Source organism: Flagellimonas iocasae, from assembly GCF_042682725.1.
Taxonomy (GTDB): domain Bacteria; phylum Bacteroidota; class Bacteroidia; order Flavobacteriales; family Flavobacteriaceae; genus Flagellimonas; species Flagellimonas iocasae.
This window is the reverse complement of the sequence record NZ_JBHUHU010000005.1, coordinates 403,701-519,043: the sequence shown is the minus strand read 5'-3', so window position 1 is coordinate 519,043 and position 115,343 is coordinate 403,701. Positions and strand designations below refer to the sequence as shown.

98 protein-coding genes and 2 tRNA genes (1 of these 100 only partly in view) are annotated in these 115,343 nt (G+C 43.4%); 73 read left to right on the top strand and 27 right to left on the bottom strand.

Going from position 1 to position 115,343, the window contains the following annotated elements; all coding sequences use genetic code 11:
- Both ACFSJE_RS16365 and ACFSJE_RS16360 read left to right on the top strand, forming a co-directional pair.
- Positions 1 to 715 carry the 3' portion of a T9SS type B sorting domain-containing protein gene (locus ACFSJE_RS16365; protein ID WP_379831943.1) on the top strand. 1,100 nt of this gene lie to the left of the window's left edge, so 715 of the gene's 1,815 nt are visible here — the last part of the coding sequence; its start codon lies beyond the left edge, outside the window; the stop codon is at positions 713 to 715.
- Between the two features lie 115 nt (positions 716 to 830).
- The gene (locus ACFSJE_RS16360) at positions 831 to 2,264 is read left to right on the top strand and encodes a T9SS type B sorting domain-containing protein (protein ID WP_379831942.1); all 1,434 of its coding nucleotides are present in this window, start codon (positions 831 to 833) and stop codon (positions 2,262 to 2,264) included.
- 55 nt (positions 2,265 to 2,319) lie between these two features.
- On the opposite strand, the gene ACFSJE_RS16355 is transcribed toward ACFSJE_RS16360, so the two are convergent.
- Both ACFSJE_RS16355 and ACFSJE_RS16350 read right to left on the bottom strand, forming a co-directional pair.
- The gene (locus ACFSJE_RS16355; protein WP_379831941.1) at positions 2,320 to 3,819 is read right to left on the bottom strand and encodes an OmpP1/FadL family transporter; all 1,500 of its coding nucleotides are present in this window, start codon (positions 3,817 to 3,819) and stop codon (positions 2,320 to 2,322) included.
- Positions 3,820 to 3,858: 39 nt separating this feature from the next.
- On the bottom strand, positions 3,859 to 5,172 hold the full coding sequence (locus ACFSJE_RS16350) for a hypothetical protein (protein WP_379831940.1): 1,314 nt from the start codon (positions 5,170 to 5,172) through the stop codon (positions 3,859 to 3,861).
- Positions 5,173 to 5,267: 95 nt separating this feature from the next.
- Here ACFSJE_RS16350 and proS point away from each other — a divergent pair, with 95 nt between their 5' ends.
- The 4 genes from proS to rpsT all read left to right on the top strand — a co-directional run bounded on the left by proS (position 5,268) and on the right by rpsT (position 7,312).
- Positions 5,268 to 6,743 carry a proline--tRNA ligase gene (proS, locus tag ACFSJE_RS16345; protein WP_379831939.1) on the top strand — a complete coding sequence of 492 codons (1,476 nt, stop codon included), beginning with the start codon at positions 5,268 to 5,270 and terminating at the stop codon, positions 6,741 to 6,743.
- A gap of 80 nt (positions 6,744 to 6,823) precedes the next feature.
- Positions 6,824 to 6,895 (top strand) — tRNA-Glu (locus ACFSJE_RS16340).
- A 59-nt stretch (positions 6,896 to 6,954) separates the two neighbouring features.
- Positions 6,955 to 7,026, top strand: a tRNA-Glu gene (locus ACFSJE_RS16335).
- Positions 7,027 to 7,060: 34 nt separating this feature from the next.
- Positions 7,061 to 7,312: a 30S ribosomal protein S20 gene (gene rpsT, locus ACFSJE_RS16330; protein ID WP_379831938.1), complete on the top strand. Its 252-nt coding sequence runs from the start codon at positions 7,061 to 7,063 to the stop codon at positions 7,310 to 7,312.
- A 70-nt stretch (positions 7,313 to 7,382) separates the two neighbouring features.
- Here the strand turns inward: rpsT and ACFSJE_RS16325 are convergent, their stop codons facing one another.
- The 3 genes from ACFSJE_RS16325 to rho form a co-directional block, all read right to left on the bottom strand.
- Positions 7,383 to 8,075 (bottom strand): hypothetical protein, encoded by a 693-nt coding sequence (locus tag ACFSJE_RS16325; RefSeq protein WP_379831937.1) that lies wholly within the window; start codon positions 8,073 to 8,075, stop codon positions 7,383 to 7,385.
- A 797-nt stretch (positions 8,076 to 8,872) separates the two neighbouring features.
- On the bottom strand, positions 8,873 to 9,541 hold the full coding sequence (locus ACFSJE_RS16320; protein ID WP_379831936.1) for a hypothetical protein: 669 nt from the start codon (positions 9,539 to 9,541) through the stop codon (positions 8,873 to 8,875).
- Between the two features lie 133 nt (positions 9,542 to 9,674).
- Complete coding sequence (gene rho / locus ACFSJE_RS16315; protein ID WP_379831934.1) at positions 9,675 to 11,276, bottom strand: transcription termination factor Rho; 1,602 nt, start codon at positions 11,274 to 11,276, stop codon at positions 9,675 to 9,677.
- A 193-nt stretch (positions 11,277 to 11,469) separates the two neighbouring features.
- Here rho and ACFSJE_RS16310 point away from each other — a divergent pair, with 193 nt between their 5' ends.
- Positions 11,470 to 11,880, top strand: a complete 411-nt coding sequence (locus ACFSJE_RS16310; RefSeq protein WP_379831932.1) for a DUF4293 domain-containing protein — start codon at positions 11,470 to 11,472, stop codon at positions 11,878 to 11,880.
- A 65-nt stretch (positions 11,881 to 11,945) separates the two neighbouring features.
- Here ACFSJE_RS16310 and ACFSJE_RS16305 read toward each other — a convergent pair whose 3' ends face one another.
- Positions 11,946 to 12,440: a metallophosphoesterase family protein gene (locus ACFSJE_RS16305; RefSeq protein WP_379831931.1), complete on the bottom strand. Its 495-nt coding sequence runs from the start codon at positions 12,438 to 12,440 to the stop codon at positions 11,946 to 11,948.
- Positions 12,441 to 12,528: 88 nt separating this feature from the next.
- Here ACFSJE_RS16305 and truA point away from each other — a divergent pair, with 88 nt between their 5' ends.
- Positions 12,529 to 13,281 carry a tRNA pseudouridine(38-40) synthase TruA gene (truA, locus tag ACFSJE_RS16300; protein WP_379831930.1) on the top strand — a complete coding sequence of 251 codons (753 nt, stop codon included), beginning with the start codon at positions 12,529 to 12,531 and terminating at the stop codon, positions 13,279 to 13,281.
- Positions 13,268 to 15,043, top strand: a complete 1,776-nt coding sequence (locus ACFSJE_RS16295; RefSeq protein ID WP_379831929.1) for an ABC transporter ATP-binding protein — start codon at positions 13,268 to 13,270, stop codon at positions 15,041 to 15,043. The genes truA and ACFSJE_RS16295 overlap by 14 nt, the downstream gene beginning before the upstream one ends.
- Before the next feature lie 2 nt (positions 15,044 to 15,045).
- Here ACFSJE_RS16295 and ACFSJE_RS16290 read toward each other — a convergent pair whose 3' ends face one another.
- The 3 genes from ACFSJE_RS16290 to folP are packed head-to-tail and all read right to left on the bottom strand — an operon-like array spanning position 15,046 to position 17,474.
- A complete protein-coding gene (locus tag ACFSJE_RS16290) occupies positions 15,046 to 15,810 on the bottom strand; it encodes a DUF3667 domain-containing protein (RefSeq protein WP_379831928.1) in 765 nt (254 codons plus the stop codon).
- Entirely contained in the window at positions 15,811 to 16,596 is a 786-nt protein-coding gene (gene cdaA / locus ACFSJE_RS16285; protein WP_379831927.1) for a diadenylate cyclase CdaA, read from the bottom strand.
- 44 nt (positions 16,597 to 16,640) lie between these two features.
- On the bottom strand, positions 16,641 to 17,474 hold the full coding sequence (gene folP / locus ACFSJE_RS16280) for a dihydropteroate synthase (RefSeq protein WP_379832305.1): 834 nt from the start codon (positions 17,472 to 17,474) through the stop codon (positions 16,641 to 16,643).
- A 96-nt stretch (positions 17,475 to 17,570) separates the two neighbouring features.
- On the opposite strand from folP, the gene ACFSJE_RS16275 reads away from it, so the two are divergent.
- The 6 genes from ACFSJE_RS16275 (at position 17,571) to ACFSJE_RS16250 (ending at position 22,127) form a co-directional block, all read left to right on the top strand.
- Positions 17,571 to 18,110, top strand: a complete 540-nt coding sequence (locus ACFSJE_RS16275) for a DUF1599 domain-containing protein (RefSeq protein ID WP_379831926.1) — start codon at positions 17,571 to 17,573, stop codon at positions 18,108 to 18,110.
- 201 nt (positions 18,111 to 18,311) lie between these two features.
- Positions 18,312 to 19,406: a BT_3928 family protein gene (locus ACFSJE_RS16270; protein ID WP_379831925.1), complete on the top strand. Its 1,095-nt coding sequence runs from the start codon at positions 18,312 to 18,314 to the stop codon at positions 19,404 to 19,406.
- A gap of 27 nt (positions 19,407 to 19,433) precedes the next feature.
- Positions 19,434 to 20,183, top strand: a complete 750-nt coding sequence (gene tpiA, locus ACFSJE_RS16265; RefSeq protein ID WP_379831924.1) for a triose-phosphate isomerase — start codon at positions 19,434 to 19,436, stop codon at positions 20,181 to 20,183.
- 9 nt (positions 20,184 to 20,192) lie between these two features.
- A complete protein-coding gene (prmA, locus tag ACFSJE_RS16260; RefSeq protein ID WP_379831923.1) occupies positions 20,193 to 21,026 on the top strand; it encodes a 50S ribosomal protein L11 methyltransferase in 834 nt (277 codons plus the stop codon).
- Positions 21,027 to 21,047: 21 nt separating this feature from the next.
- Positions 21,048 to 21,323 carry an ATP-dependent Clp protease adaptor ClpS gene (locus ACFSJE_RS16255; protein WP_379831922.1) on the top strand — a complete coding sequence of 92 codons (276 nt, stop codon included), beginning with the start codon at positions 21,048 to 21,050 and terminating at the stop codon, positions 21,321 to 21,323.
- A 195-nt stretch (positions 21,324 to 21,518) separates the two neighbouring features.
- Complete coding sequence (locus ACFSJE_RS16250; RefSeq protein ID WP_379831921.1) at positions 21,519 to 22,127, top strand: hypothetical protein; 609 nt, start codon at positions 21,519 to 21,521, stop codon at positions 22,125 to 22,127.
- 11 nt (positions 22,128 to 22,138) lie between these two features.
- On the opposite strand, the gene ACFSJE_RS16245 is transcribed toward ACFSJE_RS16250, so the two are convergent.
- Positions 22,139 to 23,668 (bottom strand): TolB family protein, encoded by a 1,530-nt coding sequence (locus tag ACFSJE_RS16245; RefSeq protein ID WP_379831920.1) that lies wholly within the window; start codon positions 23,666 to 23,668, stop codon positions 22,139 to 22,141.
- Between the two features lie 428 nt (positions 23,669 to 24,096).
- Here ACFSJE_RS16245 and ACFSJE_RS16240 point away from each other — a divergent pair, with 428 nt between their 5' ends.
- From ACFSJE_RS16240 to ACFSJE_RS16135, 22 genes are all read left to right on the top strand, one after another.
- Positions 24,097 to 24,600 (top strand): Crp/Fnr family transcriptional regulator, encoded by a 504-nt coding sequence (locus ACFSJE_RS16240; RefSeq protein ID WP_379831919.1) that lies wholly within the window; start codon positions 24,097 to 24,099, stop codon positions 24,598 to 24,600.
- Positions 24,601 to 25,114: 514 nt separating this feature from the next.
- A complete protein-coding gene (locus ACFSJE_RS16235) occupies positions 25,115 to 25,663 on the top strand; it encodes a DUF4347 domain-containing protein (RefSeq protein ID WP_379831918.1) in 549 nt (182 codons plus the stop codon).
- A 10-nt stretch (positions 25,664 to 25,673) separates the two neighbouring features.
- A complete protein-coding gene (locus ACFSJE_RS16230; protein WP_379831917.1) occupies positions 25,674 to 30,698 on the top strand; it encodes a T9SS type B sorting domain-containing protein in 5,025 nt (1,674 codons plus the stop codon).
- 35 nt (positions 30,699 to 30,733) lie between these two features.
- Positions 30,734 to 31,624, top strand: a complete 891-nt coding sequence (locus tag ACFSJE_RS16225) for a PorP/SprF family type IX secretion system membrane protein (protein ID WP_379831916.1) — start codon at positions 30,734 to 30,736, stop codon at positions 31,622 to 31,624.
- A 130-nt stretch (positions 31,625 to 31,754) separates the two neighbouring features.
- On the top strand, positions 31,755 to 32,252 hold the full coding sequence (locus ACFSJE_RS16220; protein WP_379831915.1) for a GNAT family N-acetyltransferase: 498 nt from the start codon (positions 31,755 to 31,757) through the stop codon (positions 32,250 to 32,252).
- A 160-nt stretch (positions 32,253 to 32,412) separates the two neighbouring features.
- The gene (locus ACFSJE_RS16215) at positions 32,413 to 33,711 is read left to right on the top strand and encodes a mandelate racemase/muconate lactonizing enzyme family protein (protein WP_379831914.1); all 1,299 of its coding nucleotides are present in this window, start codon (positions 32,413 to 32,415) and stop codon (positions 33,709 to 33,711) included.
- Between the two features lie 647 nt (positions 33,712 to 34,358).
- Positions 34,359 to 36,155, top strand: a complete 1,797-nt coding sequence (locus ACFSJE_RS16210; protein WP_379831913.1) for a ParB/RepB/Spo0J family partition protein — start codon at positions 34,359 to 34,361, stop codon at positions 36,153 to 36,155.
- Positions 36,156 to 36,529: 374 nt separating this feature from the next.
- On the top strand, positions 36,530 to 40,087 hold the full coding sequence (locus ACFSJE_RS16205) for a two-component regulator propeller domain-containing protein (RefSeq protein WP_379831912.1): 3,558 nt from the start codon (positions 36,530 to 36,532) through the stop codon (positions 40,085 to 40,087).
- A 14-nt stretch (positions 40,088 to 40,101) separates the two neighbouring features.
- A complete protein-coding gene (locus ACFSJE_RS16200; protein WP_379831911.1) occupies positions 40,102 to 40,644 on the top strand; it encodes an AraC family transcriptional regulator in 543 nt (180 codons plus the stop codon).
- 265 nt (positions 40,645 to 40,909) lie between these two features.
- Positions 40,910 to 43,966 (top strand): SusC/RagA family TonB-linked outer membrane protein, encoded by a 3,057-nt coding sequence (locus ACFSJE_RS16195; RefSeq protein WP_379831910.1) that lies wholly within the window; start codon positions 40,910 to 40,912, stop codon positions 43,964 to 43,966.
- A gap of 17 nt (positions 43,967 to 43,983) precedes the next feature.
- Entirely contained in the window at positions 43,984 to 45,468 is a 1,485-nt protein-coding gene (locus ACFSJE_RS16190) for a RagB/SusD family nutrient uptake outer membrane protein (protein WP_379831909.1), read from the top strand.
- A 94-nt stretch (positions 45,469 to 45,562) separates the two neighbouring features.
- Positions 45,563 to 46,609: a glycoside hydrolase family 130 protein gene (locus ACFSJE_RS16185; protein WP_379831908.1), complete on the top strand. Its 1,047-nt coding sequence runs from the start codon at positions 45,563 to 45,565 to the stop codon at positions 46,607 to 46,609.
- Positions 46,610 to 46,612: 3 nt separating this feature from the next.
- Positions 46,613 to 47,854 (top strand): MFS transporter, encoded by a 1,242-nt coding sequence (locus ACFSJE_RS16180; protein ID WP_379831907.1) that lies wholly within the window; start codon positions 46,613 to 46,615, stop codon positions 47,852 to 47,854.
- Entirely contained in the window at positions 47,841 to 49,574 is a 1,734-nt protein-coding gene (locus tag ACFSJE_RS16175) for a glycoside hydrolase family protein (protein WP_379831906.1), read from the top strand. The genes ACFSJE_RS16180 and ACFSJE_RS16175 overlap by 14 nt, the downstream gene beginning before the upstream one ends.
- Positions 49,575 to 49,747: 173 nt before the next feature.
- A complete protein-coding gene (locus ACFSJE_RS16170; RefSeq protein ID WP_379831905.1) occupies positions 49,748 to 50,263 on the top strand; it encodes a hypothetical protein in 516 nt (171 codons plus the stop codon).
- A 60-nt stretch (positions 50,264 to 50,323) separates the two neighbouring features.
- Positions 50,324 to 50,647, top strand: coding sequence for a hypothetical protein (locus tag ACFSJE_RS16165; protein WP_379831904.1), 324 nt, complete (start codon positions 50,324 to 50,326; stop codon positions 50,645 to 50,647).
- Positions 50,648 to 50,897: 250 nt separating this feature from the next.
- Positions 50,898 to 51,251 carry a single-stranded DNA-binding protein gene (locus ACFSJE_RS16160; protein ID WP_379831903.1) on the top strand — a complete coding sequence of 118 codons (354 nt, stop codon included), beginning with the start codon at positions 50,898 to 50,900 and terminating at the stop codon, positions 51,249 to 51,251.
- 66 nt (positions 51,252 to 51,317) lie between these two features.
- Positions 51,318 to 51,767, top strand: a complete 450-nt coding sequence (locus ACFSJE_RS16155; RefSeq protein ID WP_379831902.1) for a JAB domain-containing protein — start codon at positions 51,318 to 51,320, stop codon at positions 51,765 to 51,767.
- Positions 51,754 to 51,882 carry a hypothetical protein gene (locus ACFSJE_RS16150; RefSeq protein WP_379831901.1) on the top strand — a complete coding sequence of 43 codons (129 nt, stop codon included), beginning with the start codon at positions 51,754 to 51,756 and terminating at the stop codon, positions 51,880 to 51,882. Before ACFSJE_RS16155 ends, ACFSJE_RS16150 begins: the two co-directional genes overlap by 14 nt.
- Positions 51,883 to 52,534: 652 nt before the next feature.
- A complete protein-coding gene (locus tag ACFSJE_RS16145) occupies positions 52,535 to 53,122 on the top strand; it encodes a BfmA/BtgA family mobilization protein (RefSeq protein ID WP_379831900.1) in 588 nt (195 codons plus the stop codon).
- A gap of 2 nt (positions 53,123 to 53,124) precedes the next feature.
- A complete protein-coding gene (mobB, locus tag ACFSJE_RS16140; RefSeq protein ID WP_379831899.1) occupies positions 53,125 to 54,144 on the top strand; it encodes a MobB family relaxase in 1,020 nt (339 codons plus the stop codon).
- Between the two features lie 10 nt (positions 54,145 to 54,154).
- On the top strand, positions 54,155 to 55,741 hold the full coding sequence (locus tag ACFSJE_RS16135; protein ID WP_379831898.1) for a type IV secretory system conjugative DNA transfer family protein: 1,587 nt from the start codon (positions 54,155 to 54,157) through the stop codon (positions 55,739 to 55,741).
- Positions 55,742 to 55,761: 20 nt separating this feature from the next.
- On the opposite strand, the gene ACFSJE_RS16130 is transcribed toward ACFSJE_RS16135, so the two are convergent.
- The 5 genes from ACFSJE_RS16130 to ACFSJE_RS16110 all read right to left on the bottom strand — a co-directional run bounded on the left by ACFSJE_RS16130 (position 55,762) and on the right by ACFSJE_RS16110 (position 59,152).
- Entirely contained in the window at positions 55,762 to 55,974 is a 213-nt protein-coding gene (locus ACFSJE_RS16130; protein ID WP_379831897.1) for an AAA family ATPase, read from the bottom strand.
- Positions 55,971 to 56,327 (bottom strand): AAA family ATPase, encoded by a 357-nt coding sequence (locus ACFSJE_RS16125; RefSeq protein WP_379831896.1) that lies wholly within the window; start codon positions 56,325 to 56,327, stop codon positions 55,971 to 55,973. The genes ACFSJE_RS16130 and ACFSJE_RS16125 overlap by 4 nt, the downstream gene beginning before the upstream one ends.
- A gap of 35 nt (positions 56,328 to 56,362) precedes the next feature.
- The gene (locus tag ACFSJE_RS16120; protein ID WP_379831895.1) at positions 56,363 to 57,433 is read right to left on the bottom strand and encodes a nuclease-related domain-containing protein; all 1,071 of its coding nucleotides are present in this window, start codon (positions 57,431 to 57,433) and stop codon (positions 56,363 to 56,365) included.
- Positions 57,434 to 57,700: 267 nt separating this feature from the next.
- Positions 57,701 to 58,486, bottom strand: a complete 786-nt coding sequence (locus ACFSJE_RS16115; protein WP_379831894.1) for a hypothetical protein — start codon at positions 58,484 to 58,486, stop codon at positions 57,701 to 57,703.
- A 72-nt stretch (positions 58,487 to 58,558) separates the two neighbouring features.
- Positions 58,559 to 59,152: a hypothetical protein gene (locus ACFSJE_RS16110; protein WP_379831893.1), complete on the bottom strand. Its 594-nt coding sequence runs from the start codon at positions 59,150 to 59,152 to the stop codon at positions 58,559 to 58,561.
- Between the two features lie 149 nt (positions 59,153 to 59,301).
- On the opposite strand from ACFSJE_RS16110, the gene ACFSJE_RS16105 reads away from it, so the two are divergent.
- Positions 59,302 to 59,898, top strand: coding sequence for a hypothetical protein (locus ACFSJE_RS16105; RefSeq protein ID WP_379831892.1), 597 nt, complete (start codon positions 59,302 to 59,304; stop codon positions 59,896 to 59,898).
- 17 nt (positions 59,899 to 59,915) lie between these two features.
- Positions 59,916 to 60,167 carry a hypothetical protein gene (locus ACFSJE_RS16100; protein WP_379831891.1) on the top strand — a complete coding sequence of 84 codons (252 nt, stop codon included), beginning with the start codon at positions 59,916 to 59,918 and terminating at the stop codon, positions 60,165 to 60,167.
- Positions 60,168 to 60,226: 59 nt separating this feature from the next.
- Here ACFSJE_RS16100 and ACFSJE_RS16095 read toward each other — a convergent pair whose 3' ends face one another.
- Genes ACFSJE_RS16095 through ACFSJE_RS16085 form a run of 3 tightly spaced genes read right to left on the bottom strand, consistent with a single transcriptional unit; the run spans position 60,227 to position 61,664 of the window.
- Positions 60,227 to 60,469: a hypothetical protein gene (locus ACFSJE_RS16095; protein ID WP_379831890.1), complete on the bottom strand. Its 243-nt coding sequence runs from the start codon at positions 60,467 to 60,469 to the stop codon at positions 60,227 to 60,229.
- On the bottom strand, positions 60,469 to 61,230 hold the full coding sequence (locus ACFSJE_RS16090) for an SOS response-associated peptidase (RefSeq protein ID WP_379831889.1): 762 nt from the start codon (positions 61,228 to 61,230) through the stop codon (positions 60,469 to 60,471). Before ACFSJE_RS16090 ends, ACFSJE_RS16095 begins: the two co-directional genes overlap by 1 nt.
- Positions 61,231 to 61,244: 14 nt before the next feature.
- Positions 61,245 to 61,664: a hypothetical protein gene (locus tag ACFSJE_RS16085; RefSeq protein WP_379831888.1), complete on the bottom strand. Its 420-nt coding sequence runs from the start codon at positions 61,662 to 61,664 to the stop codon at positions 61,245 to 61,247.
- 98 nt (positions 61,665 to 61,762) lie between these two features.
- Here ACFSJE_RS16085 and ACFSJE_RS16080 point away from each other — a divergent pair, with 98 nt between their 5' ends.
- Entirely contained in the window at positions 61,763 to 62,050 is a 288-nt protein-coding gene (locus ACFSJE_RS16080; protein ID WP_379831887.1) for a hypothetical protein, read from the top strand.
- Between the two features lie 360 nt (positions 62,051 to 62,410).
- Here ACFSJE_RS16080 and ACFSJE_RS16075 read toward each other — a convergent pair whose 3' ends face one another.
- Positions 62,411 to 62,719 carry a helix-turn-helix domain-containing protein gene (locus ACFSJE_RS16075; protein WP_379831886.1) on the bottom strand — a complete coding sequence of 103 codons (309 nt, stop codon included), beginning with the start codon at positions 62,717 to 62,719 and terminating at the stop codon, positions 62,411 to 62,413.
- Positions 62,720 to 63,493: 774 nt separating this feature from the next.
- Between ACFSJE_RS16075 and ACFSJE_RS16070 the strand changes: the two genes are divergently transcribed.
- Genes ACFSJE_RS16070 through ACFSJE_RS16060 form a run of 3 tightly spaced genes read left to right on the top strand, consistent with a single transcriptional unit; the run spans position 63,494 to position 70,218 of the window.
- Positions 63,494 to 66,517: a SusC/RagA family TonB-linked outer membrane protein gene (locus ACFSJE_RS16070; RefSeq protein ID WP_379831885.1), complete on the top strand. Its 3,024-nt coding sequence runs from the start codon at positions 63,494 to 63,496 to the stop codon at positions 66,515 to 66,517.
- A 28-nt stretch (positions 66,518 to 66,545) separates the two neighbouring features.
- Positions 66,546 to 67,913: a RagB/SusD family nutrient uptake outer membrane protein gene (locus ACFSJE_RS16065; RefSeq protein WP_379831884.1), complete on the top strand. Its 1,368-nt coding sequence runs from the start codon at positions 66,546 to 66,548 to the stop codon at positions 67,911 to 67,913.
- Positions 67,900 to 70,218 (top strand): zinc-dependent metalloprotease, encoded by a 2,319-nt coding sequence (locus ACFSJE_RS16060; RefSeq protein ID WP_379831883.1) that lies wholly within the window; start codon positions 67,900 to 67,902, stop codon positions 70,216 to 70,218. The genes ACFSJE_RS16065 and ACFSJE_RS16060 overlap by 14 nt, the downstream gene beginning before the upstream one ends.
- A gap of 37 nt (positions 70,219 to 70,255) precedes the next feature.
- On the opposite strand, the gene ACFSJE_RS16055 is transcribed toward ACFSJE_RS16060, so the two are convergent.
- From ACFSJE_RS16055 to ACFSJE_RS16035, 5 genes are all read right to left on the bottom strand, one after another.
- Complete coding sequence (locus ACFSJE_RS16055; protein ID WP_379831882.1) at positions 70,256 to 70,534, bottom strand: DUF6520 family protein; 279 nt, start codon at positions 70,532 to 70,534, stop codon at positions 70,256 to 70,258.
- 58 nt (positions 70,535 to 70,592) lie between these two features.
- Entirely contained in the window at positions 70,593 to 71,717 is a 1,125-nt protein-coding gene (locus ACFSJE_RS16050; protein WP_379831881.1) for a hypothetical protein, read from the bottom strand.
- The gene (locus tag ACFSJE_RS16045; protein WP_379831880.1) at positions 71,714 to 72,160 is read right to left on the bottom strand and encodes a MauE/DoxX family redox-associated membrane protein; all 447 of its coding nucleotides are present in this window, start codon (positions 72,158 to 72,160) and stop codon (positions 71,714 to 71,716) included. Before ACFSJE_RS16045 ends, ACFSJE_RS16050 begins: the two co-directional genes overlap by 4 nt.
- Positions 72,161 to 72,244: 84 nt before the next feature.
- Positions 72,245 to 73,180, bottom strand: coding sequence for an AraC family transcriptional regulator (locus tag ACFSJE_RS16040; protein ID WP_379831879.1), 936 nt, complete (start codon positions 73,178 to 73,180; stop codon positions 72,245 to 72,247).
- A gap of 18 nt (positions 73,181 to 73,198) precedes the next feature.
- Positions 73,199 to 73,588: a DUF7793 family protein gene (locus ACFSJE_RS16035; RefSeq protein ID WP_379831878.1), complete on the bottom strand. Its 390-nt coding sequence runs from the start codon at positions 73,586 to 73,588 to the stop codon at positions 73,199 to 73,201.
- 195 nt (positions 73,589 to 73,783) lie between these two features.
- On the opposite strand from ACFSJE_RS16035, the gene ACFSJE_RS16030 reads away from it, so the two are divergent.
- From ACFSJE_RS16030 to ACFSJE_RS15965, 14 genes are all read left to right on the top strand, one after another.
- Entirely contained in the window at positions 73,784 to 76,189 is a 2,406-nt protein-coding gene (locus ACFSJE_RS16030; RefSeq protein WP_379831877.1) for an aminotransferase class I/II-fold pyridoxal phosphate-dependent enzyme, read from the top strand.
- A 12-nt stretch (positions 76,190 to 76,201) separates the two neighbouring features.
- Complete coding sequence (locus ACFSJE_RS16025) at positions 76,202 to 77,041, top strand: RteC domain-containing protein (RefSeq protein ID WP_379831876.1); 840 nt, start codon at positions 76,202 to 76,204, stop codon at positions 77,039 to 77,041.
- Between the two features lie 283 nt (positions 77,042 to 77,324).
- Positions 77,325 to 77,603, top strand: a complete 279-nt coding sequence (locus ACFSJE_RS16020; RefSeq protein ID WP_379831875.1) for a helix-turn-helix domain-containing protein — start codon at positions 77,325 to 77,327, stop codon at positions 77,601 to 77,603.
- Positions 77,604 to 77,606: 3 nt separating this feature from the next.
- Complete coding sequence (locus ACFSJE_RS16015; RefSeq protein WP_379831874.1) at positions 77,607 to 78,146, top strand: hypothetical protein; 540 nt, start codon at positions 77,607 to 77,609, stop codon at positions 78,144 to 78,146.
- Positions 78,143 to 78,805: a P-loop NTPase family protein gene (locus tag ACFSJE_RS16010; RefSeq protein ID WP_379831873.1), complete on the top strand. Its 663-nt coding sequence runs from the start codon at positions 78,143 to 78,145 to the stop codon at positions 78,803 to 78,805. The genes ACFSJE_RS16015 and ACFSJE_RS16010 overlap by 4 nt, the downstream gene beginning before the upstream one ends.
- 187 nt (positions 78,806 to 78,992) lie before the next feature.
- Positions 78,993 to 80,483, top strand: coding sequence for a Fic family protein (locus ACFSJE_RS16005; RefSeq protein WP_379831872.1), 1,491 nt, complete (start codon positions 78,993 to 78,995; stop codon positions 80,481 to 80,483).
- Between the two features lie 272 nt (positions 80,484 to 80,755).
- On the top strand, positions 80,756 to 81,043 hold the full coding sequence (locus ACFSJE_RS16000; protein ID WP_379831871.1) for a hypothetical protein: 288 nt from the start codon (positions 80,756 to 80,758) through the stop codon (positions 81,041 to 81,043).
- Positions 81,043 to 81,327 (top strand): hypothetical protein, encoded by a 285-nt coding sequence (locus ACFSJE_RS15995; RefSeq protein WP_379831870.1) that lies wholly within the window; start codon positions 81,043 to 81,045, stop codon positions 81,325 to 81,327. The genes ACFSJE_RS16000 and ACFSJE_RS15995 overlap by 1 nt, the downstream gene beginning before the upstream one ends.
- Positions 81,314 to 83,716: a TraG family conjugative transposon ATPase gene (locus tag ACFSJE_RS15990; RefSeq protein WP_379831869.1), complete on the top strand. Its 2,403-nt coding sequence runs from the start codon at positions 81,314 to 81,316 to the stop codon at positions 83,714 to 83,716. The genes ACFSJE_RS15995 and ACFSJE_RS15990 overlap by 14 nt, the downstream gene beginning before the upstream one ends.
- A 4-nt stretch (positions 83,717 to 83,720) precedes the next feature.
- The gene (locus tag ACFSJE_RS15985; RefSeq protein ID WP_379831868.1) at positions 83,721 to 84,338 is read left to right on the top strand and encodes a coiled-coil domain-containing protein; all 618 of its coding nucleotides are present in this window, start codon (positions 83,721 to 83,723) and stop codon (positions 84,336 to 84,338) included.
- Positions 84,338 to 85,177 (top strand): hypothetical protein, encoded by an 840-nt coding sequence (locus ACFSJE_RS15980; protein WP_379831867.1) that lies wholly within the window; start codon positions 84,338 to 84,340, stop codon positions 85,175 to 85,177. The genes ACFSJE_RS15985 and ACFSJE_RS15980 overlap by 1 nt, the downstream gene beginning before the upstream one ends.
- A gap of 11 nt (positions 85,178 to 85,188) precedes the next feature.
- Complete coding sequence (locus ACFSJE_RS15975; RefSeq protein WP_379831866.1) at positions 85,189 to 85,815, top strand: conjugal transfer protein TraK; 627 nt, start codon at positions 85,189 to 85,191, stop codon at positions 85,813 to 85,815.
- Positions 85,796 to 86,707: a conjugative transposon protein TraM gene (traM, locus tag ACFSJE_RS15970; RefSeq protein WP_379831865.1), complete on the top strand. Its 912-nt coding sequence runs from the start codon at positions 85,796 to 85,798 to the stop codon at positions 86,705 to 86,707. Before ACFSJE_RS15975 ends, traM begins: the two co-directional genes overlap by 20 nt.
- A 2-nt stretch (positions 86,708 to 86,709) precedes the next feature.
- Positions 86,710 to 87,501 carry a DUF4138 domain-containing protein gene (locus tag ACFSJE_RS15965; protein WP_379831864.1) on the top strand — a complete coding sequence of 264 codons (792 nt, stop codon included), beginning with the start codon at positions 86,710 to 86,712 and terminating at the stop codon, positions 87,499 to 87,501.
- A gap of 319 nt (positions 87,502 to 87,820) precedes the next feature.
- On the opposite strand, the gene ACFSJE_RS15960 is transcribed toward ACFSJE_RS15965, so the two are convergent.
- Entirely contained in the window at positions 87,821 to 89,248 is a 1,428-nt protein-coding gene (locus ACFSJE_RS15960) for a sulfatase-like hydrolase/transferase (protein ID WP_379831863.1), read from the bottom strand.
- Between the two features lie 1,447 nt (positions 89,249 to 90,695).
- Complete coding sequence (locus ACFSJE_RS15955) at positions 90,696 to 91,481, bottom strand: PIG-L deacetylase family protein (protein WP_379831862.1); 786 nt, start codon at positions 91,479 to 91,481, stop codon at positions 90,696 to 90,698.
- A gap of 284 nt (positions 91,482 to 91,765) precedes the next feature.
- Here ACFSJE_RS15955 and ACFSJE_RS15950 point away from each other — a divergent pair, with 284 nt between their 5' ends.
- The 9 genes from ACFSJE_RS15950 to ACFSJE_RS15910 all read left to right on the top strand — a co-directional run bounded on the left by ACFSJE_RS15950 (position 91,766) and on the right by ACFSJE_RS15910 (position 107,373).
- Positions 91,766 to 93,790, top strand: coding sequence for an alpha-amylase family glycosyl hydrolase (locus ACFSJE_RS15950; RefSeq protein ID WP_379831861.1), 2,025 nt, complete (start codon positions 91,766 to 91,768; stop codon positions 93,788 to 93,790).
- A gap of 277 nt (positions 93,791 to 94,067) precedes the next feature.
- Entirely contained in the window at positions 94,068 to 97,088 is a 3,021-nt protein-coding gene (locus ACFSJE_RS15945) for a SusC/RagA family TonB-linked outer membrane protein (RefSeq protein WP_067034062.1), read from the top strand.
- Positions 97,089 to 97,162: 74 nt separating this feature from the next.
- A complete protein-coding gene (locus tag ACFSJE_RS15940; RefSeq protein WP_379831860.1) occupies positions 97,163 to 98,716 on the top strand; it encodes a RagB/SusD family nutrient uptake outer membrane protein in 1,554 nt (517 codons plus the stop codon).
- 59 nt (positions 98,717 to 98,775) lie between these two features.
- A complete protein-coding gene (locus ACFSJE_RS15935) occupies positions 98,776 to 99,696 on the top strand; it encodes a sugar phosphate isomerase/epimerase family protein (RefSeq protein WP_067034068.1) in 921 nt (306 codons plus the stop codon).
- Positions 99,693 to 101,408 carry a GMC oxidoreductase gene (locus tag ACFSJE_RS15930; protein WP_379831859.1) on the top strand — a complete coding sequence of 572 codons (1,716 nt, stop codon included), beginning with the start codon at positions 99,693 to 99,695 and terminating at the stop codon, positions 101,406 to 101,408. The genes ACFSJE_RS15935 and ACFSJE_RS15930 overlap by 4 nt, the downstream gene beginning before the upstream one ends.
- A gap of 10 nt (positions 101,409 to 101,418) precedes the next feature.
- Complete coding sequence (locus ACFSJE_RS15925; RefSeq protein WP_067034075.1) at positions 101,419 to 102,411, top strand: nucleoside hydrolase; 993 nt, start codon at positions 101,419 to 101,421, stop codon at positions 102,409 to 102,411.
- A 47-nt stretch (positions 102,412 to 102,458) separates the two neighbouring features.
- Positions 102,459 to 103,037, top strand: coding sequence for a gluconate 2-dehydrogenase subunit 3 family protein (locus ACFSJE_RS15920; RefSeq protein ID WP_067034078.1), 579 nt, complete (start codon positions 102,459 to 102,461; stop codon positions 103,035 to 103,037).
- Positions 103,038 to 103,066: 29 nt separating this feature from the next.
- Positions 103,067 to 105,214, top strand: coding sequence for an outer membrane protein assembly factor BamB family protein (locus tag ACFSJE_RS15915; RefSeq protein WP_379831858.1), 2,148 nt, complete (start codon positions 103,067 to 103,069; stop codon positions 105,212 to 105,214).
- A 23-nt stretch (positions 105,215 to 105,237) separates the two neighbouring features.
- Positions 105,238 to 107,373 carry an outer membrane protein assembly factor BamB family protein gene (locus ACFSJE_RS15910; protein ID WP_379831857.1) on the top strand — a complete coding sequence of 712 codons (2,136 nt, stop codon included), beginning with the start codon at positions 105,238 to 105,240 and terminating at the stop codon, positions 107,371 to 107,373.
- 34 nt (positions 107,374 to 107,407) lie between these two features.
- On the opposite strand, the gene ACFSJE_RS15905 is transcribed toward ACFSJE_RS15910, so the two are convergent.
- Entirely contained in the window at positions 107,408 to 108,313 is a 906-nt protein-coding gene (locus ACFSJE_RS15905; RefSeq protein ID WP_379831856.1) for an AraC family transcriptional regulator, read from the bottom strand.
- A gap of 96 nt (positions 108,314 to 108,409) precedes the next feature.
- On the opposite strand from ACFSJE_RS15905, the gene ACFSJE_RS15900 reads away from it, so the two are divergent.
- The 7 genes from ACFSJE_RS15900 (at position 108,410) to ACFSJE_RS15870 (ending at position 115,179) form a co-directional block, all read left to right on the top strand.
- Entirely contained in the window at positions 108,410 to 109,249 is an 840-nt protein-coding gene (locus ACFSJE_RS15900; protein WP_379831855.1) for a phytanoyl-CoA dioxygenase family protein, read from the top strand.
- A 26-nt stretch (positions 109,250 to 109,275) separates the two neighbouring features.
- On the top strand, positions 109,276 to 110,097 hold the full coding sequence (locus tag ACFSJE_RS15895) for a sugar phosphate isomerase/epimerase family protein (protein WP_067034094.1): 822 nt from the start codon (positions 109,276 to 109,278) through the stop codon (positions 110,095 to 110,097).
- Positions 110,098 to 110,117: 20 nt separating this feature from the next.
- Complete coding sequence (locus ACFSJE_RS15890) at positions 110,118 to 111,245, top strand: Gfo/Idh/MocA family protein (RefSeq protein ID WP_067034097.1); 1,128 nt, start codon at positions 110,118 to 110,120, stop codon at positions 111,243 to 111,245.
- Positions 111,242 to 112,267, top strand: a complete 1,026-nt coding sequence (locus ACFSJE_RS15885; RefSeq protein ID WP_218058527.1) for an aldo/keto reductase — start codon at positions 111,242 to 111,244, stop codon at positions 112,265 to 112,267. Before ACFSJE_RS15890 ends, ACFSJE_RS15885 begins: the two co-directional genes overlap by 4 nt.
- Positions 112,254 to 113,135 carry a creatininase family protein gene (locus ACFSJE_RS15880; RefSeq protein ID WP_379831854.1) on the top strand — a complete coding sequence of 294 codons (882 nt, stop codon included), beginning with the start codon at positions 112,254 to 112,256 and terminating at the stop codon, positions 113,133 to 113,135. Before ACFSJE_RS15885 ends, ACFSJE_RS15880 begins: the two co-directional genes overlap by 14 nt.
- Positions 113,136 to 113,172: 37 nt before the next feature.
- Positions 113,173 to 114,111: a ribokinase gene (gene rbsK, locus ACFSJE_RS15875; protein WP_379831853.1), complete on the top strand. Its 939-nt coding sequence runs from the start codon at positions 113,173 to 113,175 to the stop codon at positions 114,109 to 114,111.
- Positions 114,112 to 114,174: 63 nt separating this feature from the next.
- Positions 114,175 to 115,179 (top strand): GRP family sugar transporter, encoded by a 1,005-nt coding sequence (locus ACFSJE_RS15870; RefSeq protein WP_379831852.1) that lies wholly within the window; start codon positions 114,175 to 114,177, stop codon positions 115,177 to 115,179.
- Positions 115,180 to 115,343 lie beyond the last annotated feature (164 nt).

The window sequence follows — 115,343 nt, the reverse complement described above, 5'->3', positions numbered from 1 at the left end:
TACTTTTTCGGAAGAAGCAGTTATTTGTGAAAGTATCGGCTATATTGAAATAGGGGAAACCCTTCCCAATCCCATGTATACCTATCAATGGAGTACTGGACAACAAACACCGACCATTACTGTGACGGAACCGGGTGAGTATACCTTAACGGCTACCAATTCTTCCAGCGGTTCATCTTGTGAAACTAGCAAGACCATTGTAGTTGGAATATCGACCTTGCCCAATATCGCTGATGTAAACGTGGATGTCCAAGACTTACGCACCAACAATATTGTCACGATTATTACGGAAGGAAATACCACCAATTTTGAATACCGACTGGATGATGGCGCATATCAAACCAATAATGTTTTTGAAGGTGTGACCCCAGGAAATCATAAAGTATATCTGCGCGATATCAATGGCTGTGGTGAAATAGTAGATGACATTGTTGTAGTGGGGTTCCTATCCACTTTCTCCCCTAATGGCGATGTGCTCAATGAAACGTGGCGGATTGAAGGGCTTTCAGAATTAAGTTCCCCGATTGTAACCATTTATGACCGTTACGGGAAACTCATCAAACAAATGACGGAGTTTGATGCTGGTTGGGACGGCAGCTTTAACGGAAAACCTCTTCCTTCCACGGATTATTGGTTTAAATTATCCTATGTGGATGAGAACGGAATCCGAGTAAACGCCAAATATTTGCAGAGCCATTTCTCCTTGGTTCGATAGCATACAATACCGTTTGTCGATTAACCGCATATTTTTTCGTTAAACGTATACTAAAACCTTGGTTTAGGGAGTTATACACGTTAGAATGTAGAACAACCTTTAGCCCCAAAATTCTATGAGAGCTCTATTTAGTGCTATCTGTTTACTACTTTTTTCTTTTGCAGCGAGCGCTCAAAATTCCCCAGATTGTAGAACTGCTATCCCCGTTTGTGCGGATGCTCCCATTTTAGGAACCACTGATGGCAGTGGTGATATCGATGATTTTGACCCTGAGGTCATTACTCAAACCGGTTGTTTGGAGAAAGGAAGCAACAGCTCAGCCAATATTGAGCACAATACAGGTTGGTATGTGTTTAGGGCGGGTACCGATGGACAAATAGGATTTGATATTGAGGCACTTCCCGGGCCAACTGGAGTTATTACGGCAGAATGGGATTTTGCCTTGTATGGTCCCTTTGATGAAACTTCAGGCCAAACCTTTTGTACCATCATTGGGGATGGAACCGTACAGCCCATTCGATGCAATTATGAAACCAACGACACCTATTTCACTGGGATAGGTGTGAATCCTGTGGATGGTAGGGAAGGAGCTCCTTTTGTAAAACAAAGTCAGAATACTTATGATGAATGGCTGGATGTAACGGCAGGTGAAGTCTATTACCTCTACATCAATAACTATCTTACCAATTTTGATGGAGACCCGGAAACTTTTGAATTGACCTTTACGGGAAGTTCCGTTGATGCCGACCAAGACAACGCTTTGGACTGTACCCTTCGTGATGAATTCCTTGGATTGGATATTGTGGCCTGTATTGGTGATCCAGATATCGTTTTAAGTGCTTTGAGATCACCGGTGGGACCTAACATCGCCAATATTACATGGGAATATGATGCTGACGATGATGGTACTTACGAAACCATACTTGCCACAGGTGCTGGCCAGACCGAATGGACCGTCTCCAGCCCGAACTCTGGACGGTACCGAGTGACCATTGAATCAACTTTTGGGAATACCGTTGCAGATGATATTTTGATCACTTTTCACGGAGAGCCTGTTTTGGCAGATACGATTTTAATCGATTTAGAAACCAGTGATATTTCAGACCCTTATAGTGTGGAGTTTGTTGTTGAGGGGACTAGTGATTACGAGTATGCGATCAATGGCGGTGAGTTTCAGGATGAGGCCATTTTCACAGATGTACCACCAGGATTGAATCAGGTTACCATCAATGATAAAAATGGATGCGGAACTCTGGAAGCTGATTTTTTGGTGGTGGGATACCCCAAATTTTTCACGCCCAATGGCGATGGTGTCCATGACAACTGGAATGTTTACGGAATAGAAAGACTCACGGATCCCGTTATCTATATTTTTGATCGCTTTGGTAAGTTGTTGAAGGAGCTTGATCCTACTTTGGGGTGGGATGGAACCTTTAACGGCAGGGACCTTCCATCTTCGGATTATTGGTTTCGTTTGGATTACGATCAGGATGAAACCGGCGTTTTGGTAGCGCGGTCCGTTCGTAGACACTTCTCTTTGGTACGATAGAAAACAAAAAAAGGCCGGAATTCCTTCCGACCTTTAGTATCTATATTTTCTGTTTTTAGAACTTAAAGCTGTACCCCAACGAGATATTCGTATTGATTCGGTTCACCATGGCAGTACTGTCTATGCCGGAATCAAAAAAGTAGGCATTTACATCTTGCTCTGTCCTGCTAAAAGCCAAATCCAATCGACTTCCTCCAAAACTATAGCCAATTCCGCCTGAAAAACCATTAAGGTCACCGACTAGATCACCATTTTCATATGGGCTGCTTTCAAAACGATATCCTCCGCGTAAGCTTATTTCATCAAATCGAATTTCTCCACCCAATCTATAGGTGTTCACAACGCCAAGTGTATTGGCGATAAAATCGTTTTCGGAAGAAAAATTAGGGTCAGAGGTAGGTCGAAGCTCTGCTTGCGACATATCCTGATAACCATAATCAAAACTCAAAAGACCATCCTCACCAAATACCACAGCAACGCTACCAGTCAATTTTCCAGGGGTTTTAATGCGGTAGTCTTCGTAAAGATTAACGATTCCAAAATCAATATAATTGATATCAGAAACAGCCAAACTGGAATTCATGCGCTGTGAAAAATCATCGGTAAGTTCATACCATGTCGGGGATTGGTAACTTCCTCCCACACGCACACTTTCGTTCAATTTTGCTATGGCACCCAAACTGAATGAGAATCCATATCCTTCGGTGTGCAGAAGGTTGTCAAAAGAGGTGAATTGCACCGGAGAATCTTGGTCGTAACCACTTTCATCCAAGAAGGTGATGCGATCATACATAACGCTGTGAAAATTCAGGGATGCCCCTACGTAAAGATTTTCCTCATATTGGCTGGCAAAGTTCAGGGTGAACTTGCTATTATACCCCGAGGTACTCTGTAGATATTCTTGATTGACACTGCTGTATTCGGCATTGGAGAAGTAGGAGGTGTTGCTGTCATCGTCAACGGTGGGCTCAATAAGACCTGCCTGGAAACCCAAAAAGGCTTGTTGGGCACCAAAACCAAGGCTAGAGCCAATATCTAAATAAGCATCCTCTATATATTCTCCTTGCTGAACACGGAGTGGGCCCAAAGGTTCACCTTGGGCGAAATTCAAGAAATAATTATCAATTCCCAATCCTGTATTTCCAGCGGCGAAAAACTCATTGTCAAAATTTTGCACCATGTCATAATTAAAAGCAAGTGCAATTTTTTTCCATGGGCTATTGTTCGATGTAAAAATGAGTACGCCACCTACTTGGTTCAAATCCAAGGAATTTAGTGTGGTGTTTCTGACGCTGTTTCCGAAAAGGGCATCATTGTTTCTATTATAATTAGTTCCCGTTACACTAAGTTCGCTGTAATTGAATACGGCGGAACCAGCAGGGTTTATATTTAGCGAAGACAAGTCGCCACCCAGTGCTCCAAAAGCACCTCCCATGGACTGAAACCTTGCGGTTCCAATGATGTCTTCTGTGCTGTATCTTAATACATCATCGATGTTCTGGGCGCTTGCATATGCGCATACCAATACCATGATGAGAGTTGAAATTCGTTTCATTTCCCTTGATTTAGTTATACGATAAATTTGTTAGGAATCTTAGTTTCTTCCGTTTCCTCTTCCACCTCTGGAACCTCCAGAAGACCTGCTTGCACCTCCGGAACTCCTAGAACTACTACCACCAGAGCTATAGCTTCTGCTACTACTTCCTGAGCTGCTTCGGCTGTAGCTACTTCTAGAACTGGAACCACTGGAAGAGCGACTGTAGTTGCTCCTGCTCGGTGCCGTACTTCTTGGAGAAGATTGATAGCTTCTGGTGCTTCTGCCTGAGCTTCGGTAAGCGGGAGAAGAAGAAGATGAACTTCTGTTCACCGAACCGCTGCTCCTGTTATAAGAACCGTTGCTTCTTGAAGAAGGTGAAGTACCGTATGAACGATAAGTCCTTGAGCTGTTATTATAGTTTGGAGTAGTACGGGTACTTCTACTTGATCTATAGTTTTGATTTCTTGCTATGGCATCGGCACTCACGGTTCTTCTAGCTGTTGTTCCGTTGCTGTATGAACGCGATGTTCTTGAGGAGGATGTGCCAACAGATCTATTGGAGCGTCCGCTATTTGTGCTGTATCGTGAAGAATATCCACTGGTTCTTGATGCAAGGTTGGACCTTCCTCTTAATGAGGTGCCTGGGATTACTGAAGAAGTATAACCTCTGCGTCCCCTGCTATAATTGTAGGCATAATTTCTGCCATAATAGTTATTGTAGTAGTATGGTCTCCAACCGTAGTTGTAGTAGCCACCCCAGCCCCAATTGCCAGCGTAGCCCCAGCCCCAATATGGACTGTTCCAGCCACCGTAGTAACTACCCCAGCCCCAGCTGTTCCATCCCCAACGGTTGTATCTCCATGGGCTGTTCCAACCCCAGTTGTAGTAAGGGTATCCACCCCAGCCGTAGCCCCAGCCCCAATACGGATTGTTCCAGCCGTAGTAGCCACCCCAACCCCAATTGTCATAAACATTGATGGTTAGGCTTGTGGGGTTATCGCCCCATCCGGGATTACCATTGTAGGTATTGTTGTAGGCAAAATAATCGGTTTGTTCCCCGTAAGGAATACTATCATTTTGCATATTACTGGAATAGCTATCCACATCGGTGAAGATTTCGCCATCAAGAATTTCTGCATATTCATCGGCCTTGGCACCGAAATAGTCACCATAAATGTTGCTTTCTTGTTGTTCAAGCCGAACAGCTTCAGCGGATTTTTTCTCCACATGAACCACTCTATTGCCACTTGAATAGATTCCATCATCATAATATGAGGCCTGTTGGTACGATCCACATGAGGCTGCAAGGAAAGCAACCACGAGGAGTGTAGCAAATACCTTAAAATTTGGAAGGGGTGTAGACTTTATCATTGCGCAATTTTTATTGTTGAACATACTAAAAATAATTAGTTTTACCGAATTATTTCTGCTAATAAAAACACAAGTTTTGTGCCAAACTACAATACATGGGTAAAAATTTAACAAGTCGAGCTGAGGATTATTCCAAATGGTATAATGAACTTGTCGTAAAATCTGATCTAGCTGAGAACTCGGGAGTTAGGGGTTGCATGGTGATAAAACCCTACGGGTATGCCATATGGGAGAAAATGCAGGCCCAGTTGGATAAAATGTTCAAGGAAACAGGTCATGAGAATGCTTATTTCCCGCTGTTCATCCCAAAATCATACTTGAGCAAAGAAGCTAGCCATGTTGAAGGTTTTGCCAAGGAATGTGCCGTTGTGACGCACTATCGCTTGAAGAATGCCGAGGATGGCAGTGGCATTATTGTGGATGAAGATGCAAAGCTTGAGGAAGAGCTTATTGTGCGGCCTACTTCAGAAACCATTATTTGGGACACGTACAGAAGATGGGTACAATCCTATCGCGATTTACCCATTTTGGTGAACCAATGGGCCAATGTGGTGCGCTGGGAAATGCGAACCCGTTTGTTTTTACGAACTGCTGAATTCTTGTGGCAAGAGGGGCATACCGCCCACGCCACCAAACAGGAAGCTGTTGAGGAGGCAGAGCGAATCATGCACTTATACGCAGAATTTGCCGAAGAGCACATGGCAGTGCCCGTAATTAAAGGCACCAAAACCGAAAGCGAGCGTTTTGCAGGGGCGGAAGATACCTATTGCATTGAAGCATTGATGCAGGATGGAAAAGCGCTTCAGGCGGGGACATCCCACTTTTTGGGTCAGAATTTTGCCAAGGCGTTCGATGTGAAATTTGCCAATAAAGAAGGTCAGCAGGAATATGTTTGGGCCACATCCTGGGGGGTTTCTACCCGCTTGATGGGCGCTTTGGTAATGACGCACAGCGATGACAACGGACTGGTACTTCCCCCTAAATTGGCGCCAATTCAGGTGGTGATAGTACCTATATATAAAGGGCTGGACCAACTGGATGCCATTTCTGAGAAGGTGGAACCCTTAGTGAAGGAACTTCGAGCCAAGGGACTTTCCGTAAAATATGACAAAAGAGATACCCATAAACCCGGGTTCAAATTCAATGAATATGAATTAAAGGGAGTTCCCGTGCGTTTGGCTATTGGACAGCGAGATTTGGAGAACGGAACCTATGAGGTGGCTCGACGGGATACCCTTCAGAAGGAATCTGTTGCGGCGGATGCGGTTGTGGAAAAGGTGGTTTCGTTGATGGATGAGATTCAGGAAAACATCTTCAATAAAGCTTTGGAATATAGAAAGGAACACATCACGGCGGTGGATTCCTATGAAGAATTCAAGCAGGTTATTGAAGAAAAAGGAGGATTTGTTTCTGCCCATTGGGATGGTACTCCCGAAACTGAGGATAGGATAAAAGAGGAAACCAAAGCCACCATTCGTTGTATTCCTTTGGATGCAAAACAGGAGGATGGAATATGTATGGTGACTGGAAAACCATCCACCCAAAGGGTGTTGTTTGCAAAGGCCTATTAAACAGGGGGCAAAAAATAAAAATTACTGTTGCAAGACTTAAAAATAGTTGTATTTTTGCATCCGCAATTGTGCAACCTTATGGCCCGTTCGTCTAGGGGTTAGGACGCCAGGTTTTCATCCTGGTAACAGGGGTTCGATTCCCCTACGGGCTACGAAGTTCAATGAAATAGGAAAAGCGAGGGTCAATAAGTTCGTTTTTCCATATAAAAATGGCCCGTTCGTCTAGGGGTTAGGACGCCAGGTTTTCATCCTGGTAACAGGGGTTCGATTCCCCTACGGGCTACAACAAAAGGAATTAGAAAGTATAAATTAAGACAATGGCAAATCATAAGTCAGCATTAAAGAGAATCAGAAGAAACGAAGCAGTTCGTTTGCGTAACAGATACCAGCACAAAACTGTGCGTAATGCCATCAAAAAATTGCGCACCGAAGAGGACAAGAAAGCTGCTGAAGCCTTGTTGCCCACTGTTGTTGGTATGATTGATAAATTGGCCAAGAAGAACATCATTCACAATAATAAAGCGGCCAACTTAAAAAGCAAATTGATGAGCAAGGTTGCAGCTATGTAATCACCTGTTCATTTTAGGATATAGAGAAGCCCCGTTTTGGGGCTTTTTTATTGGATATATGCCAAACTTTTTATCGAAATTCCCTTCTTCGATGGAAAATCACGCCCACCAAAAAAGTTCCATATAAAACAAAGATGAGCCCAATCAACAAATCATGCAGGTACAACGTGGTATACAATTTTGGCGCCCAGTACAGGAACAACAGAGAGATAGGGAAATACACATAGAAGATTCCCATTCCTACACTTGTCCAAAACATTAGGTTGTATTTCATGGATTTAAAGTCATGCCAATCAAATTTTTCCTTGAAATATAGGGCTATGGTGACCAGTAGGCACACCGCGGAAATCAGCTCGGCAATATATAAGTGCATATAATTAGGGTTCTGAAAAAACAGACTGATCAGAAAACTGCCCATACTGATACATCCCGCGTAAGTGACCCACTTTTTATTTTTTTCATCATCCAGGATTTTCCAATAGATAAAGAAGAAGTACATATAGGTAACCACGGAGTAGATATTGTAAATGATCACGTTGTACCAGTGGAACCGATCATCAGAAACCAATTGAAAGCTATCGGTAAACTTTACCAAATACCCCAAAAGTTCGGTTAGAAGGGTGTACATGAGGTAAATGGGATAGTATTTTAAAACAGTATCATAATAGGTGCGATACTGTATTACGGCAACCAGCCACGTAATCAGATAAAAAGGAAGGATGATAAAATCCGTATTTAAAGTTTCTAAGATTTCCTCTATCATCTACGCATTGCTGGTTTGGAACAAAGAAATGGCATTTCGGTTGAATATATAAAAAAAGCCCCAATGTTTGGGGCGTTTATTTTTATGCATATTCAAAGTTTACCGGAATGCTTGCCTTTTTCCCAGTAAAAGACCAACGATAAATAAGGAATACATAATTGTAATCAAGGCAAATAGAACTGTTCTTAGATGGTAGGCAAACCAAATGGTTTGTTCTAAATAGCCAATCAACCAGAGGTAAGGTGCAACAAGGTAAAAGATAAAAGTGCCGATGCTTACCCAGAATAAAAGATTATTTTTTTGGGAATATGGATGCCTCTCCTTCCTTTTTTCCAAAAAATAAATTAGAATATGAACAATCAATATAATTGATCCAACCGTTTCGGCATAATAGAGTGGTTCATAAAAGGGGTTATTGAAAAAAATGTTTATTAAATAGCCAGACAAAGTTATAAATACACCATATTTCAACCACTTTTTATATTTTTTCGACTGAATTACCTTCCAATACACCCTATAAAAAAATAGGTATGTAATAAGTTGATACAGGTTATAAATGATAATATTGCGCCACGAATACCTCTCATCCGAAAAGAACTGGAAATCTTCAAAGAACTTTATAAAATAGCCAAGTAATTCCGTGAAAAAAGTATAGGCGATAAAAACCGGAAAATACTTTAGCGCTGTATCAAAATATCTACGGTATGTAAATACAGAAACCAACCATGTTAACAGATAAACAGGTATATAATAATGTTCTGTAAATAGCCTATAAATTTGGTCATCCATGGTTTATCTTAATAATCCCCCCATGGTGGTGGAGAAGAACTACCCTTATTCAAGGTAAGGCTCTGACCTCCTGCTGCGGCTGGTGGTGCAGAAATAGGAACAAAGCTTGCGTAGGACTTATTGTCATTTTCTGTTATACTGCCAACAGCAGTTTCCCCTACTGCATTTTTTATAAGCTTTGCTTTACCATCTTCGCCTATATAAAAACCGTATTCTCCATCGTCTGTTTTCATAGCCGGAACGATGAATATGGAGTTTTGTCTTGGGTGGACGATTTTCTTTCCATCAGGAAAATCTTCTTGATCGGGATAATTGGCAAAATAGAAGCGTAAAGAGGAAATATCCACTTGGGCTTCTTTGGATTCCTGCTCAATGAAGGCCATGTATTGTTTTATGTCCTCATAGGTGAATGAAACAAAACGAGCCGCTTCAAATTTCTTTTCAGGGCTCCGCTCCGCCTCATACCGTTGAATGATGTCCAAACGGTTTTTGGTATAATTGTCATAAAGGGACTTGGATTCTTCCAAAGAGATAATGCCTGAAGGCGGTTCAACTCTTTCTTGTTCTTCCATTACAGGCTCAGAGGGTTCTTGTTTTTTAGACCCCTGTTGACACGCGGCAAGGGTAACCAAAAGAGCACCTAGCAAGACAGTGCCAACTTTTTTGAGGTTTTTCATAGTTGAAGTGTTTTAAAGTTCGGTTTTGAGGAAACTGAATTTAAAGATAAGTTTTTTCTTTAAAACCTATCAAGAAAAAACCCTTCGAGATTTCTCAAAGGGTTTTTAATTAACTGTATATCAAACAATTGATTTATTCGTTCATCGTCAGAAGGAACTCCTCGTTGTTTTTGGTCTGCTTAATGCGTTGCTCCATAAATTCCATGGCTTCTACCGGATTCATGTCCGCTAAATACTTGCGCATGATCCACATACGTTGAATGGTATTTTCATCCAACAATAGATCGTCCCTACGGGTTGAGGAAGAAATAAGGTCGATGGCAGGGAAAATTCTTCGGTTGGAAATTCTACGATCCAACTGAAGCTCCATGTTACCAGTACCTTTAAACTCTTCAAAGATTACCTCGTCCATTTTGGAACCGGTTTCTGTCAATGCGGTAGCGATAATGGAAAGGGAACCACCATTTTCAATGTTACGGGCCGCACCAAAGAATCGTTTTGGCTTGTGCAATGCATTGGCATCCACACCACCACTCAATACCTTACCAGAAGCAGGTTGAACGGTGTTGTAAGCACGGGCCAATCGAGTGATGGAATCCAAAAGGATAACCACATCATGACCGCATTCCACCAAGCGTTTTGCTTTTTCCAACACAATATTGGCGACACGCACGTGTTCCGTAGCTTCTTTGTCAAAAGTGGAAGCAACGACCTCACCGCGTACATTTCGTTGCATATCGGTAACCTCTTCAGGGCGTTCGTCAATCAACAAAATGATTTGGTACACCTCTGGGTGGTTGGCCGCAATGGCGTTGGCAATATCTTTCAACAACATGGTCTTACCCGTCTTCGGTTGGGAAACGATCATACCACGTTGTCCTTTACCAATAGGGGAGAACAGGTCCATAATTCTAGTGGAAATAGTGCTCTGACGCTCCGCCAATTTGAACTTTTCCTTTGGAAACAATGGGGTAAGGTGCTCAAAAGAGACGCGATCGCGAACCACTTGAGGGTCCAGACCATTGATTTTGTTCACCTTGATCAGTGGGAAATATTTCTCACCTTCTTTTGGAGGTCGAATGTTTCCTAAAACGGTATCTCCTGTCTTCAATCCAAACAATCTGATCTGCGATTGAGATACATAAATATCATCTGGGGAAGAAAGGTAATTGTAGTCCGAGGAGCGCAAGAAACCATATCCGTCCTGCATGATGTCCAATACACCCTCACTCTCAATAATGCTGTCAAACTCAAATTCAGGTTCTTTGTACCTGTTTTTTAAGTCCTTGTCAAAATTGCTGTTCTTTTTATCGTGACCACCACCTTTTTGGTGCTGGTTGTTTCTTTTATTGTTGTTTTGGTTTTGATTCTTCTGAGGGGCATTGGGTTTGCTCTCCTTCTTTTGGGGCTGTTGGCCTCTAGAGTCATCCTTTTTCTCATTGGAATCTCCCTTAACTTGTTTTTCCGCAGTATCCGGAGCGGTGTTTTTTGGCTCACTTTTGACCCGTGGGGTTCGTGGGGTTCTTTCACGCTTAGGTTTGGCGGCGGGGGTTCCGTTGTTTTGAGGGGCTGTAACACTTTCGGCCACAGCTTTTGGGTTGGAAGCTTGAACATCTAGGATTTGGTAAACCAAGTCCAGTTTTTTCAAGGTTTTGAATTTGGGAACATTAAGATCCTTGGCAATTTCTTGCAACTCAGGAAGCTTTTTAGCTTTTAGATCTGAAATCTCGAACATTAAATAATGAATAAGTTAAACGTGTCTTAATCTGAAAATATTGAAGTAAAAGTTATTTGAGTGCTACTGGAGGAAAGATTTCCTAGGTAAGTGCTTCGCTAATAACGACACAAGTATACAAATTATTTTTCAAGAATAACGTTTCATTTCTCAAAAAGACGCCTATTTTTGCGTTTTGAAATCAAATTACACAATGATTCAGCGAATTCAGACGTTTTTCTTAGTGGTTGTTGCGCTCATTACAGGCGTACTGCCCTTTTTTCTGAATTTATGGATCGATGTTGATGGGAAGGAAATCTACGCAGAAAATGAGCTGTGGATCAGCATAGCATTTTATGCTTCAACAGTTTTGGCAGTGATTTCTATTTTGATGTACAAGAACAGACAAAATCAATTTGTGGTAAACAGATTGAATATGATATTGAATCTTTTTTTACTAGGATTTTTCGTTTATCGATCGCTAAGCTTATCCGGAGAGGCAGTTGTCTCTGAGAAGGGTATTGGGATGCTGATTCCTGTATTTTCTATCGTTTTTCTGGTCCTGGCCAACAGGGCTATCAAAAAGGATGAAGATCTTGTAAAATCTGTTGATCGCTTACGTTGAACCTAACATCTTAGTAGTATTAGTGCGAAAAAACCCTGGCTTCGGCCGGGGTTTTTATGTTTTGATCATCGCTTTCCGAGTTCCACCACCTCCAAATCTGAGATTTTATCCCCGTCAATCACAAAACGGAGCATGGTGCGTACCTGATGGAACCCATGTTTGCCACAAGCCCCGGGATTCATGTGGAGCAATCCCAATTTTTTGTCGTTCATGACCTTAAGGATATGGGAATGTCCGCAAATAAATAGTTTGGGTGGATTTTGCCTAATAGCACCCCGCACTCTAACATTATAACTTCCGGGATAACCTCCAATATGGGTGATCCAAACATCAACTTCTTCGCACATGAACCGATTGTGTTCCGGAAATTCCTTTTGGATAATATGGTCATCGATATTACCGTGTACCCCTCGAACAGGCTTCAACGCTTTCAATTTATCGGTAACAGAAAGGCTTCCAATGTCACCCGCATGCCAGATTTCATCGGCCTGGGCGGCATATTTTAAAATGGTGGAATCTATATGGCCATGGGTATCCGAAAGCAATAGAATTTTGGTCATAACGCTAAAAATATGCTAAAAAATAGAGGTTGGATTCCTTTTGGAAGGGATTGAATTATCTTTAACGACTTAAAAGTAAGGGATTCCATTGAGATATTTTATCCAATTTTCCTATTTCGGGAAAGCATACCACGGATGGCAGAACCAACCCAACGCCATAACCGTGCAAGAGGTGTTGGAAAAAGCATTGTCCACCTTATTACGACAAACCATCGAGGTTGTGGGTGCGGGCAGGACCGATACCGGTGTGCATGCTAGGGAAATGTTTGCCCATTTTAATACTGAAAAGATTGAAGACGAGGCGGAATTGGTCTATCGATTGAATGCCTTTCTCCCAGAAGATATTGCCGTGCAACAGCTTTATCCAATGGTTCCCGAAGCCCATGCACGATTTGATGCATTTGAACGAACCTATGAATATTGGGTAGTTCCGGAAAAGAGTCCATTTTATGCTGATTTAGCACATTTTGTAAAATACCCGTTGGATATCGAGCAAATGAACAAAGCAGCAGCATATCTACTGGAGCATTCGGATTTCGAATGCTTTTCCAAATCCAACACCGATGTGAAGACCTACCGATGTGATGTTCGTCATGCACTTTGGGAAGAAAAGGAAGATAAATTGGTGTTCACCATTACAGCAGACCGTTTTCTCAGGAATATGGTGCGGGCCATTGTAGGTACTTTGTTGGATGTGGGCATGGGGAAAATGACTCCAGAGGAAATTAAAGCGATTATCGCAAGCAAGAACAGAAGCGAGGCCGGAGTGTCTGTCCCCGCAAAAGGATTATATTTGACCAAGGTTTTGTATCCAAAAGAAATATTTGATGAGCAAAAGTGACGAAATAGGTAAAGCGTTTGATTATCGACTGTTCAAACGCGTTTTTGCACATACTAAACCCTATCGGGTCATTTTTTGGGTCGTGGCCATTACGGCCATATTGTCGGCTGCATTTGCAGTGGGCATTCCCATTTTGGTGAAAGATATCATCAATGACGCATTGAGCAGTAAAAGTTCACAAGGTTTGTTTTCGGCCATTATGTTGATGTTGGGACTTTTGGTGGGTCAGGTAGTGATGCAGCTCGGTTTTAATTACTACGCCAACCTTTTGGGCGAATCTGTGATTCGGGATATCCGCATTCGACTTTTCAAAAAGATGATGAGTTTTAAAATGACCTACTTCGATAATTCTTCCATCGGGGTGTTGGTCACTCGGGCCGTAGCAGATATGCAACGAATCGGGGAGATTTTCAGCCAAGGGTTTTTTATGATCGTGGCCGATGTGCTCAAAATGATTTCAGCCGCTATCATTATGACGGTTATGAACTGGAAATTGGCTTTGATTGTGTTTGCCATTCTTCCAGTGATTTTAATTGCGACTCGATTGTTCCAGCAGGCCATGAAAGTGGCGTTTGTTGAAGTGAGGGCGCAAGTGTCCAACCTAAATTCATTTGTCCAGGAACGTATAGCGGGAATGAAAATAGTTCAACTCTTCAACCGAGAGGAAATAGAGAAGGAAAAGTTTCGTGTAATCAACGAAAAGCATCAGAACGCTTGGTTAAAAACGGTCTGGTACAACTCCATATTTTTCCCCATTGCCGAGATTTCCAATTCGATTGGAATAGGGCTCGTGGTGTATTTCGGGGTGATTCAAAACATTCAAAATATTGGTTTTGACAACAACAAAGGAACCATTGTGGCCTTTTTCTTTTTGATGGATTTGTTGTTCCGTCCGTTGCGACAGATTGCAGATAAGTTCAATACGCTTCAAATGGGAATGGTGGCCGCTAACCGCGTGTTCAAGATTTTGGATACCGATAGCCATATTGCCGATGAAGGTTCTGTGGTAAAAGCAGATGTGAAGGGAGATATTGAATTCACGGACGTTCGCTTCGGATACGTTAAGGATGAAGAGGTGCTTCACGGTATTTCTTTTAAAGTGGATGCTGGAGAAACCGTAGCCATTGTTGGTGCAACAGGTGCCGGAAAATCGACCATCATCAACCTGCTTAACCGGTTTTATGAAATCAATTCCGGAGAAATACGGATTGATGGGGTCAATATACATGACTACACTTTACAATCGCTTCGGTCTCATATCGCCATTGTGCTGCAAGACGTTTTTCTTTTTGCCGATACCATCGCGAATAATATTTCACTGCGCGATAAGAATATTTCCGTTGCTGAAATAGAAGCGGCCGCCAAACAGATTGGGGTGCACGAATTCATTTCCAGTCTTCCCGGAGGGTATGAGTACAATGTCAAGGAGAGGGGAACCATGCTTTCCAGCGGGCAACGCCAATTGATTGCCTTCTTGCGGGCCTATGTGAGCAACCCTAGCATTTTAATTTTGGATGAGGCCACTTCGTCCGTGGACACCTATTCAGAACAACTGATTCAACAAGCTACTGACAAGATAACCGAAGGTAGGACCTCCATCATCATCGCACACCGCTTGGCCACCATCAAAAAAGCCAGTAAAATTATTGTGATGGATGAAGGGCAGATTGTGGAAATTGGAACGCACAAAGAACTGCTTAAAAAGGGTGGTTACTACAATGACCTGTACACGGCCCAGTTTCTGCAAGAAGAAGTGGCTTAGTCTTATGTCCTAAAATCCTCTAGGGATATTCGTCCGGTTGCCATGGAAACCAAAAGAATAACGGTTCCAATGACCATCATAAGGATAACGAAGAGCAGGAGGTAGATGAATCCGCGGAGAAAAGTGCTCCAAAAACCAATTTGGTATATTTTTTTGAACACATAGAACTGGTAGGTTATGGTAAGAATTAAGTAAACCCAGGTGAAAAGGTCATACCTAATGTCCAGCAATCCAAACAGCGGTATACAAACCAACACCTGAACAAAAGAAACCTGTCCTGTTATATACGTATTGGCAACCACATGCTCCGTGTAATTCAATTTTTTTTGGTCGAAAAAAAGGAACCAACTCATTAAAGCATACATGGGGACCATCAAATAGGTAATGAGCGCTTGATAGTCGAACACAAAATCCATATTAGGAGTATCCCCACTACCGGCAATGGCTCCCTGCATAAGGTCAATTTCATATACATTTCGAAGCATGAAAAACAAAACTCCCACCAAGGTGATGGCAATGGCAAAATAGCTGATGGGATTCATGTATTTTTTTCGGGTCCCCAAAATGTAACCATTGATGACAGCCTCGGGTTGCGTAAAGAGATGACGGAAAGTTTTGACCAAAGTGTTGTCCAAATTAAAGACCTGAAAGCTTACATCCTCCCAGACATTTTTCAAACTGAGCCTATTGCGAATGACCTTACCACCGCAGGCGGGACAATAACTAAAATCCGACCTAAGATTGGTATGGCAATTCTTGCAGTTCATTTATCCCAAATCCTTTTTGATGAATTGGACAAGCTCTTCCGAAGTTTTAAAAGGAACAAACTCTCCATTTTTTATATAGGAAATGGAGCCGGTTTCCTCGCTGACCACCAAACAGATGGCATCCGTTTTTTCAGTGATGCCCACAGCGGCCCGATGTCGAAGGCCAAATCGGAGGGGGATGTTTCGGTCATTGGAAACGGGAAGAATTACCCGCGTGGCCGTAATAAAATTATCCTGAACCACGGCAGCACCATCATGCAACGGACTGTTTTTAAAAAAGATACTTTCCAAGATGGGTTGGGTGATTTCAATGTTCATGGCATCCCCAGTGGATTTTATAAAATCCAGGGAATTATTGCGTTCAATCACAATGATTGCCCCCGTTTTGGTACTGCCCATACGTTCGCAAGCCGCCACAATGGACTCTACATCCGTAACGGTAGGGACAGCCTCCTGTTTCAAAAATTTAAAATGTCGGATAAAATTCCGTTTGGAGGCAAAATTGGTGGAACCGATCATCAATAAAAATTTCCGTATCTCTTGTTGAAACACAATGATCAAGGCAATAAGTCCAATGTTCATGAACCCACCGACCATACTGCTGATCATTTTCATTTGGAGGAGCTCTGTGAGTTTCCACAAGGCCCAGACAATCACAATCCCAATAAAAATGTTGATCGCTACCGTACCCTTAACCAGTTTGTAGATATAATAGAGCAGCGCGGCCACGAGCACAATGTCTATGATGTCTGTAATCTTAAACTCGAGAAAATTTAAAAATTCCAACCGCGGTGTTTTTGTAAAATTAGCAAAAATAGGAGAATCAAAAATTACAGTGCGTTTGCTTTCAACGCTTCCACAAGTTTAATACATTCCACAGCTTCTTTTACATCATGGACCCGTAAAATGTTTGCACCTTTTAAAAGCGCAATAGTGTGCAGGGTGGTGGTGCCGTTCAGTGCCTCTTTCGGGTTGGAATTCAAAATTTTATAGATCATGGATTTTCGACTTAATCCGATGAGGAGGGGGACTTCAAAAGTTTTAAAGAGGTCCAGATGGTTTAAAAGCGTATAGTTCTGTTCTGTGGTCTTGGCAAAGCCAAATCCAGGGTCTAGGATGATATCATTTATTTTTTTTGAAGTAGCTTCTTCCATTTTTTTCGAAAAATAAAACCGAAGGTCCTTAATCAGATCATCATAAATAATTTCCTTTTGCATGGACTGTGGTGTGCCTTTCAAGTGCATCATAATATAAGGAACCTGATATTGGGCAATGGTGTTGAACATTTCGGCATCCAAATTTCCCGCGGAAATATCGTTGATGATGGCCGCACCCCGTTCCAAACTTTCTGCAGCTACGTTACTTCTAAAAGTATCCACGGAAATTAAAGTGTCTGGAAAATGGCTAAGAATCAACTCCACAATCGGAAGCATCCGTTTGAGTTCCTCCGTCTCATCAACATGTTCGGCACCGGGCCGGGAACTATAAGCGCCCATGTCAATGAACGAAGCGCCATCTTCCAGCATTTTCTCAACTTGTTTCAGAATAGCAGCTTCGTCCTTGTATTTTCCGCCATCATAAAAAGAATCAGGGGTAAGGTTCAAAATGCCCATTACTTTGGGTACGGATAGGTCTATAAGTTCTCCTTTGCAGTTTATGGTCATAAAGAATACCTGCTTCGTTTGCGTTTCATTATCTTTGGCAAAGTGCTTTTTTAGCACGCTCATTTGGACGAAATTTACGCAAATTAGCAACAATACATGCAGCAGACTTCCCAACAATATGATGCGGTGATCCATACCTGCCGGGAATTATTCTTAAAAAAGGCGCAAGACTATGGTACCGCATGGCGGATTTTGCGACTTCCATCCCTTACCGACCAGATTTTCATCAAGGCACAGCGTATTCGAAGTTTACAACAGAATGCTGTTCGGAAAGTAGATGAGGGAGAGCAATCCGAGTTCATTGGAATCATCAACTATTCCATAATGGCGCTCATCCAAATAAAGAAAGGTATTGTGGAACAGCCGGATTTGACAGCTGAGGAGGCCATTGCACTATATGACAAGGAAGTGGCTATCACCAAAAAATTGATGGAAGACAAGAACCACGATTACGGAGAAGCTTGGCGCGATATGCGGGTAAGTTCCTTGACAGATTTGATTCTGCAAAAAGTCCTTCGGGTAAAACAGATTGAGGATAATCTAGGGGCTACCTTGGTAAGTGAGGGTGTGGACGCCAATTATCAAGATATGGTCAATTATGCTGTTTTTGCGTTGATACATTTAAACTCCAAATGACAAAAACCAAATTGGATAGTAAGGGAATTAGTATTTAGGAGAAAAGAGAAAAGAGGAAAGAGTCAAGAACCAAGACAGGAAGACTGTTGAGTTTTTTGCAAATCACATATCATATCTATAACCATCAACGCATTGGTGAAAATTCGTGTGATTTGTGTCAGATTAAGGTTGTTGCTAAGTTGGAATATATTTTGAAAAAGCATGAAATATTTAGTTTGGATTTCAAGGATCCTAGTTGGGGTGTTGTTCATCATCAGTGGACTCATCAAATTGAACGACCCTGTGGGGTTTTCGTTTAAATTGGAAGAATATTTTAGCCCTGGCGTACTGGATTTGCCCTTTTTGGAACCCATAGCTTTGGCGATTTCCATTTTTGTCGTCATTGTTGAGGTGATATTGGGTGTCCTTCTATTGATAGGATTCAAACCTAAGTTTACCGTGTGGAGCCTTTTGGCCATGATTGTTTTCTTCACCTTCCTCACTTTTTATTCGGCCTACTTTAATAAAGTAACGGATTGCGGTTGTTTTGGCGACGCCGTGAAACTTACGCCGTGGGAATCCTTCACCAAAGATGTGATTTTATTGGTGCTGATATTGATTTTGTTTTACGGACAGAAATACATCACACCGCTATTCAATACAAAAACCAACTGGATTGTGGGTGGAGTCGCCCTATTGGCTTGTATTTTGTTCGCCAACCATGTGTTGAACCATTTGCCCTCCGTAGATTTTCGACCTTATAAAATTGGAGCCAATATTGAAGAAGGAATGACGGTTCCTGAGGATGCTCCAGAGCCCATATACGAATATGCCTGGCGATTCAAGGTAAATGGAGAGGGCCAAATTTATGTTACCAATGGGGATTACCCCTCAGTGGATGGCGAATTTGTGGATGTGGAAACTACTCTCATTCAAAAAGGCTATGAACCACCAATTCACGATTTTACTATCGAAAAAGAAGGGCAGGATTTTGCCTTTGAACTGTTAAATGAGGACAAATTGGTGATGGTGATTGCTTATGATTTGGCCAAAAGTAACTACGAAGCCTTTTCGGAAGTGGCTGAAGTTACCGCAAAAGCCAAGGAAAAAGGATATAAAGTAATTGGTATGTCGGCATCAAATGATGCATTGGCCAACAAGGTGGAGCAGCAATACAATTTACCATTTGATTTCTATTTTACCGATGAAACAACCCTAAAAACCATCGTCCGGTCCAATCCGGCCGTGTTGGTTTTGGAGCGAGGCACCATCAAGCAAAAAGTACATTACAACGACGTTGACGAACTTACATTTTAATCATAGAACACAAGAAAACCAAACAACATGAGAACAAAAATAGTGGCAGGAAACTGGAAGATGAACAAGAACATGGAGGAAACAGAAGCCTTGTTGGCCGAACTTTCCGCCAAACTGCCCGATACCAAAGCACAAGTTATCGTATCACCCACCTTTGTGAATTTGGCTGCTGCGAAAAGAAGCCTTCAAGCATCTACTATCCAAGTGGCTGCCCAGAACATGCATTTCGCTGAGAGTGGTGCCTATACCGGTGAGATTTCAGCGGATATGCTTCTGAACATCGATGTGGACATTGTTATTCTTGGTCACTCTGAGCGCCGCGCCTATTTTGGTGAAACCGATGAACTTTTGGCCAAAAAAGTGAAAACAGCCATAGAAAAAGGAATGAAGACCATTTTCTGTTTTGGCGAAGAGTTGGAAGACCGCAAATCGGATAACCATTTCTCCGTAGTGGAAAGCCAGTTGAAAAATGCCCTTTTCGATTTGGATGCAGAGGCGTGGAAGAGCATCATTTTGGCGTATGAACCCGTTTGGGCCATCGGTACCGGCGAAACCGCTTCACCTGAGCAAGCCCAAGAAATGCATGCCTTTATCAGAAAAACCATTGCATCGGCGTATGATGCTTCCATAGCTGATGAGGTTTCCATTTTATATGGAGGTAGTGTAAAGCCGGACAATGCTTCAGACATTTTCTCAAAACCAGATGTGGATGGTGGATTGATAGGAGGAGCTTCCTTGAAATCGGATGATTTTGCGGCCATTATAGCTGCCATTTAAGCACACGCCATGGCACTGGTGTATCTTGAGTACGATTTCAAAGTAAACCCACTCCAACCCGCAACAGATATTCTCATCGCGGAACTGGGTGAAGCCGGGTTCGAAAGTTTTGTGGAGAACGATTCGGGTGTGTTGGCCTATATCCTTAAAGAAGAATGGAATGAAGGTGTTCTGGATGACTTGTTCATTCTGGAACACCCTGATTTTGAAATTACCTGGACCAGCAAAGAAATTGAGCAACAAAACTGGAATGCGGAGTGGGAAAAGAATTTCCATCCCATCACAGTGGGGGATAGGTGTATGGTCCGGGCGCCTTTCCATAAATCAATTGATGTGGAATACGACATTGTCATTGAACCCAAAATGAGTTTCGGAACGGGTCACCACGAGACCACCCACATGATGCTGGAACACATCCTTGAAAACGATTTTGAAGGGAAATCGGTATTGGATATGGGTTGTGGTACCGGGGTATTGGCCATTTTGGCTAAAAAACGAGGCGCTGGATCTGTGGATGCCATCGATATTGATGAATGGTGCTTTTTAAATACCCTGGAAAATGTGGAGCGAAATAATTGCCCTGAGATTCAAGCTTTTCAAGGTGATAGTAGCTTGCTAAAAGGCAAAAAGTACGATGTTATTCTGGCCAATATCAACCGAAATATATTGTTGGAAGACATTCCCATTTATGCACTATGTCTTAATTCGAACGGTCAACTTTTTCTAAGTGGATTTTATTTGGACGATTTGGATGCAATTTCTTCAAAATGTAAGGCCAATGGTTTGGAATTTGAAAAAAAGCTGGAGAAGAACCGCTGGATTTCAGTAAAATATGTAAATTAGAAAGGCATTAACTCCACGATTATGGGCACAAAAGAAAAAGGCTTGGAAGACCTTCTTCTGGAAGAGGAGACGGTAAACCAAAATGAGATTGTACTTTTTAATGACAATGTGAACACCTTTGACCACGTCATTGAAACACTGATAGATGTGTGCGAACATACTCCGGAACAGGCAGAACAATGTTCCCTTATTGTACATTACAACGGCAAATGCACCGTTAAGACTGGGGAATATTCCTATCTAAAGCCCAAATGCTCCCAGTTGTTGCAGGCTGGACTGAGCGCTGAGATTGTCTAATGTAATTCCAGTGTATTTTTTTGATATTCTGATAGGCTGTAAACCAAAAAAAGCATCATCCCAAGTTTTAAGACTGTTTATTTCAAGGTGATAAATTCTTTACATTGAAATTACCGATTACAGGGCATATATATTCTAAATTTGTATCAACATCAATACCACTAAAAAACCAACACCTAATTTTCTTTTTCAGGAATGAGCGAATTCTTTAAGGCCGAATTAAAAGACCGTTTTTTGGAATATGCTCTGGAGCGCAGTGACTATTTTGAAATTCAGACACTGTACGATGAGTTTCTGCGTCCCAATTATAGCCTCCAGTTTGTGGAAAGGCTGATTAAGGAAATACAAGACTACGACCCAGAGCTTTTGGATGTCATGAGCGGCAATGGAATGGATATTTTCATGCTGGCCTCTACGCCAAGTACGGAGGATTTTCTAGAGGATGGTGGCTTTAAGGATATGTATGTCAAAGAGGAAGAGAAGTGGGATGTGTTTCTGGAGCAGCTCTCCAACAATCGAAAATTGAGCAAGGACGAAAAAAAGCTCCTGAAAAGGAGTTCACCCGGATTCAAAAAGGAAAAAATGTTGCTCATTGTTCTCATTTCTGCCATTGCCATTAGCTTTTTGTTCACGTTGATCAGCATTTTAAATAGCTCATTCCTGGAACCCGACTACGTCCCCGCAGATGAGTTTGAACGGCGCATGGAACAACTCAACCAGCAGTATATTCAGGAGAATCAACGTTTGGAAAAGGAACTAAAGGATTCCAAGACGAAGTTGGATTCGATTTTTCGAGGCCCTTAACGATTTTGGAGTTAGTCGCTGTTCGTTACAAACGCAATATGCTTGCTGTCCTTCGCCCAACTGGGGACATTTATAGTACCCTGACCCCCGTAAAGATACCCTACTATTTTTGGAGTTCCTCCCTCTGCGGGCATTAAACGCAAAGTGCAATTTTGGTAAAATGGATGCTCCCCAAAACCAATGGTGGGAGGGAAGGATATGAACACAATCCACTTTCCGTCTGGAGAAATATGAGGGAACCAATCCTTGAAAGCAGGGTCATTGGTCAATTGTACGGGATTGCTTCCGTCTGCATCCATGCGCCACAGATGCATATTCCCTGTTCGGTTTGAATTGAAATAGATGTATTTGCCATCAGGGGAATATTCAGAACCATCATCAAGATTCTCGGTGTCGGTGATTTGGATTTCCTTGCCCGTATCCAAATCCACTCCATAAATATCAAATTTGCCTTTACGTTGAGCGGTGAATATAATACGTTTATTGTCTGGCGATATGCTGTGGAGGTAGGACACGCCAACACCATCCTTGGTAATTTTTTTGGGAAGCGAATCGCCTTTTGGGTCCATCAAATAAATGGAGGAAAGTCCATTGTCATCCTGATTATGATTGCTGATACCCAAGATACTTTCATCAAAAGAAAACACATGGTCGTTGTTATTGTTGACAGCAAAACCGGTATTGATTTGGGAAATTTCATCCGTTTCAAACAAATAGCGGTATAAAAAGCCATTGGAATTAAAGACCAATTCTTTATCCTGATTCACCCAATTGGGCGCCTGGATGGAATGCGCCGAAGTGAACAACATCTTTCGATTCCCAGTTTCCACATTCATAATTTCCATAACACTGCCGATATAGTCCCTATAAGGTCTAAAATCGGGAGCGGCAGGTTTTATGATACGAACATTGGAAAAAACAGCTTTTTCCATCACCTCAGGATTGTGTGAGCACACATAAAGCCCCACAAAAACTTCGTTTCTAAGGTTTACATCTTTGAGTTCCACTGTGGTAAACGGTTGCCCAAATTTGGCGGTTGACATGTAATAAACGCCGGCTCTTCGCTCCAACTGAACCACATCGGGAGCTACATCGGTTGAAACAATCTGCTCTGTTTCACTACCGGTTTCCCTGCGGTATTGCAATGAGGTAAGCCCATCACCGTGTATAGAGGCGTTTACATGGGGCGAATCGCCCTGTAGGTTGTTGCGGACTATCCAACCAATTTTACGATGCGGGTCAACCCCATCCCCAATGAATTTCACCCGTGCACGAAGGATAAAATCCCCTTGAATGGATTTGTAGAGGTATTGAAATTGGTCATCATCCGCCCACATATTAAATCCCGAACCTTCAATGGTGTATTCCTGGCTATCCGCATTATACTGAACATTGCCCTTTAGCGCAGGCTCCCCAATATTGATTTGATGGTCAAAAATCCCATATTTTCCATAAATGTCTACTTTTTCAAATGGCCCTATGTTCGATTTGAATCCCAAAAGAGACACGGCCAATAGCCCAAATAATAGTGTTCGTTTCATTGGTTGAAGTTTGTCTAGGTGATTTTTGTTCTGCTGTTAATTCGTTAAAAAGGTAAGCAAAATAGGTTAACAAGTAATTGAAAAACAATATTTTAAAACCTGTTTCAAATTATTGTAAATTCGAATTCGAAAAGATTCACACTCTGTTACAATAAAAATTTTCTGACAAAAAATATAACAATTATCATTTTTTGTCGACTAATGTTGTGGGTATTTTTGAAAGGAAATCAAGAACAACAAAAAACGGACAATCGTGCTAAATAGATGATTGGAGCTGAAAATTATCACTCCATTTCTGAGCTATTTGGCCAAAACCTCTTTAAACCTCAATTTAAATGTCTTCTAACCAAAAAAACGAGAAGAACCTCTTCATTATATTTTACCTAAATGCTATCTATCCCCTCAGTCCAAGTCTAAAAACCTTTTTGATGAACAATATCAAGAACTGTTCATTCAAAAAAAATGAAATCATCAGTAAGGAGGGTGAAATTTGTGATAAACTATACCTCATTAAAAAGGGATTGGTGCGGGGCTATTTTGTGAGCGAAGATATGGACATCACTACGTGGATAGATTCCGAGAATGAAATTTTTACGTCGATTACAGGGTTTTTTAAGCATGAAAAAACCCGGGAATATATTCAAGCCCTGGAGGATACCCATTGCGATTACTTGGAATATGATGATTACAAGTACTGCCTCAACAATTTTCCCGAACTACGTCAGATTTATCGGATAATGCTGGAACAATACTACGTATTGGCCGAACATCGGGTGTATTTGGCAAGAATACCCAACGCCGGTAAAAGACTGGAGTTTTTCTTGGAAAACACCAAAGCCGAAATCGCAGAACGAATCCCCAAGAAGCATTTGGCCTCATTTTTGGCAATGAGACCAGAGACCTTGTCCAGACTGTTAAAGGAAAAAAAATAACCGTTTTTTCACCAAATACCACTAATGGTGGGCTTCGGAGGTTTTCAGACCTTCCAATAGGCTAGTTATCTGCAAAGTAGAAAACCAAATTCTTTCTTTCCATATTACTTTTCATGACTTACAATACGTCTTCATGTTGTAAGAAAATGAAACCAAATTGATATTTATCAATTAGCGGAACGATTTCTTAAAATAAGAATATATACCCTCCGTTTCTAAGGAGAAGATTAAGAAAAGCTTTACAATTTGAAAATGTTTTGTTGTAAGAAAATGACCGGTTTACTACAGCAAAAAAAACGATTTAAAAAGTTCCCATTTATGAGAGAGATCTACTAGACACTACACGAAAGAATTTTTCAATTTTTTACTGATGTCCCTCCATCATAATTGAATTTGGGACACCCTGTGAAATGCTTCTGTTCAGGAGGCCTGACCTTTCTATGTCCAATTTTTCCTGAATGTGGCACCAAACCTAAACTGAATGAATAAACCTAAAATCCAAAATAACAGACCAATGAGAAATCTAATGTACAGGAAAGCTTTTTCACTATTTTTTTTCCTATTTGCCTTTTTAATTCAGGGCCTTTTTGCCCAATCGGAAGATGTGGTCATCATTGATTCCGAGTATGCTCAAAAACAACAGGTGATGGATAATCTTCCATCAGGTGCTTCCATAATTGAGGTTCCTTCTACGGGAAACCCTTGGAATTCCATCCGAACGTATTTGGAGCAGAACCGTACTGCCCAAGCAATTCATTTGTTTGCAAATACAAGCTACAATGCGATACAGCTTGGTGGTAAAACGTATGACTCGAACGCGGTGGACCAAGAGTTTGAGCTTTCCATGATGGAAGGACTTTACCAAGGAACACACCTGCAACTTCTTATTTACGATTGTAACCTCGGCTCAAACCCAGAGGGATTGTCCTTGCTGAAAAAAATCAGCGACAAGGCATACATGAACATTGCGGTACCTACGCAGTGTAGTTCCGTTTTTGGTGCCGATGTGGACTTCGACCACACTACAATGAATCAACCAATCCATAATTCAATATTACAATAGACCAACCATCATGAAACAAAATTTAAAAAGTCTACTATCACTTTTTGCACTAGTTCTACTGTTTGGAACCACTCAGGCCCAAACGGTTGATATGACCGTGCAACAGGGACCCAATGTCGACGTAATGGTGACCGTTGGGTCGGCCAACCTGGACCTGTCCACCTTTGAGGCAGATTTGGAACAAGCCATGCACCTTAAAGGAATTCCTTTGGGAAAATTACGGGTGGAAGCCTTTCAACGAAGCTCCATCTCTTCAGACCAAGCTGATGCCAGCGACATTTTCAACAGCTGGAGCAAAATGAACTTTAACGGGACTGAACCTCCCGTGCACAATACCTACAGCGGAAATTATTTCCACTTTGATTCTGGCACCAACCGAATCATTGCAGATTTTGTAGGAAGATATACCTCCTACGGCTGGGGTTTTGCCATGTATGATCCCACTGGGGATATTGCCGATGGTTCCATTTCCGCCACTTGGGGACTAAGTGAAGCACCCTATGCCCACGGCGAGGTGGGATTCATCTTCCGAAAAGAAGACAATCAAAACTTTTATGCCTATATCATAGACAACCACTCTGCTTGTGGTAATATCAGTGGTTACGGAAGCGATGGTGACCCTGCGGAAGCCATCATCAAAGTTCAAAATGGGTCAATATCTGTTTTGGCACTCAATACCAACAGTGGAAACTCCGGTTCCGCAACCTATGGTTGGAACGGAAACCGTACAGACATGTTCGCGGCCTACTTCAACGGTCAGACCATAGATTTCAAGATTGATATGAATGGGGACAATATCAAGGTTTCCCGTAGAGGTGGTGGCGGTAGTGCCGGTTCCGATTGGGTTGAAGCCTTCAATTTTGACGATAGCTCCCATTCCCAAGGAAGTTACGGTTTCTATGTACACGAGCAATCAGGAGCCTATTTCAAGGACATCAATATTGAGAAGTTGGAATTGCGCGCTTTTAAAGATGTGCTTAGGGAACCGCAATGGAGAAACAGCGCCTTGCGATTCAATGTAAACTTGGATGACCTAGAAGTTGCGGATTTTGATAGTAATACTGATTTATCCGAAATCTTAATGCGAACCATCAACGAGGATATCCACTACATTGGCTGGGGTACCAATACCAATGAAGCCCAGTTTGAGCGTTTTGTCACCCAGAACAATAACCAAGGTACATTTATCAATAGAGATTCCGGAAGTTGGTCCACTTGGATTGACGATATGGCGCAATACATTTATGAGCAATACTTGTTCGGTACCGTAAGTGCCGGAGAATTTTTTATCGCAGGAACCTCTGTTGAAATTGATGTAGATCCCGCCCAGTTAAAAAACAATACTGCCAATGCAAGCTACCCGAGTGGTCGATGGAAAATAACCCATGACGAAACCTATTTTGAAAACAATACAGGTCGCGTTTCCTGGAGTGGTTTGTTCTTGGAAGATGTACCTGAGTTTTATGAAAAACCCGGTAAGTATACCTTCACTTTTGAAGAAATGCCAACGGCTCCGACCACATTGTTTTTCCACCGTAAGCCGGTAGCCAGTTTTACCTATAGTAATGACACGGGATTCATCAACAATACCTCTTATGATTTGGATGGTGGTTCCAATAATGGTATTGCCCAATCCGAATGGAAATGGAAGGCAGTTGACGCTACCTCAACCAATGATTGGATTGATGGGCAGTTCGATAAAAACTCAGTTTCCGATGGCCAGTATTTGGTGATGCTTCGCGTTCAGGACCATCAAGGAACCTGGAGTAGTCCAACCAGCATCTATGTGGAAAAAACCGCAGGTTCTGGAGGAGCAACCGATTTACCTATTGCCCAGTTCAATATTCAACCCGATTTGATCAATACCTATACCGGTAATATGACCATCGCCATTGAGGACAATTCCGTTGACCCTTATGGAAGACCGTTATCAACCCAAGAGTGGATTGTGACCCAACGCACTTACAACAGCGAAGGGGACCCATCGGATACCGAAATTTACAATGCTTCGACTCCAATGACCGATTTTTCAGCGTACAATAACCTGTCTGCTGATTACATTATCAGTCTACGTACCCAAACCAATACGGGCGTATGGTCAGAACCATTTTATAGAACCCTTACCATTGTGGACGATAACACGTTGCCTACAATTACTGCTAATCCTTCAAGTGGAAATGTGGATACCGATACCGATATTCAATTGGTCTTCCAAGACGAAAATGGCGGTAGTGGTTTTGATGTGCAGCGCTTCGCAAAAGTACAAAGCGCTACTCCACCGGCTACGGATAACGCAGCTTGGACTTCATGGAGCAATAGTCAATCCAAAAAAGTATCCTTCAACACCGGAGGTTCTGGATGGTACATTCATGCCGAGGTTAAGGATAATGCCGGTAATGTGGGTACAGCTTCCTTTGGACCTTACGATATTACGCTTGTGGTAAGTGCTGATGACGACTTGGCCATTTTGGATGAAGACACCCCATCAGACCCTATTGATGTGTTGTACAATGATGTGTACGATACTGGTGCTACCCCAACCGTAACAATTACCGCCCAAGGTACCAAAGGTGTTGCTGTGGTTAATGGAAGCAATCAAGTGGTTTACACCCCCAATGCCAACGAAAATGGAACCGATACTGTGACCTACGAGTTGGATGATCAAGGTCAAAAAGTAACCGCCAATATTACATTATCCATTTTACCAGTGGATGATGCTCCTATCGCAAACGCCGATAGCTTTAATTTGGATGAAAACGGAACCTTTAATGGGGATGTTTCCACTAATGATGTTGAGGTGGATGGTGACGATTTGGTGTACCATATCATCACAAACCCATCCTATGCGGCATCGTTTACCTTCAATGCCGATGGTACATTTACCTATGAGCACAATGGTGACGAGTCTGGTTCGGATAGCTTTACCTACAACTTTGAAGATGCTGTTTCTTTCTCAGAAAAGGTTACGGTTTCGTTCAGCATCAACAATGTAAATGACGCCCCCGAAGGTGGCAACATTTCCGTTGATGTCATTCAAGATGTTGCATATACATTCGCTGCAGGTGACTTTATCTTTTCCGATGATGATCCAAGTGATGCATTCAATGGCATTCAGATTATTTCGCTACCCGCAAAAGGAACCTTGGTTTACAATGGCACTCCAGTAGCAGTCAATGACATGATTGATGATATTACCCTATTGACCTATACCACCGAGACAGGTGAATATGGAGCAAGCTATGCTTCCTTTTCCTTCAAGGTAAAAGATGGCGATGATGCATTGAGTAGTGCTACCTATACTGCAGATGTCGCCGCCGCCCAAGATACCGATGGCGATGGAATCCCAGATGATTTGGACGATGATGATGACGACGATGGTACACCAGATGATGAGGATGCCTTCCCGAAAGACCCAGCAGAGGATACCGATACCGATGGTGACGGAACTGGGGACAATGCCGATGACGACGATGACAACGACGGTACCCCAGATGATGAGGATGCTTTCCCGAAAGACCCGACAGAAGATACCGATACCGATGGTGACGGAACGGGGGACAATACCGATGACGACGATGACAACGATGGTACCCCGGATTCAGAGGATGCCTTCCCAAAAGACCCCGCCGAGGATACCGATACCGATGGTGATGGAACCGGCGATAATGCCGATGATGACGATGACAACGATGGTACCCCAGATGATGAGGATGCTTTCCCGAAAGACCCGACAGAAGATACCGATACCGATGGTGACGGAACTGGCGATAATGCCGATGATGACGATGACAACGATGGTACACCAGATTCAGAGGATGCTTTCCCGAAAGATTCAACAGAGGATACCGATACCGATGGTGATGGAACAGGGGATAATGCCGATGACGATGATGACAACGATGGTACCCCGGATTCAGAGGATGCTTTCCCAAAAGATGCAACAGAGGATACCGATACCGATGGTGACGGAACCGGGGACAATGCCGATGACGATGATGACAATGACGGTACTCCGGATGATGAGGATGCTTTCCCGAAAGATTCCACTGAGGATACCGATACCGATGGTGACGGAACCGGTGATAATGCCGATGACGATGATGACAATGACGGTACCCCAGATTCAGAGGATGCCTTCCCGAAAGACCCAGCAGAGGATACCGATACCGATGGTGATGGAACCGGGGACAATGCCGATGACGACGATGACAACGATGGTACCCCTGATTCAGAGGATGCTTTCCCGAAAGACCCAGCAGAGGATACCGATACCGATGGTGACGGAACAGGGGACAATGCAGACAATGATGCCGATAATGATGGTACTCCAGACGACGAAGATGCTTTCCCGTTTGATCCTAATGAAGACTCTGATGCAGATGGAGATGGTGTTGGTGATAATGCGGACGATGATGATGACAACGATGGTATCACCGATATTGACAATGATGGTGATGGTCTTGGTGACAATGTCGATACAGATGATGACAACGATGGCATTCCAGACAGTGAAGATGCCTTCCCAAATGACGCCAATGAGGATACCGATACCGATGGTGATGGCATTGGAAATAACGCCGATACCGATGATGATGGAGATGGGTATTCCGATGAGGTTGAAATAGAACAAGGCACGGACCCTACGGATGCTTCAAGTACACCATTGGATACAGATGGTGATGGAATTCCAGATAGCATGGATGATGATGATGACAATGATGGTGTTTCGGATGGCGATGATGCGTTCCCAACCAGTGACGAACCAAAGTTGGTTCCCGCTCAGGCCTTTACCCCCAATGGTGATGGTAACAATGATGCTTGGGTCATCCCTGGAATCGATAACTATCCAAACAACAGGGTATCCGTCTATAACCGATGGGGCCACGAAGTGTTTGCTGTTCAATCCTATCGAAATGATTGGGAAGGATTCTACAAAAACAGAAGTGAAAAACTTCCTGCAGGGTCTTACCTCTATATCATTGACCTAGGTGATGGTAGCGCACCATTGCAAGGCTGGATATTCATCAATTATTAAAAAATCAACACGACAAAAAACACAAAAATAAAGACATGAATTTCATCAATAAATTTCAAATACTGATAGCGGTTTTGGTACTGTCCATGTCGGCCAATGCCCAGCAGGACCCAAACTATACCTTTTACCGCTATAACATGAACATTTACAATCCGGCTTTTGCCGGAAGCTCTGAGGCAGCCGAATTCTCTTTGGGAATTCGGAGCCAATGGGCCGGAGTGGAAGGTGCACCTGAAAGTCAGAGTGCTATTTTTGGTATGCCTGTAGGTAGAAATGTGGGGCTTGGAGTGTCCATTCTTAACGACCGTACCTTTATTGAGCAACAGACCTGGATGGCCATTGATGTTTCTTACTTCGTTGATTTGGATGAGGAACACCGTTTGTATTTTGGTATCAAGGGAAGTGCAAACTCCTATGATGCCAATACCGATGGGTTGGTTACCTATGGCGTGGGTCAAGATGGTGCCCTTATGAATTATGAGAGTCGGTTTACACCAAACGTGGGCGCCGGAGCCTATTTAAAGCATGACCGATACTTTGTATCGTTGTCCGCGCCAAAATTGTTGACCCCGGACCGTATGCAGGAGCGCAATGGCAATGCTTATTTGGGAGCCGACCGTAGGCATGCCTACCTCAGTGGAGGATACACCTTTCTTTTGGGACGAACCTTGGATCTGAAGACCATGGGAATGTTCCGTTATGTAGATGCTTCCCCCATGTCTTTGGAGTTGACCGGAATTTTGGATTTTGGGGAAAAGTTTGAATTTGGGGCCTCTTATCGATTTGATGAGAGTATCAGCGGATTGTTCCTATTCAATGTGAGCAATGGTTTCAATTTGGGCTACGCCTATGAAACTTCATTGCAGAATTCCATTGACGGATTGGACCACAACACCCATGAATTGTTCATGCGGCTAAAGATGTAGTTCAATTTGCAAGCTGAAATGGATAAATTTTAAGCGGAACATAAAATCCATGTAAAGAGACGCCCCAATTGGGGCGTTTTTTTGTACTAGGTTTTCCCGTATTTTGGTAATCGTGATTTAATTTTATGCAATGACGAACATTATACCCGTAAAAACAGCTTCGGAGGTCAAAATTACTGCTGACTTGGCGGCGACTATTTGGATGGAGCATTACATTTCAATTATTGGGGAGGGGCAGGTTACGTATATGTTGGAAAAATTTCAGTCGGCCTTGGCGATTCAGGATCAGATGGAAAAGGGAATCCAATATTGTCTCCTAAAGTTTAATGAGGCATTTGTGGGTTATTTTTCCTTTACCATCAATGAAGACTTTCTTTTTCTGAGCAAATTATACGTGCTAAAATCAGCGAGGGGAAATGGAATTGCTAAAACAGCACTTGCCTATATTGAATCCAAAGCAAAAGAAAATGCTATTCCCAAAATACAACTGACCGTAAATAAATACAACTCCAATTCCATTACAGCCTATGAAAAAATGGGATTCATCAACGTTGATTCCATTGTTCAGGATATTGGCAATGGATACGTGATGGATGATTATGTATTGGAGAAAAAAATGATTTACTAGAAGTCTCCAGTAGTTGCAGATTGTCTCATCCCTTCCTGAAAAGCTTCCTTTTTAACTAGATATTCATAACGGCTCACATGTGCTGCTATTCCATTGAAAATCAGTTTTCCTTTTTTAGTATATTTAGTACAAATCAAAATCAAAGTTAAAATCAAAATCAATGAAATTATTTACTTCGTCTAATGACAAAAAGTCGTCGCGCCGTTCTTTTTTGTCAAAGACTACATTAGGCATCACTGGCGCGATGTTGGCCACAAACTATGATGGGTTGGCATCCTCTATTGAAAGAACACCAAAATCATCAGCACCATCCGATCTTAAGATCACCGCGGTGAAATGCGGGTACATCCGCAATGAGCACAGCCTTTTTGTGAAGATTTATACAAATCAGGACATCGTTGGGCATGGTCAGGGTGTTGATGGTGTTTACGGAACCTATCATGTGGTGCATCACTTGGCTAAAAACCACTTGATTGGTCAAAATCCATTGAACATTAATCGACTTCAGGAAGAAATGAGAAGAGGAGGTCTCTTTAAAGGAGCCCAAGCGGGCATGTATGTCTGTGTAATGACAGCCTTGGAAACAGCTTTGTGGGACTTGGTAGGCAAGGCCCTGGGATTACCCGTTTACCAATTGATGGGCGGGAAATTTCGTGATAAAATTAGAGTTTACTGCGATACGGCAGGAAGTCGTCTTGAACCCACGGAGATGGGCAGAAGAGCTAAGGAAGATGTAGACAAATATGGTTTCACCGCCGTAAAATTTGATATTGACGATCGCCAAGACCCCAATAAATTGGACATGTACAATTGGAGTGTGAGTATCCCGGAATTACGACGAATGGAAGCCCAAATCGCTGCGGTTCGCGAGGCCGTGGGCCCCAACATTGATATTTGTGTGGATTGTCATGGTAGATTTGATGAAGCTTCGGGTATGAAAATAGCCAAAGCTTTGGAACCCTACAATCTTATGTGGTTGGAGGAACCAGTGCCTGCTGAGGTTCCTGAGTCGTATGCACGCATTCGTGAATCGACTACCACCCCGATTTGCGGCGGTGAAAATTGGTACTTGACGTATGGGTTTAGACATCCCTTTGAAATTGGTGCAGTGGACATAATTATGCCAGACCTTCAAAAATGTGGCGGTTTGGGCGAAGCATTGCGCATTGCCAATATGGCCAACACCTATAATATTCCTTTTGCTCCTCACATGGTTGCCTCATACCTTGGAGCGGTGTCTTCCGCGCATGTCTGTGCGGCTGTCCCCAACTTTCTTATCCTTGAATGGCAGATTTACTTCCACGAGAATGAAATGTACAAGGAAATTGTCAATTTTGATGGGGATTTTTTAACCAAGGACGGTTACATACCCCTACCGGATAAACCAGGAATTGGTGTGGAAATCAATGAGGAAGCAATGCGAAAATATGCTTCACCGGGAATACCTTTTTTTGAATAATAGCTTCTTTTTTGAAGATCAACTTTGACTAAAAGCAGAAAACCCTGCAATCTTACCGATTTTGCAGGGTTTTTGTTTGTTCGGTATGGCTAGCCAGTGGTGGCAGGATTGGCTTTGCCTCTCCAGGAACGCTCCGCTTTGAAAATAGCCCAAACAAAAAAACGCTCAAGCAAGCTTGGCGTTTTTTCGAATTGAACTATTTATTCGTGACCGCGGCAGGATTCAAACCTGTGACCGCAAGCCTTATATTTAAAGGATTTTAAGACCTTGCAAAATCTGTTGACCGAATTGTTGACGTCTATTTTGAACGCAATTCAAGTCGATTGGACTTTCAGCATAAAGATATGGATTTCAAGTGTAGGTTCGATTTGGGATAATTATATTTCTCTTTATTTGAACCTTAATGTCAGTTTAGTGCTGGATTTAATGTAATTAGAAAGTTTAAATAGGATATTTTTCCGATTCTGCAATGAAATAATTACAGTTACCAATCTTTTTGAAAGTTAAGCTCGCAAACTGTTTGTCGGACAAGGGACGGCATAAAACCGTTCCATCTCGTCACTGTTTATTCCGTTTCCTTGCCGCTCCAAAACTTTGTCTTCCGCTTGGTTTGCGCTCAAATATTGTTTAACCAAAATCCAAAAATCATGGAAGCACAAACAAAACAGAGCGCTACGCGAAAAAGAGGTAACGGAAAACCTTCAAAATCTAAACAATCCAAAATTGTAGGAAAAGTGGATAGTGTTCCGCAGATCCAGATGTTGGAAATCGGTTTGGTTTCACCAGACCCGGCCCAACCCCGGAAAACCTTTGATGAACACAGTCTCAATCGTTTGGCACAGAGTATTGCTGAGCACGGTGTTTTACAACCCATCACGGTTAGAAAATCTGATGACAACTATATCATCGTCATGGGTGAAAGACGGTTTCGAGCCAGTAAATTGGCAGGGTTGACTACTATCCCTGCCATGGTAAGGGACTATGTAGATGCGGATGTCCTGGAAGTCCAGATCATTGAGAACCTGCAACGAAAGGATGTGGAACCCACAGAGGAGGCCGAGGCTATCCAGTTTCTGTTGGACCGATATGAACCTGGGGAGATTTCCAAGCGTCTGGGCCGTTCGGAGAATTATGTCCGGCAGCGCATCAAATTGGCCGGTTTGATCGAGGGATTTAAGGCCTTTGTTCGAAGCGGGGAAATGACCTTGACCATGGGGGTCGCTGTGGCGCTAATGGAACCTGCGGAGCAGCAGTTAATGTTTGAAAGCCTGGAAGGTGATTTTCAGGCCCACCGAATCAAACGTATGATAGAGAGCCGGACCTATGATTTGACCAGGGCCTGTTTCGATGTGACCGACAAGTCTTTGGTGCCCAAAGCTGGTGCATGCGATGTGTGTCCCTTCAATGCTGCCAATCAGGGGAACCTTTTTGGGGAAGGGAAGATGGTCTGTACCCGAACCTCCTGTTTTGAGAACAAAAAGACCAAGACCTTTATGAAACTCTTGAAAAGAGTGAAAAAGGAGGGATTGAAACTGATGCCCAACATCAGCAAATATTGGGTGGACGAGGAACGGAACCAATGGGTCATGGCCCAAATGGAAAAAGAGGGTCTAGAGGTGCATTTGACCAATGAACTGGAAATTTTAAAAGAACCTCTAAAACCAACCTTGGAATCCATTAGGGAAGAATACAGTCACTTTGAATATACCGAGGAAGAGTTGGGGGAATTTTTGACCGAGGCCCTGGAATCCTTTAACGAGGAAAATGAAGCATGGGACAATGCCTTGGGCCATGGCTTTGAAAAGGGTGTCCTATTGGAAACAGATACCTATTTGACCCAGCCCATTTTTGTGAAGTTCAGGGAGCAAGTCAATGATGAAATTTCAAGTGCAAAACCTTTGGAGAAAAGAAAGATGTCGGAATGTACCCCGGAGGAGCAGATCATCAAGATCAATGCAAGGGAATTGCGAAAAAAACAGATCGAGAACAACAACCAGTTCAAGGAAGTGGTGGACATGATCCGGGATACGGATTATATTGATCGAAAGAAACCATTGTCCACGGATGAAATGGTGGCCATTTCCATCTCACTGTTCGAAAACAATATCGGATATTATGACCAAAGTGAATATTTTAAGGATTTCTTTGGGGAGGATTCCCAATTGTCCAGTGAAGAGTTGGTCACCCGGTTTAAACAAGACTTCAAAAAGGAGACTTTCTACAGACTGCTACGGTTCCTGTTGACCCGGCAAGTGCACCTTGGGGAAAGCAACCACACCAATGACCTGACCAACCAATCCTTTTATGGGGCAATGCAAACCTTTTACAAGGATAAGATTTCGGGTATTGAACTAACCTATGCCGAAAGTCGTCATAAGCGTGAAGCTCGAATCAAGGAAAGGGTGGTTGTCCTGGAGCAGAAGGCCAAGACCATTGAGGATTGAATGGCATATTTTGAGGGGTCTGCCAACGGGCCCCTTTTTTTATGGTCACCCATGGTTTGGGATAACTCGGAATAGGTAAACCCAGGTAATGTTCATTCATATGAAATTAAAGTAGTTTATCCTTAAGGAACATACAACTGAAACCATGGCCGCTTGGACAAGATGACTGAACTTTGAAGTTGCCAGTATGCAATTGTCTTGTACTGAATTTTCTGTTTCTTACCAACTGGGAAAGTTCCAAAAACAAAAGCCCCGTAAAACTTTCACTTACTTTGATTCTTATTTGATACTTTTATTTCATGTGGAACTATGAAAGAACACTGGTTTTTTTGTCATTGCTGGCCTGCTTGATAGGGGTACAGGGTTTGTACTGTATGTCAAATCAAGATTCTTTGGCCAACCCACTTTCGGGAAAAGCTCCTTCGAACAATTTTTCATCTGATACAGATTATATTCTAAAACAACTTGATAATGCAACAGGAATATCACACAGTTCCGTAAACACTGTTTTTCAGGATTCCGACAATATCCTGTGGCTGGGAACATGGGATGGACTGAACAGATATGATGGTAATAGTTTCAAGGTTTTTAGGCCCGAGCTCAACAACGATAGCTCTTTGAGCAATCAGGTGGTGTTAAAGGTCACTGAAGATGTACAGGGCAATGTATGGGTGCTCACCATGCACGGCATAAATAGATATGATAAGCAAACGGACAATTTTGAACGGTTCTATTTTTCAAAAAAGGACAAGGTCACTTTGACGGATACTGAATTCAACATGGCTTTGTCTCCTGACAAAAGGCTCTTTGCATATGCCAAGGAATGGGGAATAGGAATGTTCAATCAAGGTTCTTTTGAAAAGGTTTGGGACGATACACTGTTAAAATCTCCGATTGTGCAGATGAAGTTTTTGGAAAAAGAGAAGCTCCTTGTTTTGGATGCATCAGGTCAACTTTTCATGCTTCAACTTCAACAAGAGATGGGAATGGTAAAGGCCATGGGGCATACAACACTTGTGGAAAACATACTCAGTTTTGAGGCTTTGGACAAGGAAAATCTCCTTTTGATCAATTTTGAAGGTACTCCCATTATTTTCTCCACCGACACAGAGAATCAGGAAAAAATGGAACTGGACAAACCTAGTTCAGTGATTGGTTCAATAAAGGATGGTGTTGTGATTTCATCGGATACCCAACACTTTTTGGTGGGGAAAAATAAAGGTGTATCTACCCCAAAATGGTTAAGTATGTTGAATGGCAACAAGCTTACGGCCTTGTTTGAGGGAACTGAAGGGATTTATTGGGCCGCAACGGATGGAGAAGGGGTTTTTCGGTTGCATCAAAACAACAAGCCCTTTCACGGATTGTCTGGTCAACAAATCCCGGACTTTGAAGGAACTATTGTCCGTTCCTTCCTTGAGGTTCCAAATAATTCTTTTTGGATAGGAACAAAGGGTAATGGGGTATTTCGTTTTCCATCGGACTTTTTGGGTCAAAAAAATGAAAAGTTAAAGTATGTCAATCTTAATCAAGAGAACAGTGGACTTAACAACGCAGTCTATTCACTGCAACATACCAAGGAAGGCTTCCTGCTCATTGGAACCGATGGTACTGGGATTTCATTATATGATTTAAAAGAGGACACCTTTGTGCCATGGGATGAAATAAAAGGAACATCCAACTTGCCACAATTTAGATCTGTTTATGCGCTGTACCAAGGTGAAGATGGAATGATTTGGGCAGGAACCAGTGGATTTGGACTTGTCCGATTTAAGCTTATCCGAACCAGCAAAGGGGTACGGTTGAAGGAATTTGAACAATATATGGGGAACAGGGGCGAAATAGGGGAGATAAGCAGTAACATGATCTACTCCATTGTACCCAGGGACCATGAATCCTTATGGATAGGTACCCGTCTGGGAGGTTTGAACCTTTTTAATAAAGAAACGAAGACCTTTAGTGTATACATGCACGATGAAAGTAATCCAAAAAGCTTGTCCAACAATGATATTCTCTGTATGTACAGGTCCCCTAAGGGTGAGTTGTGGATTGGCACGAGCTTTGGGCTTAACCGGTATACAGGTGAAAGTGATTTTTTGCGTTATACGGTCAAAGATGGATTGCCCAGTAATACCATACATGGAATTACTTCAGATAGAGCTGGAAATATTTGGGTGAGCACCAATTATGGCCTTTCAAAATTCGATATTGCCGATCAGGTTTTTTATAATTACACCAAGGAAGAAGGGTTGCAAGACAATGAGTTTGGTGACGGAGCTGCCTATGCCGGTACGAAGTACATTTTTATGGGGGGACGAAAAGGCTTTAACTATTTTGTCCCAGAACGGATAAATGCCTCGGTTAGGGTACCCAACCTATTCATCAATAAGATAAGTGGTCAGGATGGAAGTGCGCCCTATGATCAAAATTTGGTCATCCGTCCAGAAGGTTTTTCACCTTCGGTCATCGAGTTGAAACATAACCAGAATTTTCTTAACATCGAGTTCTCTGCGCTGACCTTCATCAACAACAAGAAATGTAGATATGCCTATCAACTAAAGAATTTTGACCCCGATTGGAATCAGATTGGTGCCAGGACCAACCTTTCGTTCACCAATATACCCTCTGGGAAATATGAGCTCTGGCTTAAATGGACCAATGGGGATGGTGTATGGAGCGAACCCGTGCAAGCTGTCCGGTTCAATATAGCTCCAATATTCTGGCGTTCGGTCACAGCTTGGATACTTTACTCCGTGCTTTTGATACTTATTATTCTTTTTGCTTTGGAATATTATAAGAAAAGAAGATCACTGGCACATAACATCCTAATACGCAAACAGGAGGAAAAAGCACATGAAAATCGGCTTGATTTTTTCACCAATGTGGCACACGAACTTCAGACCCCACTTACTTTGATGGTGGCTCCGGTCCAAAAGTTGGGGGAAACCATGTCTTTTGATGAAAAGGCCAAAAAGTATTTTGATATGGTGAAGAAAAATACGTCCAGATTACTTTTTCTGACCCAACAGATTTTGGAATTTAGAAAGGCTGAGGATGGGCATTTAAAAATAAACAGTGAACATTTTGATTTGGTGAGCCTTGTGGAACAGATAGCGGAGCTTTTTGATGAAATGGCCCTCAAGAAAAACATCAATTATGTGGTAAATCTGCCCAAGAACCTCTTGGGGTGGTTTGATAAGGATTTGATTGAGAAAATTATTTTTAACCTTCTTTCCAATGCATTCAAGTATACCCCTGAAGAAGGCTTCATAGAGCTGGATATTAAATTACATGAACTCGATGGGGAAAGGAACTTGGTCCTCAACATAGTAAATTCCGGAAAAGGAATTCCAAAGGAAAAACTGGATGATATATTTGAGAAGTTCTATCTGTTGGAGCAAGACAAGGAAGTTGGGTCAAACATGTTTAGAACAGGAATTGGGCTGGCCTACACCAAAAAACTAGTGCAATTATTGAAAGGTAACATATCAGTGGTAAGTGAACCCAACAGAAATACCACATTTAGGGTGGCGTTACCGTGTGGAAAAACAGACGTTTCAGGAGAATTGTCATCACCCACACCATACATCTCCCAGCACCTAAGGGATATCACTGATCAAGGCGAGGAGAATCAAGATACAAAATCGGTTTATGGCAAACTGGAGACCTTGGAACAGCAGACCAAAAAAACACGGGACTACGTACTTGTGGTGGAAGATGACCCGGAGGTTCAATTTCTTTTGGAGGAACTGCTGGGAAATGTGTATTATTTGGAAACCGCACCAAACGGTGAAAGAGCCCTTGACCTAATTAAAAAGAAAGAACCCATCCTTATTCTGAGTGATGTAATGATGCCCATTATGGACGGGGTGGAGCTCTGCAAGCGGGTGAAGAATGATTTGGATACCTGTCATATTCCTTTTGTCATGTAACGGCAAAGGACTCCATGGACCAAAAAATAATAGGGATAGAAAGTGGGGCCAACGATTATATATCAAAACCTTTCCACCCAGACTATTTGATGATGCGAATCCAAAAGCTGTTGGAAGAACGGGAGCGCATGTTGAAACACTTTTCCCAAGGCTCCCTTTTTGAAGATTTAACAGCCCTGATCACGCAGGATGATGATAAGTTGTTTATTGAAAAACTTATGGGGCTTATTGTCAGTAATATGGAAAACGATAAGCTTCAAAGTAGTTTTATAGAGCAGGAGTTGGGTATGAGTTCATCTCAACTCTATAGAAAAACCAAGGAATTGTTAAACTTTTCGCCTGGGGATCTTATCCGAACGGTGCGATTACGACATGCCTCTGAGCTTCTTCGAAAAACAAATCTAACGGTTACAGAAGTATGTTATCGTTCTGGATTCAATAACAGATCATACTTTTATAGGGAATTCAAGAAATTGTTTCACAAGACCCCGAAGGATTATCAACTGTTTCACAAGAAAGACCTTCCCCAAGAGCAAACCATTGAAAACGATAAATAGTGGAAATCTGGGAATCCACCTTTTCCCAACACTACTATCTTCTGATTGTTTAACCGCAAAGCTATCCCCGAGACTACACGAACAGTTCGTTATTGAGAAATTATATATCTCATAATCAGATTTTTAAATCAAGGTGTACACTTTTGAAAATATAGTGTACAACTGCGAATTGTACCATCTGTACATTTGATGGATCGCGAAATTCATAAAATACCAACAAACAAAATGCATACTAACAATTTCAAACAAACTAAAATTGCGAAATATGAAATCTAACTCATTTTTAAAAGAATCGTTCATCGCATTTTTTCTGTTCATGGGTATATGCACCGGAAATGCCCAATTAAATGTTTCAGGATATGTTTCGGATGGACAGGTTCCCATACCAGGTGCCAGTATTGTGGTCAAGGGTACTACTTCTGGTACGGCAACTGACTTTGATGGAAACTTTACGTTGCAGAACGTAACCACCGATGCCATCTTGGTGGTAAGCAGTATTGGCTTTATGCCAATGGAAATAGAATTAAATGGCAGAACCCGTATTGAAGTGGTTTTGGCCGAAGATGCCCAACAGCTGGATGAAGTAGTCATAGTAGGGTATACCACGCAAAGGAAAGCTGATCTTACAGGAGCAGTTGCAGTGGTTGATGTAGAGAATCTTGAGAAAACAAGGGTGGCCAATGTGTCCCAAGCACTTCAAGGGCAAGTGGCTGGTGTACAGGTAACCGCTAGCACAGGGGCCCCAGGTGACCCCGTTGAAATACGGATACGAGGCGAAGGAACCATTGGCAATAATAATCCATTGTACATTGTGGATGGAATCCCTTCCAGGGATATTGCGTTTATGAACCAAGCCGATATTAAGTCCATTACTGTTCTCAAGGATGCTGCTGCTGCCGCTATCTATGGTTCCAGGGCCTCAGGTGGTGTGGTGGTGATAACCACAAAGCAAGGGGTAAAAGGAAAGATGTCCTTTAATGTGGATTATTTCAATGGATTCAATAAGGCCACCAACCTACCCAATATGCTCAATGCTGCGCAGTATATCAATACGCTCGAAAAAGCTTGGGACAACACCTATACAGGAGACAACCCCTACACTGCAGATCGAGGACGTTCCGATTTCGCCGACACTAATTGGTTGGACGAACTTTTTGAAACCGGACGGACGCAAAACCTGCAACTGACTGCCAGTGGCGGAAATGAAAAATTACAGTACCTAATGTCCTTGGGGTATTTTGGTCAAGATGGAATTGTAGTTTATGATAATGACAAATACCAACGGATAAATTACAGAACAAACATAAGTGCTGATTTGACAGATCGTATCAAGATCGGGACCAACCTCCAACTTTCTTATGACAAGAATGATTTGGTGGCATCAAGAGGGGAAAGTCTTATTCGGTATGCCCTTTTGCGAGCCCCTGTGATTCCAGTCTACAAAGATGCCAGTGACCCCACCTATACCGAAAGGGACCCGTTCACGGACATGCCGTTCTACACCGAAACAGGCTATGATGTCGGATTGCAGCGCAGTATGTACGAAATGGTGGGCAACCCTATTGCCCGTGCCTATTTTACCGATAATACGGAGCGAATGTACAGGACCTTTGGCAACGTGTTCGGGGAATATCGTTTTTTAAAGGATAAGAATTTGACATTCAGGACAAATGTGGGTGTCGACCTTTCACTTTTCCATAATAAAGTGTTCAATGAGAATTATGGTGATGATGATGGAGGTGGGAATGCCATAGATGCTGGTTTGGGAAGGCAAAACAGGCCCAACAGCTTAAATGAATCTAGAGGGGAAGCCTTTACCCTGACGGTGAACAACACCCTTAATTATAAAACTCATTTGAACGAAAAGCACGATTTGAGTGCCTTGATCGGAATGGAGTACATCACGAACTATGCCTCCTCAATCGGCGCCAGTAGGGCGAGGTTCCCGTATACCACTGGGCAATTCCGTTATTTGGACTATGGCGGTACAGAGTTAGATATCTGGAACAGTGGATCTGCATCGGAATGGGCACTATTCTCTTATTTTGGGTCGGCTTCGTATTCCTTTGACAATAAATATTTGATTACGGCCAACCTAAGGGCCGATGCCTCTTCCCGATTTGCAGAGAACAACCAGTGGGGGTATTTTCCATCGGTATCGGCGGGATGGAAAGTTTCGGATGAGGCCTTTCTGAGTGATGTGGATTGGTTGTCCAATTTAAAGTTCAGGGCCAGTTGGGGTATTCTTGGAAACCAAGAAATAGACAACTATACCTACCTAACTTTGATCAGTCAAGAAAACGGTATCGTAAAGACCAATCGTTTTGGAAATCCAGATCTAAAATGGGAAAGTTCAGAGCAGACCAACTTTGGAGTGGATTTGGGACTTTTTCAGAACAAGTTGAACATAACGGCAGAGTATTTCAACAAATACACCAGTGATATCCTTTTGCCCATAAGCTTGCCGTCCATTGTGGGGAACGTTCAACCTACAATCCTTAATGCGGGGGAAGTAAGGAACAAAGGTTTTGAACTGTCTGTCAACTATCAGAATTCCGATAAGGAATTTAAGTACAGCATCAATGCCAACTTGGCCACTTTGGACAACGAGGTGGAAAAATTGCACCCCAATCTCCCCAACATTGTAGGCGAGGTAACGCGCACCACTGTAGGGCAACCACTTAATGCCTACTACGGATACCGCATGGAAGGCATCTATCAGAACCAGGCCGAGATTGATGAACACCTTAGCGGCATACCCAATCCGTCCGCTAAGCCCGGGGACATCCGTTTTAAGGACCTCAATGGCGATGGCGTCATAAGTGCGGACAATGACCGTGAATTCATTGGATCGCCCATTCCCGATCTAACCTTTGGATTGGCATTTAATTCATCTTACAAAGGATGGGATTTTTCCTTTCTTTTTCAAGGTGTGGAAGGCGCAGACCGATATAACGATGGAAAGAAAATCGTAGATTATGATACCAGACCGTTCAACTTTACCACGGCAATTTTAAATGCTTGGGATGGCGAGAACAGTACCAACAGTGTGCCAAGGGTTGCTTTTGAGGACAATGGTAGCAGCAGGATATCCAGTATTTTTGTTGAGGACGCCTCCTACATAAGGCTCAAGAACATCGAATTGGGGTATACCCTTAAGGATATAAGTGGCATAAACGCCCTAAGATTATATATTTCTGGACAGAACCTTTGGACCTCTACGGATTATACGGGCTTGGACCCAGAAACCACGGATTTGATAGATAAGGGTACCTACCCGAGCTCGGCTTCAGTACTCCTTGGACTAAACGCTAAATTCTAATCACAAAAAAAATCAAGATGAAAAAGCTATATAAAACCTTTTTGCTACTGTTGTCTTTCACGGTTGTGGTTTCTTGCACCAGTGAACTCGACAACGATCCCATTGGTCTGCTCACTCTGGACCAAGTGGATACCGATCCTACCATGGAAACGGTTGAATCTGCGGTTGAATCCGCGTATCAACCTTTACGGAATACCTTGAACAGTATTATACCCGGATGGCGTTGGGACCTAGGTACCGTATTCCGCAACGATATTATTTTGCAGGATATGGCAGCCAATGACATGAACAAAAAATGGAATCCGGACGGTGACCAAGCTTGGATGGACGAAATCGGGAACTTTGTGTTTACACCCGAAAATCAGGCGTTCAACGGAATTTGGACATACGACTATGAAGGCATCAGCAGAAGTAACCTTGCCATTGGGTTTTTAACCGATGATGAAGTGGTGCAAAAGACAGGGATATCCTCTGCTAGAAGAGATCAGCTTTTGTCCGAGGCGTACTTTCTTAGGGCCTATTACTATTTTGATTTGGTGAACAACTTTGGTGATGTCCCATTGATCTTAAAATCCCCAGAATCGTTTGAAGAGGCCTTTTCGGTATCGGTAAGGGCTCCCAAAGATGAGGTAATGACCCAAATTGGGGTCGATTTGCAAACGGCTAGGGACCTTGCCCCACAGATAAAACAAGATGCCACGGACCCATGGAGGGTTTCCGTGGGAGCCATTATTGCACTTCAGGCAAAATTGGCCCTTTATGGCGAAAACTGGGCTGAGGTTCTAAGTTTTATAACCCAGTTGGACAACTTGGGCTTTTATGACCTAAACGGCAACTATTTTGATGCCTTTGATGCCGGCATGGAGTTCAACGACCAAGAGGTCATTTTTGCCTACGATCACCGATCAGGTGAAAATCCGGGCAATGGTAACGGACTGGCCGCTGTTTCTGGTTGGGGCTTTTTTGCGCCTACCGATGATTTTTTGACTGCCTTTGAATCTGATGATCCCCGCTTGGATTACACCATAAATGTGGATAACCAACACTCTCCCAAGATTATGGGGTCTTTGACCGAGTATAAAGGGAATGATGATTCTCCGGGCAACAAGATTTACATCCGCTATGCCGATGTACTGCTTTGGAAGGCCGAAGCCCTGAACGAGAGCGGTGACCCCTTGGAGGCCGTTGCCCTTATCAATCAAATTAGGGAAAGGGCGCGTAACTCACCTACCGCAAGTGGAGAAGTTGTGCCTGTGGGTACATTGCCAGACAGGCCCAATAGTAACGATCAGGCCCAGGTGCGGGCATGGATCCAATCCGAAAGAAGGGTGGAGCTAGGTTTTGAATCACAAAGATTCAATGACCTAAAGCGATGGGGCATTGCACAGACCGTACTTCAAGATTTGGGCAAAAACTTTCAAGCCCACAATAATTTGTACCCCATCCCCCAAACAGACATAGATAAATCAGGAGGTTCCATAATCCAAAATCCCGGATACTAAATCTGGGAAGACCTGAAAAGGGTAGTGGCAGGTAAAGCACTTGCCACTATCCAAACAGGTTGAATTGCTCTACATTAACACAAGACACATACGTATGAAGAAGGTAGTGGCCCGCCATGGGCAAAATCCTTTATTGTCCCCACAGGACTTAAAACCAAGCCAGCCCCAAATGATCATTGAATGCCTATTGAATCCCGGTGCATTCACCTACAATGGAAAAACTGGCATTGTTCTTAGGGTGGCCGAACGCACAAAACAAAAAGAAGGAATGGTATCTGTGCCCATTTATGATGAAAAGGGACAGTTGAAAATAGTGGACTTTTCCCTTGATGATCCAAAATTGGACAATTCAGATGCCCGTGTCATCACTTACGATGGTGAACAGTACCTCACCACAATATCCCATCTTAGGATTTTGTTCAGTTCGGATGGCGTAAACTTTAAGGAATCTGATGAATTTCCCCCACTTTTTGGTCAAGGCGCCTATGAAAGTTATGGAATTGAAGATTGCCGTGTGTCGCAGATAAAGTACACCTACTACCTTACCTACACCATGGTTTCCCCCAAAGGTGTGGGTGTTGGGTTGAAAACCACCACCGACTGGAAGGATTTTACTTCCCACGGTATGATATTTAGTCCGCACAACAAGGATTGTGCCCTATTCGAAGAGAAAGTCAACGGACGGTACTATGCCTTCCATAGGCCAAGTAGTCCCGAGCTTGGCGGAAATTATATGTGGATTGCAGAATCCCCTGATGGAATACATTGGGGCAACCACAAATGTATCGCCAGAACCCGTCCCAACGCATTTGATAGTGCCAGATTGGGTGCCGGGGCCGCACCCATAAAAACTGAAAAAGGATGGCTGGCCATTTATCATGGGGCAAACCACAGACACAGATACTGCCTTGGTGCTTTGTTGTTGGACCTCAACGACCCATCGAAAGTAATATCCCGGTCCCAAACACCCATTATGGAGCCCGAGGAAATTTATGAAAAGGAAGGATTCTTTGGCGAGGTCATTTTTACCAATGGCCACGTAGTGGATGGAGACGAAATCCATATGTACTACGGAGCTTCGGATGAATACATGGCCTTGGCCACCCTATCCATAACCCAAATTCTCAACACCTTAAGCTAAAAAATGGAAAAATCAATTGGAATAGGATGGGGAGATTTCTCCAAAAGTGCCAAAATTCTTATCATCACCAATCTTGTTTACGCATTTGTATTACCAGTGGTGGATATTTTTGTGGCCTCCTACATTATGCGAAATTCAAACGACCCCGCCAAGGTAATGCTGTACCAACTGGCCATTTACTCCGGAATACCTTTGACCTTTCTGGTAAATGGCTATCTGTTGAACCGGATAGATGTTAAAAAACTGTTTTCTTTGGGCATGCTCCTTAGCGGTGTTTCCATGGTGGTGATGATGTCCTTGGATGAGATCAGTTATTTGGGGTTGACCATGGCCGGTCTCATCATGGGAATGTCTTTTGGGCTCTACTGGTCCAATCGGGATTATTTGGTACTGACCACCACCACAGATTTCACCCGTAATTTTTACTACGGCCTGGATACTTTTTGTTACACGGTTACTGGGGTACTTGTACCCATTATGGTGGGCTGGTATCTTGTCAATGGCGATTCCATGGCCAATGAAGGCGTTAATTTACGCTACCAAATGGTCACCGTGGTTGTTTTTGCCATAACCATACTGGCCTCTGTGATTTTTCACATGGGGTCGTACGAAAAACCCAAGAGCGAAAAATTTCTTTATTTTAAGTTTCATCCGGTCTGGAAGAAGATGATACAGATGTCGTACTTAAAAGGATTGGCCCAAGGGTTTATTGTAACCGCTCCAGCGATGCTAATGATGACATTCTTTGGTTCTGAGGGAACTTTGGGCACGGCCCAATCAGTCGGTGCCCTGATCGCTGCGTTCATCATGCTGCTTTTGGGCAAGTATTCCAAACCAAAGCATAGACTGGCCATATTTAGTGTGGGTCTAGTTTGCTTTTTTCTGGCCGCTTTCTTCAACGGATTGCTGTTCAATGCCACAGGGGTGATCCTGTTCATGTTGTTTTTGTTGATTGCACGGCCAATTCTGGATATTGCGTATTTTCCCATTCAATTGAAATTGATAGACGTTTTGGCCAAATTTGAGGGAAGAAATGAGTTTTCATATATTCTCAACCATGAATTTGGATTGTATGTAGGGAGGTTTATCGGGGCATTGACCTTTCTTGCACTTGCCTATTTTGGAAGCACAGAAATAGCTTTACGATATGCCCTTTTAATTATAGGAACATTGCAACTGATTTCCATAATAATTGCTAAACAATTATTGAAAAAACAAAAAGAACTGGAACATGAAATGGAATAAAACCATCCTTGCTGCCATAGCAGGGACTTTTTTGATCTTGACGACCTCTTGCAAAAAAACTGAAAAGGCAGTGCCACAGTCCGTGGCCCAAAAGCCCATTGCACGTATAGACAGCATGCCTTATATGCCCAAGCCTTATAAAATCCTTGATTTTGAAGACTTGGCCTTATCTTACGACCGAATCGTTTACGACAGTACCCAGACCGGCGAGTATTGGCCATTGGTCTGGATGGATGGGAGCAAGAAAAATTTTGATCAGGAAACTTTTGGGATCTATACCGCCCTGGGCGATGCCAGACAAGGTCCGGAAAACAACCAAGGAATGTTCCATGAATCCCTGAACACGATAAGCTCCGTTTTAGGTGCCTCCTTGGTGGGCATAGACAAGTCTGACCAAAACGGAGAGGATTATGTGGGCATGCTGAAAAATTATTTTAACTCAGAAACTGGCTGGGACATTATGATGAACAATACCTGCCCTGAAGTGGCCCTCTTGGGTGGTGGCTATGGTAGGGATTGGTGGTATGATGTGTATCCCAACCTACTTTTCTACGGAGTGGCCGATTTCTACCCGCAACATCCCGATTTTGAGCGCTTGCAAAAATCAATTGCCGATCGTTTTTATGAAGCGGATTCCATATTGGCTGGAAATTATGGACATACCTTTTTTGATTACGGTGCAATGGAACCCAAGGATAATTGGATTTGTCACCAAGAAGATGCCGCAGCGGGGCATGCGTATGTTTTGTATGCAGCATATCAAAAATTTAATGAACCAAAATACCTTGATGGGGCTAAATCTGCTCTAGAGGCACTTTTGTCCCTGGAAGAAAACCGTTTCTATGAGATTTTAATGCCTTTTGGGGCATACACGGCAGCCCGTTTGAATGCAGAACAGGGAACAAATTACGATTACCATAAGTTGCTGGATTGGACCTTTAATGGAGATTCCGTTTGTCGTGAAGGTTGGGGCGTACTTTTGGACAACTGGAACGGGTATGATGTATCTGGGCTGGTAGGCAGCACTGTAGATCATGGGGGCTTTGCGTTTTTAATGAACACCTATGACACCATGTGGCCCTTGGTGCCAATGGTGCGCTACGATACTAGATACGCTTCGACCATTGGAAAGTGGATGTTGAATGCGGCCAACGCCTCCAAATTCTTTTACCCATACGAAATGGCCGATAATCATCAGACCCTGCCCAACAAAAAGGAGCATACAAAGGGAGTCATTGCTTATGAAGGACTGATCAAGAACGTGCATTTGGAGGGCTATCCCGATATGGAGGCACCTATTGCTATTGGGGACGGTCCCCATTGGAATCCGAATAACCCTGATGTATCACAATTCAGTGTTTATGGTAGTGGTCATGTAGGCATTGCAGGGGCCATTATAGAAAGTACCGATGTGCCGGGAATCCTTAAGTTGAATTGTTTGGCCACCGATTTTTACAAAAAAGAATCGTATCCTACATTTTTATTGTACAATCCCCATCAGGAATCGAAAACTGTAACGTATCAATGCCAAAGCAAGCAAAAAGTTGATTTGTACGACATAGTTTCCCATCAAATAGTTGCCGAAGGGGCGGACATGAAAACGAATGTTGAGATTCCAGCTGACCAAGCTAGGGTTTTGGTTGAAATTCCTTCAGGAAGTATTATTGAGGAAGTAGAAGGTAAATATAAGGTAAATGATGTTGTAGTGGCATTTAGGTAATTGATTGTAGCTAAAGGAAGTATCAAGGATGGTATGGATACATTCAGGAACCTTGGATAAAATACAGTTAGTTTAGTTCGTTTTTTTGCAAAGGGAAAGGATTTCAGTCTTTTCCCTTTTTGTATACTGTGCCATGGCTATTTCTGTTTTTGAACATATAAACGGTTTCAAAGATGACTTGCTCTAATTCAAACCGATTAAAGATATGTATCAAAGCCTATGGTCATGAATTAATTGTTGTCCTTGACTTTATGGACCTATTGCAAAGTCCAATTATTGTATATTCTTCACCATGGGAGGATGCGGTGCCCAAATATCTATTGGAGTATATTACCATGGCCCGAATGTTGACCCAGATGCGCGGGGAACACATGGCTTCCTTGACCGAAGTTGTGGCCTATATGATGCCCAGGACCTTCGAATCTCCCATGCCCAGTGAATGGGCGAACATCTACACTTGGTGTGGTCTCCAGTATGCCAAGACCTTTAAGAGGGATGGACAAATCGAGGCCATGGAGGAAGTGGCACCCCAACAGTTGTCCGAATATGAGATGGGTCTTTTGAAAAAGTTAAGGGTCTGGATCTATGAAAAACGAAGAAAGGCCTTAAAGGATAGTATGAAAACTTCAAGTTCCAAGGACATCAGAGATTCTCAAGACCATCAAGGGGAGCTGTTCCAGAAAGACTGAAGGGAAACCAAATCCTAGGATGACTCAAGTACTTTCGACCCAATACCATCGCAATAGTTGATGTATTATCATTTGGCCAATACGGAAGTCGTCCAAACGGATTTTTGGTGCGCCCTTCCTTTGCAAACCCTTCTTGGGGCTTTGCCGGGAAAGGCCGCAAACCCGTCCGTCCGCCCATCAAATTTTAAGGGGTCGGTAATAAAAGAAGCCCTTGTTGTTTTTCGGGGCATCGAAAAACAGGGCAGGGCCCAAGGACTTCCCATCAGGACACCATCGCCCGCAGTCGCTCAACTTCCCGTACGCTCCCTTGTCAATGGGTCAGATGGAATTCCTAAGGCCCTCATTGAACCTGTCAAGGCCAAGACAAGTTTTGTCCAGAAATAGGGTTTCCACTTCCTTGAAAACCTTGCCTGCCGCAGGCATGGCTAAAGGTTTTGCTACGTCGCGGAGCCTCCCGATTTCTGTCCAAAAGCCTTGACAGAACCCCCTTCTTTTATTGTGCCATGCACGTAAGAAGCAAACAAACGCCCCTTAAAATTTGGGAAACAATGACCAAAAAAATAGGGGAAATTTTTAACCCTGTTTGCTAATCTGTCCAATAGAGGAAGACGGCAGACCTTTAAAACTTTTTATCATGAGTACATTGAGAAACAAAGTGCAACTTATCGGAAATGTGGGGCAAGACCCCGTGATCACAGACCTTGACAAAGGGAAGCGTGTAGCGCGTCTGACCATGGCCACCAACGAACATTACAAGAACTCCGAAGGGGAACGCGTGACCAATACCGAATGGCACACCGTGATCGGTTGGGGCAAGCTTGCCGACATCATCGAAGGGTTCGTGACCAAGGGCAAGGAAATCGGTATCGAGGGAAAATTGACCTCCCGTTCCTATGAGGACAAAGAGGGCAATACACGTTACGTCACTGAGGTTGTGGCCAGTGAAATCCTGTTGTTGGGCGGTGGTGAAAACAATACCACTGAGTAAAATGGACAAGGGTGTTCCACAAATTCTTGGGGCACCCTTTTCTTATTTATATTCAAAATAGATGACATGGAACACAGCGTCAACGAAATACAGATCAGTTATAGGGAAAAACTGAGCACCCTGCAATCGCTTTCCATTACCAATTCCAATGATGTGGCACGATTGCTCTTCGAAAGCTGGGATTCCGATACCATCGGTCTGAACGAATGCTTCAAAATCCTTTTGCTCAACCAATCCAATAAGGTCAAGGGCATTTACCCATTATCCCATGGGGGCATCACGGGAACCTTGGTGGATATGCGCATCCTTTTTGCGATTGTCCTAAAGACCCTTTCCGTTGGCATCATCCTTGCCCATAACCATCCCTCTGGACAGCTCAAGGCTAGTCAACAGGACAGACAATTGACACAAAAAATCAAAGAGGCTGCCAAGCTTTTTGATGTCAAGGTCTTGGATCATATCATTCTGGCACCCGATGGAAGGTATTATAGTTTTGCCGATAATGGAATTTTATAGGGATGAAGCTATGGGAGCAGATACGGAAATGACCGAAATTGAAATAGGGACGGAACAGCAATATGACCCCGGCGATTACCCCGATGGTTTTGACCCTAGCCTTTATGATTTGTGAACAATGAATTTCTTAAGCATTGAATTATGGTCTATTTGAACTTTACAAACCTTGATAGCGAAACCCAGGAACGTTTGCTTTCCGTATCAAAAGAGGATGTGGAAAGCCGTTTTGGGAACAATTGCGCCAATTTGCCAATATTATGGTATCCACCATGATATCCAATTGAAGCCTGCCCTGAGCGGAGTCGAAGGGAAGCCATGCGAAATCTGTACAATTATGATTTCGTGTTCAATATGTGAACCCTAAAACACACCATCGAAGCCCATCCATTATGATGGGCTTTTTTTTATGACCTGAACATTGGTTTTTCTATCTTTAAAGGGTTGGTTTCCAACAGCATTTTAAGTGCGGAACTGTTTTGATCTATTTCGGTAGATTGGTTTGACTTTCCTAAAGTCCGTACTCCGTTCGATTTGACTTTTACTTAAAAATGCAACTGGTTTTTAAACCATGTTGTGCGATAATTTTTGTGCGTTCGCACAAAAAGGAAGAGCAAGAGGATAGCGTGCTGGCGCAGCGCTACCGATCATGATTGCTCCGCAAGTCCCTGTTTATGGGGGCTAAGATGGATGCAGGGAAAATGGGCAAAGGTGGTTTTCACGGAAAACGGTCTTGAGCCCAATAAAATCAAAGGATTTTTCACGGAATTATGGAAAATGAAAGCAAAAATGAACGGTTCAAGAGCTTGAGTATCAAGGAACCTGTATTGTTGAAATTTAGACGTTTTTCCAAACTATTTGGAAAATCCCAATCACTGACCCTTTTGGCCATGATTGACTTTTTTGAACGACATGGAATCTCCCCGGACCAACACCTAGGGGAGACCATGGCGAGTATGAAACACTACATAAGGCGGCGCTTCAATGCCATGGTGGCCATCATGCGAAGCATCGAGAAAGAACAGACCCTTCCCACGGTCAGCATGATGCAGGCCCTCTTTCAGCAGGAACTGGATCCTGAAGAGGATGATGAGTGGGAAGGTGACTTTGAGTTTTTTGAAAAGCAATTGACCGAGATAAATGCCTCCAGTAACCCTGAACTCTTGGATAAGGAGACCACTGTGCCCAAAATAGTGCATGAACGTTTGAAGGAACAATTGGAGGGTCTTAAAACTGATTTTGGCCATGTGCTGGACCATGTATCGGTGGCCAAGAACCGCTTCGGGAAGGACCACCTCAAATTGGACCTCAAACCCGGGGCCATTGAACAGTACCGAACAAAACTCAAAAATATATAAGCATGTACATTGCCATCACAAGACAACATTTGGGAGATAACTATCATGATGGTGCCAGTGATTTTGTCAATTATCTGGAAAAGGAGAACGAAGGGAAGGCCCCGGAAGATCAAGAATTGTTCTTTAACCAGACCGAAAATGACATTGATGTCCAGCGGGTCATTGCCGAGATCGATGCCAATACCTCCAAACTCAGCAAGAAAGACCCCAAATTCTATTCCATCATGGTCAGTCCCTCCCAAGCCGAGCTCAAACATATCGGGAATGAGCCCGAAAGGTTGAAACAGTATACCCGGGAACTGATGAAGACCTATGCCGCCTCCTTCTATAGGGAGAAGGAAGTTTCAGTGAAGGATGTGCTGTATTTTGCAAAGTTGGAAAGGGAAAGGGTCTATTCCGAAAAGGACAAAAAAGTCAAGGAGAACCAGGCCTATGCCAGTAAGATCCTGGAACTGCAGCACCAGATCAGGGCCATCAAAGAGGGACGGGAGCAAGGGGACATGGCCAAACTTCAGGAAAAAATACAGGTGTTGGAAACAGAGGCACCCCATAAACAGGATGGCAAGCGCATCGTTCCCGGGATGGCCAAGGAAGGCCACCAGAGCCATATCCATATCATCGTAAGCCGAAAGGATGTGACCAATTCCCACAGCCTCTCCCCAGGATCCAAGTTCCGTACCTCGGAGACCATCCTTAATGGGGAGAAGGTCAAACAGGGTTTTGATAGGGATAAGTTCTATCGGGCTGCGGAAAAGAACTTTGATAAACAATTCGGCTATCGAAGGAATTTTGTGGAGACGTACCATGCCCGGAACCTTCTCGACAAGGATCCCAAGCAATTCTTTGCGGCCCTTTTGGGCTTGCCCGCCAATGAAAAACAGGCTGCCAGGCAATTGTTGTTCAAGGCAGGGGTAAAAGTGCCCAGTATTCCTGTCAACAAGGCACAGTTGGCCTATAAGGCCATGATGAAACTCAAGAAAGGCATTGGAAAGGCCATGGAATCGGGATCTATTGGGATTTAAAACCAGCGGTATGGAAGTTTTAGGATGGAATTGGATAGTAGTTTGTTTGGTGATAGCGGGAGGGATTTCCTATTTGGCCAATAGGTATGTCAAATATGGGTTTGTGATTTGGGTTTTGGGAATAGTTCTTTTGGCCATGGCCAATGGTTTACTATTGGGATGGGAGGGTCTAATGAGAGAATCGTTGACCCTTTGGCTGCCCATACTTTTTGTACATGCGGTCATCTATGGTTTGGTGGATCATTACAAATCGGATAAGAATCCTTCCAAAGTCTTTGAAGTGAAAATGAAGGTAAGGGGCAGGACATTGGTATTGGGGAACATCCGGCGAGGAGTGTCCGTGATGGCTTCAGCAGGGAGTGGAAAGACCGAAAGCGTCATCTATAATTTTTTGAAGCATTTTCAAAAAGAGAACTTCTCAGGGGTGATCCACGATTACAAGGATTTTGAGATTACCGAAATGGCCTGTCCCTTATGGGAAGGGGAACAGATACCTTTTCAAATTGTTTCCTTTGGTCCCATATATAACCGGGTAAACCCCATCGATCCCAAATACCTGCCCGACGAGGAAAGTGTGCACGAGGTGTCCCGGGTGCTATTGGAGAATTTGATGGAACATCGGGACTCGGATGAGAACAGTACTTCCCGCTTCTTTAAGGATGCTGCGGAGGGTCTGGTCAGTGGACTCATATGGCGATTGAAGACCGATTACCCACACTATTGTACCTTACCCCATCTGATGGCCGTGTTCCAACAATTGGCCACAAAAAGCTTAATCAAATTTTTAAAGGGGAATCTCACCTCCCGGGCCATGGCGGATGCCTTTATCAGTGGTATTGGTTCCGAACGGCAGACCGCCGGGGTATTGAGCACCTTGGCCAATGGTTTTAAAAAGATCAGTACCCGAAAGATTTTCATGGTGCTTTCCAAAGATGAGATTTCCTTGGATATCAATAATGAAAACAATCCATCGGTCATTGCCTTGGTGAACAATCCCCAAAAGGATGCTTCCCTTTCGCCAGTAATTGCAACCATTATCCACACCATTTCCAAACAGATGAGCCAACGCAACCGAAAACCCTCCTTTATGTTGTTGGAAGAAGCTTCGACCTTACGATTGTTGAACATGCACCGGATACCCGCCACACTCAGGAGTTATGACATCGTGAGTGTGTATGTGCTACAGGACAAGATCCAAAATGATATGATGTACGGGGAGAAGGCCAGTAAAGCTATACTTTCCAATCTGTCATATCAGTTCTTTGGGAAGGTGAATGACCCGGATACGGCCCGATACTATGAGCGCTTTTTTGAACTGGTCAAGATACCGACCCGGAGCGTGAGCAAGAGCTCGGGGTTGAACCTGGAGCGACGGATCACGGAAGGGGAGAAGGAGGTGTCCAAACGAAGGGCAGAAGTATTTTTTCGGTTGAGACAGGGGGAGTTTGTGGTGTTCGCTGATGGGAAGGATCGGAAGGTCCGGTTTCCGAGGCCAGAGATTAAAAGGGGGTTGCCCAAGCCTATGGGGATTTCAGAGTTGGAACTGGAGCAGCATTATTTGAAGGTGCATCATGATATAGGGATGATTTTTAAATGAACAGACATATCTAAATTGCTTTAATTGTTCTTGATGAAATCCAATATAAAGTCAACCCTTTTATTGACGGGTACTTTGGGGACTTCCACAAGGTCATATTGATACCCCCGATAGGTTTGGATCATCTTGTTATAAGTGAATACGGCCTCGTTCCAATCCTGTTTCCGTTGTTCGTCAGTATGATAGATTTCCTGCCAAGGGGGTAAAATGAAAACATAGGGGTTATACCTCATGTTTCCACTAAGGTTTTCATTTCCTGTTCTATGGGAGTGTCCTCAAGGGCGGCGTAACACAGGGCATCCAAAAAGCCACGGTCGAAGAATATAGGGTCGCTTCCGTTGGTGCCATTAATGGTTTGTTCAAAGCTTTCAACAGAACTTTGGAACATCAACTCCATGTATAATTTCTTGTTTTTCCAGGGAATGGCTTCCCCGCCCATGGCCTGTTGTTCCTTGATGAGTTCTCGGGCAATTTCCGGAACGACTGGCATACCCCTCTTTTTAAGTTCCTGTAGAAGGGTGGTCTTGCCAACGCCGGGGCCGCCTGTGATTACGTAATAGGGAATATGGTCCTTTCGGTTTTTCAAAAGAGGTTTGGGTTGGTGTTTAATGCTAAATGTTTTTAGCCTTTTAGTTTCAACAAATGGTCGGCAATAATACGAACTTCTGTGGAATCAAAAATGTGTTCGAAACGGCAAATGTAACCATTAAGTTCGTGTAGTGTTTTGATGGCAACATGCTTGAACCTTTCTTTGGGCCTATGGTGAATCATTACTACAATGTTGTAAACGGGCAAATTCCGCTGCCCCCAATGATGTGGTTTGAGCACAATATTGGTAGTTTTTTTGCTGTTGAGCAGGGTATATATAGCAAAATTGGCCCGCTTTATCTGTTTTACTGGTGAACGGAGGTCATACCGTTTTAGTGACATCTTACTCCAGTTCTTGGTCTCAATGATGAATACCCCTGCCTGGGTGACTAAAAGGTGGTCGATTTGGACACTGTGAATAAGGTCGTTTTGCCTTTTGTTGTAGATGGGTTTTTCGAAGGTAAGTGAGAAATCATTGATGAGTACACAATCATCTATGAGCTTTTCGAGTTGCTTCGCCACTAAATGCTCTCCAATGGCTCCAACTATCAGGGGATACAAGCCATCTGCCACAGATTTGATATGTTCAAGTTGTTTGAACTTTGGCCTGCAGCGTTCTGAGATTATTGCTTGTCGGTTTGTGCTAAGTGTATTTGCCTGTTCTAAGACGGAGGACAGTCGAGTTTTGGAATCCCGAGTACGGAGATGTACTATGCTGCCAAAGCTTTTTATCAAGACAAACCTGTAGGCGAGCAAAGCCTGCTGTTGGTACCAATTGAGGATATCCAAAACCGCATTCTTGGCGGGGTGGGATAGGGTCGAACACTTGACTTTTAATTGGGAGATTTTAGTGTTTAGTTTGGTTTCGATTTTATTCTTTAGTTCCGCATGTTCCTTTTGAAGAAGAGCCCCTTTGATTTGGAGGGATTTAAGTTCCTGGTCGAATTCATTCTCGATTTTGAAGAACAGTTCCTCTTTTTCATTGTCATAGTTTTCGAGGAATGTATTGACCTCACCAGTAGAATTGAATCGGGTGATACCTTTTTGTTCCAAGGTTTCTCGGATTCGTTTTAAGGACTCTATTTGACCGTGGATGCGTGTCATGGTGAGTATTCTTATAAACGTTCTGGCATTAAAGTTAGTATAATGAAATTGTCAGTTTAATCCCCCTTTAATATTTCTAAGTAATATTTTCTATGAATGAACCAATATTTTAATAATAGGATACTCAGAATGGCTGCTAATTGATAGTGTTTTTTTTTTAATTTAAGGAAGATTTATAGTTGAATTTCTGGAGGTACCACAGCAAACCCCCACAACCACAATGGTTATGGGGCTTTTGTTTTTTGGTTGACAATTATAAATTCTTTTCTAATGATTTGACCGTTGATTAAAATAAAGATAATCCCAGTCCAACAACTTTTTTAGATTTGCAGTTATCAAACCGTAGTTTCCCAAATTATTGACATCTAGGATTTCAATTTCTTTGCATAGCTGGTCTTTAAAAAGTTCATAAAGCAATGCGAAATTGGTATACTCAACCATTTTAATGATTTGATGGAAATAAAAGCTTCGTACTCCCTCTTCTAAATCACTTGATTTGATTTCTTCAATCAGCTTAACGATAGCACTTGATTGCCCCACTATATTGAAGATAGAGTTTCTTACATTTTCATTGATGATATCTTTGACCCTGTCATCAGGATATTTATGACCATCATCCACTTCAGTAGAATATGAACCTTCGACATTTTTTAGAAATCGATCACGATTATAATACAGACGTATCCAATTATCAATATGATATGAATGCTTAACCTGAAAACGTTGGTCCAAATTATTCTCATAAACTTCTTCCTTGACCATATTAAAAAAATTGGTGATATAGTTGAACCTGTTTTCTTTGTTCAATAACTTATTCGCTCTTATTTGTTCGCGGAAGGATATAAACACCAAGAACGCAGCTAATAGATTGATAAACGGTGCTGTTATTCCACCTATGGTATCACCAATTACGCCACTTCTTTCGTCAAAACTTACCCATCCAGTAATTTTGGCGAAAATTATTGGGCTAAAAACAATGAAAAGAAGATAGACAATCAATAAATATAGGAGTCTACGATTGATTGTAATTTTGATGTTTTTATTTTCTCTCATAATAATTAAATAAGCAATCATCTGTGGGATAATAAATACTCCGGTGACAGCAGCTAAATCAACAGAATGAGATTAGTTCTTCATAGTATCAGATTCATAAATTGAAATCGTCAATTCGGCTTTTTTTAATTCATTCTTTAATTTTTTGATTTCATTTTCCAATTTTTGGCTTTGAACCTTACTTTCAATTACCTTGACATCAAATGGCGGTATTGGCGGTGGCTCATCAAATAATGGAATAATCACCGATGCCAGGAGTGTAATCATTGCAATGACAATAGAAATTATTGCTGTCCTATTTGCTTTAAAAGCCTGTTCCCGAGATTCCTTCAACTCAATGTAATCTACATATTGTTTTATAGCACTGCCTTTAAGGATGAAAGGGCTATGCATCACCTCATCATATCTTATTTGGTAACCTGAATCTACTTTTCGACCACTCAAAACAGCTTTTGCGTCATTAAAAAAAGTGTTTCTTCCACTCTGAGAAGGTAGGGCAGGATTACTGAAATTTTCTACCAACCACTGCAAAAAATTAAACTCTGCATGTCTATTCAATTCTTCGTCCAGTACTTCAGAAATTCCCTCCTTTAAATTTGCATATAATATACCATTCGGATGTTTTGAGCCGAGCTCAAGAGCTTTGATGAAGATATTGTTTTCCATTTTACCTTAATTATACCACTATATTGTAACCAAGATAATAAACTGATATATTTAAAGGAATTTCTTACGGATTATTGTAAACGAATGTAATTGGATAATGGAATTCAAAAACTAGTTTTTTATTTGGTTAACACTATACATCCAAAATAATGAATGAATTTTTGGGAAACATTTTTACTGATGGCGGTGAGCTAATCTTGGATTCTTTAATTGACAATGAAGTTGTTAAAGAGATACCGGTAATTGGTTCTTCAATCAACATTATCAAAGGGTTAAAGAGTATTCGGGACAAGATTTATCTCAATAAAGTAAAAACATTTATCGAAAAACTTGGTGACATTGACGACCAGCAAAAGCAAAAGCTCATCAAGGAATCCAAAAAAGACCTGAATAGCAGAGTAAAATTTGGAGAGGCTCTTTATACTTCTATCGAGCACAGTGATTCAATGGTAAAAGTAGAATATCTAGCCGTGGCCTTTGAAGCATTCCTCAGTGGGGATATAGAGAGCGATGATTTAAGGTTGATTTGTCATTCAATTAAAGCATGCTTCACAGATGAGCTCGTTGATATCGTAGAATGTGATCAAGTCAAATCTGATTTAAAGTATTTGGTTCCATCCGGTTTAGCCGAAACCGTCTACGGTGGAATTACAACCCATGGGATGCAAAGCGGACCAAACTATGGTTTATCCCCTACAGCCATTAATCTAAGAGAGGCTTGGAGAAAATATGGCAATAAAGGATGACATATCATTGATGTACGATGGAAATTAAATATCTAAAGATTTTCACTGATAAACAAGTTATTATTGAAACCGAAGATGGGACCAGGATAACTGGTATTATTGAAACTGCCGCCAATGACTTGGATGCCATTGAAAAACTATTACCTATCCAACGAGAGCACGAGGAAATCCTTATATCCGTGACGGATGGAACAAAAAATTCAACTAAAATTCTGGATGAAGCGCCCCTACGGCTGAAAGATATATTTTCAATTGAGATATTGGGTTGATTCTACAAACTGAACAGGTTTAAGGAAGGGTTCGATTGTTAACAATTTTAGTAGTCAATTTATGTTATGACAATTTTCCCTTCTATCAAATACTTTTCCAACTTCTTTCCTTCAACAAAAACCCCCATCCCCAAAATTATGTCACGTGTCACGCACATTTCAACCTCAACATAAAACTTGTTAATTGCATACAATCGATAAGAGCAATCAATAGATTTATAGGAAGTTAGGTATACCCCTTCATCCCATAGAACATCCCATTGTTCATCATTGTCCAATGCCAAATAATCGTACAGCTCCATCAGTATTCCTCTTTTACTCCTTCATATTCAAAATAATCAGTTGCCTCCGGTTGGTTTCCGATGGCATGTTTACCCCTTAACTTTCCAACGGTATGCGCTTGCATTCCGGATTCGGGAAATGGTATTAAAAGATCTTCGAGTACCTTTATATCAAGTTCGTCCTTGACCTCAATGAGCCATTTATTCTCCAATTCTTCGGGAAGTATAACCGGCATTCGTGGCCCTGTCAGTTTTGGGTTGTTATGTATCTCCGCCATCATATGATTCCCCTCGGTGGTGACAATGGAAAATGTATTCAGCACCTCCCCGGTTTCCGGTTCTGTCCATTCGTTCCACAGCCCTGCCAGTGATATGGGTTTTTTGTCCTTTCTTGAAATGTAATAGGGTATCGATTCCTTTCCGTGGTGGTGGTGTTCGTAGAACCCATCAATCTGTATGATGCACCTTTTATCCTTTGCGGATTTCTTAAAGGAGTTCTTATCAAAAATGGTTTCACCCCTTGCATTGAGTGTCTTGTTCCAAATATCTTTTTTATCCCTTGCCCAACTTGGAACCAATCCCCATTGAGAAACTGTAGGATAGTAAGGGTTCTCATTCGTATAAATAAACATTTTTGGATGTTGGAAACCGGATACATGGAAAAGCGGGAGATCGGTTTCTCTAGCCAGCTTTTCCTTAATCTCACGAATGGCATGCTCATCCCCATCCCGCATTGCCCTTTTCAATTGTGTCTCCAATTGAGCTTGTACATCATAGCACATACACTTATTCGGCCTTAGTTTTCTGTTGTGGTAACCGTAATGTTTATTGGCAAGCCCTTTTCTGGAAGGCCTTTGAACATAACAATGTAAATCTTATCCTTTTCCTCAAACATTTCAACAAATCTATCATATTCAGAAAGTTCAACCAATGTGGATATTGTAAAGGAAGAGCCATTGTTATCTTTTATTTTGATAAACCCTTGCTCTGTATCACTTATTACTTTCTTAAAAAAGAATCGAAAAAAAACAGGGGTGTTATCATTGGTTTTCGTTTCAAGCTGGATTTCTCTGTTGGCACTAAAATCGGTATCCGGAACTCCAATTTTAAATGTGTTGTAGACATATGTAATTTCTGATATTTCCTTATATCCTTGAAATTGTCCATAGAAAATAGAGCTATGTGTCAAACAGAATAAAAATAGTATTGGCCTCATAATAAAGTGTTTAGTTGTTGGTATCAAGGTAGTTATAAGTTTTAACAGTAGCAATATATTATTGAGTTGGCGATATTCCATATTTTTGGATATTATCCATGATTCAGGAAGAAAAATATCATTCAATTTGTCGTGAAGTACTCAAACGACATTATAACCAGTTCAGATTGGATATAAAAGATGATTTTTTCTATAATACCCCAGCTCGAGCCGAAACAAGGTTGTTGGATATGATCCGAAGTTTTAGATCAGATATGGAACGATTAGTACCTGTATCTCCAAATGACACAAATGCCCAGGTACTTAAAGAATCAATCCTTAATGAGTATATCCAAATTGCTAGAAAATATGGAAACCGTGTCAAGAAAAGAAGAGGTTTAGCCTAAAATAGTGCTCAATAATAAACCATAATGTCAACCATCTTATTTACATCAATAAAAACAGTGCTTACCAATGGCTTTTTTGGTGACGGGCGAAATTGAACCAATGGAATATGGCTCAATCCTTATAGATTGATTTACACCAGTTTTTACCAAAAATAAATTTTAGCTATTGGACTATCAGCAGATTAATTTAATTGGTATTGTAGCCCAATCTTTAGGAAAGGTTTTCTACAAAACTAACATAATTGTGAAGCTATTTTCTTATCGTTCAATAAATCTTTGGATCGGAGGTACTAAATGCAAGAATTTTCTAAAGATATGTAAATGCCTATGATTTGATTATCTCGATACGACATAGAATGTTTATGGACGAATATTTGTTCCATATTCCTTTTCGAATTCAGAAAAAAAATCTTCTAACGAATAGTTTTCAAATCTGCAAATGCTATAAATGGTTGTCATTGGAATATTGTAACCATCAGAATCCTTTATTTTACTTAGGGTTGAAGATGTTATTCCGCAACCGTCGGAATATTGGTTTTGAGATATTTCGATACCCTTTTGATTTGAAAATGGACTAAAGAATTTTTTAGTAATGAAATTGCATAAATACTTATTTACCAAAGCATTTATTTCTTTTAATTCGTTTTTGTTTGAACTATTTGTTGGCAACTTCAAGGATTTATTCAAAAAAAGCCGTTAACTAAAAATTATCTGTTCGCGTTGGCGAATGATTATTTATTTTTATTATATTGCCGTTGTTATTAAATAAATTTGCGATTCTTCGTATAGACAATATTTGAAGCTTTCGCTTGGAGTCTCAATCTGAAAACTGGTAATTTTTGCAACGAGACAATAAGCAGATTGCTCACGACCCGGGCGTGGGCTCTCTTATCGTTGCACGGTATACCAGTACCTCAGATTGATAAGTTGAGTTTCACGCCCAACTTGTTTCTTAGCGTTTGGTTTTCCTTATTCTTTTTCGATGTGTCGCTAACCTTTTTTGGTTTATGGGAAACACTTGGCAATTTTTTCATGTAGGGTTCACACCGTGTGCTTGTCCTGTTTTTGGGACATCGTATTCGGTGTTCGATATCCTGTTTAAAAAGAAGCCCAAGAACCCCATTTAATCCTTGATTATTGTTGTGGGATATACGTTGTACTTTTTCCGGTCTTTTTTATCCTTATTGTCCCATAGCTGACGCATACACTTTTGGGGTATCCGGCCCTATTACAGATTCATAGTCTCAATCAATTGGGAATTCTATCTCCAAGTACTCTCGCTGCTTGGACAGGATGGCCCATGTCTGAACATAGATGTCCTTAGGGAAGTTACGATTTTATGGTGATTTCTTGGGCAGTGTGCATAAAAAACCCTGGACAGGATGGTAGATGTCCAGGGTAATCCAATTAAAACTAACGCTTTAATCAAACGAACTCAAAATTATGAAGAAATCATTGAAACTTTTAAGCAGGAAATCATTGTTCCTGCTCTTTTGTCTTTTTTTATTGGTCTTGATTCCAGAGCAATTGATGGCAGGTAGGCCTATGGAGCTTCCACAGGCCATAATTACCGGTAAGATCGCCGATGGGAACGGCTTCCCGCTTGCCGGGGTAAATGTCATCGTGGAATCCACAGATCGGGGAACCATCTCCGATTTGGATGGCTCCTTTCGTATACAGGTGGACTTGGGGGAAACCCTGATCTTTTCAATTGTGGGGTTTAGGTCCCTGTATATGCCTATTGAAGGAACGGATTTCATCGATGTGGTCTTGGAGGAGGATGTGACCCAATTGGGGGAAGTGGTGCTCAATGCGGGCTATTATACGGTTTCTGAACGGGAACGTACCGGTTCGATAGAGAAGGTGGAGTCAGTGGCCATTGAGAAACAGCCCATCTCCAATCCCTTGGCCGCCCTTCAGGGTAGAATGGCCGGGGTGGAGATCGAACAATCCTCTGGGCTACCCGGTGCCAATTTCAATATTAGGATCAGGGGACGGAACAGTATCCGCTCTGATGGCAATGAACCCCTATACATTGTGGACGGGGTGCCCTATGCCTCCTCCAGTATCGGGGAGAGCCAGGCATCGATCGTTCTCCGGGGCGGTGCCATCAGTCCCCTGAACAATATCAATCCCTCCGATATTGAGAGCATTGAGGTGCTCAAGGATGCCGATGCCACAGCCATCTATGGGTCCCGTGGGGCCAATGGAGTGGTGCTGATCACCACTAAAAAGGGCAGTGGAGAGCGTACAAAGGTGGAGCTTGATGTATTGACCGGGATGGGCAGGGTCGGAAGTAGGGTGGATTTGATGGGCACGGCCGATTATCTGGCCATGCGAAGGGAAGGCTATGCCAACGATGGTGTGACCGAATATCCCGCTAATGCCTATGACGTCAACGGTACCTGGGACCAGGACCGAGAGACCGATTGGCAAAAAGTTTTCTTTGGAAAGACCTCCTACCTGACCAATGTGCAGGGATCCATTTCGGGAGGGGATGCCCAGACCCAGTTTTTGGTCAGTGGCAACTACCATGCACAGACGAGTGTATTTCCCGGGGACTATAAAAACGATAAGATCTCCGTGTTGGCCAATCTTGGCCATCGCACTCAGGATGGTCGGTTTTCAGTGCAGCTTTCCACAAGCTATACGGCCAATGGGAACCATCTGCCCGGTGACGGGTTTTTAGTGTCCGAGGCCTTTTCCCTGGCCCCGAATGCCCCAGAGCTGTATAATGACGATGGTACCCTGAACTGGGAGAATTCGACCTGGACCAATCCCTTGGCCAATTTTGAGAAGGACTATGAATCCAAGGCATCCACATTGATCAGTAATGCGGTATTGGGATACAAAATAGTGGGCCCTCTGGAGTTCAAGGCAAATCTGGGATATACGGAAAGCCACCTCACGGAGATCAATACAACGCCCTCTACCATATATGATCCCATATATGAAGCTGGACCTCGATTTTCGAGTCTGTTGCACAATAGGGGAAAGCGGGTATCTTGGCTGATTGAGCCCCAATTGGACTATGGCATTTCTTTCCATGAATTTACGGTAAAGGCATTGGTGGGCCTTACCTTTCAGGAACAGAAGAGTGAACGTTTGTCGCAGTTGGCCACAGGCTTTACGAGCAATAGGTTGATAGAGAACCTTTCGGCAGCCTCCGATTTTAGGATCTATTCCGATACGGACCAGCAGTACCGCTACCAGGCCGTTTATGGCCGGGTCAACCTGGGGTTAAGGGATCGCTATTATCTGAACTTGACCGGGAGAAGGGACGGATCGAGCCGTTTTGGGACCGACCGCAGGTTTGCAGACTTTGGTGCCATCGGTGTCGCATGGCTCTTCACGGAAGAGGAATTGATAGCAAAGGGTCTTCCCTTTCTGAGCTTTGGCAAGATAAGGGCCAGTTACGGTACCTCGGGGAGTGACCAGATCGGCGACTACCAATATTTGGACACCTATTCTTTGGGATCCCAAATGTATGAAGGTGTGAATGGACTTTCACCCACAAGGCTCTTCAACCCCGATTACAGCTGGGAGAACAACAAGAAACTGGAATTTGCCATCGATCTCGGTCTCTTTGGGGACCGAATCTTCATGAGTGGCAGTCATTATAGGAACCGTACCACCAACCAATTGGTGGGCATACCCCTTCCAGCGACCACTGGCTTTGCTTCGATCAACGGGAACCTTCCGGCCACAGTGGAGAACACGGGTTGGGAATTTGGACTGAACACGGTGAACATCAAGTCAGGTCGCTTCCGATGGGACATGTCCTTGAACCTTACCCTGCCCAAGAACCGTTTGGTGGCCTTTCCCGATCTGGAGAGTTCCACCTATGCCAACCAGTTGGTCATTGGGGAATCCCTGGACATTGTTAAACGCTATCAGTTTGATGGGGTGGATCCCCAAACGGGACTGTATAGCTTCAAAGACCTCAATGGTGATGGTGAGATCATGGCAGCGGACGATAGAAGAGTGATGGACTACAACCCAAAATACTATGGGGGATGGGCGAACCAGTTTTCATGGGGAAAGATGGACATTGAAGTACTCTTCCAGTTCACCAAACAAATTGGCCAGAATATCTTGTCAACGGGAACCTTCCCGGGGCGAATGGCCAACCAGCCCATGGAGGTGTTGGACCGTTGGCAACAGGTGGGGGACGATGCCGCTTTCCAGCGGTTTTCGGTGACCGATCTTGATGTCTACGCAGCCTTTCAAAGATTAGGTCAAAGTGATGCTGCGACCACTGATGCCTCATTTATCCGGCTAAAGAACCTATCGATAACCTATAGGGTGTTGGAAAAAGCGGAAAAGGGCTTTGGTTGTCGATTGTTCCTCCGGGGACAGAACCTTTTCACCTGGACGGATTATCTGGGCCTGGATCCTGAAACGGCGAACCCTTTGGCAATTCCCTCCCTGCGGATGTTGTCCATAGGAACGCACCTGACCTTTTAATTCAATATGAACAATGAAAAACAAAACGATGAAATCAATTACCTATAGCATTTTTGTTCTGGTGGCACTCTTGGTATCCTGTGAGGACTATTTGGAGATAGATCCACCAAAGAACCAATTGGCCGGGGAGAATATATTCACGGAAAGTACAACTGTGGACGGGGTCTTTGCCCATATCTATGCCCAATTTCGGGACCAAGCATTTACCAAAGGGAGCACCACCGGACTGTCCTATCTCTTCGGACACTATGCCGATGAACTGGACCATCTCAGTGAGGGTCAGCCCTTGACACGGAGCTATTACAACAACGGGGTATTGGCCACAGAGGGCACCGGTGATCTATGGAACGTATCCTATAACATTATCTATGACTGCAACCGTATCTTGGAAGGTGTAAACGGATCCAAATCCCTTGATTCGGCATTAAAGGACAGGTTTCTGGGCGAGGCCTATTTTGTGCGGGCATTTGTCCACTTTTATATCACCAATTTCTTTGGGGAAATTCCATATATCACCACCACCGATTATAGGGTCAACCAGAAGGTTGTGCGCGATGATGTGGAATCGGTCTATCAACACCTTGAAGAGGACCTATTGTTGGCAACTGAGCTATTGTCCGAGACATCAGGGGATGGCACGAACTTTCGTCCTAATCGATGGACTGCCGCTGCACTGCTGTCAAGGGTATACCTTTATCAGGATAAATGGCAATTGGCCCTGAATGAGGCAGAGCTGGTCATCGGTAACAGTGGGTATGGCCTTGAACCCAATCTGGACCTTGTGTTCCTAAAGGACAGCCCCGAGACCCTGTGGCAATTGGATACCGGAATGGAAGGGGAGAATACCGATGAAGCCGGAACCTTTGTCCCAGTGAGCGCCCCGCCATCCAATACGGCCTTGAACACTGCACTATTGGAGGCCTTTGAACCAGGTGATGCCCGAAGGGAGCAATGGGTGGGATCCATCACCGATGGTTCCCAGACCTGGTACTTCCCCTATAAATACAAGGAGCGTATGGCCACGGACCAGACCCAGGAATGTCCAATACTACTACGTTTGGTCGAAGCATATCTTATCGCGGCCGAGGCGAGTGCCCAATTGGGAAATTTGGAAGATGGATTGGACTATTTGAATGCCATCAGGGAAAGAGCCACTTTGGATGAGCTTGGGTCTATGGGTCGAGAAGAACTCTTGGAGGCAATATTACAGGAGCGACGGATAGAACTGTTTTCAGAGTTGGGCCACCGTTACTTTGACCTCAAGCGTACTGGTCGAGCAGATGCCGTGCTTGGTTTGCTAAAGCCCTTTTGGGACCCTACTGATATTCTGTTGCCCCTGCCTGAAGATGAATTATTGAAGAACCCAAAACTCTTACCACAGAATGAAGGCTATTGATAAAAAGAAAAGCAACACCATGAGCGGTGTATTTCGGCACATGAACCGTGAGTTTCTGTTTTCATGTATTGTTTGGTTAGCGGTCTGTCCCCTTTGGGGGCAGACCAATTTTGGCATCGATGCCCATTTGGAGGACGATCGCTTGTTACTGGAACTGGATGAAGAGGTCCTTGATACCCCCATGCACTTGGTACGACTAGGTGTGGGCTATCATCATATCCAGTGGTCCAGACAAGGGGATCATATCCTCCTCTCACTCTCACTGATAGAGTCACAGACCGGTACGCTCATTCCCCCGATTGTCCGGAAACCCAAGATCCATAAGCAATTGCTGGGAAGGTTTGATATCATCGCGGATAAGGGCCCGGACCATTCCGTGGTCATCGACGCCACCGACCTGTTCCTCAAGACCCATATCCAGTATGAATATTATGCAAAACAAAATGTAGTGGGTGAACTTTCATTTATCGATCAGGTGGATCGGTATCCCGATCAGTTGATCATACGCACGCAGCGTACCATTGAGGGGTCGGATGGTCGAAAGACAATCGATGCTGATTTTAGTCTATACCTGTTGCCGGAACCCATGGAGCCCCGCCTTTATGATCAACGTATGGCATTCAACAGCGAAGTGGTTGACATTAGGCTGGATCATGAGAACCAAACCTGGACCGGGAGCATTGAACGGTGGCGATTGGAGAAAAGAAACAGGTTCAATGGTTTGGCGACGCCAATCCAACCCATAGTATTCTATTTGGATTCACAAATACCTGACCCTTGGAGACCACATGTGAAGAAGGGAGTGCTCGAATGGTTAACGGCCCTTGAGGCTGCAGGGTTCAAGGATGCCATTGAGGTACGGGAAGTGTCCCATAATATGGTGCCGGGTACCGAACAACTCAAACGTACGGCCATGGTGCATTGGGATGTGGACGAGAAAATGTGGAAGAATAAGTCGGATGGGACTTCCCAGTGTTCAACGGTTCGCGATCAGCGCACTGGTGAGATTCTTCGGGCCGATGTGTATCTGGGCGGTTTGGAGCGGTTGGCTATGGAGTATTTTGTGCGTTGTGCACCTTTGGATTCAAGGGCCCAAAAGTTTCCGTTTCCCGAGGACCTGATGGGGGAATTGATTCAATCCGTGATTGCTCATGAAGTGGGCCATGCCCTTGGGTTACGGGATGGAAATTTCGGGGAGTATGCCTATCCTTTTGAGAAAATGCGAGATACACAATGGCTCAAACAGATGTCGCACGTACCCAGTATCATGAGCTATTCGCGACACCATCATATTGTACAGCCATCGGACAGTATCCCAACATCCCTGCTAATGCAGCGAGTGGGGCCGATGGACCTGTACCAGATCAAATGGGGATATCTACCTCTCGACAGTGGTCAAGGAGAACAGTATTTGGAACAGCTTGTGCGCTTACAGGATTCCGTCCCCTGGTACCGGTATAATTTTAAGAAGAGCCCTGCATTAGGGCCAGACAGTTCAGGAGAGGTGGGTGACAACGATGACCCAGTTCGCAGCATGGTACTGGCCCTTAAAAACTTGGAACGGGTCATGACGATGATCGCATCCATAGGTAAGGGGCAAAAAGATGATGACCTGCTCATGAACGTACATGAAAGGGCCATTGGACTCTGGTACCGGGAAATGGGTCATGTCCTCTCCATGGTCGGGGGATATACTGTCCAGCTCAAGAGTGGAGACCAAAATGGATGGGTCTATACCCCGGTTCCCATGGAGGAACAGAAACGGGCACTTACGTTCCTGTTGGAAAATGCCTTTGACCTGCCCCAATGGTTATCAAAACCCGCTTATTTGGGAAGGATCCATCATTCGACCGAATCAGATCAGTTACTCATTTTTCAGATAATATTGCTAAAGGAACTGGTGTCCGATAGGCGAATGCAACGGATGGAATTCATGGAGCGGGTCCATGGCCTTGAAGGATTGCCAGAACATGTTCTGGCCGAGGTTATGGAGGCCATGTTCAAGGAACTGGTCGAAAAAAAAGTAGTTGTGGGCAAACGAAGACAGACGCTTCAAAAGGCATTGCTTGGACAATTTGCCTATGCCGTTGAAGAAGAGGGCAGGGTGTTCAGTGAAAGCGATGTGTCGGGTAGAAGTCCTTATATATATACGCCGTTTTCCAAGAATATAATAGCTATTGAACTTCAGAAAATAAAGGAGAAATTGGAAAAAGGGATTAGGAAAAGCGGAGAATCGGCAACCAAAGGTCATCTGACACTCTGCAGAAGATACTGGAATGAAATAGGGGAGTATCTCGGAGAATAAGAAAAAGGAGCTTCATTTGAAGCTCCTTTTTTGTTTACTAGGGATTCTTGCTCAATACATAAGAACAGTGCGTTCCCAAGTCATCTCTAAAGACAGGTTTGTTTTCGAGACCATAAACGCAGTCCATGGCGCTTCCATCATGGCATTCCACCTCGACATCACCGCATCGATCATTGGGATTACCTGTTTCGATATAGGCAGTGATTGGGTCACTTACATCGGTATTGGATTCCTCCAAGACCGTAAAGGCACTAGCGGCTATGGCAAATAAGATGGCCATGGCCGGAATGGTGAATTTGATCATTTTTGTTTTCATCATTGTATATTTAAAATTATGATCTACTCTGTTCAAGGGTTTTCGATCTTACTCCCCGCTACGGGCCCGTAGTCTCTTTAAAGCTTATTTGTGGTGTTCGTTCGTTTTGATCGATGGATTTGGCTTCGAAATAGGTAGGTTCCAAGTGGTAGACGGTCAGTCTGTCATCGACCAGACCGATCAGGAGTCCGTTATCCACTATGAATTCACGGATTTTGTGCTTATTGATGTCGTAGAGGTAAAAACTGAACTCATAGGTTTGCTTCTCGGTATTGTACACATCGATGATGGCGGCCTGATCCAGCATGTCCTCACTTTCATTGCGGCCCAACCGGTCCGAACGTATCAGGACAAGGTCCTTGTACACGGTTGCGGTCTTGTTGATGATGGTGGGAGGGGCGCTCATTTGAAAATTTCGGTTGTTGTCCATAGGGGTGACTTGGATCTGTGCCTTTTCCACGGTATCAATGGTCCGATGCCGGACAACATGGTCCAAATTTTGATTCATGGTCAGGAACTCGTTGCGGTAATAGTGGACATAGCCCATGATATCGGTTCCATTTCCTTTTATGGGAATTCCATCAACATCGAACAGACCTTTGTTCTGGGCAACTAGAAGAGTGGTGTCTAATTTGACATGGAACCCATTTTTTTCCTCAATAAGCCCTAAAGTGGTTTTTTGCGATTTGGCAGAAATGGTACGGATAAAGATCTTATTGGAATCAATGGCAAGGGCTTTGTTGAAATACGCTTGCCCCGCCATCCAAGGGTACGCTTTCCAATCCCCGGTCTTGCCCCTAAGGATCAAGGGTATGGTCCCGTCCATCATAAAGAAATAGGGGGCGAGGACGTTTACCTTCAAGGAACGGTATTTTAGCTCTTTTGTGTTAGGCTCCAATCGGATATGACAAGTGTCCCTGGTGCTAGGGTTTACCTCCAGTATGTGCCATGGTGCGGTCCGGTTGCCCAGATATAACTTCTTATTGGAGCATCCTGCGATATAATAGGAATTGTAACCGAGATCGAGATCATAGTGCTTGCTGACCGGATGGGGCGGAAACCTTCTGGTAAAGGCATTGTTGCGGTGGACCTGTTTTTCTGAGGAAAGAAAAAGAAGGACGACCAAGGCTGAACAGACACTGATGGTTCCAAGGAGTTTGAAGTATATGTTTTTCGTGCTCATGATCGACTGGGTATTGAGGTAGGCTTTGTTCCCATGGTAAGAATGGCCAAAAAGGCCATAAGGATAAAGAACAGGTTGAAGATGATATGCTCTGTCCAGCCCAGATCCTCGAGGACGCCACCACAAGAACAGGGAACATAGTCACTGAAGTTGAGCACCAAAATGATATAGGTGGTGAACATGGTCATCAACCCCAGGGTGGCATATAGGGCCTTTGGCCGTGTGGTCTCCCAGAGTAACAGGAAGGCCAAGATATATTCCGTCAAGGGAACGAGCCAGGCCACCCAGTCCGCATAGGCCGTGAGAACTGGGGACTGTCCCAGTTGTATTTTGAACTGACGAAAGTCCCACAGTTTACTGGTGGCCGCATAGATGAACAAAATGACATAGAGTATACTGACCGAGTAGGGCAACCAGACCGTAATATATTTTGAACCTTTCATATCCTTTGTATCGATATGACAAAGTTCGGGGGTCCGATTTATTTGAAAGGGAGTTTTCCTTGTCCCAGAGGGAGTAAATGGGAACTATCGGGATGTTTCGCGCAATTCACTAGGTGATAGTCCATACTTGTCCTTAAAGGCCCGGGAGAAATGCGCTGGGCTCTTAAATCCCGTCATATGGGCAATCTGTTTCAGGGAAAGGTCGCTGTGCTGGATCAAGGTCCTGGTCTTTCTCAGACGCTCTTGGACCAGGCACCGGAATATGGTGGTGCCGTACAGTTGTTTGAAGCCATATTTGAGTTTGTACTCGTTGGTGCCCATTTGCAGGGCCAGGTCCTTCAGCTGGGGCAAATCTTTCTCCAGATTGTTCAGGATCATGTCATGAACATCCCTGATCATTTGGATGTCCCTTGGACCCAAGATAACCCTAGGTTCCTTGATGCCCTTAGCCACTTTGAGTGTTTTTTTGGGCAAGCCCGTTTCAAAGGGTTCCCCTTTGGAGAAGAAAACGGTGTCCAGCAGGATCTTTTGGCCGGTACCGTCAAGGGATTTGAAGATGGAGATATGGCAATCATTGGAAAGTATGAGGCCCTGATGGGTCATCAACTCCAAGTGGAGTACCGTTTCAGAACGTTCCCTTTTTAAGAGTTTAGGCAGCTTTTTGGCCCATTTCTTCCTGGAAGTCTCGGTCATAAGTTCGGTGATGGGTTTTCCAATGACTTCCTTGGGCAAGCAGGACAGGAGCGAGCAAGAACCATTGGTGACCATTTCAACGATGCCGTTGGCATCCATGAGCAGGGATAATTGTATGATGCACTGCGGGGTATGGTGGGCATTGGCAAAACCTTGGTGGACAAATGAGGCCCTGATCTCCTCGTTGACCATATTGAGCATGACCACGAGGGAGGCGATATTGTCATTCTTTTCCGAAGGCTCAAGGCTATAGAAAAAATTGCCCTTGGCCATTTCCAAGAGCATTTTATGAATGCGTTTTACCCTAAAATCATCACTGTTCGGCATGGGTCTGTGGTCTCAGGCTTATTCAGCATTGGTTTCTTCGATTCCCAGAAAGGCCAGGGCCTCGGATTTTTTTGTAAAGGAACGTGTCGGGACATTTTTGGGATGGGTCTCCAAATAGACCGAACTGATGACATCCGTTATCGGGGGATCGATCAAAAAGGCGATTGCACTTATCCACTGTGAGCCTTCCAGGGCAAGATAGTCCCTTGCCGGTTTGTTGATGTTGCGTACCTCTCGGATGTCACAGAGCACGGGCAATTCCCTTCCCTGTTGTAACTGCATCCGGTCTTTGACGATGATTTCGGCGGCCTTTAGGTCGATATAGGGCACCTTCTTGTAAACGATATGTAACAGATTATCGGTCAATAGGTAAATGGCATAGTTATTTTCATGTGTTTTTTTCATCATTTGAAAACTGGTTAGCTTTTCAATTTACAAAAATAGTGTCAATGGTTTTTTTGTAAGATGATGATTGCTTGTATGAAAAGGAGTTTTACTTGCCTAAAACGGAATAATGCTTGACTGAAACGGAGTAATATAATTTACTAGTTCATATAATCGTACAATTCCCATTACTTTTTACGACAATTCAAACCAAACCCTATGGCAAAGATCAAACACCACAATTTTTTGAACACCGTACATGAAGTGTTCACGGACGCCAAAAATGCAGGAGTGCTCCATCTGTATGCTGGCGGCAACTCCTTTTCTGGCAGGACCATTGAGATCGATGGTAGGGAACTGTACCATTTTGGGACCACGGGCTATCTCGGTCTGGAACAGGATCCACGATTGAAGAAAGCGGCCATGGAGGCCATCGATAGGTACGGCACCCAATTCCCATTGTCCAAATCGTATATTTCCAACCCTCTGTACAGCGAATTGGAGGATTCCGTCAAAAAGATGTTTGGGCACCCCATCGTCATCACCAAGAACAGCACCTTGGGACACATGGGGGTCATCCCCAGTGCCGTGGACGATGATGATGTGATCATTTTGGACCATCAGGTGCACTGGAGCGTACAGAATGCCGCCAAGATGCTCAAGACCCGGAGCGTTCCCATTGAGATGATACGGCATAACCATTTGGAAATGTTGGAGGACAAGATCAAGAAGTATCGCGATTCGAAAAGGCACATCTGGTATATGGCCGATGGTATCTACTCGATGTACGGGGACTATGCCCCGGTCAAGGATTTGATGGCGCTATCCAAGAAATATCCACAGCTCCATTTTTACTTTGACGACGTACATGGGATGAGCTGGGTGGGCAAGAACGGCACGGGCTATGTTTTGGACCAATTGGGCGAACTCACCGAGAACGTACTATTGTTCGGGACCCTGAGCAAGACCTTTGGGGCCAGCGGTGCGGTATTGGCCTGTTCAAATCCGCGATTGTACGACAAGATAAAGACCTTTGGCGGGCCGCTCACCTTTTCGGCCCAATTGGAACCGGCCTCCGTTGCCGCCGCCATGGCTTCGGCCCGAATACATCTATCTCCTGAGATATATGAACTTCAAAGGGAACTGCGGGAGCGTATCGACCATTTCAACAGTAGTCTGTCCGATACGGAACTGCCCTTGATCGATCAAAATGAATCCCCGGTCTTCTATATTGGAACGGGAATGCCCAAGACTGGGTATAATTTTGTGAACCGTCTGATGCGTGAGGGCTTTTTTGTCAACTTGGGCATCTTCCCTGCCGTTCCCGTCAAGAACACGGGTGTCCGAATCACCATTTCTCGGCATAACCAATTTAAGGAGATCAGGGCATTGGTAGAGGCCATGAAACACCATTTTCCCAAAGCCCTGGAGGAGACCCATACGAATGCGGAACGGGTGTTCCATGCCTTTAAACTGGAACCCCGGACCAGAAGCGTTCAAAAAGTTGTGGACAGACCAAAAATTCAAGTATTTGACTCCATCGGGCAAATGGACCGGGAGGAGTGGAACCGTTATTTGGGTGGACAAGGGGTATATGATTGGGACGGTCTGAAGTTCTTGGAAGGGGTATTTCAGGGAAATACCAAACGGGAACACAATTGGAGTTTTCGTTATGTGGTGATCAGGGACGAAAGCGGAGTTCCGATTTTAACGACCTTTTTCACTTTGTCCCTATGGAAGGACGACATGCTGGCCAATGCAAAGGTGTCGCAGGCCATAGAATTGGAACGTCGCAATGATCCCTACCATCTTTCCTCGCAGGTTCTTTCGATGGGATGTTTGTTTACCGAAGGGGGCCACATGTATTGGGACACTTCCCATAAATGGTCGGAGAGGGCACAGCACGTCCTCTTGGAGTGGATGGAGGTTCAGGAACGGACTTTAGGTGCCAAAATGACCGTATTGCGTGATTTTTCCAAGGAGACCCTTTGGAACGATATGTTATATGGCCATGGGTTCCTGAGGGTACGAATGCCCAGTTCCTGTGCCGTGCAACTTAAGGGTGTGGAATCCATAGAAACCTATGTGGATGGATTGTCTTCCAGGAACCGAAGGCATTACAGGAAGGATATACAGCCCTTTCTTGTACGGGCAAACAAACAGGTAGTCACAAAACTTCCCGCTTCACACTTGGAACAGGTCAAATCATTGTTCGAGGAGGTACAGGCCAGGAATTTGGGCCTGAACACGTTTTCCTTTCCCGATGCCCTGTTCGATTGGATGAACGAAGACCCGTTGTGGGAATTCATTTTGTTGGAATCACTTGATGAACCGGATAGGGTATTGGGGGTGATGTTCTGTTATAACAATACAGGTAAAGTCTATGTGCCGGCATTTGTAGGGATGGACTATTCTGTACTGGAGGAGTATGCAACCTATCGGCAGTTGTTGTACTGGACCATCGAACGTGCCATTGAACGGGGTTTTCCCAAAATTGATTTTGGGATGACCGCCGCCTTTGAAAAAAGAAAATTGGGGGCTGCCATACAGGATAGATACGCCTACCTCCAGACCGATGACAATTATATTTTGGAACTGCTCGGGGTCATGGAAGGCCAACATTGAGGGGAAACCGTCATGAAATACCAAAAGCTGCTATCGGAATTTGAGGCGCAATTGGATACCCTGGAAAGTGGGAACGGGGATGTCCTGTTCAAGGCGGAAAAGGGAATCGTCCTGGTGGAGAAGAGTATCCGGAAGCTGCAAAAACAGATTGCCGGCAAAACTTTCGGATGCCAAGCGGATGAGATATATTTCTTCAAGCACGTCAAGCCCCAGATATTCAGTAAACTTATTTATTATGTCAAGCTCTTCAATATCGAGAGCAAGCGTCCACGTGGGAAGAACCCCGCCCAGATCAAATACCTCCAGTACCAGATCGATAAGTTCCAGACCTTTTTCAATGACAACCTCGAATTCTATAATTATTACCGCCGTGGCGCCATGTCACTGGACGAACGGTATTTTGTCAGGGGCAATCGCGATCTGCGGCTTCCCCTCGAATCCTTTCACTTTTTGATCGATGACCAGTTCTCGACCTGTCAGGACGGTACCGTGGCCACGATTATGGCCTATGACATGCTCATCGTATACCTGAGAAAAGAGGTGGATGACCTGAACAATTCCCTCGAACCCCAAAAGAACACACCTATGGAAAAACCCTCTAAATTATTCTGGACCGGGAGCAAGACCGACCTGATCGAACTGCTCTACGCACTCCATGCCAGTAGTTCCATCAACAGTGGAACAGTTGACATCAAGGAACTGGCGTCCCATTTTGAACATTTTTACAATGTGGACCTCGGCAATTACTACCATACCTTTATCGACATACGCTCCAGGAAAAGTAGCAAGACCCGCTTTTTGGACAAGCTCATCGAAATGCTGAACCAACGGATGGATTCCTTGGATGAATGAGGTATATTTTTTCCCAAGTTGGTACCAACTTGGGAATTTTTGTTTTCGGTCTTTCTATACCTCGATTTTCACAACAACTATTTGATTTTGTTGGATATCATAGTTTAAAAACCTTCAAATAACACCCTATTTTATTTAAAAAAAATCGTTACCAAGTTGGTACCAACTAGGGATATTTTTCGAAAAAGCTTTTTCAGTTTTGTACTTGAAAGTCAAATCAGTGGAAGGGCCACCAAATGAAATTAAAGTAGTATGGTGGTCCTTCCTTTAAAAACACTAAACTATGGGAGCGACCATTATCACAACCGAAGATTTAAGAGAGTTCAAAATGGAACTATTGGATGATATCAAGGAGCTGATACAAAAGGAAAACGGGGAACACAACAAAAAATGGATCAAATCCAATGAGGTTAGGGAACTATTGGGCATTTCCCCAGGGACCCTCCAGAACCTCCGTGTCAACGGTACATTGCCCTATACCAAGATAGGCGGGGTTCTGTATTATGAGTACCATGAGATCATGGAAGTCCTTGAAAGGAACAAAATCCATAACCGAATCTAGGTTTTGGAGGAAATCAATTATATCAGACATTTGAACGGGGTCTTTGGCCAGTTTGCCAAGGATGGCCGTTTGAACCCGACCCATATCAGCCTCTATATGGCCCTCTTCCAACTATGGAACTACAAACTGTTCCGGGAATCCTTCCATGTGGATAGGGAAGAAGCCATGGATATGGCAAAAATCGGCTCCAAGTCCACCTATCACCGCTGTATCAAGGAGCTATCCCATTGGAGCTATATCCTATATGCCCCATCCCATAACCCCTACAAGGGAAGCAAGATCAAGATGTTCAATTTTGGGACAAGTGATGGACAAGCACCGTACCCGGACCATCCCAAAAATGGGACAAGCAATGGACAAGCGTTGGTACCTAACAACAAACCTTTACAAACCCCAGAAAACAATAAAACCGATTTCAAACAGAAAAAAAATAAAAAAGTAAAATTGAGCGACCCTAAAAAAGGGGCCAAAGTGGATGGCACTTCCCCAAATGGGGACAACCTTAGGACAAGTGGGGATAAAGATTACAATGAACCGCTTTGAAGTACAGTGCGCCACATATCATCACAGAGGGAAGTTTTCGATATGAGTTGGGGACTTTGAAGGGCCGTGAAATCCAATATGATTTTGAAAAGATCTTGGCCTATCTCGATGCCAAGGGTAAACTGATGTTCGGTAAAAAGTTCAAGATCTATCGTGAGGATCGCGAAGTGCTTTACAAGCTCAGTCTTTATTTTATCCGGGACAAGGATAGGTGCGAACAATTGGGCATAGATGTGGACAAGGGATTACTGCTATCGGGCCCGGTGGGTTGCGGTAAAACCAGTCTGATGAAACTATTGAAGCTTATGGTACCGCATCGGAAACCCTATGTGGTCATCCCTTGCCGGAACATTGTATTTGGCTTTAACCACATCGGCTTTAAAATTATTGGGGATTATGGGGATTCCCAATTCTACTGTTTTGATGATCTAGGGGTGGAGCCGGAAGGTATATATTTTGGGAAGGCGTGCAATGTCATGGGTGAAATCCTGCTGTCACGTTATGAACTGTTCAAGAACAACAGGATAAGGACCCATGCCACGACAAATCTCAATGCCAATGAATTGGAACAGCATTATGGGAACAGGGTGCGTTCGCGGATGCGTGAACTCTTTAACTTGGTAGGTTTTGATAAACATAGTAAGGACAAAAGACAGTAGCATCCATTTTTTGATTTATACTAGAAAAAAATCTCCACACAGTATATTGTAATAGAAAAAAATACTCTATTTGTCTATTTTTCTCTGTCATAATGGAAAATATTCATTATTTATAATAGAAAATAATCTCTGAAAAATAATTTATAATGGAATAAAATCTCTATTTTTGTTGTTCATACCCATTATAATGGAAAAAAATATCCCAATCCACTTACAAGAAATTATATTTTCTTCCAGTGATAAGGCCCTGAGCAAGCAAATATCAAAATTGGAAAAGGAAGGTATCATTCGAAAGATAGCTCCTCGTATCTATACCTCCAATTTTGAACAGAGTGCTGAGGAACTCATACGAAAACATATTTTCACCATATTGGGTCATCAATATCCCGATGCGGTTTTAAGCCATAGATCGGCTTTGGAGTTCGAACCTACTGCCATCGGACATTTATTTGTCACCTACACCTACACCAAGAACATCAAATTGCCCGGAATCACTATTCGGTTCTTGGAGGGGAAAGGACCAATCGAGGGGGATACCAGATCATTTGGAAACCTATATGTATCCCAGCAGGAAAGGGCTTTTTTGGAAAACTTGCAAGTGTCAAGAAGGCCTGGTCCCCAATCCAAAACCTTGCCACTTCCTGAACTTGAGGAAAAGTTGGAGCAAATAGTGCGGGTCAAAGGGGAAAAGGGACTCAATGAAATCAGGGATCGTGCCAAGACCATCTCAGAGGAATTGGACATGCCAAATGAGTTTAAAAAATTAAATGCCCTGATCAGCGCATTGTTGACCACAAAACCCTCAAAAATATTAAGCTCTCCAGTGGCCTTGGCCCGGGCATTTGGGATTCCCTATGACCCGGCCAGACTGGAACTTTTTGAAAAGCTCTTTCGTTATTTAAAACAGGTGGGACATAAAGAGATTCCGGAAAACAATGGGTCCACAAGGGCGTTTAAAAACTTTGCCTTTTATGAGGCCTATTTTTCAAATTACATAGAGGGTACCGTTTTTGAATTGGAAGAGGCCAAGAACATTATTAAGAGCGGTTTGCCATTGGCCACAAGGGATGAAGATTCACATGATGTGCTGGGAACCTATCAAATCGTTAGTAACAAAAAGGAAATGGCAAAGGTTCCTTCGTCCCCGGAAGAGATGATCGATATGCTGCAATATAGGCATAGGATTCTCCTTAGTGCAAGAGCATCAAAAAAACCAGGGGATTTTAAGGACAAGAACAACAAAGCAGGCCAGACCCATTTTGTGGACTTCAATTTGGTCAAGGGAACTTTGATCAAAGGATTTGAATATTTGAATCTCTTGAAAGATGCTTTTTCAAGGGCCGCCTATATCATGTTCATGATCAGTGAGGTTCATCCATTTTTAGATGGAAATGGTCGAATTGCAAGGGTTATGATGAATGCTGAATTGGTAAGTCAAAATCAAAGTAGAATCATCATCCCAACCGTGTACAGGGAAGATTATTTAGGGGCCTTAAGGCTAATGACCAGACAACAGAACCCAAAGACCTATGTAAATATGTTGAAAAGGGCGCAAGAATTCAGTGCTTCCATAAGGGCCGAGAATATGGATGATGTGGAGGCCTATCTGGAAACCTGTAACGCTTTTAGTGATGATGAAGGTGTGGTGCTCCAATTCAATGCTCCCCCAGATACGTAAAAGTTGACCGAGTTCCTGTCCATTTCAAATCTTGTTCGCTGTGGTCAGACCCCTAAAATGACTTTTTTTCGTTCTGGAAAATTCTGTAAGTTCCTCGTTATGAACAGGACGTCTTTGATTTTTCATATGTATTGATGGCGATTGCTTGCAAGTACCTTTCTCTGTCCTTAAATTTTATTTTATTCACAAATGATTGATTATCAATTATTTGATTGTGTTTTTCTATTAATTTTCACATATCAAAAATCGTCCAATTCCAAAACGTTTGCGATATGCGAAAATCCTTTTTAACTACCCTTTTGTTTCTTTTTACTTCGAGTGCACTTTTGGCCCAAATCGGTGGTATCGAAGATTCGGTCAATGATATTTCGGATACCATCCGGGCCATCTTCCCTATCATTTTAGGGGTCATCTTCTTGGTGGGCTTCCTGTTCAATGCCGGTCATTTTTTTGGCGAGAACGCAGACTTAAAAAAGGGGATCACACGTGTCCTGGTCTTTGTCTTGATTGCCGGGGCCGTTGTGGGCATCTTTACCTATCTGATAGGAATCGTGGTCTGATGAAACGTTACAAGGTCTATAGAAATATTCGAATGAGGGCCATGGTCATGGGCCTGCCCATTACCCTTTTTGCCCTGATGATGGTCTCCGTGATATGCTCCCTATTGATTGTCATATTCACATTTCATTTTGGTGTCATCGCGGGCCTGCTGTTGTTCAATGTCCTACTTTATGGGGCATTGGGCCAGTGGGTCAAAAGACCTTTTCAGATTACCGCTGGGAAGACATTTCCTGATATGATCAGCAACAAACGCTTAAGTCCCTTGTCCCATGTCCAGTATTGAGTTAAACACACATCATCCTATACTGGATATCCAGAACCATGTGGTCTTTGCCAATAATGGTAATGTGGTGCTGTGTTATGAAGTGGACCTTCCGGAGGTCTATTCCCTTTCAGAGCAGGATTTTGAGGAAATACACGGTATTTGGTTCCAAGCCTTCAAGGCCTTGCCCACCAGTACGGTCATCCATAGACAGGATATCTACCGACAGGCCCACTTTTCAGGAGAGGGACTGCCCAAATCCACGTTTTTGGCCAAAGCGACCCATGATTATTTCATGGACAGGGGGTATCTGGCCCACCGTAGCCATCTCTTTTTTGTGCTTCCCTTGGACAAGACCTTGAACGCTGCCAAATATGTCAATCCCTTTCGAAAGATGGAAAAGGGGTACCACCGGAAATTGGATGTGCAGGTGGCCGATTTCATTACGGCGGTCCATGACTCGGTAAGCTATATCAACAATTCCAAATGGATTACGGTAAACCCGATGACAGAAAAAGGAATCTTGGAGCATGCGCACGATTACTTCAATGGGTATAATTCGGATGTGGATACGGATATCGTATTGAATACTAAAGGCATTGAAATCGGGGACCATTATTTTGATGTGCTGGCCGTCAACAACGAGCTGTGTTTTGGCGGGGAGGTGCAGAGCAGTAGGCCCAATAATAGGTTTGCCTCGGACGATTTTGTTTTTCACCAAGGTTTTTTGGATGGGCTCGGTTTGGATTTAAAGGAGAACCACATTGTCAACCATATACTGTACCTCGAGGACAACCATAAATGGCGAAAGGTTCTCGATAAGAAAATGGAAGAGCTTTCCAAGAGCTCCAATTTTGGGACACAGAACCGGGTAGTCCGTAAAAAGATCCAAAAGATTGTGGACCAGATCAATTCGGACGATAATTCCCGTTTGGTCAGGGGACACTTGAACGTGGTGTTTTGGCATCAAGAGAAGGAAGGGTTAAAACGAATCGCTTCCAAGATAAAGGCAGAATTCAAGGAATTGGATACTCGACCTTATGCCCCTAGTGGGGAGGAACGCAAACATTATTTCTTGAACTCATATCCCTGCCATGCCATCCATTTTTCCAACGGAGATCTCTATGTCACCGATCTCAAACATGCCCTATGCATGGCCATCAATAACACCAATTATCGTTCGGACCTTGAAGGCATTCTTTTCAATGACCGACAGTACGATATTCCTGTGCTCAAAGATGTATGGGATGAGGGGAAGCAACGTATCAAGGCACGTAACTTTGCGATTTTTGCCCCGACAGGGGAAGGCAAATCATTTCTGGCCAACAATATCCTTCGGCAATACTTCGAGGCCGAGGTTCGGCTGGTCATCATTGATCTCGGGGGTTCCTATACCAAGTATTCCAAACTGTATCCGGAGGACCATGTGATCCTTCGATATGAACAGGGGAAAAATCTGGGCATCAATCCCTTTTATATTTCAAGTGATTCCGACCTGACCCCGGAGCGATTGGAGGACCTTGCACTGTTCCTTATGGAACTCATGGCCGAGGATAAGGCATCCAAATCGAAACAGGTGGCCATCAAAAAGGTATTGTTGTATTATTACAAAAAGGTCAGGACCGACCATTCCCTCACTTCCCTGTACCAATTTGTTGATGCCCGCAAGGATACATTGATAGAAGAAACCCAGGTCCGTGAAGCGGATTTCAGCGTCTATGCCTTTTTGCACATCCTTTCGGAATATGTGGAAGGTGGGTTGTACAGTTTCTTGTTCAATGTTGGCGCCGATCAGACCTATAAGATTGAGGACAAACGTCTGATCGTTTTTGAACTGGACGAGGTGCGGGACAACAAGGAAATCCTATCGGTCATGCTCAAGCTGATCAAGTCGGCCATACAACGGACCATTTGGCGAAATCGTTCCGAGCGGGGCATCATTCTTTTTGATGAGTTTGCCAAACAGTTGAAGTTTCCCAATGTACTGGAGAGTGTGGAATTTTATTACCAGGCCATACGGAAACAAAACGGGGCCATTGGCATTGTGCTCCAATCCATCAATCAATTGCCGGAAAATGCCACCGCAGCCAGCATATTGGAGAATACACAGGTCATTTATAGCCTTCACAATGAAAAGGGGTATAATGACTTGGGGAAAAGACTCAACCTTTCCGATCACGACCTGAACCAACTTCGATCTATACGGAACAATTTAACGGGAGAAAGGAAATACACCGAAATCTTTATCAAGATCGGGAAGGAGAGCAATGTCTTCCGATTGGAAGTGCCACCTGAAGTATATGCCGCCTATCTGACCGATGGTTTGGAAAATGGACAGATCATGGAACTCTTTGAACAGTATGGAGATATGGAAAAGGCGATTACGGAATTTGTTAATCAAAAAAAATAATGATATGAAAATACTATTGAAAAAAGACATAAAGCCAACACATTGGACGAATCCCAAGATTTTTATATTTATTCTGATCTTGGTTGTTTCCTTGCCTGGCCGTGCTACGGCCCAAGGGATGCCGGTGTATGACAATACGAACTTCATCAGTATGACCAAGTCCCTGTTGGAATCGGCCAAACAGACCACGGAACTCTTGAAGACCGTGGAGTTCTTGAAGGAGCAGAAGGACAATATTGTCAAGGTCAACAATACCATTAAGCAATTAAAGGCAGTTAAGGAATTGGCAAGGAACAATGAGATTTTGTTCCGTACCGTTCAGACAGAACTCAGGGACATTCTGAATTCACCATATATAAAAGCCAGTGAAGTGGAGCAGGTGTCCCGTTCCTTCGAGCAGATCATGGATACGGCCATTGATGATCTGGACTTTGTGAACCAGATACTCTCCAGTGACTTTTTGAAAATGACCGATGCCGAACGTACGACCATCTTGATGGAAAAGAAAAGAAGGTCACAGGAAATGGTGGCCGAGCTGGAAGTAAAGACCCGACGCTATCGGGAAATCATCTCCTTCCGTCGGATGCAGGATATCATCAATAACCGGGAAATCGAATACTGATGGCAGGGTTCTTTTTGGGCATCGGATTGGAATATGTGGATGCGGTCTTCCAGACCATCAAGGACAGTGATTTTTCGCAATACACCATCGTGGGGATGAAGACCTTGGCCGTGCTGTTCTTTTTGATCAACGTGCTGAAAAAATACAATGAGGGCATTGCCTCCACCGATGGACATACCTGGGGCCTTACGCCAACGGAATTGGCCAAGAATTTCTTGGTGCTACTTTTGGTCATCTTTTCAACGGAAATATTGGGGGTGTTTGATGGCATCTTAGTGGCCATTGAGGCCCAATACCGGGACACGGCTCCGGCACTCCTCCCATTACAGCTTCAGGATGTGGACCTGGAACGGGATGTGGGTGCCATGGAAGCCGCCAAAAAGGCCATGGCCCTTTTGTACGAGGCCTTGGTCACCCCAATGTATGGATTGAAGATACTGGCTTTTATCCTTGGGGTCATCCTTTGGTTAATGGATCTTTTCATTTACCCTTTGTTCTTAGCGGAACGGTATTTCCTGTTGGGGATCCTACAGGCCTTTTTTCCCTTGGTGATCAGCTTGGCCGTATTTGAAAAGTTTCGTTCGCTGGCCTATAACTATTTCAAGCTCTATGCAGGGGTCTATATGTTGGTTCCGGCCTTTTTCTTGGTCAATGTGTTTGTCAACAATCTCTATACGGAGATCAGTACCAATTTTTGGGACAACCTGTTCGGTTTTGATTGGGGGAGCGAATTCTTTGCTCCGATCATTGAACTCGGGACCGTTGGCTTTATCGTTTTTCTCAAGTTCAAGCTCTATCGACGGGCCACAAGTTTCACCCTTAGATTGTTCACAGGATAATTTGCATTTTTATGAAAACACCTTTTAAAAACATACAACAACAATTGCGATTGAACCGATGGGTGGTGCTTTCCGTGGTCATCGTTTCGGGTATGGTTTGTTTGGTCGCAACCCTATTGATGTACAAAACCCATAGAGAGAGCTTGGATCATGCCTTTGTGGTCAATGGGGAAGGTGAGGTCATTCCTTTGACCTGGATGGAGCAACGGAAAAACCTCGAAGTGGAGGCCTTGGCCCATTTGGAAAAGTTCCACAGGTGGTTCTATGGGGTCGATGCGGGAAGTTATGAACGCAACATGGAAAGAGCCCTATGGTTGGGCAATGCGACCGTTGCCGAGGTCTTCCAACAAAAGAAGGCAGATGGGTTCTATAATCGATTGTTGCAGTATTCCCTGGTCCAAAAAGTGGACCGCATCGATACCAAGATCGAGGTGGGAAAGGAATCCATGGGTTTCCGGACCCGGACTATCCTCAAAATCCATAGAGGTTCCGTTATGGATACCTATGAACTGGTCACCTCTGGCCACCTTATGCAGGTCGAACGGAACTTCCCACATAATCCCCATGGGCTATTGATCACTGATTTTTTTGAAAACTCACTCCGTAAAGTTGAAAACAATGAAAACACAGAAGAATAAGATTGTATTTGTCCTTGTGATGGTCTGCGTGGTACTGTTCATTACGGTATATGCTTTAGTCACTTTTGGAAAGGACAAGAAAACCGAATTAAACCCGGACCGAATCCCTATGCCCGATCTGGATGGGAACACCGTGGAATACGAATCCAGGATGGATGCCCTGGATGCTATTACGAAAGAACGGGAGGTAACGCCTCCCCAGTTGTACCCCGACCATATGGTGGATGATAAGGGGTACTTCAACCCGGATTATATGGAATATGAAAAGCAGCGTATTATTGATAGCGTATACCAATCCAAGCGTTTTGTCAATAATGCTCGCCGATTGCAAATAGTAGATGAGCCTGTATCAAAGTATAGCGAACCTGAAGAGCAAAAAGAGAATATAGAGGAGTTGAAAAAACCGGTGTCCCCACAAGAATTTGCGTTGAACCACCAACTGTTTTTTAGCTCCAAGCCGGTACTTTCCAAGGATGTTGACGATATGAAATTGTTGGCCTATGTGGATGGGGACCAGACTCTCAGGGAAGGCCATCGATTGGCCATGCGTTTGGAAGAGGCCGTTAAGATTGGTGGAACAATCCTGTCGCGGGGCACACGGGTATATGGTTTTGCCAAGCTAAGGCCCAATCGAGTTATGGTGGAAATTGACCAAGTCGGGGATTTTCATATGAAGTTCCAGGTCCATGACCTTCAGGATAGGGAGGCGGGAATCTATGTGGAGAACCACCTGAAGGGAGAAATCGTTCAGACCAGTGTGGATGAGACCCTTTCCGAGGTGAACCTTCCTGGTCTGCCACAGTTCAGAGGTATCAAACACATCTTTCAGCGGGACCGTCGGGCCATTAAGGTACAGGTGCCGGATAAATATCAAATCATTTTAAAACAGTAGTTATGAACGTAAATATATGGATAGCCTTTACCGCTTCATTAGTTTCCTTGAATGTTGTATGGGGCCAACGGAGCTTGGACACGATTTATACCAATGCATCCAAGAATGTGGCTATGTTCTTTCCAAGTCCGATACACCAAGCCATTGTGGGCAGTGAGGATTTTGTCTTTTCCTATGATAGGGAAGAGGCGGGCTATTTTGGATTGTTGCAAGGGGTGGAAGGTGTTGAAAGCAATCTCTTGGTAATCACTTCGGACCATAAGGTATATGCCTATATCCTGAAATATGCCAAAGAGCTTACCCAATTGAACCATTTTGTACGAGAAAGGGATGGCATTGGGAAGATTGGACCTGCAAGGGAATTACAAATGAAAGAAGACTCCATGGTTGTTGAAGCATCCCAATATGATAGGTTCTGTAGGTTGTTGCTTTATGGAAAACCAAAGAACATGGTGACCAAACGTAAAAGGGGTGTCCGACTTCGGTTGGAGGATATAGTCTATGACGGGAGGGAAGTGTACCTGATTTTTGGGATACGGAACCGATCGGGCATTGATTTTGAAGTGGACCGTCTGGAGGTTCTTCGGGTCAATGGTAATGCAAAGCGAAGAGCATCCTATCAGGAGATTCCCTTGGAACCCATCCATGGGTGCGGTATCCCGGTTGTGGTCAAGGATGGGGACATGGTTCACTTTGTCTATGTGCTGCCCAAGTTTGTACTGGGGGATAAGGAACGTTTGAAGTTGGTCCTGGAGGAATTGCACGGGGGTAGGCGTATGGAGTTGAGGTATTAGCTTTTTGGAAAATGTAAAAGGGATCTAAAAGATGAACTGTCCTTGGTCTGTTGGATGTGAGTGTCTTGTGGCCAATGGGTCTACTCTGCAGGTTGGAATCTGGGGGCAGTCAATTATTTTTTTGCATGAATTGATTGTAGATCATGGATGGAAGTACACATTATTTACCCTTGTATTCAGTTCAGGTTTAAATTTTACCTGTTTATGGTTTTGTGAAAGGCCCCTTTCGAATCCCGAAATGAAAGATTGCAGTCCTAAATTATATCATCAGGAAGGCAAAATCCAGCCTACATAGGAAAAAAAGAAGTAGTTTAAATCGTTAAAGATTGTTGTCCAAGTACAGGGTCTTATCAATTTGGTGTGGATAGTTGTTGAACCAATCCAATAGCTCACTTTTTAGTTCCTTTGTCTTTTCGGGATTTTTATTGGCAAGGTTGTTTTGCTCTCCTTCATCCTTGACAATGTTATATAATTGGATGTTACTTCCATCCACATTCATCAAGAGTTTGAACGCGCCTTTTCTGATGACCAGGTCCGGGTTGTCAATACCGTTGTAACCGGGCCTGTCCGGTGGACGGATCCAAAATAGGGGCTTATTTCTGGACAACTCTTTATTGCCCAAAATGGCGCCACTTATATCGACACCATCATAATCGACACCCGTTTCCAAATCTGCACCTGCCACATCCATAAAAAATAATGGTAGATCAATGGCGGCCACAACGGTTTTTTCGTTAATTGCACCTTGGGGAATCTTACCCGGCCACCATGCAATAAAGGGTTCTCTGAATCCTCCCTCATATGTCCATACCTTGGTGCCCCTGAGATGTGCTGCCTGGTTGACCTCCCCATCCGGTCCATTATCACTGGTGAATATGATTAAGGTATTGGAGGCCAACTCCGGGTCTTCCCTAATGTAATCGAACAATCGGCCCATTTGCCTGTCCATTTCCTGCATGACACCCAAAAACCTTGCCGTTGTGCTCAAATCCCCTCTCAGTTCCTTTGGAGGTTCCAAGGGGGTGTGAATGTCATCCGGCCATAGATTGATGTAAAAAGGCTTTTCCTTTGCTTGCGAATTCTTAATAGCCTGTATTGTTCGGTCCACAAAGACTTTGGTGAAGTTTTCCCGTTTTTCCCAGTGCACTTCCCCTCTTCCCAATGCAGCGGACTGTCTTTCCAAATCTCGGGTTCCCCCGGGGTAGTCAAAAGTTTCATAGGTGGCAAGATAGCGTTCGCCCAGGCCCTCGAACTGAGTTACGGATTCATCAAAACCGTATTCCGTTATCAAAGGGACGTCTGAAATATCCCTTCCACCCCCCATGTGCCATTTTCCAATATGGGCGGTGTAGTATCCCACACCCTGAAGTTGTCTTGCCACGGAAGGGGCCTCCAAATCGAGATAGTGTTTCATGCCCCTTTCGGTATTTCTCTTTCTATTGTCAATGTACGACGTTATGCCCCAGCGAGAAGGATATTGGCCGGTAAGGACGGCTACCCTTGATGGCGAACAGATCGGGGAATTGGCATAGAACTGCTTTATCCGTAAACCTTCATTTGCGAGATGGTCGATGTTTGGGGAAACAACTTCATCATTGCCATAAATACCCAGGTCACCGTAACCCATGTCATCAATGAACACGAACAGAATATTTGGTTTTGTATATTTTTCCCCTTTAGTGGAATTACCGCATCCTACCAAAGAGATGCCAAGCAAGAATTGGAATAGTAGGGATAAAGCTCTCATTTATATTTATGTTGGTTGGTCCTTAACTTTTACTGTTGCCCATAAGATAGGACAACTTGGATTTTCCACCGAAATGAACAATAATTTTGTATTTGGTCGGCCATGAAATGAGTCCTGAAAATTTTTCAGAAACAGGTTCAGCCTTTTGGTTGACCGAAGCTTTTGGTGTTTACACGTCACAACTTTTCAGTTGGTCTCGTTTACCGTATTTGTCCATGTCATTTTTTAAACGTTTAAATAAAACTAAGGATTCTGTTGGAACTTATGAAATAAATTACCTTATTAAGTTATGTTGGCCGAACTTGGGATGCTTGGGTGTTCGAGCGGCTTTTGGTACAACATGTTTCCCCTCTTTGTGAGGCTGGGGCATATTACAGTATGTGCCAGTGTCAGTATCAAGGTTTCATATCTTTTGAAGATATTGTCCGTATTCCTTGCATTCTTCCATATTGTACCATGAGTTCAATACTTGATCAAATTACCTTGAAATGGAGTTGGCATCGGAGGGTAAAATGCTTTGCAATACGATTTTGCGGTTGGGTAAGTCCAATATCACCTCGGGGGAATTGGCCCCAATGACTGTCTTTATTTTTTAGGGAGTTGGGACGGCAAGCGGTACATGGTTTCGTTCTTTTTGGTTCAGGTATATTAGCCTTCGAAACTGCACATTTTCTCACATTTTGTTAAGTAATGGATAAAGGATTATTGGACGTGTTTTCTTTATTCATTTGTATGGTTATTGTTGGTTCCTTATTTATTGACCCAGCCTAGGGTCTTCAATGTGCATGATATTATCATGACCATAATTCTAGAGTTGAAATAATTTTAGCACCATAGTCAGATCAACTGCTATCCAGCGCTATCCGGATGTACTAGTGTATTCGGTTGACAATTGAGGTTTTATTGGTTTTTTGGTGGATCAACCACCACAAACCAAATTAAAGGATACACCAAAACGTTGGAAACATTCCAGCCCTATGGATTTTGCAAGGTTTTCCTTCTGAATGGCATTTCAGTCCAGCGATTGAACCTTGTTCCAGGCTGTAATGAAATGGGTTCTCCAAAATTGCCAAAGAATAATTCCCAATTGACTGACTAGACTTTTGGGCCATGCATTTATGTACAAAGTTTTCCGGGATGTCCCGGCTTTACTTCGATGTGGGGTGGGTAAATACACCAATCACGGAAGATTCACGTAAACCCGGCAATCGAGGTGTTCATGTTCTGCCCAGGTTTGTTCAAGGTGAAAATGAAGGATTAAAGCTTTCATTGCTTGAACTGGATGGCAAAAAAAAGAGGGGGAGCACATAAAATAAGTGTCCTTTGGATAGTTGGGGGATGAAGGGCCTGAGATTTTTGCCAATATGCCAACAAATGGAACAGTGTTGTTTAGTGCGGGTAATTGATAACTAAGGAATTTTTCATTCAGCTTTTAAGTTACCGGTGTCTAGTCAAATACGGTGTCCGAATTTTTCTTTGGGCCTTCAAACTTACGCAGATATATGTACCTTACCCCTTTGTACCATTCCCTAAAAAGATCTTCCTTGGTCATCTTTGGATCTATTTGGCTTTTATGACATCTAAAGGATTGGTATGCTTTGTCCATATCTTCATCTGAAAAGGCCACCTTGGTTTTCAAGTATTTTTCCGCAACCCCATAGTAGATTCTTTCTTCAGCATCTTCAATGGCATTGAAGGGTATTCCACAATAGTATAGGGATACCGGTTTTTTCCAATCCTTTGACAAGAACACCTGTGTAACCGAGGCTCCAACCAGTCGGTGGTCCATGTGGTTGGTCCAACCATCGGGCCCCCAAGTGATCAACACATCGGGTTCCACTTCTTCGATAATGCCATTGAGGTCCTCAATAATCCCACGGGCTTGGGATATATGTCCGTCAAATCCCTCGGCGGCCTTTAGCTGGTCATGGTACTTTAGATGGGTCAACTCGGCACCTAAAGTAGCGGCAGAACATTTCAATTCTTCCCTTCTGACAGCCGCTAGTTCTTCATCTTCGATAAAATTGTTGAATTCATTGGAGCCATATCTCCCATCAGTTACCGTCACTAAATGAACCTGGGCACCTTGCCTTGAATATTTGGCGAGTATGGGAGCAATGGTCCCTTCATCATCAGGATGGGAAAAGACCGCTAGCAATACTTTTCCTTCCAACGCTTTTTGACCATGTGCATTGAATTGTAACAGCAACATGGCAATTAGTGGCAATGCCATTCTGAAGGGTTGGCCAAAAAAAATAAAGAGAGTATTTTTTTTCATTACAGTGGTTTTTGAATCTTAATTACTTCATGCAATCTCAAAAAGAGGTTGTTGTATCGCGTGGTTAAATATAATGAATAGAATTCCGGACCAACCAATTCGTTACTGACAATGATAAGTTATAATAAGTATTAAGTGCGAAACGAAAAGTTGAATCGATGAATAGGTGATAGAATTGTGTTGTTATATGTATAACGCCATAGTTTTACCAGGAATTTTTTAATAAAGAAGGTACCATGATGCTCAAGTTAATAATTTTATTCTCAGGCCTTTTTTTTGGGTCGAAGGATACCAGCTCCATTGAGTTGAAAACCCGTGATGCCATTGTCTGGCATCCAAAACAAGAAATAAAGGGCCAGGTACACGGAATAAATCCTAAAGAAATAATCATATATCAAAATGGTAAATACTTCTCGACTGGTGTGGATGACAAGGGGGTATTCAAGTTTGAACTTTGTTTGACCGATAAGGAAACCAAAGTTTGGGCCGAAGTACCAGGGCATCCACCAGTTGTTTCAGATACGGTTCAATATACGTTGGGATATGACCCGATACCCATAGTCAAACCTTATCCTGTTTGGGATGGGGAGAAAATTACTTTGCATGCCGATATTGTGGAAAACCCTTACGGTGAACCGATAAAATTTCATTGGGCGCCCGATTCTTCCAATCCTGCTCTGACTGACTTTTCTTTTGATAAGGATTCGTTGCCTGTGGTTGAAATACCCGCAGAAGTCGGAATGTACCGCTTTAACTTGATCGGCACCACGGAAAATGACTCCATTTTTCTACAGACCTATGTAAAACGTGACAATCAAGGTGTCCATGCATTCAATATGGATGAGGATAGTCCCCAATGGATGGATGATGCCATCCTGTACCAAATCACACCTTATTCCTTTGTTAAGGATGGAACTTTTAATGACATAAGAAAGAAATTACATGAATTAAAGGAGTTTGGAGTGAATACCATTATGATTCAACCCATCTATAGGACATTTAAGGGGTATCAAGGATATGACGTAATTGACTATATGCAGCTCAACCCAAATTTTGGGACAAGGGAAGAATTGCATTCATTGATAAAAAAGGCAAAAAAATTAAAAATCAGGATACTATTTGATCTGGTCATTAACCATAGTTCCATCCACCACCCATATGCCAAGGATTTAGTCAAAAATGGGGATAAATCCCATTATCATGATTTTTATCAGCATGAGGTGAACGATGGAAAACCGTACTCATCCTTATATAATAAGGATGAATTTGGATTTGTCAATTATTTTTGGAAGGATCTGGTGAATTTAAATTATGGCAATGAAGAGGTTCAACGATGGATGCTTGAGGTTTGCAAGTATTGGCTCAATGAATTTGATATCGATGGGTATCGTTTCGATGCCATTTGGGGGGTCAATGCACGAAACCCTTCGTTTGGAAAGAGGTTGAGGACCGAATTGAAGAGCATTAAACCCGACTTTCTTTTTTTGGCTGAAGATAAAGGTTCGTCCCCAGCGGTATATGAACTTGGGTTTGATGCAGCTTATGATTGGACAAAGGACAAGGAATGGGTTTCCCAGTGGTCCTGGGAGTATGAATACGATGAAAGATCAAGTAAAACTATTTTTAACCACCCTAAGGTCCATAAACGGGCAGGGTTGTTGGGAAAGGCCCTTTTCAAATCCGGGGGGAACCCATATCGGAAATTGCATTATCTGGAAAATAACGATTTGCCAAGATTCATTGTCGGCCATGGCCTGGAGCGTACTAAAATGGCCGCAACCCTACTTTTTTCCTTACCGGGAATACCAATGATTTACAACGGGCAAGAAATTGGATTTGAAAACCACCCATATTCAGACAAAGCTATTTTCGCAAAAGAAAAAAGTATTCAAGAGCAATCTAAGCATGGCCTATTTGAGCATTATAAAAAACTGATAAGGCTGCACAAGGCATATCCCGCCCTACGAGGTAATTTGATGGATGAGGTAAGGGTTTTACCAAAAAGTAAAATCACTGCGTTTGTTCGCAAAGAGGGCGGACAAATAATCCTTGTTCTTGTAAATTTGGATGGTCTTTCCCAAACCGCCGCGCTGGATCCGATGAAATCCATTTCCCCGGAAGCCCCGATGGATTCATTGCATTTTAGGGATTTGCTGTCCAATGAAGTTTTTTCTATGGAACCACATTCCCCTAAAGATGACCTGTCAATTCCAATGCAAGGGTATTCTGTTCGCTTACTTTTAATGGAACGCGGTGTGAATTGATCACAGAAACCATTGGCACTCCTATTTTACAAGGCGTTTCAACCTGAATTCCACAATGTCATAACCCTGGGACAAGATTTAATTACTATTAGACAAGAAAAGAAATATGAATCTATAAAAAAGACCCTAGTTTCGATTATTCTCAAAATGAATGCTTTTTTTTAAGGCTTTTCTATTTTTTTAAATACTTATTTATGAAATATTTAAAAAAGGGCCTTCTTAAGAGCTTATTTGTAGGATTGTAGTACACTAAATTTTTTACCAAACAAACTAGCACATGAAATTTAAGATGAACAGAATTAAGAACTACGGGTGGGTTTTTGGGTTGATGCTTTTGGCGCTCAGCCCAAACTCAATTTTGGCCCAGAAACGGGTTACCGGAACAGTAACGGATCAATCAACGGGTGATCTTTTGCCCGGGGTGAATATCGTGGTAAAGGGAACGACCAACGGGGCATTGACGGATTTTGACGGAAATTTCAACATTGAAGTCATAAGTGAAAGTCCCACATTGATTTTTTCTTATGTGGGCTTTATTAGCCAAGAAGTGCCCTTGGGCAACGACACGAATCTTATTGTGGCAATGGAACCAGATATAGCGGCCTTGGAAGAGGTGGTGGTAATTGGTTACGGTACCCAAAATCGGGAGACGGTTACGGGTTCCATTGCCACAATAAAGGCGGATGAATTTAACTCGGGAACGATCAACGACCCACTGACTTTGATTTCAGGTAAAGTGGCGGGACTCTACACGAGCAACCCTACCTCTGATCCAAATGCAACTGCAGATTTCTCAATTCGAGGACCGGCAACAATTGCGGGTAACTCGCAACCCTTAATTGTCATAGATGGTATACCGGGGGGGAGCATGCAGTCCATTGCCCCTGCCGACATTGAATCCATCGATGTGCTCAAGGATGGTTCTGCTGCAGCTATCTATGGTTCCAGGGCAACTGCGGGTGTAATCATTATCACAACAAAAAAAGGCCGAGAGGGTGCCACCAAAATAAACTATGCGACCAATATGACAACCAACTTGGTTGCCAATAGATATGATGTCCTCAATGCCGCACAGTACATTCAGCTTTCCCAGGATGAGGGATTCGCAGTGGATGATGCGGGCTATGATACCAACTGGTTCGATGAGGTGACAAGAACTCCAATAAATACATCCCACACCTTGTCCTTGAGTGGGGGAAGTGGAAAGACCAACTATTATGCCTCCATTAATTACAATACCTTTGAAGGTATCGACAAAGCTTCTGAAAGGGAGTTCTATAATGGGACACTACGGGTCAACACAAAGGCTTTGAACGATAAACTGGATTTTTCCTTTTTACTGAACAATTCGTTCAATGAAAGAAACTTTGCCAATTATGGGGCATTGTCACAATCCCTCAAAATGAATCCAACATATCCGGTAAGGAATCCGGACGGGAGCTTTTACCAAAGACCGGATATTCCTTTTGGATTGCAATGGAACCCAGTGGCAAGCATGGAACACAATTCGAATAACACCAAGGAAAGGACACTTTTGGGAACGATTAAATTGGATTATCATTTTCTGCCAGAACTGACAGGGTCGCTTTCATATTCTTTAAATAAGACTGATATATTGGGGGGCTCTTTTAGCAGTCCTGAAGATTTCTTCCAACAAAGGGAAGGGCAAAATGGTAGTGCCTCAAGAAGTGAAAATAATACTACCAACAATATCGTGGAAACAACAGTGGCTTTTAACAAGGAGCTTGGGGACCATGATTTTAATGTTATCGGTGGATTCTCATACCAGAATACGTTCAATGAGGGATTTAGTGCCGGCAATAATAATTTTAACACAGATGCATTTGAGTACAATAATCTTGGCGCAGGATCGGCCTTGAACAACTTGACACCCAATTTCAATAGAAATGGAGTCTTTATGGGAAGTTATGCCAATGAAAGAACATTGGTGGCATTTTTTGGTCGGATGCTCTATAATTTCCAAAAACGATATTTGGTCAATCTTAGTGTCAGAAGGGAAGGGGCTTCCGTTCTTGGGGCCAACAACAAATGGGGAACGTTTTATGGAATCTCCGGCGGTTGGGTATTAAGTAATGAACCATTTATGGAAAACGCTGGTTTTGTCAAGAATCTGAAATTGAGGGGAGGCTACGGGGTAACCGGAAATCAAGAGAGTCTTTCGCCATATCAGTCATTGGCCACCTTGGGGCCATTCTTTAATGGGACGCAAAACAGTTATTTTGGGGAGCCAGGCAATTCCATGTGGGTACAACCATATGGACCGTTGATCAACCCCAATCCATTATTGCAGTGGGAAACCAAAAAAGAAGTGAACATTGGTATGGATTTTACCTTCTTTAAAAATGGTTGGCTCAGTGGTTCAATTGACTATTACAAAAGAAAAATTGAAAATCTGGTAGGTAACTATAGTGCTCAATTGCCTTCGCAGATATATCCAAATATCTTTGCAAATGCGGGACTGATGGAAAACGAGGGCATGGAACTAGCCCTTGACCTGAAAATATTCCAAAATGACAAATTTCGATGGAACGCCACTTTTACCGGCGCTTATAACAAAAATGAGATTGTTTCCATTACCAGTGAACAATTCAAGGGTACTGCCCAAAACATTACAAGGGTAAGTGAAGGGGTAAGTATCCAGAGACTCGCTTCGGGTCAACCTGTGGCAGCTTTCTATGGAAGGGTTTTTGCCGGATTCAGTGAAGATGGGGATTGGCTGTTCAGGAACAGTGAAGGGGATGCCGTACCGCCAAGTGAAGTGGGGGATGCCGACTTTGCCTATTTGGGGAACAGTATCCCTAAATATAACCTAGGGCTTACCAATAACTTTAAGATCGGTAACTTTGACATGACCATACTGTTGCGAAGTGCCCTTGATTTTAAAGCGGTCAATGGTAAACGAATCTTTCATGAGAATATTTCCTATCTGTCCCGACAGAATCTTTTTGAGTCGGCATTGGACCAAAGGGTCAACAATTCCCCGACCTTTTCCAGTTACTATATAGAGGATGGGGGGTACCTTAAGTTGGATAATGTGACATTGGGGTACAGTCTTCCAATGGAAAATATTGGGTTTATCAGCAATTTGCGGGTCTTCTTGACCGGTTCAAACCTGCTGACCGTCACCAATTTTTCCGGTACAGATCCTGAAATGGGCTTAAATTACTACCCGGCAGACCCGAATGCAGAGGTTTCCGGGGGGCCAAGTGTAGAGTCGTACTATAATTATTATCCCAGAACACGCAATTTCACTTTGGGAATCAATGCAAGCTTTTAATTCAACAAGTGGATAATTCATAATAAGCCATTTATCGATTCAAGAATTGATTTATGTATTTTAAAAATAAAAAGATGAAAAATAACAGATATAAAAATTACGGACCCTTTGTTTTCTTTATGATCATTGCGCTAGTCTTTATGGGCTGCAGTGATTTGGAAGAAGAAGTGTACAGCGAAGAAACAGAAGATAATTTTTTCCAGAATGCCGATCAGGTCATGTCGGCCTATGTTCTGCCATACAGCTTTATGCAGACCCATGTCTATCAAGTACACTTTGCACTGCAAGAGCTTCCCACTGATGAAGTCGTTGCTCCCACTAGAAATGGGTATGAGGATCAGGATGGTCAATGGGTGCGCCTACATAGGCATACTTGGACATCCAGTGATTTGTGGATAAAATTGGAATGGGACAATCTCTTTCAGGCCATAGGCTACAGCAATTATTTTTTGGAAGTCATAAAGGATAAGGATTTTAGTGGAATGGACCTGCCCGTAAGTGTGGAGCAAATGGAAGCGGAGATAAAAATGGTCAGGGCACTCCATTATTATTGGGCCCTGAGTAGTTTTGGGAACATTCCCATTGTTGAGCAAGTCGGTGACCCCAACCCTGAAACAAAGTCCAGCGCAGAGGTCTTTGCATTTATTGAAAAGGAGATCAAAGAAAATATTCCAAAACTTGCTGAAAAAGGAAATTCCGGCTGGTATGGTCGATTCACCAAATCAGCGGCCCAGGCCTTATTGGCCAAACTCTATCTTAATGCCGAGGTCTTTACGGGAACACCCCGATGGGAAGATTGCATAACGGCCTGCAATACCATAATGAATGCTGATTTTACATTGGATGCCACTTGGGATGCGCCATTTATGATCAACAATGAAAATAGTGATGAAAATATATTCGTGGTTCCATTTGATGCCAACAATGCGGCACAGTTTAATTTTGTGCAGCAAAACCTGCATGAGGAGATTCTATTCAATAAATATAATGTCAGTTATTATGGGTGGCACAAGTTTAGCAGTCAAGAATCATTTTTCAATTTATATGGATCAAATGATTTTCGCATAGATCAATGGGTGGTTGGACTACAGTCTTACATCGATGAGAACGGTGATGAACAACCCATTTGGAGTTGGATCGATGGCCAGATGAACATTACTCCTGAGATAACAGCTTTGCAGAGTAACGATACTGGTTGGGAAGAGGGAGCAATGAACATCAAGTACGAGGTTGAAGTTGGAGGATTGGAAAATATGAGCAATGATATGGTCATTTTCCGTTTGGCCGATATCATGTTGATGAAAGCAGAAAGCCTCATGCGTCTCAACTCGGGAATTGCGTCCCAAGAAGCCGTCGAGTTGGTCAATGAGGTAAGGTCCCGAAGCTTTGCCCCTGATGACCCAGAGGCTCAGTACAACACTTCAAACTTGACTCTGGACGAACTATTGGATGAACGTGGACGGGAACTATCATATGAAATGCACCGTAGGGAAGATTTTATTCGTTTTGACAAATACACGGAACCTTGGTGGGAAAAGGCGGAGTCTGAGAAATATAGGGAGTTATACCCTATACCCTTTGATGTAATAACCGCAAACCCTGCTTTGGAACAGAATCCAGGATATTAATATTGGTTATTTTGTGGGGCCTCCAATGTTGAGAGCCTTTGAGCCTAAAGATATAGCAAATGAAAAATAATGGTTATTCACGTCGGAAATTTGTCAAAGCGACCACCTGTTTGGCTGGAACGGCAATGGTAGGAAGTGTTTTTCCCATGGAAGCCTTTGGTGGGAACGGAACCAACGGAAATGTTGTCCTAAGTGGCCACCTTTGGATCTATGCGAGCAGGTTTCCTCCCGATTGGGACTGTACCCCTATTTTGGAACAGGTGTTCGACGATTTCGCATATAGTGGGATGCAAGGAGTGGAAATAATGGAATCGATGCTGAGGCGTCCAGAAAGCATTTCCTATTTGAAGGAGTTGGCGGATAAATATGGAATACCAGTAACGGGCTGTTCGTATTACGGTGATATGTGGGATAGGTCCCAACATGTTGAATTAGTAGAAGATATTGAACTGGTGGTTGAAAATTTGCATAAGCTGAATGCCAAAACCTTTGGTATTACTGTTGGGGACGCCGGTCACAAAAAGACAGAATCAGAACTTGATGCCCAAGCGGATTTGGTCAGGAAAATAATCGCCATTTGTGAAAAGAATGACGTGGAGGCCAACCTGCACAACCATAATTTCGAGGTGGAAAACAACCTTCACGATTTTAAGGGAACCATAGAAAGGGTCCCAGAGATCAAATTGGGCCCTGATGTCAGTTGGCTTGTACGTGCAGGGGTGGATCCTGTGTGGTTTATCCGAACTTATGGGGAGCGTATGGTCTATTTGCATTTAAGGGATCAACATCATGATGGTAAATGGACACGGGCATTGGGCGAGGGAATCACTGATTTCCCTGCTATTGCCCGAGAACTTAAAAAGGTTGGTTTCAAGGGAAGGGCCGCCATAGAATTGGCTGCTGAGGATAATGTTGTAACAGCGGTTAGAGAGGATTGGAAGAAAAGTAGGGATTATGTTCAAAATGTATTTGGCTGGTGATTGAGGAAGTGAATTTGCCCAATATCAATGGTAAAGGGGTTAAAGAAAATACTTTTGATGCCATTGTGATTGGCTCGGGAATTACAGGGGGATGGGCAGCGAAGGAACTTTGCGAAAAGGGATTGAAGACGCTTGTGCTCGAAAGGGGACGAAATGTAGAGCATATCAAAGACTATCCCACCGCAACAAAGCATCCATGGGAATTGCCCCATCGGGGGAAATTGCCGGACAAAGTGATTGAAGAGAACCCAATCGCAAGTAGTTGTTATGCCTTCGATGAATCCACCGAGCATTTTTTTGTCAAAGACCATGAACATCCCTATGAGCAGGTCAAACCATTTCATTGGATACGCGGATATCAGGTCGGTGGAAAATCCTTGATCTGGGAACGTTGGACACAACGATGGAGCGACCTTGACTTTGAAGCCAACGCCAAGGAAGGTGTTGCAGTCGACTGGCCCATACGATACAATGACATCGAGAAATGGTACTCCTATGTCGAGCGTTTTGTGGGAATAAGTGGCAACAAGGACAATATCCCACATTTGCCCGATGGTGAATTTCTTCCCCCAATGGAAATGAATTGTTTGGAAAAGCATTTCAAGGCCCGCATAGAGGAAAATTATCCTGACCGTTGGTTGATTACATCCAGAACTGCAAATTTGACCAAAAGTTTACCGGGAAGGGCGGCTTGCCAGTACAGGGACCGTTGTGCAAGGGGGTGTCCGTTCGGAGCTTATTTCAGCTCCAATTCCGCGACCCTGCCCGCAGCCATGGCAACCAAAAATCTCACCTTGCAAAGCCATGCAGTTGTAGATTCAATCATTTATGACGAGCAATCCCAAAAAGCTAAGGGTGTCCGTGTGATCGATGCGAAGACCAAACGGATGTCAGAGTATTATGCCAATGTCATTTTTGTAAATGCTGGAACCATTAATTCCACTATGATTTTGCTCAACTCAACTTCTCAAAGGTTTCCCAATGGATTGGGCAATGACAGCGGGGCATTGGGTCATTATCTGATGGATCATAACTATCGGGGCACCTTGGGAGGCGTGTATGAAGGATTTCAGGACAGTTATTATTATGGACGAAAGCCGACAGGGGTTTATTTGCCAAGATTCAGAAATGTCGGTGATGATATACAAAACAATTTTCTCCGCGGCTACGCCTTTGCGGCCGGAGGAGGACGAAGAATGGGCAGGGAATCTGACCAAAGGTTCGGTCCTGCTTTCAAGGAATCCTTGACCCAAGCCGGTAAATGGGATCTCTGGATGACAGGAATGGGAGAGTGTCTTCCCTATAAAGAGAACAAAGTCACCCTGTCAAAGGACCATAAGGATGAATGGGGGATGCCACAGGTAAGGATAGATTTTGAATTTAAGGAAAATGAACTAAATATGTTGGATGACCTTTTGGTGTCAGGGGCCGAAATGCTGGAAATCGCTGGATTTAAGGATATTGAGGCCTACGACAACAATCAACCCCCGGGCTTGGGAATCCATGAAATGGGGACCGCCCGTATGGGACGTGACCCCAAGACATCAGTGTTGAACGGAAATAATCAGGTGTGGGGGGCAAAAAATGTCTTTGTCACCGATGGCTCCTGTATGACCTCAAATGCGTGTCAAAATCCGTCATTGACCTATATGGCACTCACAGCAAGGGCAGTTGATTACGCCGTTGGGGAATTAAAAAAGCAGAATTTATAAGTTTTGTCCTATGAAGTTACGGATCATTGTTTTTATCACTGTTTGCATTGCGTCCATGTTTTGGGTACATGCCCAGAGCAAGGCTGTTCCGGTTATTTTTGATACCGACATGGGCCCTGATTATGATGATGTAGGGGCTATTGCGATGTTACATGCATTTGCCGATAATGGGGAAGCAGAAATTCTGGCCACTATGGCCAGCACAAAATATGAAGGGGTGGCCTCAGTATTGGATGTCTTAAACACCTATTTTCAAAAACCGGACATTCCGATAGGAGTTCCAAAGGGTAATGCCTTATTGTTAAAGGATTTCCAGCATTGGACCGATACATTGATAGCCAAATACCCCCACTCGCTAAAGAGCAATAAAGAGGCTCCAGATGTGGTACGACTGTATCGGAAGATTCTCTCGCGTCAACCCGATACCAGTGTTACCTTGATAACCGTGGGTTTTTTGACCAATATTGCAGCTGTTTTGAGATCACTTCCTGATGATATATCCCCCATGACGGGCGAAGAGTTGCTTCACCGAAAAGTGAAGCGGATGGTCAGTATGGCGGGAAAGTTCCCAAAAGGTTTGGAATTTAATATTGAAGAAGACTCGAATTCGGCAATTTTTGCCTTTAACCGATTGAAGGTTCCAATTGTTTTCAGCGGGTTTGAAATTGGCGACAAGATTTTGACTGGTCTGCCCTTGGTGAATGACAAAAAGGTGCAACATAGCCCAATCAAGGATGTTTATAGCATAAGCATTCCTAAAGCCGAAAGTGATAGGAACGGAAGAATGAGTTGGGACCAAACTGCGGTATTGGTTGCTGTCAAAGGCTATTCCCCCTTTTTTAAAGTGAAGTCCGGAACCATTGTGGTCAATAAAGATGGAAGCAATGTTTGGGATGATGGAGGTAGCGGACACCACCATCTTATAACTATTCGGCCCCATGAGGAAGTTCGTACTTACATCGATAGTTTGATGAGGCATCAACCACGAATATTCAAAAATTAAATTATCTGTCCTTTTGATACATTCACTCAATTAAACAATTCAAGATTATGGAGAGGCGCGAAGCTCTAAAACATGTGGCGTTCCTTATGGGTGGGACTATTGTAACATCCACCGCATTTTTGTCAGCTTGTAAAGAGGGAAAAAAGGGAAAAGCCATCGGGGAGGAACATTTTTCAAAATCGGATTTGGGTTTGATTGCTGAGATTTGTGAAACTATAATTCCCACAACAGATACCCCGGGAGCCAAGGAGGCCGGGGTCCCTTTCTTTGTGGCAACCATGATTGTGGATTGTTACGACAAGGAGGTTTTGGATAACTTCAAAAAGGGTCTTGGTACAATGGCCAGATCATTCAAAAAGGAATATGGCCAATCCTATCAAGACAGCAGTTTAGAGGAAAGAACCAGCTTTTTAAATAAACAAGAAGATGATATGGAGGCGTATTATCGCACAAAATCAGATGCTGATCCAGAGCATTATTATAGGGTCTTTAAAGAATTGGTGCTCCTAGGATTTATCACTTCAGAGATTGGATGTACCATGGCCTTGGAGTATGTTCCCGTACCAGGCCGTTATGAGGGCTGTATACGGTATGATCGGGTAAATAAGGCCTGGGCACCGAACTAAGTATGAATACATATATAAAGATATACTATATGAATCACTTTCAAATTGCCCTAAGAGCAATTATTTTTTTTGTAATCACTGCCTTATTTCATGGGTGCCAGGAATCAAAGGTTAAAGTAGACAGCGGGTGGGGTGAATATCTTGGCGGTCCAGAAAGGAACCAATATTCGCACCATGACCAAATAGATTCCTCAAATGTAGGGGAGTTGCAAATCGCTTGGCAATACCATACTGGGGAAATGGGTCAGATCCAATGTAATGCAATAATGGTCGACAGTACCCTATATGGGATGACCGCAACAACACAGCCCTTTGCGATAAATGCGGCCACTGGAGAAGAGTATTGGAGTAAGCGAGCAACAAATGATAACGAGCTGAGCACCTCACGAGGACTGGTATATTGGGAGGAAGGGGAAGATAAACGGATATTGTATACCAGCGGGGAATGGTTATATGCGGTGACGGCCGAAGCAGGTCAGCCCATCCCTTCTTTTGGTGAAGGTGGAAGAATCAGTCTAAAGGCAGGGCTCGGTGATACCGCTAAAAACAAAATGGTAATTTCCAATACTCCCGGAACAGTTTATGAGAACCTTATCATTATGCCCCTACGGTTGTCTGAAGGGACCGATGCTGCCTTGGGCCATATACAGGCTTTTGATATACGAACGGGAAAAGTGGCCTGGACCTTCCATACTATCCCTGGACCAGGTGAATTTGGATATGAGACTTGGCCAGAGGACGCCCATAAGAACACTGTGGTCGGAGGGGCCAATAATTGGGCCGGTATGGCAATCGATCGTAAAAGGGGGATTGTTTATGTCCCGACCGGATCTGCTGCCCATGACTTTTATGGGGGGAACCGTAAAGGCGCCAATCTTTTTGCAAACAGTCTATTGGCCCTAAATGCCCAGACCGGAGAACGGATATGGCATTATCAAATGGTACACCATGATATTTTGGACCGGGACCCACCCGCTCCGCCAAATTTGTTGACCGTGACCATAGAAGGTAGGAGAATCGATGCGGTAGCACAGGTGACCAAGCAAGGATATGTTTTTTTATTCAATCGGGAAACGGGAGAGCCCTTGTTTCCAATCGAAGAAAGACCTGTTCCTGCATCCACCGTTACCGGTGAAACAGCTTGGCCTACCCAGCCATTTCCGACAAAACCTGAACCCTACGCCAAACAAACTTTTGAAGAATCCGATATCAGCCCTTTGGCAGAGAACAGGGAGGAATTGATCAAAATCTTTCGTGCAAGCAGATCTGAAGGACCATTCACACCCCTTAGTGAAAACGGGACCATTATTTATCCAGGCTTGGATGGCGGGGCTGAATGGGGCGGTGCCGCTGTAGATCCGGAAGGTATTCTGTATCTCAATAGTAGTGAAATGCCATGGCATATTGCATTGGAGGCCGCTGCCACGGAGGATGAGCTTAATGAACTTGGTACAGGTGAGCGGTTATATACCCTAAATTGTGTGGCTTGTCATGGTGCTGATCGAGAGGGAAACCCACAAAGTGGCTTTCCCTCCCTTGAGGAAATTGGAAACCGAAGGGATCCAAAGTTCATCAATACAGTGATTCAAAAGGGAAAGGGAATGATGCCCGCATTCAATAAGTTTTCCGAAAATGAACTGAAGGCCCTGATGGCATTTTTGCTGGAACAGGACCAGCCAGAATTGGACATCAAGGAACCTGGTTTGGGAAAAGGGTCCAATGGCAAACCAAAAATACCGTATGAAATCTCTGGCTACACCAAATTTTTGGACAAGAACGGTTATCCTGCTGTTCGCCCACCATGGGGAACACTGAATGCCATTGACTTAAATACCGGGGAATACGTTTGGAAAGTTCCCTTTGGGGAATTTCCGGAACTGACGGCCAAAGGCATTCCGATAACTGGATCCGAAAGCTATGGAGGTCCCTTGGTAACGGGCAGTGGGTTATTGTTCATTGGTGGAACCAAGGACGGTAAGTTCAGGGCCTATAATAAATATAGTGGTAAATTGTTATGGGAAACCCAGCTCCCTGCCGCCGCTTTCGCAACACCTTCTACCTACATGCTCAATGGGAGGCAGTATATTGTGATAGCCTGCGGAGGAACCAAGTTGGGGGCAGAAAAAGGGGACAGTTATGTTGCCTTTGCCTTGCCCGATGATTTGAAAGTTAAATAAAACCCTAGAAATAAGGAGTTTCAATGAGATTACAGAGTGTTTTTTTAGCTGCAGTATTCATATTAGCATTATTGTTCTCAGGCTGCAGCGAGGATGGGAGTGCGCCGTTGTCCAAGAACAACGATTGGGGCGAATATTTGGGAGGGCCAGATCGGAACCATTATTCAACCCTAGAACAGATTGACACCTCAAATGTACATCAAATGAAGGTAGCTTGGGAATACCATACGGGTAGTCCAGGTCAAATCCAATGCAACCCTATTGTAGTGGATGGAACCTTGTATGGGATGACGGCCACCACCCAGCCTTTTGCGATTAATGCTGCAACTGGGCAGGAGTATTGGAGGAAGAAAAGCGAAGGAATCGATAAGTTCAGTACCAGTCGTGGTCTGGTTTATTGGGCTGATGGAAAGGATAAGCGTATTCTTTATACCAATGGCGAGTGGCTCTACGCCGTTGACGCAAAGACAGGCCAGGCCATTTCTTCCTTTGGAATGGATGGGCGAACAAGTTTAAAAAAAGGCCTTGGCGAAACCGCTCAAAAAAAAATGGTGATTTCCAATACCCCGGGTACAGTATACAAAAATTTGATCATCATGCCGCTTAGGGTATCGGAAGGGGCTGATGCCGCTTTGGGACATATCCAGGCGTTTAATATTAAAACCGGGGAATTGGAATGGGTCTTTCATACCATACCCGAACCAGGGGAATTTGGGCACGATACTTGGCCCAATGAAAGCTACCGGAACACCGAAGTGGGCGGGGCCAATAATTGGGCCGGTATGGCCATTGACAGGGGAAAGGGGATTTTATATGCACCTACTGGATCGGCAGCCTATGATTTTTATGGTGCCAAAAGAAAGGGAAGCAATTTGTTCGCCAATACTTTATTGGCCCTTGATGCCTCCACAGGTAAGCGAATTTGGCATTATCAATTGGTCCACCATGATATTTTGGACCGGGATCCGCCCGCGCCCCCGAACCTGGTAACGGTAACCCATGACGGGCATACAATAGAAGCCGTGGCACAGGTCACCAAACAAGGATTTGTATTTGTATTTGATAGAGAAACAGGGGAGCCTTTGTTTCCCATTGAAGAAAGGCCAGTTCCTGTATCGGATATTCCAGGTGAACATAGCTGGCCCACCCAGCCTTTCCCTACCAAACCGGCACCCTTTGCCAGACAGGGTCTCACGGAAGCGGATCTTAGTCCGTATGCAGAGAACAAAGAGGAGATTTTAGAAACCCTGAGAAAAAATCGCAAGGAGGGTCCTTTTACCCCTCTGAGCACCGGGGGTACCTTGGTCTTCCCAGGTTTGGATGGTGGTGCTGAATGGGGAGGTGCCGCAGTCGATCCGGAAGGAATTCTATATGTCAACAGCAATGAAATGGCTTGGCAGTTGGGGCTAGGTCCAACTGCGTCGAAAGAAGTATTGGAAAACCTTTCCGAAGGCGAACGTCTGTACAAGCTCAACTGTGCCACCTGTCATGGGGACGAACTTCATGGAAACCCTGAAAGTGGCTTCCCGGCATTGACAGATATCGCAACAAAATTGAAGCGTCAAGAGGTTGAAGCGATTGTTGCAAATGGCAAGGGGATGATGCCCGGTTTCTCTAAATTTTCAGATAGGGAGAAAGAGGCTTTGATCGCCTTTCTCCTTAAGCTTGAAAAAGAACCTAAGGTGGCGTTAAAGGAACCAGGGTTGAAACGGAGTTCTGGAACAGAACCGTCCATTTCCTATGAGATAAACAGTTTTGGCAAGTTTTTGGACAGTAATGGTTACCCCGCCATTAAACCGCCTTGGGGCACATTGAACGCCATTGACCTCAATACAGGCGACTACCTATGGAAAATACCTTATGGGGAATATCCCGAACTTTCGGGCAAAGTCCCTGGAACGACAGGAGCAGAAAGTTATGGTGGCCCTGTTGTTACAGCTAGTGGCTTGTTGTTCATTGCTGGCACAAAAGATAGTAAGATAAGGGCATTTAAAAAGACCGATGGAAAACTGTTATGGGAAGCCAAACTGCCGGCTCCTGCTTTTGCCACCCCAAGCACCTATATGGTAGATGGAAGGCAATATGTGGTAGTGGCCTGTGGAGGTACCAAACTGGATGCTATCGAAGGGGATAGCTATGTGGCCTTCGCCCTTCCTTGAACAATCTTGAAAATAGGCATTCTTGAATCTTGAATCAGTTCTCTGAGAAATATGCTTTTGGGGAAATACCAAAGTTTTGTTTGAAAATTTTGTAAAATTGGGAATAGCTCCCAAAACCCACTTGGTAACACGCCTCACTTATACTGTAACTGGGATTTTTGCTCATACAGTCCACAAATTTCTCCATTTTTAATTTGTTCTTATAATCAACAAGGCTGGAACCGATTTGCTCATTGAACAACCTACTGAGGCGGGACACGCTCACCCCGCATTCATAAGATAACTCACTAAGGCCAAAGTCTTTTTCAGGGAAGCGCTGTAAAAGATTTAGTGCCTTTTCAATGGATGGGTTCAACATTTCCTTGTTTTCATCATTGCCCTCGGTAAGATAAAGGTGCCAGCATACAGTCATAAGGTACAATAGACCGGCATTTAACAATATAGGGTCCGAATGAAGATACTCCGAATTATTTTTAAAGCCAAAGGCCCGGCCGGAATAGTAATAGGCAGGTGAAAGAACCTTTTTGTCATTCAAACTACATAAGGATGCACATACTTTTTCCAATTTCTCCATGGATGGTAACGAAATCCTCCGGCAAAAAGACCCTATTGGATTTTTTTCGGAAAGTGCTTTGTATTTTTCATCCAATAAGATGGTCTTTTTAAGAATCTCCTCCTTAAAAACAATTACATACATTTTAAACTTGGAATCGGTTTTGATAAGTTGATGTTCCTGTCCAGGAAAAAGCCAAACCAAATTGCCACGTGCCAATCGGTATCGCTGATCGGAAAGCAGATATTCAGCGGAGCCCCTGATGACAATATTAAGTTCAAGTTCCTTATGGTGATGGGGACCGTTCATCACGGTTCTATGATTTTTAGAATCATATAAAAAAACAAAGCCATGGTGGTCCTTTTTTATATTAAGCTCTTCCTTCATCCTCACAAATTTTAATCACTATTATACTTAAAATGAAAAGTAGTTTCCTTTAAAACCTCATAAATTTCGCATAATTTAATTCAATTATTCTCAATAATGAAAGTAAATTCTAAAGAAAAAGAAAAATTCAATGAAAATGGTTTTATAATTGTACGTAAACTTTTTTCAAACAAAGAGATCACCAAATTAATTGAAAAAGCCCGCAATGACCAACAATTGGACAAGGCCTCGACTTCTATGGATGATGGTAAGGGCAATGCTGTGCGATTGTCTCTTTGGAACCATCCTGGTGATGGGATTTACGGTATGTTCGCCAGGTGCAACAAGCTTGTGGACCGTGTTGAGGAGCTACTGAATGGTGAAGTGTACCACTACCATTCCAAAATGGTCTTTAAAGATGCGAAGGTCGGAGGTGCATGGGCATGGCATCAGGACTATGGGTATTGGTACCAAAACGGCCTATTGTTCCCAGAACTTTGTAGCGTCATGATCGCAGTTGACCGAGCCACTAAGGAAAATGGTTGTCTTCAGGTAATTAGGGGGTCCCATAAAATGGGCCGTGTAAACCATATTCTAAGTGGAGACCAGGCTGGGGCGGATATGGAAAGGGTAAACGAGGTCCTAAAAGTAAGGGAAAAGGTTTATTGCGAAATGGAGCCTGGAGATGCACTTTTTTTTCATTCGAACCTCCTGCATGCATCGGATGCCAATAAGTCTGAGCATCCACGTTGGTCCATGATCTGTTGTTACAACAAAGCATCCAATAATCCCTTCAAGGATTCACACCACCCTTTCTATACAAAATTACATAAGGTAAGGGATGAGATGATACTCAAGGTGACGGTTGATGCGGATTGCAATTCAGGGATTGAGTATGCCAATCTTGGCAAGGATGACAAGAGTGCCAAGGACCTCGGAAAATCAATTGGGGAATAAAATTATCATAATAAAAATGTCATATCATGAAACTTGGAATTATTAACAGTGCTTTTGAACAGGCCGGGGTCGATACCAAGACTGGTCTGGAGCACATCGCAAGAATAGGCTTTGATACAGTGGATATTTTTCCAGAGCCAATGACTATTGATCAAAAGGAGATTGATCTTATCACGAATATTTGTGGAAAAAACAATTTACCCATTACCTCTGTCGTAATTGTCGCTTTCGGACTGGTCGACTTTAATGAACCCGTACGAAAATTTCATGTGGAGAGAGTGAAAAGGGCAGTGGACCTGACCCATAAATTTGCCGCTCGAAATGTTCTTTTGGTACTTGGCGAGTATGTATGGCAAAAAGAAGTGATACAGCCCGAGCAACAATGGAATTGGGCTGTCGAACATGTGAGGGAGATCGGTGAGTATGCGGGAAAATTTGGAGTGGAGATAGCCTTGGAGCTCGAACCTTTTCGTTTGAGTCTTCTCAATAGCATACCTAGTATGGTTCAGTTCATAGATGACTGCAAACTTCCCAACATCAAAGCCAATATTGATATCAGCCATTTGGTATTAGCGGATACGGGGCCGTCCGAGTTGTCTCTGCTCATGGGCAAGGCCGCTCACGTCCATATCAGTGATTGTGATGGAAAAGTGCATGGTGACTTGCCGCCGGGAAGGGGTGTGGTCAAATTTGCACCCTATTTGCAAGCAATAAAAGAATTGGGTTTTGACGGTTCTGTTTCATTGGAACTCGAATATTCACCCGACCCATCAAAAATAGTGGAATGGGTAGAAGAAGCTTACCGTTCTACAGACAAACTAATGCAACAGGTTGGATTAAGATATTAAAAGTAAACAACACATTCAAAATGGGTTCTAAAAGTGATGGGTATGGTTTAAGTGATAAAAAAGGGAGCGGGAAAATTGAGGTCCCCAAAATAAATTTTCTGCCCCAAAAGCCTAGGTCGTACAACCCAAAAATCGGATTGATCGGCGCTGGGGGAATTAGCGATTATCATTTAAAAAATTACAAGTTGATGGGGCTGGATGTGGTTGCCATTGCCAATAGGACCCTCTCAAAGGCAGTAGCCCTTAGGGATAAATATTACCCTAAAGCCAAGGTTTATGATGATTATCAAGAATTATTGAACCTTGATCATATCGAGGTGGTCGATATTACCCCCCACCCTGAAGATAGACTTCCAATTATCAAGGAAGCATTGAGGTCAAACAAGCATGTATTGAGTCAAAAGCCCTTTGTGCTTGATCTAGATGAAGGTAGGGGACTGGTGCAGATGGCCAAGGAAAGGGGCTTAAAGTTAGCTGTCAACCAAAATGGAAGATGGGCTCCCCATTTTAGCTATATGAGGGAAGCCATCAAAACAGGAATTATTGGAAGGCCGGTTTCCGTCGATTTTTCCCTCCAATGGGACCAAACCTGGATTGAGAATTTACCTGCATTCGAAGACCTTTACCATATGGTACTTTTCGATTTTGCCATCCATTGGTTCGATATTGCAGTGTGCTTTATGCAAGGTCAAGATCCCAAGAGCATTTATGCTTCCGCAATAAAATATGATGGTCAAAAATATAGTCCACCGGCCTTGGCATCCTGTATCATCAATTACGATCAGGCCCAAGTACGAATGGCATTCAACGCCCATACACTGCTGGGCGAAGAAGATGTAACCACCATTGTCGGTACAAAGGGCACGCTCAGAAGTCGTGGACCTGGACTGAATGACCAACCAACAATGGAAATCTTTACAGAAAAAGGAATGGCAAGAGTGCCACTTGAAGGTTGCTGGTTCAAAAATGGATTTCAGGGAACAATGGGGGAATTGCTGCTTTCCATTGAGGAGGATAGAGCTCCGTCCAATAGTGCTGAGAACAATTTGAAAAGCCTGGAATTGTGCTTTGCAGCGATAGAAAGTGCCAATCATAACAGGGTTGCCATTCCGGGGCAAGTCATGAAATATGAACCAAATCGGTCATGATCGTTAAATCAAAACAATTTATGGGTGGGGAAAGGACCAACTTTGCCAATTCGGACATAGAAGTATCCAAACTCTGCTTTGGCGCTTGGGGTTTATCCGGAATCTTTGGGCAGAGTTCAGAAAAGGAATTAATAAGGGCAGTGATCAATTGCCTTGAAAAAGGTGTGAATTTTATTGATACTGCACGGGATTATGGAGAATCAGAACGTATAGTTGGCAAGGCACTGCGGGAATTTAAGGGGGAGGAACCTTTCCTTGCCACCAAAATCCAATCGAAAGGGCCGGGCATGGTTCGCTGGGGCATGCCACGTGATGTCGAAGAAGTTTACCCAAAAGGTTGGATAACCAAGAGCTTGGATAAGAGTTTGCGGGAGCTTGGGGTGGAAAGGGTCAATCTTGTCCAACTTCATCTTTATTGGAGTAATTGGGGATTGGAAGGATATTGGATGGATGAACTTCAAGGGCTCAAGGAAAAGGGAAAGATAGATTTTTTGGGTATCTCTCTTCCTGACCACAGACATGAAAACGCATTGGTAATAGCCAATAGCGGATTGATTGACTCCATTCAAACCATAGTAAATGTTTTTGACCCACTTGCTTTTGACAGTTTAATTCCACTCTGTCAAAAGAAGAATATAGCCGTATTGGCGCGATGTGTGTTGGATCAGGGAGGTCTTAGTGGATTTTTGACACAATCAACAAAATTTGAAGAGGGTGATTTAAGAAAAACTCTTTTTTCAGAAAGAATAAGGGAGGAATATATAGCGCGAGTGGATGCGTTGAAGCAATATATTCCATTGCACGCTTCAAGCTTAACATCCCTTGCCATCAAATTTGTTCTTGCACATCCAGGGGTAACATCTGCACTTATATCGATGCACATTGAAAAATTTGCCAATGAGAATATTGCGGTACTTGATGAACCCCCCTTGCCAGATTCTGTGTTTCAAGAAATTAGGACACATCACAGATGGTACAAAAATTTGTTTAACGAGGTATACTGGTCGGATGGCATCTATTGAGAATGGCCCCAGTGCCAAATGGTCTGAACTGTTGCCCGATACGTTTCTGGAAAGACAACAAAAGTGTCCCATAGTATATCTACCTATGGGACTATGTGAACCCCATGGACATGTTTCCGCATTCGGATTGGATACCATTAAGGCGGAATTTATTTGTAATGCAGTTGCAAGGGAAGTTGGCGGGATTGTAGCGCCCACACAGGGATACCATATCCATGAGTCTGGCTATCATGCCCCTTGGTTGGAGGAGGTCCTGGGCAATGCCAATCCATATATGGCTTCTATTCCCCCGTTTATTTTGTTACATCTTTTCCTGTATCAGCTAAGGGCATTTTCAAATGCCGGCTTTAAAGGGGTCGTGGCAATAACCGGGCATGCGGGAGGTAACGAAATGGATTTGAGAATGGTCGCTACCAATTTTATGAGAATTAGTCCAATGAAGGTAGAGGTGAGGGCGGATCCTGAACTTGTTGTTGGGAGGTACAATGGTGATCATGCTGGAAAGTACGAAATATCCCAATTGATGTACATCCGACCTGATTTGATAAATATGTCCAAAATTTCAAGACAGTACGAGGATAAATTATTGGGAAGATTCGCCTTAGGGCATGATGCTCTTGAAGCATCACCGCAATTGGGTGAAAAAATTATGAATGCCTGCATCAAAAAAACGTGTGAAATAGCGACAAACCTGGAACAGTCAATCGATAGGGGCAGTGAAATAGACCACATAAATATTGAACAAACAGAATTAGTATGGAAAGACATCATGGCTGCAAAGAGCAAATGGGTCACCAATAAATTATTTGATGGGCAAAGTGGGGCCAGTATGGATTCCAAATGGAAAATCTATGAAGACCTAACCTAGACCTTTACCGTTGATATGTAATTTTAAGCTTGATTTTATGAGTAAAATAATAGTGATTGGAAGTTCAAATACCGATTTGATCGCTACAATGAAAAGGTTTCCTATGGCAGGGGAGACCCTCCAAGGCCGATCCTTTTTACAGGCCATGGGGGGTAAAGGGGGAAACCAGGCCATGTCAGCACATAAATTAGGAGGTGATGTACAGTTCATTTCTTGCCTTGGAACGGATGAAAATGGTCGGAATACCTTAACGTATTATACACGGGAACAGTTGGATGTTTCAAAGGTTCTTCTAGTAGAAAACGCAGCTTCGGGAACCGCTATGATATGGGTCGATGACAATGGGGAGAATAGCATCGTTATAAATCCTGGCGCAAATATGATGTTGTCCCCAGAATATGTTTGTGGGTTGGAAACGGAAATCGCAAATGCGGCCATGGTAGTTGTACAACTTGAAATCCCTTATGAAACTGTCCAAAAAATATGTGGGATTGCCGTTAAAAACAAAACTAAGATATTGCTCAATGCCGCACCTGCCGGAAAAATTGATAGGGAGACTTTAAAAAGGGTTGATTACCTGGTAGTAAATGAAACCGAGGCAGAGATTATTTCCGGAGTCAGTTTGGAAACATTCGGCCAAGAAGAGGTTCTGGATAAGTTATTGGCCATGGGGGCAAAAGCCGTAATTCTTACGTTGGGGGAAAAAGGGTGTCTTTTCAAAACGAGACAAACCATGTTGTATTCTCCCGCCTTTGTAGTTGATGCGAAGGACACTACTGCTGCCGGTGATGTTTTTTGTGGTGCATTGGCGGTTGAATTGTGCAGGGAAACCGATTGGGAAACAGCGTTGACCTTTGCCAGTGCTGCATCGGCTCTCTGTGTAACCCGCATCGGAGCGCAGCCCTCAATTCCAACTGAGGAGGAAGTAAGGGATTTTTTGAGAAAAAAAGGGAGGCCCAATGATCTTGTTCGATGAAAAGATGGGAACTGGCGTGTACCTTAAGGAAAAGAACAGTTTAAGCAACAATAAAAAAACAACATGTATATCGTAGACAATTATGCCTTGGCCATTATCTTTTGTGTGATTACCATGCTCTGTTGGGGTTCTTGGGGCAATACCCAGAAACTTTCGAGCAAAAAATGGGCTTTTCAACTATTTTACTGGGATTATTCATTGGGAATACTGCTGATTACGTTACTAATTGCACTTACTATGGGCTCTTTTGGTGATCAAGGAAGAAGTTTTCTTGTCGATTTGAGCCAAGCTGGGGGGAAATTTATCTTTTTTGCCCTGATCGGTGGCATTATATTCAATTTTGCCAATATACTCTTGGTCATAGCCATTGACATTTCTGGCATGGCAGTTGCTTTTCCCATAGGTATTGGCCTTGCTTTGGTGCTGGGAGTGATAACGAACTATATTTACAACCCTGCAGGCAACCCTGTGTTGCTTTTCTCAGGTGTTTTATTTGTGACCATTGCCATTGTTTTGGATGCAATGGCCTACAGGCAGATTCTCAAAAAGGACTCAAAGCGGGCAAAAAAAGGCATTTATATTTCCATTTTGGCCGGAATAGCCATGGGATTCTTTTATAAATATGTGGCACAATCCATGGCCTCTGATTTTATTTCACCGGAGAAGGGCAAACTTACCCCATACACTGCATTGGTGATTTTTTCGGTCGGTATTTTATTGTCAAATTTTGTGTTCAACTCATTAAATATGTACAGACCGATAACTGGCATACGGGCGACCTATGGGGATTATTTTAAGAAGGGGTCACCCAAATTGCATCTCATTGGCATTCTAGGGGGGTGCATCTGGGGCCTTGGAATGTCTTTCAGTATCATTGCTTCTGAACAAGCAGGCCCGGCAATTTCATATGGGCTGGGGCAAGGCGCAACCATGGTTGCAGCTTTTTGGGGGATTATTATTTGGAAAGAACTCAAAGATCTCCCCAAGTCACGTAACTGGTTGATATACCTTATGTTTTTGTTTTTCTTGACTGGGCTTGGTCTTATAATATATTCCAAGAACGGTTGATTGTCGTCTGATCCGATTTTTTGATGTTCTTGATGAAAAAAGAAGGGATTGAATGGAGGTGAAAAATGGTATGGGCCCCAATATTGATACTACGGAACTGTTGAGACAACCGGCGGAAACACCCATTGGCCAATCCATTAAATCAACCAGATGGATCAATTGCT

Bases quoted from the DNA above. Each gene is read 5' to 3' on its own strand.
- ACFSJE_RS16205 (WP_379831912.1), top strand. From the start codon at position 36,530: ATGTCAAATCAAGATTCTTTGGCCAACCCACTTTCGGGAAAAGCTCCT.
- ACFSJE_RS16080 (WP_379831887.1), top strand. From the start codon at position 61,763: ATGATTCAGGAAGAAAAATATCATTCAATTTGTCGTGAAGTACTCAAA.
- ACFSJE_RS16000 (WP_379831871.1), top strand. From the start codon at position 80,756: ATGCGAAAATCCTTTTTAACTACCCTTTTGTTTCTTTTTACTTCGAGT.
- ACFSJE_RS16290 (WP_379831928.1), bottom strand. From the start codon at position 15,810: ATGAACTGCAAGAATTGCCATACCAATCTTAGGTCGGATTTTAGTTAT.
- ACFSJE_RS15880 (WP_379831854.1), top strand. From the start codon at position 112,254: ATGGCATCTATTGAGAATGGCCCCAGTGCCAAATGGTCTGAACTGTTG.
- ACFSJE_RS16005 (WP_379831872.1), top strand. From the start codon at position 78,993: ATGGAAAAAAATATCCCAATCCACTTACAAGAAATTATATTTTCTTCC.
- ACFSJE_RS16035 (WP_379831878.1), bottom strand. From the start codon at position 73,588: ATGATGAAAAAAACACATGAAAATAACTATGCCATTTACCTATTGACC.
- ACFSJE_RS16230 (WP_379831917.1), top strand. From the start codon at position 25,674: ATGAAACAAAATTTAAAAAGTCTACTATCACTTTTTGCACTAGTTCTA.
- ACFSJE_RS15910 (WP_379831857.1), top strand. From the start codon at position 105,238: ATGAGATTACAGAGTGTTTTTTTAGCTGCAGTATTCATATTAGCATTA.
- ACFSJE_RS16305 (WP_379831931.1), bottom strand. From the start codon at position 12,440: ATGACCAAAATTCTATTGCTTTCGGATACCCATGGCCATATAGATTCC.
- ACFSJE_RS15895 (WP_067034094.1), top strand. From the start codon at position 109,276: ATGAAACTTGGAATTATTAACAGTGCTTTTGAACAGGCCGGGGTCGAT.
- ACFSJE_RS16355 (WP_379831941.1), bottom strand. From the start codon at position 3,819: ATGAAACGAATTTCAACTCTCATCATGGTATTGGTATGCGCATATGCA.
- ACFSJE_RS15965 (WP_379831864.1), top strand. From the start codon at position 86,710: ATGAACGTAAATATATGGATAGCCTTTACCGCTTCATTAGTTTCCTTG.
- ACFSJE_RS16090 (WP_379831889.1), bottom strand. From the start codon at position 61,230: ATGTGCTATGATGTACAAGCTCAATTGGAGACACAATTGAAAAGGGCA.
- ACFSJE_RS16050 (WP_379831881.1), bottom strand. From the start codon at position 71,717: ATGAGCACGAAAAACATATACTTCAAACTCCTTGGAACCATCAGTGTC.
- ACFSJE_RS15995 (WP_379831870.1), top strand. From the start codon at position 81,043: ATGAAACGTTACAAGGTCTATAGAAATATTCGAATGAGGGCCATGGTC.
- ACFSJE_RS16095 (WP_379831890.1), bottom strand. From the start codon at position 60,469: ATGGAGCTGTACGATTATTTGGCATTGGACAATGATGAACAATGGGAT.
- ACFSJE_RS15935 (WP_067034068.1), top strand. From the start codon at position 98,776: ATGAAAAATAATGGTTATTCACGTCGGAAATTTGTCAAAGCGACCACC.
- ACFSJE_RS16210 (WP_379831913.1), top strand. From the start codon at position 34,359: ATGGAAGCACAAACAAAACAGAGCGCTACGCGAAAAAGAGGTAACGGA.
- ACFSJE_RS16200 (WP_379831911.1), top strand. From the start codon at position 40,102: ATGGACCAAAAAATAATAGGGATAGAAAGTGGGGCCAACGATTATATA.
- ACFSJE_RS16085 (WP_379831888.1), bottom strand. From the start codon at position 61,664: ATGAGGCCAATACTATTTTTATTCTGTTTGACACATAGCTCTATTTTC.
- ACFSJE_RS16150 (WP_379831901.1), top strand. From the start codon at position 51,754: ATGGAATTTTATAGGGATGAAGCTATGGGAGCAGATACGGAAATGACC.
- ACFSJE_RS15920 (WP_067034078.1), top strand. From the start codon at position 102,459: ATGGAGAGGCGCGAAGCTCTAAAACATGTGGCGTTCCTTATGGGTGGG.
- ACFSJE_RS15980 (WP_379831867.1), top strand. From the start codon at position 84,338: ATGGCAGGGTTCTTTTTGGGCATCGGATTGGAATATGTGGATGCGGTC.
- ACFSJE_RS16215 (WP_379831914.1), top strand. From the start codon at position 32,413: ATGAAATTATTTACTTCGTCTAATGACAAAAAGTCGTCGCGCCGTTCT.
- ACFSJE_RS16055 (WP_379831882.1), bottom strand. From the start codon at position 70,534: ATGAAAACAAAAATGATCAAATTCACCATTCCGGCCATGGCCATCTTA.
- ACFSJE_RS16195 (WP_379831910.1), top strand. From the start codon at position 40,910: ATGAAATCTAACTCATTTTTAAAAGAATCGTTCATCGCATTTTTTCTG.
- ACFSJE_RS16155 (WP_379831902.1), top strand. From the start codon at position 51,318: ATGGAACACAGCGTCAACGAAATACAGATCAGTTATAGGGAAAAACTG.
- ACFSJE_RS16235 (WP_379831918.1), top strand. From the start codon at position 25,115: ATGAGAAATCTAATGTACAGGAAAGCTTTTTCACTATTTTTTTTCCTA.
- traM (WP_379831865.1), top strand. From the start codon at position 85,796: ATGAAAACACAGAAGAATAAGATTGTATTTGTCCTTGTGATGGTCTGC.
- ACFSJE_RS16245 (WP_379831920.1), bottom strand. From the start codon at position 23,668: ATGAAACGAACACTATTATTTGGGCTATTGGCCGTGTCTCTTTTGGGA.
- ACFSJE_RS16360 (WP_379831942.1), top strand. From the start codon at position 831: ATGAGAGCTCTATTTAGTGCTATCTGTTTACTACTTTTTTCTTTTGCA.
- ACFSJE_RS16295 (WP_379831929.1), top strand. From the start codon at position 13,268: ATGAGCAAAAGTGACGAAATAGGTAAAGCGTTTGATTATCGACTGTTC.
- ACFSJE_RS15890 (WP_067034097.1), top strand. From the start codon at position 110,118: ATGGGTTCTAAAAGTGATGGGTATGGTTTAAGTGATAAAAAAGGGAGC.
- ACFSJE_RS15905 (WP_379831856.1), bottom strand. From the start codon at position 108,313: ATGAAGGAAGAGCTTAATATAAAAAAGGACCACCATGGCTTTGTTTTT.
- ACFSJE_RS16065 (WP_379831884.1), top strand. From the start codon at position 66,546: ATGAAATCAATTACCTATAGCATTTTTGTTCTGGTGGCACTCTTGGTA.
- ACFSJE_RS16325 (WP_379831937.1), bottom strand. From the start codon at position 8,075: ATGATAGAGGAAATCTTAGAAACTTTAAATACGGATTTTATCATCCTT.
- ACFSJE_RS16120 (WP_379831895.1), bottom strand. From the start codon at position 57,433: ATGACACGCATCCACGGTCAAATAGAGTCCTTAAAACGAATCCGAGAA.
- ACFSJE_RS16025 (WP_379831876.1), top strand. From the start codon at position 76,202: ATGAAATACCAAAAGCTGCTATCGGAATTTGAGGCGCAATTGGATACC.
- ACFSJE_RS15960 (WP_379831863.1), bottom strand. From the start codon at position 89,248: ATGAGAGCTTTATCCCTACTATTCCAATTCTTGCTTGGCATCTCTTTG.
- ACFSJE_RS16130 (WP_379831897.1), bottom strand. From the start codon at position 55,974: ATGAGGTATAACCCCTATGTTTTCATTTTACCCCCTTGGCAGGAAATC.
- ACFSJE_RS16255 (WP_379831922.1), top strand. From the start codon at position 21,048: ATGGGCACAAAAGAAAAAGGCTTGGAAGACCTTCTTCTGGAAGAGGAG.
- ACFSJE_RS15915 (WP_379831858.1), top strand. From the start codon at position 103,067: ATGAATCACTTTCAAATTGCCCTAAGAGCAATTATTTTTTTTGTAATC.
- ACFSJE_RS16175 (WP_379831906.1), top strand. From the start codon at position 47,841: ATGAAATGGAATAAAACCATCCTTGCTGCCATAGCAGGGACTTTTTTG.
- ACFSJE_RS15925 (WP_067034075.1), top strand. From the start codon at position 101,419: ATGAAGTTACGGATCATTGTTTTTATCACTGTTTGCATTGCGTCCATG.
- ACFSJE_RS16350 (WP_379831940.1), bottom strand. From the start codon at position 5,172: ATGATAAAGTCTACACCCCTTCCAAATTTTAAGGTATTTGCTACACTC.
- ACFSJE_RS16220 (WP_379831915.1), top strand. From the start codon at position 31,755: ATGACGAACATTATACCCGTAAAAACAGCTTCGGAGGTCAAAATTACT.
- rbsK (WP_379831853.1), top strand. From the start codon at position 113,173: ATGAGTAAAATAATAGTGATTGGAAGTTCAAATACCGATTTGATCGCT.
- ACFSJE_RS16160 (WP_379831903.1), top strand. From the start codon at position 50,898: ATGAGTACATTGAGAAACAAAGTGCAACTTATCGGAAATGTGGGGCAA.
- ACFSJE_RS16225 (WP_379831916.1), top strand. From the start codon at position 30,734: ATGAATTTCATCAATAAATTTCAAATACTGATAGCGGTTTTGGTACTG.
- ACFSJE_RS15940 (WP_379831860.1), top strand. From the start codon at position 97,163: ATGAAAAATAACAGATATAAAAATTACGGACCCTTTGTTTTCTTTATG.
- ACFSJE_RS16135 (WP_379831898.1), top strand. From the start codon at position 54,155: ATGGAAGTTTTAGGATGGAATTGGATAGTAGTTTGTTTGGTGATAGCG.
- ACFSJE_RS16060 (WP_379831883.1), top strand. From the start codon at position 67,900: ATGAAGGCTATTGATAAAAAGAAAAGCAACACCATGAGCGGTGTATTT.
- tpiA (WP_379831924.1), top strand. From the start codon at position 19,434: ATGAGAACAAAAATAGTGGCAGGAAACTGGAAGATGAACAAGAACATG.
- ACFSJE_RS15950 (WP_379831861.1), top strand. From the start codon at position 91,766: ATGCTCAAGTTAATAATTTTATTCTCAGGCCTTTTTTTTGGGTCGAAG.
- rpsT (WP_379831938.1), top strand. From the start codon at position 7,061: ATGGCAAATCATAAGTCAGCATTAAAGAGAATCAGAAGAAACGAAGCA.
- ACFSJE_RS16045 (WP_379831880.1), bottom strand. From the start codon at position 72,160: ATGAAAGGTTCAAAATATATTACGGTCTGGTTGCCCTACTCGGTCAGT.
- ACFSJE_RS16105 (WP_379831892.1), top strand. From the start codon at position 59,302: ATGAATGAATTTTTGGGAAACATTTTTACTGATGGCGGTGAGCTAATC.
- ACFSJE_RS16170 (WP_379831905.1), top strand. From the start codon at position 49,748: ATGACTTGCTCTAATTCAAACCGATTAAAGATATGTATCAAAGCCTAT.
- ACFSJE_RS15955 (WP_379831862.1), bottom strand. From the start codon at position 91,481: ATGGCATTGCCACTAATTGCCATGTTGCTGTTACAATTCAATGCACAT.
- ACFSJE_RS15945 (WP_067034062.1), top strand. From the start codon at position 94,068: ATGAAATTTAAGATGAACAGAATTAAGAACTACGGGTGGGTTTTTGGG.
- ACFSJE_RS16030 (WP_379831877.1), top strand. From the start codon at position 73,784: ATGGCAAAGATCAAACACCACAATTTTTTGAACACCGTACATGAAGTG.
- ACFSJE_RS15975 (WP_379831866.1), top strand. From the start codon at position 85,189: ATGAAAACACCTTTTAAAAACATACAACAACAATTGCGATTGAACCGA.
- ACFSJE_RS16070 (WP_379831885.1), top strand. From the start codon at position 63,494: ATGAAGAAATCATTGAAACTTTTAAGCAGGAAATCATTGTTCCTGCTC.
- ACFSJE_RS16250 (WP_379831921.1), top strand. From the start codon at position 21,519: ATGAGCGAATTCTTTAAGGCCGAATTAAAAGACCGTTTTTTGGAATAT.
- ACFSJE_RS16320 (WP_379831936.1), bottom strand. From the start codon at position 9,541: ATGAAAAACCTCAAAAAAGTTGGCACTGTCTTGCTAGGTGCTCTTTTG.
- ACFSJE_RS15870 (WP_379831852.1), top strand. From the start codon at position 114,175: ATGTATATCGTAGACAATTATGCCTTGGCCATTATCTTTTGTGTGATT.
- ACFSJE_RS16185 (WP_379831908.1), top strand. From the start codon at position 45,563: ATGAAGAAGGTAGTGGCCCGCCATGGGCAAAATCCTTTATTGTCCCCA.
- ACFSJE_RS16115 (WP_379831894.1), bottom strand. From the start codon at position 58,486: ATGAGAGAAAATAAAAACATCAAAATTACAATCAATCGTAGACTCCTA.
- ACFSJE_RS15990 (WP_379831869.1), top strand. From the start codon at position 81,314: ATGTCCAGTATTGAGTTAAACACACATCATCCTATACTGGATATCCAG.
- ACFSJE_RS16165 (WP_379831904.1), top strand. From the start codon at position 50,324: ATGTATTATCATTTGGCCAATACGGAAGTCGTCCAAACGGATTTTTGG.
- ACFSJE_RS16190 (WP_379831909.1), top strand. From the start codon at position 43,984: ATGAAAAAGCTATATAAAACCTTTTTGCTACTGTTGTCTTTCACGGTT.
- ACFSJE_RS16100 (WP_379831891.1), top strand. From the start codon at position 59,916: ATGGAAATTAAATATCTAAAGATTTTCACTGATAAACAAGTTATTATT.
- proS (WP_379831939.1), top strand. From the start codon at position 5,268: ATGGGTAAAAATTTAACAAGTCGAGCTGAGGATTATTCCAAATGGTAT.
- ACFSJE_RS16110 (WP_379831893.1), bottom strand. From the start codon at position 59,152: ATGGAAAACAATATCTTCATCAAAGCTCTTGAGCTCGGCTCAAAACAT.
- ACFSJE_RS16275 (WP_379831926.1), top strand. From the start codon at position 17,571: ATGCAGCAGACTTCCCAACAATATGATGCGGTGATCCATACCTGCCGG.
- ACFSJE_RS15985 (WP_379831868.1), top strand. From the start codon at position 83,721: ATGAAAATACTATTGAAAAAAGACATAAAGCCAACACATTGGACGAAT.
- prmA (WP_379831923.1), top strand. From the start codon at position 20,193: ATGGCACTGGTGTATCTTGAGTACGATTTCAAAGTAAACCCACTCCAA.
- ACFSJE_RS16180 (WP_379831907.1), top strand. From the start codon at position 46,613: ATGGAAAAATCAATTGGAATAGGATGGGGAGATTTCTCCAAAAGTGCC.
- ACFSJE_RS16020 (WP_379831875.1), top strand. From the start codon at position 77,325: ATGGGAGCGACCATTATCACAACCGAAGATTTAAGAGAGTTCAAAATG.
- ACFSJE_RS16040 (WP_379831879.1), bottom strand. From the start codon at position 73,180: ATGCCGAACAGTGATGATTTTAGGGTAAAACGCATTCATAAAATGCTC.
- ACFSJE_RS16145 (WP_379831900.1), top strand. From the start codon at position 52,535: ATGGAAAATGAAAGCAAAAATGAACGGTTCAAGAGCTTGAGTATCAAG.
- ACFSJE_RS15900 (WP_379831855.1), top strand. From the start codon at position 108,410: ATGAAAGTAAATTCTAAAGAAAAAGAAAAATTCAATGAAAATGGTTTT.
- ACFSJE_RS16240 (WP_379831919.1), top strand. From the start codon at position 24,097: ATGAACAATATCAAGAACTGTTCATTCAAAAAAAATGAAATCATCAGT.
- ACFSJE_RS16270 (WP_379831925.1), top strand. From the start codon at position 18,312: ATGAAATATTTAGTTTGGATTTCAAGGATCCTAGTTGGGGTGTTGTTC.
- ACFSJE_RS16310 (WP_379831932.1), top strand. From the start codon at position 11,470: ATGATTCAGCGAATTCAGACGTTTTTCTTAGTGGTTGTTGCGCTCATT.
- mobB (WP_379831899.1), top strand. From the start codon at position 53,125: ATGTACATTGCCATCACAAGACAACATTTGGGAGATAACTATCATGAT.
- folP (WP_379832305.1), bottom strand. From the start codon at position 17,474: ATGACCATAAACTGCAAAGGAGAACTTATAGACCTATCCGTACCCAAA.
- rho (WP_379831934.1), bottom strand. From the start codon at position 11,276: ATGTTCGAGATTTCAGATCTAAAAGCTAAAAAGCTTCCTGAGTTGCAA.
- ACFSJE_RS15885 (WP_218058527.1), top strand. From the start codon at position 111,242: ATGATCGTTAAATCAAAACAATTTATGGGTGGGGAAAGGACCAACTTT.